101 protein-coding genes, 1 tRNA gene and 2 pseudogenes (2 of these 104 running past the window's edge) are annotated in these 115,343 nt (G+C 66.1%); 52 read left to right on the top strand and 52 right to left on the bottom strand.

Going from position 1 to position 115,343, the window contains the following annotated elements:
• Positions 1 to 445, bottom strand: the start of a protein-coding gene (locus tag NV401_RS09740) for an aldehyde dehydrogenase (RefSeq protein WP_261294220.1). It extends 980 nt beyond the left edge of the window; the window shows 445 of its 1,425 coding nt (coding positions 1–445); the start codon lies at positions 443 to 445; the stop codon falls past the left edge of the window.
• A gap of 61 nt (positions 446 to 506) precedes the next feature.
• Complete coding sequence (locus NV401_RS09735; RefSeq protein ID WP_261294219.1) at positions 507 to 1,856, bottom strand: MmgE/PrpD family protein; 1,350 nt, start codon at positions 1,854 to 1,856, stop codon at positions 507 to 509.
• An 86-nt stretch (positions 1,857 to 1,942) separates the two neighbouring features.
• On the opposite strand from NV401_RS09735, the gene NV401_RS09730 reads away from it, so the two are divergent.
• Positions 1,943 to 3,217 (top strand): alpha/beta hydrolase, encoded by a 1,275-nt coding sequence (locus NV401_RS09730; RefSeq protein WP_261294218.1) that lies wholly within the window; start codon positions 1,943 to 1,945, stop codon positions 3,215 to 3,217.
• Positions 3,218 to 3,272: 55 nt separating this feature from the next.
• Here the strand turns inward: NV401_RS09730 and NV401_RS09725 are convergent, their stop codons facing one another.
• The gene (locus NV401_RS09725; protein WP_261294217.1) at positions 3,273 to 4,265 is read right to left on the bottom strand and encodes a LacI family DNA-binding transcriptional regulator; all 993 of its coding nucleotides are present in this window, start codon (positions 4,263 to 4,265) and stop codon (positions 3,273 to 3,275) included.
• Between the two features lie 80 nt (positions 4,266 to 4,345).
• Between NV401_RS09725 and NV401_RS09720 the strand changes: the two genes are divergently transcribed.
• From NV401_RS09720 to NV401_RS09700, 5 genes are read left to right on the top strand one after another with little or no spacing between them, the layout of a single operon-like run.
• Positions 4,346 to 5,524, top strand: a complete 1,179-nt coding sequence (locus NV401_RS09720) for a cytochrome P450 (protein ID WP_261294216.1) — start codon at positions 4,346 to 4,348, stop codon at positions 5,522 to 5,524.
• Positions 5,521 to 6,642, top strand: a complete 1,122-nt coding sequence (locus NV401_RS09715; RefSeq protein ID WP_261294215.1) for a CapA family protein — start codon at positions 5,521 to 5,523, stop codon at positions 6,640 to 6,642. Before NV401_RS09720 ends, NV401_RS09715 begins: the two co-directional genes overlap by 4 nt.
• Positions 6,639 to 7,667: a hypothetical protein gene (locus NV401_RS09710; protein ID WP_261294214.1), complete on the top strand. Its 1,029-nt coding sequence runs from the start codon at positions 6,639 to 6,641 to the stop codon at positions 7,665 to 7,667. The genes NV401_RS09715 and NV401_RS09710 overlap by 4 nt, the downstream gene beginning before the upstream one ends.
• Positions 7,668 to 7,725: 58 nt before the next feature.
• A complete protein-coding gene (locus NV401_RS09705; RefSeq protein WP_261294213.1) occupies positions 7,726 to 10,401 on the top strand; it encodes a TonB-dependent receptor in 2,676 nt (891 codons plus the stop codon).
• The gene (locus tag NV401_RS09700) at positions 10,401 to 11,909 is read left to right on the top strand and encodes a tannase/feruloyl esterase family alpha/beta hydrolase (RefSeq protein ID WP_261294212.1); all 1,509 of its coding nucleotides are present in this window, start codon (positions 10,401 to 10,403) and stop codon (positions 11,907 to 11,909) included. The genes NV401_RS09705 and NV401_RS09700 overlap by 1 nt, the downstream gene beginning before the upstream one ends.
• Before the next feature lie 10 nt (positions 11,910 to 11,919).
• Here the strand turns inward: NV401_RS09700 and NV401_RS09695 are convergent, their stop codons facing one another.
• The 4 genes from NV401_RS09695 to NV401_RS09680 form a co-directional block, all read right to left on the bottom strand.
• Positions 11,920 to 13,188, bottom strand: coding sequence for an MFS transporter (locus tag NV401_RS09695; protein WP_261294211.1), 1,269 nt, complete (start codon positions 13,186 to 13,188; stop codon positions 11,920 to 11,922).
• Positions 13,189 to 13,497: 309 nt separating this feature from the next.
• Positions 13,498 to 14,709 (bottom strand): MFS transporter, encoded by a 1,212-nt coding sequence (locus tag NV401_RS09690; RefSeq protein ID WP_261294210.1) that lies wholly within the window; start codon positions 14,707 to 14,709, stop codon positions 13,498 to 13,500.
• An 84-nt stretch (positions 14,710 to 14,793) separates the two neighbouring features.
• On the bottom strand, positions 14,794 to 16,347 hold the full coding sequence (locus NV401_RS09685) for an alginate export family protein (protein WP_261294209.1): 1,554 nt from the start codon (positions 16,345 to 16,347) through the stop codon (positions 14,794 to 14,796).
• Positions 16,348 to 16,349: 2 nt separating this feature from the next.
• On the bottom strand, positions 16,350 to 17,327 hold the full coding sequence (locus NV401_RS09680; protein WP_261294208.1) for an MBL fold metallo-hydrolase: 978 nt from the start codon (positions 17,325 to 17,327) through the stop codon (positions 16,350 to 16,352).
• 103 nt (positions 17,328 to 17,430) lie between these two features.
• On the opposite strand from NV401_RS09680, the gene NV401_RS09675 reads away from it, so the two are divergent.
• Positions 17,431 to 18,156 carry a TetR/AcrR family transcriptional regulator gene (locus NV401_RS09675; RefSeq protein WP_261294207.1) on the top strand — a complete coding sequence of 242 codons (726 nt, stop codon included), beginning with the start codon at positions 17,431 to 17,433 and terminating at the stop codon, positions 18,154 to 18,156.
• Between the two features lie 665 nt (positions 18,157 to 18,821).
• Here NV401_RS09675 and NV401_RS09670 read toward each other — a convergent pair.
• On the bottom strand, positions 18,822 to 19,151 hold the full coding sequence (locus NV401_RS09670; RefSeq protein WP_261294206.1) for a hypothetical protein: 330 nt from the start codon (positions 19,149 to 19,151) through the stop codon (positions 18,822 to 18,824).
• A gap of 119 nt (positions 19,152 to 19,270) precedes the next feature.
• Here NV401_RS09670 and NV401_RS09665 point away from each other — a divergent pair, with 119 nt between their 5' ends.
• Both NV401_RS09665 and NV401_RS09660 read left to right on the top strand, forming a co-directional pair.
• A complete protein-coding gene (locus NV401_RS09665; RefSeq protein WP_261294205.1) occupies positions 19,271 to 20,221 on the top strand; it encodes an HPr kinase/phosphorylase in 951 nt (316 codons plus the stop codon).
• Entirely contained in the window at positions 20,218 to 21,102 is an 885-nt protein-coding gene (locus tag NV401_RS09660; protein WP_261294204.1) for a sulfotransferase domain-containing protein, read from the top strand. Before NV401_RS09665 ends, NV401_RS09660 begins: the two co-directional genes overlap by 4 nt.
• A gap of 407 nt (positions 21,103 to 21,509) precedes the next feature.
• Here NV401_RS09660 and NV401_RS09655 read toward each other — a convergent pair whose 3' ends face one another.
• The 7 genes from NV401_RS09655 to NV401_RS09625 all read right to left on the bottom strand — a co-directional run bounded on the left by NV401_RS09655 (position 21,510) and on the right by NV401_RS09625 (position 27,442).
• The gene (locus tag NV401_RS09655; RefSeq protein ID WP_261294203.1) at positions 21,510 to 21,767 is read right to left on the bottom strand and encodes a PqqD family protein; all 258 of its coding nucleotides are present in this window, start codon (positions 21,765 to 21,767) and stop codon (positions 21,510 to 21,512) included.
• 183 nt (positions 21,768 to 21,950) lie between these two features.
• Positions 21,951 to 22,478 carry a GNAT family N-acetyltransferase gene (locus NV401_RS09650; RefSeq protein ID WP_261294202.1) on the bottom strand — a complete coding sequence of 176 codons (528 nt, stop codon included), beginning with the start codon at positions 22,476 to 22,478 and terminating at the stop codon, positions 21,951 to 21,953.
• Between the two features lie 14 nt (positions 22,479 to 22,492).
• Positions 22,493 to 23,047, bottom strand: a complete 555-nt coding sequence (locus NV401_RS09645; protein WP_261294201.1) for a phage tail protein — start codon at positions 23,045 to 23,047, stop codon at positions 22,493 to 22,495.
• Between the two features lie 18 nt (positions 23,048 to 23,065).
• Entirely contained in the window at positions 23,066 to 23,623 is a 558-nt protein-coding gene (locus NV401_RS09640) for a phage tail protein (protein WP_261294200.1), read from the bottom strand.
• 30 nt (positions 23,624 to 23,653) lie between these two features.
• A complete protein-coding gene (locus NV401_RS09635; protein WP_261294199.1) occupies positions 23,654 to 24,178 on the bottom strand; it encodes a phage tail protein in 525 nt (174 codons plus the stop codon).
• 160 nt (positions 24,179 to 24,338) lie between these two features.
• Positions 24,339 to 26,249, bottom strand: coding sequence for an asparagine synthase-related protein (locus tag NV401_RS09630; RefSeq protein WP_261294198.1), 1,911 nt, complete (start codon positions 26,247 to 26,249; stop codon positions 24,339 to 24,341).
• Positions 26,246 to 27,442: a sulfotransferase gene (locus tag NV401_RS09625; RefSeq protein ID WP_261294197.1), complete on the bottom strand. Its 1,197-nt coding sequence runs from the start codon at positions 27,440 to 27,442 to the stop codon at positions 26,246 to 26,248. The genes NV401_RS09630 and NV401_RS09625 overlap by 4 nt, the downstream gene beginning before the upstream one ends.
• Positions 27,443 to 27,521: 79 nt before the next feature.
• Between NV401_RS09625 and NV401_RS09620 the strand changes: the two genes are divergently transcribed.
• The 11 genes from NV401_RS09620 to NV401_RS09570 all read left to right on the top strand — a co-directional run bounded on the left by NV401_RS09620 (position 27,522) and on the right by NV401_RS09570 (position 37,792).
• Entirely contained in the window at positions 27,522 to 28,121 is a 600-nt protein-coding gene (locus NV401_RS09620; protein WP_261294196.1) for an aspartyl/asparaginyl beta-hydroxylase domain-containing protein, read from the top strand.
• An 88-nt stretch (positions 28,122 to 28,209) separates the two neighbouring features.
• Complete coding sequence (locus tag NV401_RS09615; protein WP_380816867.1) at positions 28,210 to 28,515, top strand: TrbC/VirB2 family protein; 306 nt, start codon at positions 28,210 to 28,212, stop codon at positions 28,513 to 28,515.
• A 4-nt stretch (positions 28,516 to 28,519) separates the two neighbouring features.
• Positions 28,520 to 28,804 carry a type IV secretion system protein VirB3 gene (locus tag NV401_RS09610; RefSeq protein ID WP_261294195.1) on the top strand — a complete coding sequence of 95 codons (285 nt, stop codon included), beginning with the start codon at positions 28,520 to 28,522 and terminating at the stop codon, positions 28,802 to 28,804.
• Complete coding sequence (locus NV401_RS09605; protein WP_261294194.1) at positions 28,783 to 31,155, top strand: VirB4 family type IV secretion/conjugal transfer ATPase; 2,373 nt, start codon at positions 28,783 to 28,785, stop codon at positions 31,153 to 31,155. Before NV401_RS09610 ends, NV401_RS09605 begins: the two co-directional genes overlap by 22 nt.
• Positions 31,155 to 32,441 (top strand): type IV secretion system protein, encoded by a 1,287-nt coding sequence (locus tag NV401_RS09600; RefSeq protein WP_261294193.1) that lies wholly within the window; start codon positions 31,155 to 31,157, stop codon positions 32,439 to 32,441. Before NV401_RS09605 ends, NV401_RS09600 begins: the two co-directional genes overlap by 1 nt.
• Positions 32,438 to 33,175, top strand: coding sequence for a virB8 family protein (locus NV401_RS09595; protein WP_261294192.1), 738 nt, complete (start codon positions 32,438 to 32,440; stop codon positions 33,173 to 33,175). Before NV401_RS09600 ends, NV401_RS09595 begins: the two co-directional genes overlap by 4 nt.
• On the top strand, positions 33,172 to 33,861 hold the full coding sequence (locus NV401_RS09590) for a TrbG/VirB9 family P-type conjugative transfer protein (RefSeq protein WP_261294191.1): 690 nt from the start codon (positions 33,172 to 33,174) through the stop codon (positions 33,859 to 33,861). The genes NV401_RS09595 and NV401_RS09590 overlap by 4 nt, the downstream gene beginning before the upstream one ends.
• A 38-nt stretch (positions 33,862 to 33,899) precedes the next feature.
• Positions 33,900 to 34,970 (top strand): TrbI/VirB10 family protein, encoded by a 1,071-nt coding sequence (locus tag NV401_RS09585; RefSeq protein ID WP_261294190.1) that lies wholly within the window; start codon positions 33,900 to 33,902, stop codon positions 34,968 to 34,970.
• Positions 34,967 to 35,959 carry a P-type DNA transfer ATPase VirB11 gene (gene virB11, locus NV401_RS09580; RefSeq protein WP_315369250.1) on the top strand — a complete coding sequence of 331 codons (993 nt, stop codon included), beginning with the start codon at positions 34,967 to 34,969 and terminating at the stop codon, positions 35,957 to 35,959. Before NV401_RS09585 ends, virB11 begins: the two co-directional genes overlap by 4 nt.
• Before the next feature lie 78 nt (positions 35,960 to 36,037).
• Positions 36,038 to 36,502 carry a dienelactone hydrolase family protein gene (locus NV401_RS09575; protein WP_261294189.1) on the top strand — a complete coding sequence of 155 codons (465 nt, stop codon included), beginning with the start codon at positions 36,038 to 36,040 and terminating at the stop codon, positions 36,500 to 36,502.
• A 528-nt stretch (positions 36,503 to 37,030) separates the two neighbouring features.
• Complete coding sequence (locus NV401_RS09570; RefSeq protein ID WP_261294328.1) at positions 37,031 to 37,792, top strand: 3-keto-disaccharide hydrolase; 762 nt, start codon at positions 37,031 to 37,033, stop codon at positions 37,790 to 37,792.
• A gap of 31 nt (positions 37,793 to 37,823) precedes the next feature.
• On the opposite strand, the gene NV401_RS09565 is transcribed toward NV401_RS09570, so the two are convergent.
• The 6 genes from NV401_RS09565 to NV401_RS09540 all read right to left on the bottom strand — a co-directional run bounded on the left by NV401_RS09565 (position 37,824) and on the right by NV401_RS09540 (position 49,453).
• Positions 37,824 to 40,481 carry a glycoside hydrolase family 31 protein gene (locus NV401_RS09565; RefSeq protein ID WP_261294188.1) on the bottom strand — a complete coding sequence of 886 codons (2,658 nt, stop codon included), beginning with the start codon at positions 40,479 to 40,481 and terminating at the stop codon, positions 37,824 to 37,826.
• A 302-nt stretch (positions 40,482 to 40,783) separates the two neighbouring features.
• Positions 40,784 to 42,418, bottom strand: a complete 1,635-nt coding sequence (locus NV401_RS09560; RefSeq protein ID WP_261294187.1) for a tannase/feruloyl esterase family alpha/beta hydrolase — start codon at positions 42,416 to 42,418, stop codon at positions 40,784 to 40,786.
• 35 nt (positions 42,419 to 42,453) lie between these two features.
• The gene (locus NV401_RS09555) at positions 42,454 to 43,791 is read right to left on the bottom strand and encodes a spinster family MFS transporter (RefSeq protein WP_261294186.1); all 1,338 of its coding nucleotides are present in this window, start codon (positions 43,789 to 43,791) and stop codon (positions 42,454 to 42,456) included.
• Positions 43,784 to 44,638 carry a 3-hydroxyacyl-CoA dehydrogenase family protein gene (locus NV401_RS09550; RefSeq protein ID WP_261294185.1) on the bottom strand — a complete coding sequence of 285 codons (855 nt, stop codon included), beginning with the start codon at positions 44,636 to 44,638 and terminating at the stop codon, positions 43,784 to 43,786. Before NV401_RS09550 ends, NV401_RS09555 begins: the two co-directional genes overlap by 8 nt.
• On the bottom strand, positions 44,635 to 46,743 hold the full coding sequence (locus tag NV401_RS09545) for an acetoacetate--CoA ligase (RefSeq protein WP_261294184.1): 2,109 nt from the start codon (positions 46,741 to 46,743) through the stop codon (positions 44,635 to 44,637). Before NV401_RS09545 ends, NV401_RS09550 begins: the two co-directional genes overlap by 4 nt.
• Positions 46,744 to 46,801: 58 nt before the next feature.
• The gene (locus NV401_RS09540; protein ID WP_261294183.1) at positions 46,802 to 49,453 is read right to left on the bottom strand and encodes a TonB-dependent receptor plug domain-containing protein; all 2,652 of its coding nucleotides are present in this window, start codon (positions 49,451 to 49,453) and stop codon (positions 46,802 to 46,804) included.
• 153 nt (positions 49,454 to 49,606) lie between these two features.
• Here NV401_RS09540 and NV401_RS09535 point away from each other — a divergent pair, with 153 nt between their 5' ends.
• From NV401_RS09535 to NV401_RS09520, 5 genes and pseudogenes are all read left to right on the top strand, one after another.
• The gene (locus tag NV401_RS09535; protein ID WP_261294182.1) at positions 49,607 to 50,683 is read left to right on the top strand and encodes an AraC family transcriptional regulator; all 1,077 of its coding nucleotides are present in this window, start codon (positions 49,607 to 49,609) and stop codon (positions 50,681 to 50,683) included.
• A gap of 112 nt (positions 50,684 to 50,795) precedes the next feature.
• Positions 50,796 to 53,663, top strand: a pseudogene (mobF, locus tag NV401_RS09530) (MobF family relaxase); the annotation flags it as partial.
• Complete coding sequence (locus NV401_RS09525; RefSeq protein ID WP_261294181.1) at positions 53,653 to 54,291, top strand: lytic transglycosylase domain-containing protein; 639 nt, start codon at positions 53,653 to 53,655, stop codon at positions 54,289 to 54,291. The pseudogene mobF and the gene NV401_RS09525, both read left to right, overlap by 11 nt.
• A pseudogene (locus NV401_RS18780) lies at positions 54,288 to 54,434 on the top strand (helix-turn-helix domain-containing protein); the annotation flags it as partial. The gene NV401_RS09525 and the pseudogene NV401_RS18780, both read left to right, overlap by 4 nt.
• A 65-nt stretch (positions 54,435 to 54,499) precedes the next feature.
• Positions 54,500 to 55,600: a tyrosine-type recombinase/integrase gene (locus tag NV401_RS09520; protein ID WP_261294180.1), complete on the top strand. Its 1,101-nt coding sequence runs from the start codon at positions 54,500 to 54,502 to the stop codon at positions 55,598 to 55,600.
• A gap of 17 nt (positions 55,601 to 55,617) precedes the next feature.
• On the opposite strand, the gene NV401_RS09515 is transcribed toward NV401_RS09520, so the two are convergent.
• The 6 genes from NV401_RS09515 to NV401_RS09490 form a co-directional block, all read right to left on the bottom strand.
• Positions 55,618 to 55,693: transfer RNA gene (locus NV401_RS09515), tRNA-Lys, on the bottom strand.
• 107 nt (positions 55,694 to 55,800) lie between these two features.
• Positions 55,801 to 56,916: a rod shape-determining protein RodA gene (gene rodA, locus NV401_RS09510; RefSeq protein WP_261294179.1), complete on the bottom strand. Its 1,116-nt coding sequence runs from the start codon at positions 56,914 to 56,916 to the stop codon at positions 55,801 to 55,803.
• The gene (gene mrdA / locus NV401_RS09505; RefSeq protein WP_261294178.1) at positions 56,913 to 58,988 is read right to left on the bottom strand and encodes a penicillin-binding protein 2; all 2,076 of its coding nucleotides are present in this window, start codon (positions 58,986 to 58,988) and stop codon (positions 56,913 to 56,915) included. The genes rodA and mrdA overlap by 4 nt, the downstream gene beginning before the upstream one ends.
• Positions 58,989 to 58,996: 8 nt before the next feature.
• Positions 58,997 to 59,515 carry a rod shape-determining protein MreD gene (gene mreD, locus NV401_RS09500; RefSeq protein WP_261294177.1) on the bottom strand — a complete coding sequence of 173 codons (519 nt, stop codon included), beginning with the start codon at positions 59,513 to 59,515 and terminating at the stop codon, positions 58,997 to 58,999.
• Entirely contained in the window at positions 59,512 to 60,438 is a 927-nt protein-coding gene (mreC, locus tag NV401_RS09495; RefSeq protein WP_261294176.1) for a rod shape-determining protein MreC, read from the bottom strand. The genes mreD and mreC overlap by 4 nt, the downstream gene beginning before the upstream one ends.
• Positions 60,439 to 60,519: 81 nt before the next feature.
• Positions 60,520 to 61,566: a rod shape-determining protein gene (locus NV401_RS09490; protein ID WP_261294175.1), complete on the bottom strand. Its 1,047-nt coding sequence runs from the start codon at positions 61,564 to 61,566 to the stop codon at positions 60,520 to 60,522.
• A gap of 158 nt (positions 61,567 to 61,724) precedes the next feature.
• On the opposite strand from NV401_RS09490, the gene mutL reads away from it, so the two are divergent.
• A complete protein-coding gene (mutL, locus tag NV401_RS09485) occupies positions 61,725 to 63,566 on the top strand; it encodes a DNA mismatch repair endonuclease MutL (protein ID WP_261294174.1) in 1,842 nt (613 codons plus the stop codon).
• Between the two features lie 425 nt (positions 63,567 to 63,991).
• Here the strand turns inward: mutL and rplI are convergent, their stop codons facing one another.
• From rplI to NV401_RS09465, 4 genes are all read right to left on the bottom strand, one after another.
• The gene (gene rplI / locus NV401_RS09480) at positions 63,992 to 64,597 is read right to left on the bottom strand and encodes a 50S ribosomal protein L9 (protein WP_261294173.1); all 606 of its coding nucleotides are present in this window, start codon (positions 64,595 to 64,597) and stop codon (positions 63,992 to 63,994) included.
• A gap of 14 nt (positions 64,598 to 64,611) precedes the next feature.
• The gene (rpsR, locus tag NV401_RS09475) at positions 64,612 to 64,836 is read right to left on the bottom strand and encodes a 30S ribosomal protein S18 (RefSeq protein WP_034158365.1); all 225 of its coding nucleotides are present in this window, start codon (positions 64,834 to 64,836) and stop codon (positions 64,612 to 64,614) included.
• Positions 64,837 to 64,850: 14 nt separating this feature from the next.
• Positions 64,851 to 65,276: a 30S ribosomal protein S6 gene (gene rpsF / locus NV401_RS09470; RefSeq protein ID WP_261294172.1), complete on the bottom strand. Its 426-nt coding sequence runs from the start codon at positions 65,274 to 65,276 to the stop codon at positions 64,851 to 64,853.
• A 219-nt stretch (positions 65,277 to 65,495) separates the two neighbouring features.
• Entirely contained in the window at positions 65,496 to 65,855 is a 360-nt protein-coding gene (locus NV401_RS09465) for an RcnB family protein (RefSeq protein WP_261294171.1), read from the bottom strand.
• A 166-nt stretch (positions 65,856 to 66,021) separates the two neighbouring features.
• Here NV401_RS09465 and fabD point away from each other — a divergent pair, with 166 nt between their 5' ends.
• The 6 genes from fabD (at position 66,022) to mltG (ending at position 70,988) form a co-directional block, all read left to right on the top strand.
• Positions 66,022 to 66,957: an ACP S-malonyltransferase gene (gene fabD, locus NV401_RS09460; RefSeq protein ID WP_261294170.1), complete on the top strand. Its 936-nt coding sequence runs from the start codon at positions 66,022 to 66,024 to the stop codon at positions 66,955 to 66,957.
• A gap of 38 nt (positions 66,958 to 66,995) precedes the next feature.
• The gene (locus tag NV401_RS09455) at positions 66,996 to 67,415 is read left to right on the top strand and encodes a GxxExxY protein (RefSeq protein WP_261294169.1); all 420 of its coding nucleotides are present in this window, start codon (positions 66,996 to 66,998) and stop codon (positions 67,413 to 67,415) included.
• 11 nt (positions 67,416 to 67,426) lie between these two features.
• Positions 67,427 to 68,164, top strand: a complete 738-nt coding sequence (gene fabG, locus NV401_RS09450) for a 3-oxoacyl-[acyl-carrier-protein] reductase (RefSeq protein ID WP_261294168.1) — start codon at positions 67,427 to 67,429, stop codon at positions 68,162 to 68,164.
• A 97-nt stretch (positions 68,165 to 68,261) separates the two neighbouring features.
• Positions 68,262 to 68,498 carry an acyl carrier protein gene (locus tag NV401_RS09445; protein ID WP_261294167.1) on the top strand — a complete coding sequence of 79 codons (237 nt, stop codon included), beginning with the start codon at positions 68,262 to 68,264 and terminating at the stop codon, positions 68,496 to 68,498.
• Between the two features lie 134 nt (positions 68,499 to 68,632).
• Entirely contained in the window at positions 68,633 to 69,892 is a 1,260-nt protein-coding gene (gene fabF, locus NV401_RS09440; RefSeq protein ID WP_261294166.1) for a beta-ketoacyl-ACP synthase II, read from the top strand.
• A 127-nt stretch (positions 69,893 to 70,019) separates the two neighbouring features.
• Positions 70,020 to 70,988 (top strand): endolytic transglycosylase MltG, encoded by a 969-nt coding sequence (gene mltG / locus NV401_RS09435; RefSeq protein ID WP_261294165.1) that lies wholly within the window; start codon positions 70,020 to 70,022, stop codon positions 70,986 to 70,988.
• A 144-nt stretch (positions 70,989 to 71,132) separates the two neighbouring features.
• On the opposite strand, the gene eda is transcribed toward mltG, so the two are convergent.
• From eda to NV401_RS09400, 7 genes are all read right to left on the bottom strand, one after another.
• Positions 71,133 to 71,741: a bifunctional 4-hydroxy-2-oxoglutarate aldolase/2-dehydro-3-deoxy-phosphogluconate aldolase gene (eda, locus tag NV401_RS09430; protein ID WP_261294164.1), complete on the bottom strand. Its 609-nt coding sequence runs from the start codon at positions 71,739 to 71,741 to the stop codon at positions 71,133 to 71,135.
• Positions 71,742 to 71,745: 4 nt separating this feature from the next.
• Complete coding sequence (gene edd, locus NV401_RS09425; protein WP_380817268.1) at positions 71,746 to 73,524, bottom strand: phosphogluconate dehydratase; 1,779 nt, start codon at positions 73,522 to 73,524, stop codon at positions 71,746 to 71,748.
• Between the two features lie 43 nt (positions 73,525 to 73,567).
• A complete protein-coding gene (pgl, locus tag NV401_RS09420) occupies positions 73,568 to 74,281 on the bottom strand; it encodes a 6-phosphogluconolactonase (protein WP_261294162.1) in 714 nt (237 codons plus the stop codon).
• A 123-nt stretch (positions 74,282 to 74,404) separates the two neighbouring features.
• Positions 74,405 to 75,874 (bottom strand): glucose-6-phosphate dehydrogenase, encoded by a 1,470-nt coding sequence (gene zwf / locus NV401_RS09415; protein ID WP_261294161.1) that lies wholly within the window; start codon positions 75,872 to 75,874, stop codon positions 74,405 to 74,407.
• Positions 75,875 to 75,967: 93 nt separating this feature from the next.
• Positions 75,968 to 76,897 carry an N-acetyl-gamma-glutamyl-phosphate reductase gene (gene argC / locus NV401_RS09410; RefSeq protein ID WP_261294160.1) on the bottom strand — a complete coding sequence of 310 codons (930 nt, stop codon included), beginning with the start codon at positions 76,895 to 76,897 and terminating at the stop codon, positions 75,968 to 75,970.
• Positions 76,894 to 77,292, bottom strand: coding sequence for a hypothetical protein (locus tag NV401_RS09405; RefSeq protein ID WP_261294159.1), 399 nt, complete (start codon positions 77,290 to 77,292; stop codon positions 76,894 to 76,896). Before NV401_RS09405 ends, argC begins: the two co-directional genes overlap by 4 nt.
• Positions 77,228 to 77,548, bottom strand: coding sequence for a MarR family transcriptional regulator (locus NV401_RS09400; protein ID WP_261294327.1), 321 nt, complete (start codon positions 77,546 to 77,548; stop codon positions 77,228 to 77,230). Before NV401_RS09400 ends, NV401_RS09405 begins: the two co-directional genes overlap by 65 nt.
• 253 nt (positions 77,549 to 77,801) lie before the next feature.
• Between NV401_RS09400 and secG the strand changes: the two genes are divergently transcribed.
• Both secG and NV401_RS09390 read left to right on the top strand, forming a co-directional pair.
• The gene (gene secG, locus NV401_RS09395; protein WP_261294158.1) at positions 77,802 to 78,167 is read left to right on the top strand and encodes a preprotein translocase subunit SecG; all 366 of its coding nucleotides are present in this window, start codon (positions 77,802 to 77,804) and stop codon (positions 78,165 to 78,167) included.
• An 87-nt stretch (positions 78,168 to 78,254) separates the two neighbouring features.
• A complete protein-coding gene (locus NV401_RS09390) occupies positions 78,255 to 79,889 on the top strand; it encodes a CTP synthase (protein ID WP_261294157.1) in 1,635 nt (544 codons plus the stop codon).
• A 275-nt stretch (positions 79,890 to 80,164) separates the two neighbouring features.
• Here the strand turns inward: NV401_RS09390 and NV401_RS09385 are convergent, their stop codons facing one another.
• The gene (locus NV401_RS09385) at positions 80,165 to 80,635 is read right to left on the bottom strand and encodes an Hsp20 family protein (RefSeq protein ID WP_261294156.1); all 471 of its coding nucleotides are present in this window, start codon (positions 80,633 to 80,635) and stop codon (positions 80,165 to 80,167) included.
• Between the two features lie 363 nt (positions 80,636 to 80,998).
• Here NV401_RS09385 and NV401_RS09380 point away from each other — a divergent pair, with 363 nt between their 5' ends.
• The 8 genes from NV401_RS09380 (at position 80,999) to NV401_RS09345 (ending at position 93,541) form a co-directional block, all read left to right on the top strand.
• Positions 80,999 to 83,422, top strand: a complete 2,424-nt coding sequence (locus tag NV401_RS09380) for a TonB-dependent receptor (protein ID WP_261294155.1) — start codon at positions 80,999 to 81,001, stop codon at positions 83,420 to 83,422.
• 598 nt (positions 83,423 to 84,020) lie between these two features.
• Positions 84,021 to 85,271, top strand: a complete 1,251-nt coding sequence (locus NV401_RS09375) for a lipoprotein-releasing ABC transporter permease subunit (protein WP_261294154.1) — start codon at positions 84,021 to 84,023, stop codon at positions 85,269 to 85,271.
• 150 nt (positions 85,272 to 85,421) lie between these two features.
• Positions 85,422 to 86,093, top strand: a complete 672-nt coding sequence (locus tag NV401_RS09370; RefSeq protein WP_261294153.1) for an ABC transporter ATP-binding protein — start codon at positions 85,422 to 85,424, stop codon at positions 86,091 to 86,093.
• Positions 86,090 to 86,680, top strand: coding sequence for a GNAT family N-acetyltransferase (locus tag NV401_RS09365; protein WP_261294152.1), 591 nt, complete (start codon positions 86,090 to 86,092; stop codon positions 86,678 to 86,680). The genes NV401_RS09370 and NV401_RS09365 overlap by 4 nt, the downstream gene beginning before the upstream one ends.
• Positions 86,677 to 87,156, top strand: a complete 480-nt coding sequence (locus NV401_RS09360; protein WP_261294151.1) for a glutathione peroxidase — start codon at positions 86,677 to 86,679, stop codon at positions 87,154 to 87,156. Before NV401_RS09365 ends, NV401_RS09360 begins: the two co-directional genes overlap by 4 nt.
• 204 nt (positions 87,157 to 87,360) lie before the next feature.
• Entirely contained in the window at positions 87,361 to 90,840 is a 3,480-nt protein-coding gene (dnaE, locus tag NV401_RS09355) for a DNA polymerase III subunit alpha (protein ID WP_261294150.1), read from the top strand.
• Positions 90,841 to 91,081: 241 nt separating this feature from the next.
• Positions 91,082 to 92,671 carry a long-chain fatty acid--CoA ligase gene (locus NV401_RS09350; protein WP_261294149.1) on the top strand — a complete coding sequence of 530 codons (1,590 nt, stop codon included), beginning with the start codon at positions 91,082 to 91,084 and terminating at the stop codon, positions 92,669 to 92,671.
• A gap of 90 nt (positions 92,672 to 92,761) precedes the next feature.
• Positions 92,762 to 93,541, top strand: a complete 780-nt coding sequence (locus NV401_RS09345) for an EAL domain-containing protein (RefSeq protein ID WP_449325410.1) — start codon at positions 92,762 to 92,764, stop codon at positions 93,539 to 93,541.
• Positions 93,542 to 93,545: 4 nt separating this feature from the next.
• On the opposite strand, the gene NV401_RS09340 is transcribed toward NV401_RS09345, so the two are convergent.
• On the bottom strand, positions 93,546 to 94,616 hold the full coding sequence (locus NV401_RS09340; protein ID WP_261294148.1) for a PA0069 family radical SAM protein: 1,071 nt from the start codon (positions 94,614 to 94,616) through the stop codon (positions 93,546 to 93,548).
• Between the two features lie 126 nt (positions 94,617 to 94,742).
• On the opposite strand from NV401_RS09340, the gene NV401_RS09335 reads away from it, so the two are divergent.
• On the top strand, positions 94,743 to 95,240 hold the full coding sequence (locus NV401_RS09335) for a YbjN domain-containing protein (RefSeq protein WP_261294147.1): 498 nt from the start codon (positions 94,743 to 94,745) through the stop codon (positions 95,238 to 95,240).
• A 29-nt stretch (positions 95,241 to 95,269) separates the two neighbouring features.
• Here NV401_RS09335 and moaB read toward each other — a convergent pair whose 3' ends face one another.
• From moaB to NV401_RS09320, 3 genes are read right to left on the bottom strand one after another with little or no spacing between them, the layout of a single operon-like run.
• Positions 95,270 to 95,797 carry a molybdenum cofactor biosynthesis protein B gene (moaB, locus tag NV401_RS09330; protein ID WP_261294146.1) on the bottom strand — a complete coding sequence of 176 codons (528 nt, stop codon included), beginning with the start codon at positions 95,795 to 95,797 and terminating at the stop codon, positions 95,270 to 95,272.
• Positions 95,787 to 97,541 carry a lytic transglycosylase domain-containing protein gene (locus NV401_RS09325; protein WP_261294325.1) on the bottom strand — a complete coding sequence of 585 codons (1,755 nt, stop codon included), beginning with the start codon at positions 97,539 to 97,541 and terminating at the stop codon, positions 95,787 to 95,789. Before NV401_RS09325 ends, moaB begins: the two co-directional genes overlap by 11 nt.
• A gap of 23 nt (positions 97,542 to 97,564) precedes the next feature.
• Positions 97,565 to 98,302 (bottom strand): uracil-DNA glycosylase, encoded by a 738-nt coding sequence (locus NV401_RS09320; RefSeq protein WP_261294145.1) that lies wholly within the window; start codon positions 98,300 to 98,302, stop codon positions 97,565 to 97,567.
• Between the two features lie 117 nt (positions 98,303 to 98,419).
• Between NV401_RS09320 and NV401_RS09315 the strand changes: the two genes are divergently transcribed.
• The 6 genes from NV401_RS09315 (at position 98,420) to NV401_RS09290 (ending at position 106,278) form a co-directional block, all read left to right on the top strand.
• Positions 98,420 to 100,078: an electron transfer flavoprotein-ubiquinone oxidoreductase gene (locus tag NV401_RS09315; protein WP_261294144.1), complete on the top strand. Its 1,659-nt coding sequence runs from the start codon at positions 98,420 to 98,422 to the stop codon at positions 100,076 to 100,078.
• Between the two features lie 243 nt (positions 100,079 to 100,321).
• Positions 100,322 to 101,146, top strand: a complete 825-nt coding sequence (locus tag NV401_RS09310; RefSeq protein WP_261294143.1) for a 4-(cytidine 5'-diphospho)-2-C-methyl-D-erythritol kinase — start codon at positions 100,322 to 100,324, stop codon at positions 101,144 to 101,146.
• Between the two features lie 237 nt (positions 101,147 to 101,383).
• Positions 101,384 to 103,105, top strand: coding sequence for a dihydroxy-acid dehydratase (ilvD, locus tag NV401_RS09305; RefSeq protein WP_261294142.1), 1,722 nt, complete (start codon positions 101,384 to 101,386; stop codon positions 103,103 to 103,105).
• Positions 103,092 to 103,487, top strand: coding sequence for a hypothetical protein (locus NV401_RS09300; RefSeq protein ID WP_315369227.1), 396 nt, complete (start codon positions 103,092 to 103,094; stop codon positions 103,485 to 103,487). The genes ilvD and NV401_RS09300 overlap by 14 nt, the downstream gene beginning before the upstream one ends.
• Complete coding sequence (locus NV401_RS09295; RefSeq protein WP_261294140.1) at positions 103,484 to 105,070, top strand: NAD(P)H-hydrate dehydratase; 1,587 nt, start codon at positions 103,484 to 103,486, stop codon at positions 105,068 to 105,070. Before NV401_RS09300 ends, NV401_RS09295 begins: the two co-directional genes overlap by 4 nt.
• The gene (locus NV401_RS09290) at positions 105,067 to 106,278 is read left to right on the top strand and encodes a class I SAM-dependent RNA methyltransferase (protein ID WP_261294139.1); all 1,212 of its coding nucleotides are present in this window, start codon (positions 105,067 to 105,069) and stop codon (positions 106,276 to 106,278) included. The genes NV401_RS09295 and NV401_RS09290 overlap by 4 nt, the downstream gene beginning before the upstream one ends.
• On the opposite strand, the gene truA is transcribed toward NV401_RS09290, so the two are convergent.
• Both truA and fmt read right to left on the bottom strand, forming a co-directional pair.
• Positions 106,253 to 106,996, bottom strand: a complete 744-nt coding sequence (gene truA / locus NV401_RS09285) for a tRNA pseudouridine(38-40) synthase TruA (protein ID WP_261294138.1) — start codon at positions 106,994 to 106,996, stop codon at positions 106,253 to 106,255. The genes NV401_RS09290 and truA overlap by 26 nt on opposite strands.
• Positions 106,993 to 107,934, bottom strand: coding sequence for a methionyl-tRNA formyltransferase (gene fmt / locus NV401_RS09280; protein WP_261294137.1), 942 nt, complete (start codon positions 107,932 to 107,934; stop codon positions 106,993 to 106,995). The genes truA and fmt overlap by 4 nt, the downstream gene beginning before the upstream one ends.
• Before the next feature lie 54 nt (positions 107,935 to 107,988).
• Between fmt and recR the strand changes: the two genes are divergently transcribed.
• Together recR and def are read left to right on the top strand one after the other, a co-directional pair.
• On the top strand, positions 107,989 to 108,585 hold the full coding sequence (recR, locus tag NV401_RS09275; RefSeq protein ID WP_261294136.1) for a recombination mediator RecR: 597 nt from the start codon (positions 107,989 to 107,991) through the stop codon (positions 108,583 to 108,585).
• Between the two features lie 92 nt (positions 108,586 to 108,677).
• On the top strand, positions 108,678 to 109,205 hold the full coding sequence (gene def, locus NV401_RS09270; protein ID WP_261294135.1) for a peptide deformylase: 528 nt from the start codon (positions 108,678 to 108,680) through the stop codon (positions 109,203 to 109,205).
• A gap of 180 nt (positions 109,206 to 109,385) precedes the next feature.
• On the opposite strand, the gene NV401_RS09265 is transcribed toward def, so the two are convergent.
• Positions 109,386 to 111,050: a formate--tetrahydrofolate ligase gene (locus NV401_RS09265; protein WP_261294134.1), complete on the bottom strand. Its 1,665-nt coding sequence runs from the start codon at positions 111,048 to 111,050 to the stop codon at positions 109,386 to 109,388.
• A 199-nt stretch (positions 111,051 to 111,249) separates the two neighbouring features.
• Here NV401_RS09265 and rmuC point away from each other — a divergent pair, with 199 nt between their 5' ends.
• A complete protein-coding gene (gene rmuC, locus NV401_RS09260; RefSeq protein ID WP_261294133.1) occupies positions 111,250 to 112,701 on the top strand; it encodes a DNA recombination protein RmuC in 1,452 nt (483 codons plus the stop codon).
• A gap of 7 nt (positions 112,702 to 112,708) precedes the next feature.
• Here rmuC and NV401_RS09255 read toward each other — a convergent pair whose 3' ends face one another.
• The 6 genes from NV401_RS09255 to rapZ all read right to left on the bottom strand — a co-directional run.
• On the bottom strand, positions 112,709 to 112,942 hold the full coding sequence (locus NV401_RS09255) for a type II toxin-antitoxin system RelE/ParE family toxin (RefSeq protein WP_261294132.1): 234 nt from the start codon (positions 112,940 to 112,942) through the stop codon (positions 112,709 to 112,711).
• A gap of 66 nt (positions 112,943 to 113,008) precedes the next feature.
• Positions 113,009 to 113,260, bottom strand: a complete 252-nt coding sequence (locus tag NV401_RS09250) for a type II toxin-antitoxin system ParD family antitoxin (protein ID WP_261294131.1) — start codon at positions 113,258 to 113,260, stop codon at positions 113,009 to 113,011.
• Positions 113,261 to 113,333: 73 nt separating this feature from the next.
• Complete coding sequence (locus NV401_RS09245; protein ID WP_261294130.1) at positions 113,334 to 114,134, bottom strand: TrmH family RNA methyltransferase; 801 nt, start codon at positions 114,132 to 114,134, stop codon at positions 113,334 to 113,336.
• 5 nt (positions 114,135 to 114,139) lie between these two features.
• Positions 114,140 to 114,412, bottom strand: coding sequence for an HPr family phosphocarrier protein (locus tag NV401_RS09240; RefSeq protein ID WP_261294129.1), 273 nt, complete (start codon positions 114,410 to 114,412; stop codon positions 114,140 to 114,142).
• On the bottom strand, positions 114,412 to 114,819 hold the full coding sequence (locus tag NV401_RS09235) for a PTS sugar transporter subunit IIA (protein ID WP_261294128.1): 408 nt from the start codon (positions 114,817 to 114,819) through the stop codon (positions 114,412 to 114,414). The genes NV401_RS09240 and NV401_RS09235 overlap by 1 nt, the downstream gene beginning before the upstream one ends.
• Positions 114,819 to 115,343 carry the 3' portion of an RNase adapter RapZ gene (gene rapZ, locus NV401_RS09230; RefSeq protein ID WP_261294127.1) on the bottom strand. It continues 411 nt past the right edge of the window, so the window shows 525 of its 936 coding nt (coding positions 412–936); its start codon lies off the right edge, out of view; its stop codon occupies positions 114,819 to 114,821. Before rapZ ends, NV401_RS09235 begins: the two co-directional genes overlap by 1 nt.

The following is a 115,343-nucleotide window of genomic DNA, read 5'->3' as shown; positions in this document are numbered from 1 at the left end:
CTCCGAGGATGATCGGCGCATTCCACGGCGCGATGCCGACCATCACGCCGACCGGTTCACGCAGCGCCATGGCGATGCAGCCAGGCTTGTCCGAGGGGATCACCTCGCCGCCGATCTGCGTGGTCATCGCCGCAGCTTCGCGGATAATTCCGGCGGCGAGCATCAGGTTGAAACCGGCCCAGGGCGGCGTGGCGCCGATTTCCGCGACCATCGCGGTGATGAAGGCGTCCTTGCGCGCTTCGAGCGCATCGGCGGCCTTGTTGAGCAACACGCGTCGGGCCGTCGGGCCGACCGCCGCCCAGGCGGGGAAGGCGGCAGCGGCAGCGGCGCACGCCGCATCGACATTGGCGATGGAAGCCGCAGGCGTGGTCGTGGCGACGGCGCCGGTGACCGGATTGCGGCGATCGAACGTGCGGGGGGGGCTTTCGCCAACCAAAGTAGCCATCAAACCTCTCCAATTATTGTTATGACAGATAACTTAGCCCGCGTAGGGTCGCAAGGACAATTTACGTATGCCGTAACACGCTTGTCGCGGCGGAGCGTTCGTCGAGCGTCAGCACCTGGGCAGCGATAGCGCGCGCGTCGGTGTCCGCAAGCGGCTGAACCGCGCGCGCTGCGCAGGTGACGAACTTCTCGACCAGCGCCGCGTCGCTGAGCGGGTTACCCGGGTGGCCGATCGCGTGCGGAACGTGATGGACCAGTCGACGGCCCGAGCGCAGCGTTATGGCAAGCGAGCCGCTCGCCGCATGTTCGCGCCCCCAGGCCGGGTTACGATATTCGACGACGCGTTCGGCCAGCGCCAACACCGGCGCATCGTGCAGGGCGCGCCCGTCAAACGAATCGAGCGAGATGCCGCCATGGATCAACGCATAGGCAGTGGTGAATGGAATGCTGAACTTTGCCTCGATCGCGCTTCTCGGTGCAGCCTTGTCGCGCTGTGGGCGGATCAGCATTTCCTGGATCGGGCCGATCTCGGCGACGATCTGCTCGATCTCTTCTCCGGCAGACGCATTGCGAAGCGCCAGCGCTGCTTCGATATAAGGATGCGTGCCCCGGCAGCTGGGCCATGGCTTGAAGCTGACCTCGTCGCCCAGGAAGCGCATGCCGAGATCGGCCGTGAGACTGTCCTTTGCCGGGCCGCCGGCATAGATCGCAAAGAAGCCGGCCCGGCCTTCAAGCGGCTCGGCAAAAGCGCGGGCGCCGGCCTGCGCCAGCAACGCCGCCTCGACCGCACCGCGCGCCGCGAACGCCTCGCGCACGCCCCGCAGCGGCGACGTGGTGTCGTATTTGATCTCACCGGGGAAACTGCCTTGCAGCAGCGCCAGCCCCATGGCGTGGCGAATACCGTCGGCATGCAAACCCAGTAGCTTGGCGCACGCCGCTGCCGAGGCGATCAACCCGACGAGCGGCGGTGGGTACCAGCCGCCCTCTTCATAGGCACGCGGCGGCGCCAGCGACAGCCGGCAGGCTAGATCGCTGCCCGCCGCCATGGCCGTCAGGAAGCGCGCGCCGTCAATCTGCGGATCGGCATCGGCGAGCGCGAGTAGCGCCGGAACCAATGCGGCGTTGGGATGGGCTGGCCCCGGGTCGAACGTGTCGCCAAAATCCAGCGCATGGGCGAGTGCACCATTGGCCAATGCGGCCGAAGCGGCGCTGGTCAATCCGTGCGTACCGAGCGAGCGCGACCTGCCGTGACCAATTTGGGCGACCGCGCGGTAGGGGGTGGAATCGTCGGCCAGGCCGCTCGCCGCAAGCATCACGCCAAGCGTGTCGAGCAGCGCACGCCGCGTTGCATGCTGGGTGCCGAGCCCGATGTCGGTCGGCCCAAGGCGCGCAACATACTCCGCGATCTGCACCGATATTGTTTTATCGCAAAACATTGTATGCAACCGCTTTCATCGAAACTATTCGTGATGCAAGCATAAATTAGGAGCCGGGAACGATGGTGCGCGCACTGACTACGATGATCGCCTTGGCGGCGCTATCCGCTGGAACATGGTCGTTCGCGCAACAGACCAGTCCTAGCTCGGCGGTACGTTCGTTGCCGGGTGGAGCGCGCTGGGCTGCGGCACTCCCGCCGAAGTGGCACGGCACCTTGCTGCTTTACAGCCGCGGCTATTCCCCCGCCGCCGGCGTGCCCGATGTCGCACCGAAACCGCTGCAGCAACTGCTGCTAGATGCCGGTTATGCGCTCGCAGGGTCGGATTACGGCGCGGGCGGCTGGTCGTTGGAGGAAGCCGTGCCGGCGCAACGCGCCACCATTGCCGCCTTCGCGCGCGTCTACGGCAAACCCACACGGGTTATCGCCTGGGGCAGTTCGATGGGAGGGCTGGTCACCACCGCGCTGGCCGAACAGCCGCATCCGGCAGTCGACGGCGCCCTGCCGATGTGCGCGTCGATCGGTGGCGCCGTGGGGATGATGAACATGGCGCTTGATGGCGCCTATGCCTTTCGCACGCTGGTGGCGCCCGATGCCGGGATCCGACTGGTCGGCATTGACGACGATCGCGTCAATTCGAAGCGTGTTGCGGACGCGGTCGCGATCGCAATGCGGACCCCGCAAGGGCGCGCCCGCACGGTTCTCGCCGGCGTGCTGGGGGGAATCCCGGGCTGGACCAGTGCGGATAAGCCCCAACCGGCGTCTGGCGATTATGAGCTCCAGGCTGATGAGATCGGCCGCAGCTTTGCCATGGGCGTCTTCCTGCCGCGGCAGGATCAGGAGCGGCGCACCGGCGGCATCTTTTCGTGGAATACGAATGTCGAGTATCGCGCGCAGCTCGCACGGTCCGGCCGCCGCCCGATCGTCGCAGCGCTGTACCGCAAGGCTGGACTCGATCTTGACGCGGACCTGGCCCGGCTCGCCCTGGGCGAGCGGGTTGCCGCCGAGCCGCGCGCCGTCGAATATATGATGCAGCATTATACCCCCAATGCCCGTCCGACCGTGCCATTGCTGGCGGTGCAGATGATCGGCGACGGACTGACCTCGCCATCCATGCAGCGCGGCTATGTCGAGGCGGCGCGGGGACGCGATGTCAGGAGCGCTTATGTCCGCGGCGCCGGCCATTGCACGTTCATGCCCGAGGTCACGCTGGCCGCGATCCGCTACCTCGAAGCGCGGCTGTCGCAGCGCCGTTGGGGCAAAGCGCCGGCGATATTCGTCCGCTATACCCCGCCGCCGATGTTGCGCCCGTGCGTGCGGGGAAAGACGTGCAACTGAGTGGTGAGCGGCTTAATCGAACCGTGTGACCAGCGAATTGCCGGCGCAAGCGCTTTCACGCGCTCTCACGCGCGATCACACGGAAACCCACATCGATTCGCGTCTCGATCTTTTCGCCTGCCGCCCGCGCGCGTAGCACGCGCAACACCTCGCGCGCGATCCTCGCACCGTCGATATCGACCGAGGTAATCGTCGGGCGCATGTCGCCGGCCATGCGCAAATTGCCGAAGCCGGTCACGGCGAGCTGATCGGGTACGCGGATCCCCGCCGCCTGCGCCTCTACGATCAGGCCCTGCGCGATCCAGTCCGACCCGCACACCACCACGTCGGGCCGTTCGGGCAGATCGTCGAGGGCGCGATAGCTCAACCGGCCCTGACCGAAATGGCTCGGCACGTTGACATCGAGCCGGGTCGGCTCGGCCCCGCCGTCGTGCATCCAGCGTTCGGCGAACCCCTTGGCGCGACGTTCCGAGCGCGACGAGCGCGGTACCACCATATGGGGTCGACGATAGCCGCGACCGCGCAGGAACCGCGCCATTTCCGCGCCCGCCGCGCTGTGCGAAAACCCCACCGCCACGTCGATTGGATCCTCGGGCAGGCCCCAGGTCTCGATCACCGTCACCGGATTGGCGCGGAGCCGCGCCCGCGTCTCGGCATCGGAAACGATCCCGGTGAGGATGATCGCATCAACCCGCCGCGCCAGTGCCATGTTGATTTCGGCGTGCAGCCGATGATTGTCCGGTCCGGTCAGGGCGAGCACCACGCTGCTGCCATCGCTCGCCAGTTCCTCGATCATTGCCTCGACAGTGTCGTTGAAGATCGAGGCGGCGATATCCGGCACCAGCGCCGCAATCAGCCGTGAGCGGCTCCCCGCCAGCGCCCCTGCATTGAGATTGGGTACATAGTTGACCGCCTGGATCGCCGCGCGGATCCGCACGGCCGTCGCCTCGGCTACCATGTCGGGATTGTTGAGGAAGCGCGAGACGGTCGCGGCGGAGACGCCGGCGTGCGCGGCAACATCGTCCAGTCGCGGTGCTCTTGTTCCCATCGCCTCCCTATGGCGCAGACCACGAACCGATGCAAAAAATTGCGTTGCAAGCGCTTGCATAGAACTGTAGCAACATTGTTATGGCACATGACTTCGATCCGCTCGCACCCGAAACCTTCGACAGCGCGAACGCTGATTATGCGCGGCTGCGCGCCGAGTGTCCGGTGGCGCACAGCGATGCCTGGGGCGGATTCTGGGCGCTGATGAAGCATGCCGATGTCGCCGAGGCAGCGGGGGACTGGAAGACGTTCATCACCTCGCAGCAGAATGTGATCCCGAAGGTGGCGTTCACCGGGCGTCGCCCGCCGCTACATCTCGATCCGCCGGAGCATACGCCGTACCGCCGCGCTCTCGCACCATTGTTTACCGAGCGCCGCATTGCCCGGCTCGAACCGATCATCCGCACCATTTGCCGTGACCTGCTGGCAACGATGCGGCGGGCAGGGGGCGGTGATGTCGTCGCCGATTATGGCGCGCATATGCCGATCGCCACGTTCGCACACTGGATGAACCTCTCCGCCGCGGCGGTCGCGGAGCTGACCGCCGTCGGCCAGCGGTACAATATCGCCGTTCAGTTCGCCGATATGGACGCGACGAAGGAATCGAGCCTGGTGCTGTACGACATGGCCCGCGCCATCGTCGCCGATCGGCGCGCTAATCCGATGTCGGTGGACGAGGATGCCACCAGCGCGCTGCTCGCCGTGCGCGTCGATGGCGAGCCACTGCCGGAGGAACTGATCGTCGGCACCATCCGCCAGGTGCTGGTCGTCGGGATCATCGCCCCCAGCGTGCTGCTCGGTTCGATTGCGGTCCATCTCAGCCGCGATCCGACGTTGCAGTCCGAACTGCGCGCAGACCCATCTTTGATCCCGGCCGCGGTCGACGAATTCTTGCGGCTTTACACACCGTATCGCGGCTTCGCCCGTACCGCGGTCGAGGATGTCGTGATCCGTGGCTGCCCGATCCCGGCCGGCGAGCCGATCGCGTTGGTGTACGCCTCGGCCAATCGCGATGCCGATGTGTTCGATGATCCCGAGACGTTCAAGATCGATCGCCCGAACATGAAGGATTCGCTGGCGTTCGGGCGTGGGCCGCACACATGCATTGGTGCCGGTCTCGCCAAGCTCGAACTGGTCGTTGCGGTCGAAGAGCTGCTTGCGGCAGCACCCGGTTTCACGCTGACCGCCGAGCCCCGCCCGACACGCTTCCCCGAAATCGGCGCGTTGACCGCTCCCATCGCGTTCGAGTCCGCGGCATGAGCCACGTTTTTCTGGCCGTTGGCGATCTCGCGATGGACCGCGAGGTCTATGACGAAAGCTTCGCCGCGACAGGCAACGTGCTGCGGGCCGCCGACATCACCTTCGGCCAGATCGAGACGAGTTTCGCTGATAGCGGCGTGCGCCTGCCGCAGGCGCGCCATGCCGTACTGGCCCGGCCCGATGGGGCTGCAGCGCTCGGTCGGGCCGGTTTTGATATCGTTTCGCTGGCCGGCAACCATGTGCTTGATTGGGGCAACGACGCGTTCTTCGAGACGCAGGCCAATCTGCACGCCGCCGGCGTGAAGACGGTTGGCGCCGGCGCCACGATCGTGGAGGCGCGCCGACCGGTTCTTTTCACGCTTGGCGACGGGACTACCGTGGCCGTCCTCGCTTATTGCAGCATCCTGCCGCAGGCCTATTGGGCCGACGAGCGACGACCCGGCTGCACGCCGATGCGCGCCTTCACCGTCTACGAGCAAGTCGAGCACGATCAGCCCGGCACGCCGGCACGCATCCATACCTATCCGCATCGCGACGATCTCGCGGCGATGGAAGCCGACATCCGCGCCGCCAAGGCACAGGCCGACGTGGTGATCGTCTCACAACATTGGGGCATCCACTTCGTCCGCGCGACGATCGCCGATTATCAGCGAGACGTCGCTCGTGCCGCGATCGCCGCCGGGGCGGACGCTATCCTGGGCGGGCATGCGCACATCCTCAAAGGATGCGAGATGATCGACGGCAAGCCGGTTTTCTACTCGCTGTGCAACTTCGCCACCGACCTGCGCATGGACCCTGTCCATGCCGCGTCCAAGAGCTTCAACGAGATCCGTGTTCTGGCTGAGGAATGGGAGCCCGATTTCGACAGCCTGTACAATTTCCCCGCCGCTTCGCGGCTGTCGATTATCGCGCGGCTCGAGATTGCCGACGGTCGCATCGTCCGCTCGGGGTTGCTGCCGCTCTACATCGATCGCGACGCCGTGCCGCGCCTCGTCGAGCCGGGCAGCGCACATCATGCAGACGTCGTCGACTATATGGCCGCCGTGACGACGGAAGCAGGGCTGAACACCCGATACACCGTGACATCGGACATGGTCGAACTCGGAGAGCGGGCATGAGCCGCTGGGAACGCTTCCCGCTGGAAGGCTATGTCCTTCTCTATTTCCTGGCCTATCTGCCCAACGTGATCATCACCAAGCTGGTCACCAGCACGCCGCATCCCGGGCTCGGCCGCCCGCTGACCGGGCTCGAGACGCTGCCTGCCTCGCTGATCATCAGCACCCTGCTGACCTATCTTTTCATCTGGGGCTCAGGCTGGCACCGCGATGCCAATGCCGTGCAGATCGCCGGCGCGCGCGTGCCGGTGCCGACCAAATATACGTTGCTGTCGGGGCTCGGCACGGCATTGGTGCTGTTCACCGTGCCGCTGTCCTTCACCTTCGAAGGCGTGTCGATCCCGTTCATCCAGTTGCTGATGCGCGGCGATATCCTGCTCATCGCGCCGCTGGTCGATCTGATGTTCGGCCGCAAGGTGCGTTGGTGGAGCTGGGCGGCGCTGGTAATGGTGCTGGTCGCGTTGGTCATCACGTTGTTCGATCGCGGCGGCTTCGATCTACCCCCGCTCGCGATTCTTACCGTCGTCCTCTACACGGTCGGCTACTTCATTCGCCTCGCGGTGATGACCAAGGTGTCCAAAACCGGCGAGCCGGCCTCGGTCCGGAGGTATTTCGTCGAAGAGAAGGTCATCGCGCTGCCACTGTCGGTGGCTGTCCTGGCAGCGATCTCGGCCTCGGGCATCGGCACGCAATCGGGGGCGCTCGGCTGGGGTTTCCTGTCGGTATGGAGCGATCCGGTGATCGTGCCGCTGTTCTTCATCGGGCTGACTCTGACCATCATCTCGGTCTTTGCCGTCATCATCCTGCTTGATGCCCGCGAGAATGCGTATTGCGTGCCGCTGGAGCGCGCCGCCAGCCTGGTCGCCGGTGTCGGCGGATCGGTGCTGCTCGCGTGGTTCTGGGGGCTGCGCATGCCGCGCCCGGCCGAGCTGGTCGGCGCCGCGATCCTGATCGGCGCCATCGTGCTGCTGTCACTAGCCCCACGTTTTTCACGACGCCTCGCTCCGGCACGCGCCGAGACTGTTTGAGTACACCGTCCAGCCCAGCCGCGAGATCAAGCGGCAGGCGTTCATTGGGAGAGAGATTATGACAACGATCCAGGCGCGCCGCGCCTCCTGGCTGGCCAAGGCCGCGCTCGGCGCGCTCGCCATCGGCCTCGCAATTCCGGCCAACGCACAGACCGCCGAGGAAGTCCCCGAAACCGAGCAGGCAACGGCCAGCCCGGCCGAGCAAGGTGCGCCCGATACGCAAGCGACCGAGGACATCATCGTCACCGGCAGCCGCATTCGCGGCGTCGCGCCGGTGGGCTCGAACGTCATCTCGATCGATCAGGCGAAGATCGCGCAGGAGCCGGTAACCTCGACCAACGATCTGCTGCGGCGCGTACCACAGGTCGTCTCGCTAGGCGCGAACCGCGCCGGCGGTTCGGCGCAGAACGGCGCGGCCAATGCGACGCGCGGCGCCGGCATCAATCTGCGCGGGCTCAGCACCAACGCGACGTTGTTGCTCTATGACGGTCGCCGCCTCCCGCCGCAGGGCACGCAGGGCCAGTTTACCGATCCGTCCGTGCTGCCGTCGATCGCGCTCGGCCGCGTCGAGGTCGTCGCCGACGGCGCTTCGGCCATCTACGGCTCCGATGCCATTGCCGGCGTCGTCAACTTTATCCTGCGCAAGGATCTCGACGGTATCGAAGGTCGAGCACGCTACGGTTTTACCGACAGCAATTACGACGAGAAACAGGCCGCACTGATCGCCGGCAAGAAGTGGGACGGCGGCTATGCCATGCTGGCGGGCGAATATACCGCCAACGCCGCATTGTACGGCAGTGATCTGGATTTCTACCAGAACGACAATCGCGATCGCGGCGGCCGCGATCTGCGCGTCACCAATTGCGATCCGGGCACGATCACCGTCGGCGGCGGCACCTATGCCATCCCCACCGGCGGGGTTACCTCGGCCAATGTCGGTTCGCTCGTGCGCGGCACGGCTAACCGCTGCTTTTACGGCGGGCTCGATCCGGTGATCGCCGAACAGCAGCGCTACAGCGTTACCGGCGCCTTTGGGCAGGAGATCACCGACGGCATCCGCGTGTTTGCCGACGGGTTCTACTCGTATCGCAAGGGCAAGCTGGCGATCAATCCGACGATCAACGCCACGGTGCGCAACACCAATCCGTTCTTCGTCAGCCCGGTGGCCGGGGCGACCTCGGTGCAGGTGGCCTATTCGCTCGTTCCCACGATCGGCCTGCAATATAATCCGTTCCATTCCGAATCCTGGAACGTGTCCGGCGGGGTGGAAGCCAAGCTGTTCAGCGACTTCAAGGGTACCGTATATTACGCGCATGGCGAGTCCGAGGAAGTCGCCGATCGTCGTTATTCGGGCGTCAATGCCGGCGCCCTGGCCGCGGCGCTCGCCGATACCAACCCGGCGACCGCGCTGAACCTGTTCGGTGGTCCGAACAATCCGGCGACGATCGCGCGTATTACCGACAACCTATTCGTCATCACCGGCCGCACCCGGCTCGACGTCATCAATGGGCAGGTCGATGGATCGCTGTTCGCATTGCCCGGCGGCAATGTGCGGATCGCCCTCGGCGGCGAGCATCGCGTCGAATATACCTATAGCGATCTGCTGACGGGGCAGGCGGCCACGCCGGTCAGCGTCAACGACGCCGGGAGCCGCACCGTCAACGCCGCCTTCGGCGAATTGTTCGTGCCCGTCGTGGGATCGGCCAATGCGATGAGCGGGATCGAGCAACTCACGCTGTCGCTGGCGCTGCGCTACGAACATTACAGCGATTTCGGCAGCACCACCAATCCCAAGTTCGGCCTGACCTACAAGCCGTTCCAGGGACTGACCTTGCGCGGCAGCTATGGCACGTCATTCCGCGCCCCGACCTTCGCCGAAAAGTCCACCGTTGCGGGTGGCGCCGGCCTGTATTTCGATACGCTGCCGGGCGCGGCGGGCAACCAGATCGGCATCGGCATTGCCGGCGGCAACCCCAATCTCAAACCGGAGACGGCCAAGACCTGGTCGTTCGGCGTCGAAGCCGCCCCTGTCGAAATTCCGGGCTTGCGCGCCAGCGTGACCTATTTTCGCATCAACTATACCGATCAGATCCAGGCGCTGCGCGGCACCGCCGGTCTGCTGACAAGCCCGCTCTATGCGAGCTTCGTACAGTTGAACCCGAGCGCCGCGACGATCGCTGCTCTGGTCGGTTCGGGCTTGCCGATCAACGCCGCGATCGATCAGTCGCAAGTCACGTTCATCGCCGATGGGCGTCGCCAGAACCTCGGAACGACGCTTTTGCGCGGGCTCGATTTCGGGCTCAACTATGACTGGAATATGGGCGACGTGCGGCTCGATGCCGGCATCCAGGGCACGTACATCCTGGATTACCGCTTCGAGGCGGTGCCGGGCTCCGGACTGCGCGATGTGCTCGACACGTTCGGCTTCGCGCAGAAGTTCCGCACCCAGGCGGATGTCGGCATGCAGTGGGGAGGGTTGCGCTCGCGCTTCACCTGGAACCACCTGAATGGCTACGACAATAATACCGTCGCCCCGATCCAGGCAGTCGGGAATTACGACACGTTCGACCTGTCGGTCGGCTATGCGTTCAACGATCACCTCACGCTCACCGGCGACGTGCGCAACTTGTTCGACGAGAACCCGCCGTTCGTCGATACCGCCGGTGGCTATGACCCGCAGTCGGCCAATCCCGTGCCGCGCATCTTCTCGGTCACCGCGCAGGTGAAGTTCTGATGCTGGGCGCGGCGGCCGCGGCCTGCGCCGCGCTCGCCGGGCCGGTATCGACCCCGGCGCCGGCCGGCGTGACGATCGTCCAGGCGACGATGGTCACGCCGGCACCGGTATGGAGCCCGGTCACCACCGGCTTTTATAAGCCGGTGCCGGTGCAGGTGCCGCTGTGCCGCGTCGAAGGTACGATCGAGGGCAATATCGGCTTTGAACTGTGGTTGCCGACTGATTGGAACGGCCGGCTTCTGGGGGCAGGCGTGGGCGGCGATGCCGGCGTGTTCAACTACGCCGATATGAGCCGTCGGATCGCGCAGGGCTTCGCCACGGTCACCACCGATGGCGGCCACAAGACCACGCAGGCGCGCTGGATGTCGGATCGCAAGGCGCGGGTGGATTACGAACATCGCGCGACGCATCTGACCGCGCAGGCGGCCAAGGCAATCGCGCGGCGTTTCTATCAGCGCGGCGTCGACAAGAGTTATTATCTCGGCTGTTCGGGTGGCGGGCGGCAGGCGCTGAAGGAAATGCAGAACTATCCCGGCGACTATGACGGCGTGATCGCCGGTGCGCCGGGGCCGTACATGCCGCTGCAATCGGTGCGCATGATGTGGGGCGCGCTGCTGCAGAAGCACCGTCCGGCGGGCGCGCTCGCCGATGGCGATTGGGCGCTCTACGAGCGCCGCGCCACGGCTGCCTGCGATAGCAATGACGGCGTCGCCGACGGCATCATCGCCGATCCGTTGCGCTGTAGCTTCAAGATCAGCACGCTGGCGTGCAGGCCGGGCCAGACGAAGGATTGCCTCTCGGCGCCGAAGCTCGCCATGCTGGAGACGATCGTCCGGCCGATGCCCGACGAGCAGGGCAGGGCGATGGACTGGGGCCTGTATCCCGGCGTGCGCACCCGGCCGGGCCCGCCCTCGCCACTGCTGCGTGCGATGTGGGCCGACGGCGTGTACAACGATCCGAACTGGAACGAGGACGGCTTTCGCCGCAGCGCCGATCTCGCCACCGCCAATCGCATGATGCCCGAGTTGCGCGCGGACAAGACGGCGATCGCGCCATTCCTCCGCGCCGGCGGCAAGGCGATCCTCTATCAGGGCTGGGCCGATCCCTCGACCAATGCCGGCCCGACGCTCAATTACTATACCAAGCTGGCCGGGGCGCAGGGGGGCATTGACCGCCTCGACGATGCGGTGCGCCTGTTCATGGTGCCGGGCATGTACCATTGCGCCGGCGGCCCCGGCGCCGATGCGTTCGGCGGCTCTGGCCATCCCGCCGAGACGACCGATCCGGCGCGCGACGTGCTATGGGCGCTGATCCGCTGGGTCGAGCAGGGCCGGGCGCCCGAACGCCTTATTGCCGCCAAGCACGACGCCGACACGGTCCGCTTCACCCGCGCGCTGTGCCCGTTTCCGCAAGCCGCACGCTACGATGGTCACGGTCCGACCGGCCAGGCCAGCGCGTATCGCTGCCAGACCGATCCCGACTTGCTGCGGCTCCTGAGCGCCAAATGACCGCGCGCCGTCAGTCCGCTGCGGCGGGCTGACGGCGAATGCCGATCAGCGCCACCGCCGCGACCGCCGAGCCCAGGCTCATCAATACCGCGACGCTGTCGAGCATATAGCCGGCGGCGAACAGCAACCCGGCCAGCGCCGGCGCCAGCGCAGACCCGCCACGCCCGATGCCGATCACGAAGCCCGTCGCCGTCGCGCGCAGCCGCGTCGGGAAAGTCCGTGCAAGCAGGGCATAGAGGCCGACCACGCCAGCATTGGTGGCGAAGCCTGCCGCCGCCGCGATCAGCGACAGGCCCTGCAGATCGCTTTGCCCGCGCCCGAACGCGATCACCAGCGCAACAGATGCGATCATCGCGCCGATCGTCAGCCCCAGCAGCCGCACCCGTGCCGTAAGTAGCCCGAGGAGCAAGGAGCCAGACGCCCCGCCCACGCTGGCCCAGACGAGCACGCCTGCTGCGGCGGCCGGTGCGAAGCCCATGTCGACGACGATCTTGGGGATCCATTTGAGGATGAAATAGAAGGTCATGATGTGCATCAGATAGGCAAGCGTCAGTAAGATCGTCGCCCGCGCCATGCCCGGCGCGAAGAGCTCCGCCGCGGATGCCCGACCGGCCTTGGCCTCGGGCGCCGGCAGCGTGTCGATCGTCGGATGCCCCATGCGCTTCAGCACCGCATTGATCCGCGCGAGGGCATCGGGCGGGCGCTTGTGCATCAGGAAGCTGATCGATTCGGGCGCGAACCACAGCACCAGCGGTACGAAGCAGAGCGTCGCGATCGCACCGAATACGAACACGGATTGCCAGCCATAGCTCCCGAGCAACACTGCCGAAATCGACCCGCCGACGATCGTGCCGACCGGATAGCCGCCCGCCATCAGCACCACGGCCAGCGCACGGCGCTGGCCATTGGCGGCTTCGGCCACCGCGGCATTCGTCGCCGCCAGCATGCCGCCGATCCCGAACCCGGTGAGCACGCGCCACGCCGACAATGTTACCACGCCATCGGCGGTGGCCGCCCCGAGCATGCCGGCCGCCATCAGCACCAGGCAGCCAAGGATCGTGGCACGGCGTCCGACGCGGTCGGCGACGCCGCCCAGCACCAGCGAGCCGATCGCCATGCCGATCAGTTCCATCGACAGCACCAGCCCTAGTGCAGCGCGGTCGATCCCCCAGTCGGCAGCGATCCCGGGCGAGGCGAAGCTGATCGACAGCACGTCGAAACCGTCGAGCGCATTGAGCCCCACCATCACGGCCACGACGCCCCATTGGAACCGGGACATGGGGGAGCGGTCGATGAGCGTCCGTGGGTCTTCTTTCGTCATTGCATTCTCCCAGTCCACACGATCGGCAATCTTGTTATAACAAGCAACTAATTAGCGGGCTTCTTCAGAAAATTTGGATCAGGCGGCCAGCTGGTATCACCTCCGGTGGATGAGCGGCCGGCTTGCGGGTCGCGCGCGCAAGATTGCACCGGAGACGCGACCACACGGATCCACCAGAAACCCGCGCAGGTCTGATACGAGATGCCTTGCCCCAGGAGAGGGCTTCCGGATACGGCACCCGGATAACGGCATAGCCCGGGGCGGCGGTCAGACCCCGCAAGGATCGCGGTGTCGACGAAACCACGCCAGCGCCGCGACCATCGCCGCAACCGGTACCGCCAGCAGCAGGATCGTCGAGCCGGGCAGAAGCGCCGATGCCGCCAAACCGATCAACACCGGGCTGCAGACGGCGCTGATCCGGCCGACGCCCAATGCCAGCGCAAGCCCTGTCGCTCTCGCTGCGGCCGGATATAATGAAGTGGCGGTGGCCACGGCGACCTTCTGTATCCCGCCCACACCGGTGCCCGCGATCAGGGCGGTGGCAACGATCAATGCGGCATTGCCGGCGTCGACCGACAGCGCCAATGCGACGATGCCCAGCAACGTCAGCACGCCGACGGCAATCAGCGCAGGCAACAAGCCGATATAGCGCGTCGCCACGATCGCCGGCACGGCGGCGAGGCTGGCGCCGATCCCGAACATCGCCGTGGCCATCGCAGCGGTTTCGAACGGCTGACCGGCACGCTGGATCAGCACCGGCATCCACCCCTGCAACACATAGAACAAGCCCAAACCGACGCTGAATACGCCCCATAGCAGCATGGTCACGGTGCGGTCGTCGCGGAGAACCGCGGTCACCGCCGCAAACGGCGCAGGGTGCGTCACGGCGGCCCGTCGCCGCGGCAGGGTGTGCCATAGCCAGGGCGCCAGCAGCAGCGCACAGGCGGCACCCAGCGCGAAGGTCGTCCGCCACTGGAGAGGCGGAGCGATCGATCCATTGACGATCGCGACGGCGACGAAGCCGAGCGGGAACGCGGTGTAGACGATGATCACACGCCCGGCCTGCCACCGCGCGCTGCCCGCCGTGCTGGCCGCGGCAACCGCCGCGGGTATCGCCGCGCCGATCGCCAGCCCGGTCAGCGCGCGCGTCACGAGCATGATTTCGACCGACGTCGCCAATGCCGACAGCGCCAGCGTCGCCGCCAGCGCAAGGCAACCGGCCGCCGCAGGCCAGCGCGGTCCGAGCGCATCGGCCAGCGGCGCGAGTACGAGATAGCCGGCCATCTGGCCCAGCATCGTCGCCGACAGCAGCACGCCCAACATCCGCGTATCCAGCGCCCATGCCCGTTCCAGGGCGGGCAGCGCGAAGCTCAGCGACTGGAGCGCGAAACCACTGACGAACAGCAACGCAGCGCACAGCAGCACGATGCGCCCCGGCCCAATATCCACGGCCTCGGTTCGGCCGGGTTGCGTTGCCAATCTGCCCTCCCGGGGGCCCGGCGCCGTCGATCGCTCCGACGGGAACGGCGCCGTGCCGCGTAGGGCGGTGGATACGCGCCCGGTTTAGGATTTGAAGTTCATGATCGTAGAGAAAAACAGATTGTCCCGATACCCCGCCGAGCGGAGGACGTGACCGGCTTCGACGTAATTGACCTGCCCGACGATCGTCACATGCGGGTCGATCGCCCACGCCGCATTGCCGCGATAGATGGTCGCGACCTGCTTGCCGTCGACCGATTGCGTGCCGACATAGGGCTGTGAATTGCCTCGATAGACCGCATCGCGCTCGTTGGGACGCCAGTAGAAGCCGGCCTCCGCGCCCAGGCGCAGTTTCTTGGTCGCCTGCACCGACGCGGTCGGCGCGATTCCCATCAAATTGATCGCGCCGACATAATTGTCGTCGCTGAACATGATCGTCGCATTGTAGAGAAAGTTGAAGGAGTTGACCGTGCCGCTGGTGTCGTAATTGCCGCCGCCCGATGCATAATCGGCGTGGAACCCGATCCGCGCCGCGCGCGGCCCGGACGAGAGCGCGATGCTCTGATTGCTGGACGCGGCCCAGGCGTTCACGCGGCGCGTGCCGAAACGGCCATCCTGCTTCATGCCCGTCCAGTCGAAATCGACCCGGCCAACATGCCCCCACAGCCGCGCGCCATAGGTCTCGCGCCGCTCGCTGCCGGAAAGGCGCGCGAGCGTGCGGGCGCTACCCTCGAAGTGGAAGAAGAACGGATCGAAGAAGACGGTGGATTTCAGTCCACCGATCGGTTGGTCCGTCACCACGGCGCTGGCATTGATCCCGGTCAGGCGCTCGCCATTGGCCGTACCATCGTCGAACGTGCCGATGCCCTGTTCCGTCGGGGTGAAATGGACTGCGGTGAAGCGGAAGCGATCCCAGTCCATCGACACCCGCGCGCCGTTCATCGAGACGCGGATATTGGGGTTTTCGCGTGGGCTGATGATGAAGCGCGGGCCATCGAAGAATTCCTGGCGGCCCAGCATGATACGGGCCTTGCCGTCAGCCACGGGCACCTGCACCTCGGCGAACAGTTCCTGGACGATCAGATCGTTCTGCTGGATCGCAATGTGCGGACTTTCGTTGCGCCCGAAGATCTGCGCCGACTGGATCTGGCCATAGAGTCGCAACGCCGGCCCGATGTGCAGGTCAGCCCCCACCGCGGTACGCAACATGAATTCATGCCGGTCGGTCGCATCGTTGAGACCGGGCCGTGACGAAAAGTTGAAGCGGCTTCGCTGGTCGCCGCTCAGCGTCAGGAACGTGTCACCATCCTCGCTCAGCGGGATGTATTTGAGCGCCGAGAAGCGATCGCGTTTCGCCTTGGGCGAGGCCAGGAAGCGCCAGTCTTCGGCGTGGCGGATCAAATAGAAGAGCGGGCCGATCTTGGGCCCGCGCCCCGCCGCCTCTGACGGATAAGGCGACGCCGGCGTGGTGCCGCTCGGCACTGCCTTGGTCTCGGCGGGCAGCGCGTCGATCGGCAGCGGCGCGTTCTGCGTCGTCACCGTGGCCGGTGCATCCTGGGCGGACGCCGTTCCGGACGCAGCGAGCCACAGCGCGCCGCCGATGACGTAGCGCGCACGCCGCGGGTAAAGATGGTGCATGATCAACCCAGCGGAATTTCGAGCAGGTCGCGGCCGACTACGATCTCGCCCTTGTAGTGCTTGGCGACCTCATCGCGCCACATCGCGTCCGTGATCCAGTCCATGTCGCCAGGGACGAAATGGCTCAGCACCAGTTTCTTGACCTTCGCGCGCGTGGCGATCTGTCCGACCTGTTCCGCCGTGGTATGGCTTTCGATGATATGGTTGCGGAACGCCGGCGAGCCATTGGCGCGCTTGACCAGCGCATCGACGCCGGGAACGTACAGCACCTCGTGCACCAGTACGTCGGCGCCGCGCGCGAAATCCGCAAGCGCGGGATTGTAGGCAGTATCACCCGAATAGACCACGCTGCCGTAGGGCGTATCGAATCGATAGGCGAGATTCTTGAGCGGGGGATGCGGCGTGGTGAACGCCGATACGCGGACCCGCGCGTCCTGCATGACCGGCCCAGCGGTGCGCGTGAAATCCTTGGCCAGGAGAAATTTTGCCGGATCCGCTTTGCCTTCGTCCGCCATGCGCGTGGCGACATCGAGCCGGTTGAGCCGCCAATAGTCCGCTGCCATCGCTTCCAGCCCGACCGGGCCATAGGCTTGGACCGGTTGGCGCAGCGCGCCGGCGGCCCACATGTTGTAGACGAGGTTGCCAAATTCGAGCTCGTGATCGGAATGCATGTGCGAAATGAAGATCGCGCGGATGCTGCCGAGATCGATCCCCGCCTTCACGATCTGCGCGGTCACGCCCATCCCGGTATCGATCACATAGGCCTGGCCGTCGACGATCAGGGCATTGGCAGGATTGGATCGCGTGCCGCCGACGCGGGGGCCGCCCTTCGTGCCCAGCAGGACGAGCTTCGCGCCCTTGCTGTCAGGCTTCACGGCTGGATTGACGGGCGCCGCCTGCATCGCCTGCGCACCGTGGGCAGCGAGAAGTCCCGACGCCGACACGGCCATGCCCATCCCGATCAGGCTGCGACGGTTCATCTGCCAAGGTTGATTTCGCCCGTTCATCGTCCGTCTCCTGCAACGCACTCCCTCGGAGTTGCGGCCTGCTGACTAACGGCTGTCGTCCGCAATCGCAACTAGAATGCGAACCGTATTCTGTTTTCGCATGGGTGGACATCGGATGAAAGTTGGGAAATGCATAACCATGACGGAGAGCGGAAACAGCGAAAACGAAGGACTGGAACGTGCGGGCGTCTTGCCTGCGCAACAGTCGCGCAGTCGTGCATTACGGGATCGTCTCATTGCCGAAGGGATGCGGCTCGCGCGGGCGAGACCGTTCCAGGACGTCGCTATCGCCGATCTGTGCGCCGCCGCCAAGTGCTCGACGGGAGCCTTCTATGCCCGATTTCCCGATAAGCTGACGTTGCTCAAGGCGGTGATGGTGTCCGCTGCAGCCGAATCCCGGCCGTTGTTCGAGGCCATCGTCAACGGTTCGCCGTTCGATCAGATTATACGCGATCTGGTCGCCGCGCAGGTCGCAAGATTTCAAGCGTACGAGACGTTCTACCGCTCCGCCTTCAAAGTCAGTCTGGACGATGGCGCCGCGTGGACGCCATTCCGACAAAATGCCAGCGGTCTTGCCAACTGCTATATTTCCCGGCTTCGATCAGAACCATCGATCGACGGTGTGTCGATCGATGAAGACAAGGTCCGGTTCGCATTCCAGATCATGTACGCGATGCTCAACAACACCATCCTCAACCGACCAGGACCGTTCCATCTGCCCGATCCCGAGTTCGCGATGCTACTAGAGGCATCGATGATTGCCGCCATGGGCATCCACTTTCCTGACGAAGCAAAGGGCTGAAATTGCGCGAAGTTCATCTCCGGGGCGCATAGCTGTGGGAAGTCCGACGAGTATTTGCGGACTGCCGACGCGGATATTGTACGGCTACCGGCAGCACCGCAGTGGAGTATTCCCCGCTGGCCGCAGTAGCGTGCGACCCCGCCGCCTGTCGCCGCCACGCTTCATCGAGATGTCATTGAAATGATGGTGGACGCACTTGGGCTCGAACCAAGGACCCGCTGATTAAGAGCCGCTTAATCTGCGTGTAATAACAATCACTTAGCTGCATTCGTGCTCAAGGATAGTAACAAATGGCGACGGCGTACGACAAGAGGGGTCATCGTTTTACGCCACATGTTCGTACCCAGGGTCGCCAATTCAGGCCCGTTCATCACATATGTCGTTTGGGGTGGGGCTGCTGAAACTGAACGTTACAGGCGCGGTGATGATCGACATTCCTCCCCGCTAATCGACCGTTGCCGCGCGCTGCATCCGTATGTGCGGGTCCAGATCATGGCCGAAGATCGGCCTGCAAACTTGACCGCCGCTGTGTGCGATGCCGGGATACGCTACCCTCGGCGATCGCGTCCTGCTCGGCGCCGGGCCGGAAAAGCAGGGCGGGGGCGCCGGACTCCTCGGCGACCAGTTGCAGCCCCTTCGAGGCAGTCGGGGAATATTCGCCGACCTCACCGGCGGCGCCGCTCAGGCCGGGCACGCGCAGGCACACCTCCATCGGCAGCAGCGGTGTGGCGCTGGCCCCTTTCGACATAAGCGATGCGGTCGGGGTGGGGCCCGGCGACATGGAGCGCAGGCGCGAACAGGCTGCGCCAGCGCCAGCACGAGAAGATCGGCCCCTCGAAACCCGCCAGCAGGCCGGCCAGGGATATGGTCGCGCTGGCGTCGTCGGCGAGATAGTGGCTGCCGAGTACCTCATGCAGCGCGCCGGCGACGATGCCACCGCCGGGCAGGACGCGGTCGATGGCGACCACACCGAACGGCAGGCAATCGCGGCGCATTGAGCGCGCCAAGATGCGTGGCGGGGAACCGGCCTTGGACGCACGGCACCGTCTTTTGGGTTGCAGGGGGCAAGCCCGTTGTGCTTCGACACGTCATGGATTTGCCAGTCGACCCCGTAATGACCAAGATCAACGCGGTCCCGGACACGTCCCGCTATTCGATATCCGGGCTGACGGTTGCCGCCGACCTGGAAATCCCCGGCGCCGTGGCGCTCACGGATGTCTGGCAAACCGCCGATGTCACGATCGCGTCAGGTGCGCTTCCGGACAGGCTTGATGGCGCAACGGGCGGACCGAATTGGCAGATGACGAAGACGGCTTTCCTGATAGTAGTGCCCGGGATTATTCGTATGCTGGTCTCGAACGGTGCGGACATCCGCTACGCGCTGATCGGCGATACAGCGATCGAAGACGCCGTGGCATTTTTGAGCGGCACCGGTTTCGGCATCCTTTTGCACCAGCGCGAGCGCATCCTGCTGCACGCCAGTGCGGTGCGCGTGGGCAACCGCGCAGTGCTGTTTTGCGGCGCCTCGGGCGCGGGAAAATCGACGCTGGCAGGGGCGCTGGTGACGGCAGGATACGATCTCGTTTCGGACGATTTCTGCGCGATATCGATCGATGCAAAGGGCGTATCGCACGTTGCCCCCGATGGCAGACAACTCAAACTGTGGCGCAACGCGATCGATCGACTGGCCCTGGAGGAGCGACGCAGGGCACCGGTTCGATCGATGCTCGAGAAATTCTATGTCGAGCCGCGCGCGGCTACTGCGTGTCCGCTGCAATTGGGTGCCGTCTATATGCTGCGTGAGCAGCGCGCCACGCTTGCCCCCGGGATCGCCCGGCCGAGTATTGTCGATGGGACGCTGATGGTGCGCGGCAATGCCTACCGCCCGGCGATCGTGCGGCGCATGGCGCAGCAAAAGCTGTATTTCGATGCTAGCGCGTCGATCTGCCAGCATGCAGGGATCTATACTCTGACGCGACCGATGGCTTTTCACGACCTTCCCGTGACAATCGATTGGCTGGAAGCACATTGGCGCGACATTGGATTGCTGACCCGCGCCGCATGAACAAAATCTGGCTCGCTTCCTATCCCAAGTCCGGCAACACGTGGTTTCGCCTGCTGATCGCCAATCTGCGTCGTGATTCACCCGTCGATATAAACGATCTACCCCACTCCGGCGGTATGGCCAGCGCCCGCGCACGTTTCGATACCGTCATGATGTTCCCCTCGGGGCTGTTGACGCATGCGGAATGCGATCGGTCGCGCCCCGATTACTACCGTGCGACCGCGTCGATGCGCCGCGAAGAGGGACCGGACGATCGACAGGACACGGCGATCGACAACGTCCAGTTCAGCAAGGTGCACGACGCCTATACCCAGACGAGCCTGGGTGAGCCGCTGCTCGGCGGTCCATCCGCCGCCAGCGGCGCGATTCTGATCGTGCGCGATCCACGCGATGTCGCATCGTCGCTGGCCAATCATGGCGGCTGGTCGATCGACGACGCGATCGACTTTATGGCGTCGCCGGATTCCGGCTTCTGCAACCGGACCGACCGTCAGCCGAACCAGCTGCGTCAGCAATTAGGCGGATGGTCCCGCTATCACGCCGGCTGGCTGACGCAAGGCGACCTGCCAGTGCACAGGGTCCGGTACGAGGATTTGCAGGAAGACACGGCAGCTACTCTTCGTGGGGCGTTGGAGTTCGCCGGCGTGACGGTGACGGCGTCCGAGATCGCACGCGCGGTGGACTTTGCTGCGTTCGACGAATTGCGCGGGCAGGAGGACCGTAGCGGCGGCTTCCGGGAAGCGCCGCGACCGCACGGCGCCGCGAGCTTTTTCCGTCGCGGCGTGGCGGGAGGGTGGCATGACGAACTGACACGGGCCCAGCGGGAACGGATCGAATTGGACCATGGCGGGATGCTGGCAGGGCTCGGTTACACCTGGTGACGGAGCCACGGCCAGACGGTTCGAGCGCGGTCGCTGCGGGGTGCGGCGAACTTGACAGATGTTCCCTGCATCGTGCTAGAAAAGCGCAAATTAATCGCCGGAAGTAACGGTGGAGGGGCCGCATCATGTCGAATCAAGACAACGCCACAGTCGAGCTGTCGGGTAAACCATTGAAGCCGTGGATCACACCCGACGTGGTAGCGACGCGCGAGACTGAATCGCAGACCACCTTGGGCACGGACGCCGTGAGCTCGATGGGCTACGCTTATGGTTCTTGACCTGTTGCCGGCATGCAGGTGCTGTTTGCCGCTTCAGGGAAGGGCGACATAACGCGCCTGGGATCTAAACCGGTTTTAAGTCGTCGGACCCGCGCTGATACGACGGCGGACGGAGCATCGGGACCGCCGTCATCCGACGGCAATCGCGCCATACGCTGCCATCTTCTTGACAAAGGCATCCACTTCGGCGCGGCAGACATCCGGTGCCACGTCGAATTCGGTGCGTAACGCGGCGCACACCACCTCGATCTCGGCCGGTTGCTCGATCAGTTCCCAGATCCGCGCGCCGACCGCATTCATGCCAAGATACAGGCATTGCTCGATATTGATCATCATGATCTCGTCGGCGACCTTGGCACTGGCCCAGTCGCCGGTCCGGTAAATCATCATCGCTTCCTCGGGTCGGTCGAATGAGTGCCCGATCATAGGGGTGAACGACGGCCACCGAAAGCGCCAAGCGCGCAGGTCGCTGCCGAACAGCGGAGGAAGCCGGGATGCTGACCAGCCATCCGGCCCCGCCAAAGCGGGCGGCAGCGAGCGACCGGAACGACCTGCGGTATGGGGCGATGCTCAGCCGACTGTGGCCCGCCGTTCCATCCTGACCCGGAAGCCGCTGTCGCCGGTCTGCACGAACCCCAGCCGCCGGTAGAGCCGCCGCGCGGGATTGCTCTTCTCGACGTCCAGGCCGACCGATTTGCCCTGCCGCGCGGCATCAGCGAGGATCGCGCGAAGCAAGCCGGTGCCGATGCCCTTGCCGGTTTCATCCGGCAACAACAGGATATCGACGATGTGCCGTTCGCTGGCGCGCTCCTGCAGACAGATCCGGCCGATCGGATCGCCGCGACGTTCGATGACGTGGAACTGGCAGCCTTCCAGTGCATGGCGATAATGGTGGCGTTGCGCCGTGAACTGGTGCGCCAGGAAAAGCTGCTTCCGGGCGGCATCCCAGTCGAGCAGCGCCAGTTCCTGCGCGCGCGTGGTGGCGAACAGCGCCATCAGGAACGGCGTATCGTCGTCCCGCTCGGCGCGCAGCGCGATGCCCTGCCGCAGCAACACCGTCGGCAGGCGTAACGCCGATGGTATCGTCGGGACTGCCATGATTCCCCCTGACGTCAGTTGCGTCCCGGATAAGAGCCTTCGACGCAGATGCACACGTTCAGCACGAGAAGCGGCTGGCGATTCTCATGCGGCTGACCGCCGCCTGTCGCGGCAATGGCCGATGGCGAAAAAGCGACCACCGGACTGGCGCCTGCCGGGGCGTAAATCTGGCCGGGGCTCGACGGTCCGAACATTGCCTGGCCATTCGGTACGTTGGTGATCTGCCGGGTATCGGGCGGCGACGATTGCATGCCGCCGAACAATTGGTGGGTGTGTGCCGGCAGTTGTTCAACTGTCAGCTGCACCTCGTTCGAACCCACGGCCTCTCCGAGGCTGTAGGGAGTGAGCCCCGGGCCCGCGCCGCGGCCGCTATGCAGCGGGGTGCGGTTGCCGGTGAAATCGGGCAGGTTGAACGTCGTCCGCCCGTCCCCGCCATAGCTCGTACCCAGGAGACTAAACAGTGCGGTGTATTGCCTGATCTGTAGCGTAGCGCCGTTGCACAACAGCCATCCGCGCGGCACGTAATTGAATCCGAATGCCCGGATTTCACCGATAAATGCACTACTCATAACGATGAACTCCGCAGATCAATTGCGCGACGGGAAGATGCCTTGCAGGGCGATGATGAAGTTTACCGCAAGCGAAGGCATGCGGTTTTCGTGCGCCGTGCCGCCGCCGCGGGCACCAACGGTCGCGGGGGCCATGGCCACCGGGTTGATTGTCGCGGTTGAGCCCGCGAACGGTGCCACGTACAGGCCAGCCGTGACCCCGGGGAGGCTTTGAGGCGAGGCGGGGAGCGCGGAATTGGTCGGCGCGGGCAGCGAGCCCGGATTGCGCGACACCGACATCGTGTGGTTATGCGCCGGGAGATTGGCCTGTGACAGCGCCACCTGTTCCGTGCCACCGGTCTCTGACTGAAGCCGCAGGCTCAGGCCCGGTCCGCGACCGAAGCCCATTGGAATACGACCGCGAAGATCGGGCAGGTTGAACGTCGTCTGCCCATCGCCCCCATAGGTCGTGCCGATAAGAGCGAACAGCGCGTCGTTCCCTGCGATCGAAAGAGTCTGGCCGTCGCAGAACGCCCAGCCCACAGGAGGAAAGTTGCCCGCGAACATCCGAATTTCCGCGATGATGGGTGTTGACACGATATTCTCCTGAACGATCGCTTGGCGGGATCAATTTCGTGACGGAAAGATGCCTTGAAGGGCGATGCAGTAGTTGAGCACGAGATACGGCTGCATGTTGCTGTGCGGCAGGTTGCTACCTGTCGACGCCAGCGATTGCGACGACAGCGTCACGAGATTGCCATCGGCCGCAGGTGCGTAAAAATCGCGTTCTGCCGACGAGTCCGCAGCATGCATGCGCCCAACTGGCGGCTTTAGCGTCGCGGCGGCGGATGTGCCGGCAAAATTGTGCTGATGCGATGGCATCTGAGCCTGTGTCACAGTTACGGTTTCGGTGCCAAGCATAGCACCCTGCTGCGACCCACCTGACGATGGACTTCGGGGGCCGACGAGAACGCGACCGCGCAAATCGGGAAGTGCGAATGTGTTCTGGCCATCGCCACCATATTGTGTGCCGAGCAGCGCGAATAGGGCCTGGTTGGTTCGGATCGCCAACAACTGACCCGCGCAGAGCGCCCAGCCCTTCGGCGCGAAGTCCAGTGCGAACAGCTTAATCTCGCCGATATACGGATTCATGGACAACCCCGTTCATGTCATCCGCCTAGAGAGAGGGTGGGACGATCACGCAGCACACCCGGCGGAATTCTGGTCCTCAGTGAGCTGTTTCCAGCGCCTGCACAATAGTCGCATTTTTACAATTACCTCAAGAGGCTGCGATGCATTGTGGCCATCAATATCAGCTATTGCCGCGCTCGAACCAATGGATAAATCGCGCGGCGATGATCGCCCGGGTGGCGATGTGCAGCCGTGCGTGATCCCGCAGCCGCGACTCGTTGGAATCGGCGATTACCGCCGCCAACCGGTCCATATCGACATATCTCGATAGCCGCCCATCGCGGTCCAGCGCGCGTAGTTCGGCCAGAGCGGCAGGCGCGCTGTCCATCATCGCCCGGAACATGTCCGGCTCGAACGAATCATTGCCCGGGCCGCTGGCCAGCAATCGCGGTGGCAGGATATCGCTGAGCGCATGGCGGGCGAGCCAGCGTTCCAGGCCGTCCTTCAGATACAATCGCTCGGGGATGGCAAGCGCGAGTTCCACCACGCGCTGGTCGTGGAACGGACGCGTGAAATCCAGTCCGTGCCGTGCCGCCAGCGTGGCGCCGGCTGGTTGCTGGAGCGAGACCTTGCGGAGCAGGTGTATCCAGCGTTCTCTGCCGCGATTGTGCGATGGGCGCCGGTGGCGCAGCCGGGCGGGGTCGATCACCCCGCGTTCGATCTGACGGCGGATGAAGTCCGGGTTCGCGCCGCGCGTCTGCCAGATCGGTACGCCGCGACGCTGAATGAAAGCGAGCGTCGTCCAGAACTTCAGCGGCACGAATGCCGGTAGCACGTTCTGCAGGAGAACGCGCCGCCATGAGACGCCGGTGGCGCGCATCCGTGCCCGATATTCGCGCAGGAACGTGATCGGCTTGCCGCGCAACAGGATCCGCCCGAGCAGATCCCCGGGGCGGACGTTGAGCGTGTAATCGCCGCCATAGCCGTCCATCGCCAGTCGTGCGCCGGAGCGGGCAGCCAGCGTATACAGGCCGTTATACACGTACGGAGTGCCACTCCCGATATCGGTGGCGGCAAAATGGGCTTCGAGATCGGTGAAAGTTGTTTCCGTGGTGCGGACGAATTCCTGCACTTCGATCCACGGATAATGGCGAAACGCGGCGACGGCGGCGCGCGCATCGCGCACCGCGCGTTTCTCGCCCTCAGCGAGCAGCGACGTGACGGCGAGTAAACGACGGCCTTGTGCTGCGATGATCGGGCCGGCCAGTGCTGCGATCCCGCCGCTGTCGAATCCGCCGCTCAGCAACAGCGCGGGGTGACGGATCAGGCGCCGCACGCGGCACGCCACCGCTTCTTCCAGAACTCGTCGATACGCCGCGACATAATACGCATCATCATGGCCGAGATGCACAGGGTCGGCGCGCGGCTGCCAATAGGATCGGGCGCGCGCAGCACCGTCAGCCGCGATATGGAGAATTGTCGCGCCAGGGAGCGCGACGATCCCGTCGAACGCGGTTTCGCCGGGCACGGCATCGACGACGATCATCAATTGCCGCGCGATCGCCGCCTCGGACAAGGTCCGCGGCACGCCGGGGAAAGCCCACAACGCCTTGGCTTCGCTGGCAAAGGCGATGAACTCTTCGTTCTGATGATAATAGAGACCGCGTTGCCCCATCGCGTCACGCGCCAGCAGCAGCGATCGATCCGCGGCATTCCACAGGGCGAAGGCGAAATCGCCGATCAGGTGATCGACGCACGCCTCGCCCCAGTGTCTCCATGCGGCAAGGATCACGGCACTGTCGGCCATGTCGCCAAGCGCATCGGGCGCGATGCCGATCGCGGCCGCAACCGCTGCGCGATTGTCGATCCGCGCATCCGCGACGAGCATCACCCCGGAATCGTGGATCGGCTGGGCTTCGTGCCAATCTTCGATATTGACGCGCAGCAGGCAGTGGCCGAACCCCGCACGCGCAGTGATGGCTGTTTTGCGGCCATCGGGGCCGCGATGGGCCAGCGTGTTGCCCATGCGGGCGAGGTCGGCGGTCGCGACCGCCGCGCCATCGAACTGCACGATACCGAAGATCGCGCTCACCGGACGGCGATGTCGCCGCGCCGCAGCCGCTCCAGCCCGGCGTAGGAATCGGCGACGATCTCCGCCGCAGCGCGAATGACAGGCGTGGCTTCGCGTTGCTTTTGCGCCGTGTCGGCCACGAATGTATCCCCCGGCGCCTTCGAATTGCGCGCTGCGGCGGCCCGCATCGCCGCAAGTCCGGCCGCGCTGGGGGCAATGCCGAAATGCGGCAGGATCTGCGTTTCGATCGCCTGCGGCAGAGCATCGTAATTGATCAGCAGGCCACCGCCGAGCGCGAAATGGTCGAGCGCGGCCGTGCCGATCTGGGCGAGCACCGTTGCCGTATAGTCGGTCGGATGCAACCGGTCTTCGTCGGGAATATCATAGACGCCCGGCATGGTGCCGGGGACCGCCTGAAGGCCCGGCATGCGCGCGTGCGACACCAGCACCTCGATCGGATCGCGGTACAGATACACCCAGGGCGTTTCGGGAAAAGCCCGGCGCAGCAACGGCAAGGCGATCGTATGCCAGCTGTCCAGCTTGATCACAAAATCGCCCGACTCCCCGTAGCGCTCGCGACCGAACGCTGCCACGAAGGCGCGCAGGATTTCCGCCCGCTGTTCTATCGGCATGTCGGGCCGGGCCTGGAGAAGCTGGATGATCTGGTCGAGCGGCGGGGCTTCCGAGACGACGATGTTGGCTGGATCGGCAGCGAGCATCTGCGCCACCAGCGTCGAGCCACAGCGCGACATGTGGAATACGAACCCGCTTGGCACGCGGCGGCCATCGGCGGGTGCCAGTGGCGCAAGCTGGGCGAGCGGCGTGCGTGGCCGGATCAGCTGGTTGAGCGGACGATGCCGGCTCTGCTGGATCGTTTCCTGGTAGAAGGGAGCAGTCAGTCGACCGTCGACATTGATCCAGTCGATGGTCAGCTCGGTCGCACTCGAAGACAAAGCGACGGGCAGATACCGGAGTCCAGGCCAGGCCAGTCCCGTGGCGGCGCGCGGCATGAAGCGATCTATCCCGGCCGGATCGACGGCCAGCGCGGCGCGCAGCGTGTTGGCGTCCATCGCGATATCATGCGTCGCGGCGAACTCCAGCACTGCCGGAACAAAGGCTGCCGGGTCGTACAGGGTGATCAGGCGCTGCTGCAGACCATCATCGGCGAGGATCGCGGCGCGCAGATGATCGAGCGACATTGCGGTATCGGACACGGGCTTCGTCTTTCCAACCGCCCGCGCGGTCGTTAGGCTGGCTAGACCAGGCAATCGCGCCCGGGCGAGGACCGCTATCATGCTCGCCACTGCTCGCCAATCGGCGATCCGCTATCGTGACCGCGCGCGGTTGCCGATCGACTTCGATGCGGGCCGGTTGCAGGCGGAGGTCGCGGAAGCCACCGGCAGCGGGTGGATCGACCATTTCGTCCGGCAGAACTTCGACGGCGAGTGGAGCGTGATCCCGTTGCGCATCGGCGCCGGCAACTGGACCAAACATCCCGTGCTACAGATCTTTCCCGCGCCGGGCGTGCGCGAATATGAGGATGGCCCGCTGCTGGCGCGGATGCCGTATCTGCGCGAGGCGATCGCGGCGATCCCGTGCGATATCCAGACGGTGCGGCTGATGAAGCTCGCCGCGGGCTCGATCATCAAGCCGCACACGGACGACGATCTGGGGATCGAACATGGCTTTGCGCGGCTGCACGTGCCCGTGATCACCAATGACGAGGTCGATTTTCGGCTGAACGGGGAGCGCGTGGTGATGGACGCGGGCAGCGTGTGGTATCTGCGGCTGTCGGATACGCACAGCGTCGCCAATCGCAGCGCCACCGATCGCATCCATCTGGTGATCGACTGCGTCGCCAACGATTGGCTGCGGAGCGCGGCGGCAGCGTGAGACTTGGCAAGCGTGGGGCGAACGCGCACAAGGCTCCCCAAACGGACGAATCATGACAGTTTGGGGCGGCATGTCTGCAAGATTGAGGATGTTGGCGATGCCGGCCGTGCTGCTCGCCACGATGCGATCAGGGACGGCGATGGCACAGGATTCGCTTGCCGATCCGGCCGGGTCTGGGGTTCTGGTCTCCGCCGTCGGGTGGCTCCAGGGGACGCTGCTCGGCACGATCGCGACGGTGGTGGCGGTGATCGCGGTGGCCAGCGTGGGCTTCATGATGCTGACCGGGCGGATCAACTGGCGCTACGGCGTGACCGTCATCATCGGGTGTTTCATCGTGTTCGGCGCGGCCAGCATTGTGGCCGGCATCCAGTCCACTGCCGGGCTGGGTAACTGACCGAGTGAGCGCACTCGACCGCGATCCGCTGTTCGTCGCGCTGACGCGTCCGCAAATGTTCGCGGGGGTGACGTACAGCTATTTCGTGGTCAACGCCGTGCTGGCGACCGAACTGTTCCTGATCTTCCATTCGCTCTGGGTGCTGGCCGTGGCGATCATCGTGCACGTCGCGGGCGTGCTCGCCTGCCTGCGCGAGCCACGCATCTTCGATCTGTGGCTGACGCGGGTGTCGAAGACCCCGCGCGTCCGCAACCATGCGATCTGGCGATGCAACTCCTACCGGCCCTGAGCGCCGACCCCAGGGCGGTCGAGCGGGAGAAGGCGGCGGGGCATCATCTGCCCTATGCACGGCATGTCGACGACTACACGATCGAGACGCGCGACGGCATGCTGCTGCAGGTCATCGCGCTGCGCGGATTGCTGTTCGAAACCGCCGATACGGACGAGCTCAACTATCGCAAGGGCCTGCGCGACGCGATGCTGCAGGCGATCGGCTCGTCTCGCTTCGCGCTCTATCATCACGTGGTGCGGAGGCGGGTGGATGACGCGCTGGAAGCGCATTTTCCCGATAGCTTTTCGCAGCAGCTGGACGCGGCGTGGCGGGCGCGGCTGGCAGGTAAGCAATTGTACGTCAACGATCTGTACCTGACGGTGATCCGCCGCCCGCTGCAGGGGCGCGTGGGCATGGCGGACCGGGTACGTGGCCTGTTCGGGCGGGCCGGCGAGACGCGGGCGGCAAACGCGGCGTACGAGCTGCGCGCGCTCGATCAGGCGCGCGATGCCGTTTTGGCGCAGCTGGGGAATTATGCGCCGCGGCTGCTCGGCGTGTACGAGACGGCGCAAGGGGTATGTTCGGAGCCGCTCGAGTTCCTCTCCTCGCTCTACCATGGCGAAGTGCGCCCCGCGCTGCTGCCGCTGCAGGATATCGGCGCGTATCTGCCGTATCGGCGGGTTAGCTTCGGCCAGGAAACGGTCGAGCTTGGCCCGCACGGCATCACGCCGCGCGGTTTCATGGGTATCGTCTCGATCAAGGATTATCCCGGCCAGACCGCGCCTGGCATGTTCGACGAACTGCTGCGGCTGCCGTTCGAGCTGCAGGTCTCGCAATCGTTCGGCTTCGTCGATCGCGCGGCGGCGCTCAGCCGGATGAACCTGGCGGTCCGACGGATGCGATCGACCGAGGACGAGGCGCTTAGCCTGCGCGCGGAGCTGGCGACCGCCAAGGACGAGGTAGCGGCAGGGCGGGCCGGCTATGGTGAGCATCACATGACCGTGGCGGTGCGCGGTGCCACGCCGGGAGAGGTCGATGACGGTGTCGCTGAGGTGACTGCGGCACTTGCCGAGCTCGGGATCATCGCGGTGCGCGAGGATCTTGCGCTGGAGCCGGCCTTCTGGGCGCAGTTCCCGGGGAACTTCAAATATATTGCCCGGCGCGGCATGATCTCGACCGGTAATTTTGCCGGACTGGCCAGCAGCCACAATTTCCCCATCGGGCGTGCCGAGGGGAATCATTGGGGCGCGGCGGTGACGCTGCTCGAGACGACCGCGGCGGGCCCCTATTACTTCAATTTCCATCACGGCGATCTGGGCAATTTCACCGTTATCGGGCCATCGGGATCGGGCAAGACGGTGGTGCTCAATTTCCTGCTGGCCCAGGCCCGCAAGTTCGGGCCGCGAATCATCTTCTTCGACAAGGATCGCGGTGCGGAATTGTTCATCCGCGCGATCGGCGGCCGCTATGACGTGCTCCGGCCGGGCGCGGCATCGGGGCTGAACCCGTTGCAGATCGAGGACACTGCCGCAAACCGGCAATTCCTGATCGACTGGCTGGGGCAATTGGTGGGTGGGGCGGATGTCGACGATCTGGCGCGGATCAAGGATGCGGTCGACGCCAATTTCGACCAGCCGGTGGGGCATCGCCGCCTGCGCCATCTGGCCGAACTGTTCCGCGGTGGGCATCGGCCGCATGCGGCAGACCTGTGGGCGCGGTTGCGGCCGTGGTGGGGCGATGGCGAGCGCGCCTGGCTGTTCGACAATGACAGCGACCTGACCGATCTGGCGGCGGACGCGGTGGGGTTCGACATGACCGCGATCCTCGACGATCCGGCCGTGCGCACGCCGGCGATGATGTACCTGTTCCACCGCGTCGAGGAGCGGCTGGACGGCACGGCGGCGATCGTCGTGGTCGACGAGGGCTGGAAGGCGCTGGACGACGCGGTGTTCGTACGCCGCATCAAGGATTGGGAAAAGACCATCCGCAAGCGCAACGGCATTGTCGGTTTCGCCACGCAGAGCGCGCAGGATGCGCTGGAATCCAAGATCGCTTCTGCGATCATCGAGCAGGCCGCGACGCAGATCTTCATGACCAACCCCAAGGCGCGCGCCGCCGATTATATCGATGGTTTCGGGCTGACGCCGCACGAATACGAACTGGTGCGAACGCTGCCCGACGATGCGCATTGCTTCCTGATCAAGCACGGCGCGGATTCGGTTGTCGCGCGGCTCAACCTGTCGGGCGAGCATGATATCCTGACGATCCTGTCGGGACGCGAGCGCACCGTGCGGCTGCTCGACGAAATTCGCCAGGAAACCGGCGATGATCCCGCGGCCTGGCTGCCGATATTGCTGGAGCGCGCGTGATGTGCCCGTCGATCGCGCCCGGCGGCGACTTCCTGAGCGGCGTCCTGGCCTATGTCGATTGCCAGGCGCAGGCGATCGGCGAGGGCGGGTACCGCGCCCTCGCCACGCCGGGCTCGGGCGTCGGGCTGGTGCTGACCGCGATGCTGACGATTTTTGTCGCCATGTTCGGGTATCGCATGCTGCTGGGGCAGGTGCCCGAGCTGCGCGACGGGGTCATCGCGGTGGTCAAGCTGGGCGTCGTGCTGGTGCTGGCGACGAGCTGGCCGGCGTTTCGCACGCTCGCATACGACGTGACGATGCACGGCCCCGCCGAACTGGCGTCGAGCATCGGCGGGCCGGCGGGGTTGCCGGGCGCTGGCGGTGGGCTGGTCGCGCGGTTGCAGCGGATCGACAATGGCCTGATCGAGCTGGTCGAGCTCGGCACGGGCAAGCCGGACAATAGCGATCAGATCGCCGGGCCGACCGCGGTGCCGCTGACCGCACAGCAACAGGCCGAACAGATCCGCGATCTGCAACGCGCCGCGCAGCGCCCGCGCTGGAACCCGGAACGCGACGCCAGCCTGATTGCCTATGGTCGCGCGCTGTACCTGACCGGGGCCATCGCGGCGTTTGCCAGCGTGCGCATCCTGGCCGGGCTGCTGCTCGCGCTCGGGCCGTTGTTCGCGCTGTTCCTGCTCTTCGACGCGACGCGCGGCCTGTTCGAAGGCTGGGTGCGCGGTCTGACCGGGGCGGCACTGGGCGCACTGGCGACGAGCATCGTTCTGGGGGTCGAGCTGGCGCTGATGGAACCGTGGCTGGCGCAGATCCTCGATCAGCGCCGCAACGACCTGTCGACGCCGAGCGTGCCAGTGGAATTGCTCGTCGTCGGACTGGTCTTTGCCACGACCCTCATCGCGTTGCTGATCGGCGTGGCGCGTGTGGCGCAGGGGTTTCGCATTCCCGATGCGCTGCGCGTCGCCTCGGCACGTCTGCTGGACGCGACGCGCGCGGCGCACGCAAGCACCGCCCGCACCCTGGCCGAACCGGCCGTGCCGGCAGCGGAGCGGAGCCGCGCGTACCGCATTGCCGATGCGGTGGCGGCGAACCAGCGGCGCGAGGCGGCGGCGCCGGTGGATGGATATCGCATCGGAGGGCGCAGCGCGGACATCGGGGCGGCGATGGCGCGCGACGCGACGCGCGGTGCGGCGTCCGACACGATGATCGCCACACCGATCGGGCAACGCTATCGCCGTCGGACCGGTAGCCGCGTATCGGCAGGCGCAGTGCGGCGGGACGGGGCGAGATGAAGAAGCAGCAGAGAGAGGCGCTGGACGCCTATTACCGTGAAGGCGACAGCTGGTCCACGGACCGTAACACGCTGCTCGAAAAATCCCGTCGTACGGCGTGGATCGTGGCGGCCGCCGCGGTGGCGGTGGCAGTGCTGGAGGGGGGCGCGCTGATCGTGCTGATGCCGCTCAAGACGGTGGTGCCCTATACGCTGATGGTGGATCGCAACACCGGCTATGTCGAGGCGCTGAAGCCGCTCGACGGCGACAAGGTCGCGCCGGACAAGGCGCTGACGCAATCGTTCCTGGTGCAATATGTCATCGCGCGGGAAAGCTTCGATGCCGATGCGCTGCAGGCGAATTATCGCAAGGCCACGATCTGGTCGGCGGATCAGGCGCGACGCGATTATATCGCGGCCGTGCAGGCATCGAACCCGGCCAGTCCGCTGGCACGCCTGCCGCGCACGACGGTGATCGAAACGCGCGTGAAGAGCGTCTCGCCGTTGGGCGGCAACAGCGTGCTGGTACGCTTCGAGACGCAGCGCCGCGATGCCGGCGGGCAGGTACTGCCGTGGCAGCCTTGGGTGTCGGTGATCCGCTATCGTTTTTCGGGTGAACCGATGCAGCGCGAGGATCGCTTCGTAAACCCGCTTGGTTTCCAGGTGCTGAAATATCGCCGCGATGCGGAGGCGCTGCCCGTGGCGGAGCCGACGCCCGTGCCCGTCGTGCCAGTCGTGGCGGGGAACGCGTTGTGATCGCCCTGCCGCGAACAATGATCGCGGTCGGGCTGCTCTGCGCCAGCATGGCGCAGGCGCAGCTCCGCCCAGCGCCCGGTCCGGGCGATCCGCGTATCCAGAGCGTACCGTACGACGCCGAACAGGTCGTGCAGTTGCAGGTCGTCAGCGGGTATCAGCTGACGATCGAATTTTCCCCCGGCGAACGGATCGAGACGGTCGCGGTGGGGGACAGCAATGCCTGGTCGGTAACGCCGAACAAGCGCGGCGATCATCTGTTCGTCAAAGCGCTGGCCAACGGGGTCACGACCAACCTGAGCGTCGTCACGGACGCGCGCACCTACACCTTCGATCTGCTGCCGGCATACGGACCGCAGCCCGATATGCCCTATACGGTGCGCTTCACCTATCCGGGGCCGGCGGTCGCTGTGGTCGCTAGCGACGCGCCGGCGATCGTCGGGCGGTACAAGCTGGGTGGGACGCATGCCTTGCGCCCCGTGGCGATCAGCGACGACGGCGCCAAGACGTTCATCGAGTTCGCGCCCGAGCGCGCCATGCCGGCGGTGTTCGCGATCGACGCGACGGGCAAGGAAGTGCTGGTCGAGGGCGCGACGCGCGACGGGCAATATGTGATCGATTCGGTGAAGGCGAAGCTGGTGTTCCGCATCGACAGGAACCGTGCGAGCGCGACGCGCGTGCGGGACTGATGGCGGCCGAGCACCCTTCCGGGCGCGATCCGCGCGCGATGGCGCCGACGGGGGACGTCCGGCCGATGGTCGCGGCGCCACCGCGCCGGACACCGCTGTGGATGATCGTCGGCGGGTTCGTTGCGGCGGGTCTGCTGCTGTTCGTGCTGCTCGATTCACGGCGACGTGCGCTAACCGCACCGGCCACGCAGGCGCGCGGCGTGGATCCCGACGGCCGCGCCGCGCCGCCCGCCGCGACGTTGTTCGTGCCGCCGGTCGCCGCGTCGGCGCCCGCGCGGGTGATCGTCGCTCCGACAGCGCTGCCGACGCCCGCCCCACGCTTCGTGCCGCCCGTCTTCTATCCGCCGCCGCGTGCCGCGCGCAGCTACGAACCACCACCGATTCAAATGCCGCCGGCGACTGAGCCGGTACAGCCGCCCGCCACGCCGGCGCGCGGCGGCACGGTAACCGCGATCGTCTTCGACTCGACGACGGCCGATGCGGTGGCAGCGACGGGCGGGACCGGGGTGATGGCCTCCGTGCTCGGCGACCGCGCGCGGGCAAGCATCCTGCGCAACGGATCGACTACCGTGCCGCAGGGGACGCTGATCCCGGCCGTGCTGGAAACCGCGCTGGATTCGACACGGCCCGGGCTGGCGCGGGCGCTTGTGCAACGCGATGTCGTCGGGTTCGACGGAACAAAGGTGCTGATCCAGCGCGGCAGCCGGCTGATCGGCGAATATCGCGCCGACCTCCAACCCGGGCAGAACCGCGCGAGCGTGCTGTGGACGCGGCTGGTGCGGCCGGACGGGGTGACGATCGCGCTGGGCTCGCAGGCGGCGGACACGCTGGGGCGTGGCGGTATCAAGGGGAGCGTCAACAGCCATTTCCTGGCACGCTTCGGTGCCGCGATCCTGCAATCGACGCTCGACGTGGGCGTCGCGCTGGCCAGTCGCGCGGGCAACAATAACGGCGTCATCATCGGATCTCCGCTGGGCGGATTCGGCGGCGGCGGCCTGATCGGCAACAACAATCAGGTGCGGCCGACGCTGACCGTGAAACAGGGTACCGCGCTGATGGTGTTCGTAGCGCGTGACCTGGACTTTTCGGGCGTCGAGGGGCGCCGTTGAGCGCCGGACCAGGTAGCGCGCCGCCGGGCGTGTACCTGCACGCCTATCTGGCGCCGCTGGCTCCAATGCTGGCGCGGGCGGACGTCACGGATGTCTTCGTCAACCGGCCCGGCGAAGTGTGGGTCGAGACCAGCGCCGGCGCAATCGAGCGTCACGAGGCGCCGGCGCTGGACGACGCGATGCTGGACCGGCTGGCGCGGCAGATCGCCGCTTTGTCGCATCAGGGGATCAGTCGCGAACATCCACTGCTTTCGGCGACACTACCGGATGGCGCGCGGATCCAGATCATCGCACCGCCGGCAACCCGTGGCAGCATGGCGCTGGCGATCCGCAAGCATGTCTCGCCCGACCTGGCCCTGAGCGATTATGTCGCGGCCGGCGCCTTTGCTGAGACGCAGGCGAGCGGGGTCGGCACCTCTTCGGTGGATACGGCGCTGCGGGCGCTGCGCGATGCCGGCGATATAGCCGGCATGCTCGCGCTGGCGGTGCGGGCGCGCAAGAACGTGCTGGTGTCGGGCGGCACCTCAAGTGGCAAGACGACGTTCCTCAATGCGCTGATCCGCGAAATCCCCAGCGAGGAACGGTTGATCTTGATCGAGGATACGCCCGAAGTGCATCTGCGCCATGCCAATGCCGTCGGGCTGCTGGCGGCGCGAGGGCAATTGGGCGAGGCCCGCGTGACGGCGGACGATCTGCTCGCCGCTTCTTTGCGGATGCGGCCCGATCGCATCATCCTGGGCGAACTGCGCGGCGAGGAAGCGTACACCTTCCTGCGCGCGGTCAATACCGGGCATCCCGGATCGATGACGACAGTGCATGCCGACAGCGCGGAACGCGCGATCGAGCAGATTGCGTTGCTCGTGCTGCAAACCGGGACGAGATTGGCGCGCGAAGACGTGCACCATTATGTGCGCGGCACGATCGACGTGTTCGTGCAGCTGTCGAGGAACGCCGGGCGCCGGCACGTGTCGGAAATTGTGCTGCGATAGTAAGAAACGCGCGTTGTGTCGCCCGTTTCGCCGCCCTACAACACGCGAAGATATCAGAGTTTCAAAGGGAGCATAGCCATGTCGAGCGTCGACACTTCTGCGGCTTCGCTGGGCGGAAAGCTCGCCACGGTCACGATCGATCGCCGTCGGATGATGGGCGCGGCAGCACTGGCCGTGGCGGGCGTCGCGGCGGCACCGGCATTCGGAATGGTCGGCGAGGCGGGGCTATCGACCTTTCGTGGGCAATACGCGATCCATGGCGGGCATCTGCTGAGCGGATATTTCGCGTCGCCCAAGGGCAAGACCAATCTCGGTGTTGTGGTACTGATGGCCGAGCAGGGTACGAGCCAGGCACGCGTCGATGCGGCGGCTCAGCGGCACGCTCGTGCCGGCTATCTTGCCATCGCTCCCGATCTTGCCGCGACGTACAGCGGGTCGGCCGTGATGGGCCGCGATGCGATGGTCGCCGATCTGATGGCCGTCTTGCCGAACCTCAAGCGGCTGCCACTCGGCAATGGTCAGGTGACCGTGGTCTCAGTCTGAGCCTTGCCGCGCGCGATGGCGGGCGCTGGGCTTATCATCGCGCCAGGAAATTTCTGGCTGCGGATTGGATGTAGGCTTCGTTTCTGAAGGCGGTAGTCAGTGCCGCATGCCGCAAGCCCGCGGCTTCGACTTTTCGGCAGGCACAATATGCCCCCGCTTCGCTCGCCGCGCTTCCGGAACGGGTAACGGCATGCCGAACGACGGCTGCGCCCGCCTTACGAGCGCACGGGGCAGACCACCGGCCGGCTGGCGACGGGCCGTTATCGTCCTGCCGTAGACCAGGCAGGTCGATCGTCGCCGCATGACCACGCATGTGAAGCCGGGCCGGCTCGCGCACATTGCGACGACGCCACCAATCGGGCCTTGACGCGATGGGCCGACAATACTGGCGCCGCTGCGACCACAGATTGCCGTACGGCACCCGCCCGTCTAGCCTCAGCCCGTGCGCTATGACGCCCTGCAACCGGCGGTCCATCGCCTGATCGCCGATCGTAAGCGCGCTTCACCGAGCTATGGGAATCGACCGTGATGAAAACTTTGGTGCTGCTCGCTGCAATATTCGCGGCACAGAGCAGCGCGCAGTCCAAACCTGAGGATACCGAAGTCTGGGCACCGGAGCCGGCCGTCGTGACTACCGGCCCCCTTGCTCCTGCACCGCCGCCATCGGACGCAATCGTGCTCTTCGATGGACGGGACGTGCTCGGCTGGGAATCGGTGCAGGATGGTTCGCCTGCGCGCTGGCTCGTGCACGACGGCGTCATGACCGTTGCCAAGGGCACCGGCAACATCCAGACGCGCCAGCGCTTTGCCAGCTACCAGCTCCATGTTGAATGGCGCGTCCCTGCAGGTATTATGGGGGAGGGGCAGGCGCGGGGCAATAGCGGGATATTCCTAGCATCTACCGGCGATGGCGACCTCGGCTACGAACTGCAGATCATCGACAGCTACGCCAACCGGACTTACGCAAACGGCACAGCCGGCAGCATCTACAAGCAGCTATCACCGCTCGCGAACCCGTCGCGGCCGCCCGGCGAATGGCAAAGCTATGACGTGGTCTGGGCCGCGCCGATGTTTCACGCCGACGGCTCTGTAGAGCGCCCAGCCACGATCACCGTGCTGATGAACGGTGTGCTCGTCCAGGATCACGCGGTGCTGAGCGGGCCAACACGCTATGTGGGCGCGCCGCGTTACGCAGCGCATGGACGCGCGCCGATCAAGCTGCAAGATCATGGCGATCCAAGCGCGCCGATCAGCTTCCGCAACATCTGGGTGAGGGAGCTCAATCGCTAGCCAGCATGGCGCGCGGCCGAGCAACGCGGCCTTAGCGAGACTGCGTGATCGCTCTCATTCTCCTGGCAAACTCGGCTTTCACTTCTGGCTTGGCGCGAGACTCGTTCACCTGCGCTGCCAGCTTCGCCACACGCGCGTCGAACTCCCTGATGAGCAGTGCAAGCTGTTCGGGGTGATAGTGGATCAGCTGACCGATCTGCCCGGCCAACGACACGTCGTCGGGCAGGGGCGTAGGCGGGGCCCACTGGTCTTTCAACCATGCAACCGCGGCCGCCGTACGCTTCATCCGGTACAGCAGCCCATCGACTCCGGCCGGCTCCGGCGCGAAGGTAACCTCGGCGGTAATCCGTTGGTCCGCCGGCTGCGCCGGTACGACTATCCGCGCGGTGAGGGTCTCGCCGTCGTAGCTCCAGCTCCCCTCGCGGGCGTCATCCGATCGAGGGTAGATCGTCCCGTTGACCTTCACCTGCCGTGGAAAAGCGGCCGCGGGCAGCTCGACCGTGATCTGCCGGTCATCGGCCATGCCCACGTATCGGCCCTGGCGTGGGTGCACGATGACCGCGGTCTGGCTCGTGTCGCGCACGCTGTCGATCGTTGTGAAGGCATGTTCGCCGTTGCGATACGCCTCGCTATTGCCGGCATCGGCATAGACCCGGCTCGTCGACCGCCCGCCCGGGAACACCCGCAGCACCAGCTTGCCATCGTCGGAGTCCTGCAGCTTCCGGACCGAAGCCGGGTTCGTCGGGAGAACCGCGCCCGCGCGAATGAACAGCGGTACCTCGTCTAGCCCATAATCCAGCGATATCGTGCGTCCGCCCTCGATCAGCGCGCCGCGGTTGCTGTCATACCAGCGGCCAGGCGGGAGCCAGATCGAGACGATGGCGCTCCCGTCCTTCATCGGCTGCGTCACGGGGGCGACGAGCATGTCGTTGCCGAACATATATTGGCCCTCCACCGCATAGGCCTTGGGCTGATCCGGCCAGGCATAATAAAGCGGCCGCAAGATGGAAACGCCGGTGTCGTAGGCCTCACGCGACGCGGTGTAGATGTAGGGCGCCATCTCATAGCGACGCTCGATGGTCTGGCGGAGCGCGGCGAACACCTCGGGTGAGAAGCGCCAGGGCTCTTTCCGTAGCCCGGCTTCCTTGGACGAATGGGTGCGCAGGATCGGGCTGAACGCTCCGAATTGCATCCAGCGCACGTAGAGTTCGGGATCGATCTTACGCTGGCTCTCGGGCGTATCGTCCGCGAACATATGGCCGCCGATGTCGTGGCTCCAATATCCATAGAGCACGTTCGAAGCCGTGGAGGTGAAATAGGGCTGGTACGCCAGCGAATCCCACGAGATCACCGCGTCGCCCGAGAACCCTATCTGATAGCGGTGATTTCCAAGCCCGCCCCAGCGATGATAGATGAGCGCGCGATCTTGTCCGGCGCGCTGCATCTGTGTGTAGAAGACGTAATTCAGCCACCAGGTGTTGGACAGACCGGGCACGAGTTTGGACTCGGGCCATTGCTGCCAGTCCAGCCACCAGAAATCGACACCCTGCGCTGCCAGGGGGGTCAGTGTGATATCGAACCAGTTCTTCACGAAGCGCTTGTCCGCGGCCTCGAAAGGAACTGGCGCGCCACCGGTCACGCCCATGGCCTTGGCAAAGGCGGGATACGATTCCTCGCTGCTTGGAATACCCGAGGCGGGATGCAGGTTGAGCGTCGTCTTCAGTTTTCGGCTGCGCAGCCAATTCAGGAGCCGCTGAGGCTCGGGAAACAGGCTGCGGTTCCAGCTATAGCCGGTCCACCCTACCGATTCTCCGAACACGTCTCGTTTGACGTATTTGGGATCCCAGCTCAGGTCATCGGTACGGTGCCAGTCCATGTCGATGACCATGACGTCGAGCGGGATGCCATAGCGCTCGAATTGCCGCACCAGATCGCGCATCTCGCGATCCGAATAGTTCCAATATCGCGACCACCAATAGCCGAAGGCAAAGCGCGGGGGCATTGGCTGGCGACCGGCGACTTTCGCATAGTCGCCCAGCGCCTGCCCATATTCGTGCCCATAGCCAAAGAAGTAGAGGTCCTGGCATTCGGCGCAGTTGCGCTTCTTCACCCACTGCCATTGCTTGTCGTCGTCGAACAGGAACGATTTCGTATCGTCGACGACATGCCAGCCATCGCGGGAAATCAAGCCCTGGCCAAGATCGAGGCGTTTGCCGTCGTCGATATGGACGGCGCCCGAGTAGCGATCGACCGTCCTTGCCGTACCGCCAAGGTTTCCATTCTCCGCGGTGCCCGGTCGCCAGGAGAATGCCGGCGCGAGCTTCTTCGAGCTGATGTGCAGATTCTGGGACGCGAACCGCCCGCTTCCAAGGGCATAGGTAAGCCGTAATGCGGCGGTTTCGATAAGGAGTTCGCCGTTGCGCGTAGTGGTGGTGAAGTTGGGGACCGGCTGGTTGCGATCGATGAACACCTGCGAAGGATCATCCACAAAGCGGCCGGTCGGCGACCATTCCATTCGGATCAATCCCGGCGTGAGAACCGTGAAGCGCACCTGACCACGCTGCACGATCGCGGCCGGCGCTGCCTCGCCCCGCATTGCGGGGATTTCGGCACGTGCCGGGGAGGCCAGCGCCGTGCTCGCGGTCAAAGCCAAGCCGGCCAACACCCCGCGCAACTCCAATAGCGCCATTGCAAGCCCCCTCCATGCGCGCCAGGTCGGCGATTGACCCTGGCGCATATACTGCCATCGCACGGTTGAGCCAGCGGTTCAGTGCCGCTGCATGCCGACGCCGTCCCTTCCGATACCGGTAGACGGTCGTAGCTTGAGTGGCACATCAGGGACATGTGGCATGACGCACTGGTCTCAAAAGCGAAAACCGGATGTGAAGTTTAGAGCGGCAGGCGGGCGGGCCGCAACAACGCTCCTGCAGGCACATCGGAAGTTCGCGGCGAGCGAATGTCACCAGCCTTCACCAAGTATCATCTCGAAGATTACGGGTTCGACGGCACTTCACACCGGAAGTTGCCAGCCGCAGCGGTCGATCCCGTGCCGCGATACACCGCCCGCTGCGGATAGGGGCAAAGCGGCCGTTGCATGTCGATCCGGCCGGGATCCTCGCTGGAGAATTTGGTCGCGACGATGCGCTCCGGGGCCTTGTCCCGCTCGGACCAGGCGATCAGCGCGGAGAACAGATCGTGCGTCGCGTCGTCCGAAGGCGGGCGCGGCGGGATGCCGAGCGTGGCGTTGAACGCGTCCGGGCCGGTGCCGCCGCCGCAATGCATCATGCCCGGGGCCATGAACAGCCGTGCGCTTTCTGCGAGTTTGTCGGCGCCGCCCATCTGTGTCGCCTGACGGTCGAAGAAGGCAACCGACTGGGCCGGCGCGACCAAGGTGTCGGCAAGGCCATGAAACACGATCAGCTTGCCGCCATGCGCAGCGAACGCCGCGAGACTGCCGCGCGTCGCATCATTGACGATCGGATCCAGCCGCGCATTGACGAGTGGCATATCGCGATCGACGTCGAAATTTTTCCAGTTCCAATCGGCGCCGAACACCCAGTTGAACAGCGCGCCGAACGGCGGCTGTCCGCTGATCGGTTTTTGCAGGAACGACCAGCCGAACGTGTCGGGCATCTCGCTGCCCGGCAGCCAGCCGTAATAGCGCGGCTTGCCGTCCCGATCGCTCGGGCCGGAATAGAAGGCACGCGCGGTCGCAACCTCCCCCTCGGCAAGGCAGCTGTCCGACGCCGCGCTCTTGCACTGAAGGATGGCGGGATCGAACGTGCAACTCATCGGGTCCGAGACGAACCGGTCGCCGGCCAGCCCATGTCCTTGTTTCCAGCAGCTGGCGACAGCCGCCGTGTTGAGCAGCTTGAGCTTCGCGTCCGAGAGCAGCCGTCCCGGCAGGCGGTTCGCCGCCGCATAATCCCACAGCACTGCGGCATGGCCCCAGGTCCGATCGATCACCGGCGCGCCGACCAGGATGGCGTGATAATCGTCCGGATAATACAGCGCCTCGATCAGGCCCATCTGGCCGCCGGTCGAGCAGCCGGTGTAATAGGATCGCCGCGCGTCCTGCCGGTAGAATGCCTTGGTGATCGCCTTGCCGGTCGTGGTCATGACATGGGTCGAGAGGCGGCCCCAATCGCGCCACTTGCGCGGCTGCCCGATCAACGCCTCGCCTTCCAGCGGCGAGGCGGGCGCGGTGCCGGCATCGGTCGTCGCGGTTGCGAAGCCGCGCCGCAGCCCTTCGGCCATGCCCGAATAGCCCAGCGCGGCGGTGCCGCCGAAGCCACCGCTGCCATTGCCGTGGAACACGCCGGTCCAGCCCTGCGCGGGCAGCCATAGCTCGACGCCGATGTCGGAGCCGGGGTCGGATCGCACCCGGGCAACGACGCGGCAGAAGCTGGGATAGCCCGGGACATCGCCCGTGATCGCCGCCGCCGCCGGCTTGGCCGGTACCAGCACGGCGCTGGCGATCGTCGTATCCGGCAACTTCACGCCGGCAAGCGCCGCGCAGCGCGCGCCGGTGTCGCGGGCCGGCCGGCGGCCCTGGGCCAGCGTCACGCTTGGCACCGCCAGGCCGATCGTGATCGCCGCGAGAAGGGCGGCGTGCTTGCGCTTCATTATCTTCTCCAACCGTATGGGAATTCTCAAATCAGTCATGCTGATGCGGCGTCTGCAGACGACGAGCGCTTGATCAGCCGCGCGAGCCACAGGAACAGAAAGGCGGCAATGAGGTACATCGGCGCCAGCGCGTAAAACGCCATCCGCAACGAATGCTCGCCATAAGCCGGGCGGAAGAAGTCGCTCGCCATCCCCACGAACGTCGGGCCGAGGCCGAGGCCGACGAGGTTCATGACCAACAGGAGCAACGCGCCCGAGATCACCCGCGCGCCCGGGGCCACCTCGCTCTGGATGAAGGTGACGGTCGCGGGCAGGAAGAAGGAGTTGAGGAACAGCGGCACGAACAGCAGCGGCAGCGCGAGCTCCCACCGGTCGGCGGCGACGAAGCCGAGGAAAAAGGGCAGGGCGAGCAGGAGCGACCAGGCCGGTATCGTGGCATAGGCTGCCTTGCTCCGCACGGCGTAGCGATCGATTAGCTTGCCCGAGACGAAGATGCCGGTGCCCATGCCCAGCCCGACGGCAAGCGCATACCAGATCGCGACCTCGTCGAGCGTCATGCCCTTTTCGCGCATCAGGAACAGCGTTGCGAAATTGGCCAACCCGTAGGTGATGAAATTTGCGGCGCCGCTGGCGAGCGCCGCGACCGCCAGTATCTTGTTGTTGAAGAAGCCGACGATCGCCTGGGCGAAGCTCGGTTCGGGAGCCGCATCGGCACCGGGGCCCTGATCGAAGCGGCCGCGGACCGGCTCGGGCACGAAGAAATAGACGACCAGCGCGGTTAGGACGCCGATCGTGCCGACCACGTAGAAGGGCACGCGCCAGTCATAGGCCGCCGCGAGCGACGCGCCGAACGCCACGCCCAGCGCGGAGCCGATCGGCGGGCCAAGATTGAAGATGCCCATCGCCGTACCGCGCCGTTCGCGCGGGAAGGAATCGGAGATGATCGCATAGGATGGCGGGACGCCGCCCGCTTCCCCGATGCCGACCGCCATCCGCGCGGCGGCAAGCTGGCCGTAACTGCCGGCCAAGCCGCACGCAACGGTGGCGCCGCTCCACAGGGCACAGGCCAGCGACAGGATCTTCACCCGGTTGGACCGGTCGGCCAGCCAGCCGATCGGGATCGCGATGAAACAGTAGAACAAGGCGAAGTAGAAGCCGGTGACATAGCCGAGCTGGCTGTCCGTGATGTGCAGCGAATCCTGGATCGGCTTGGCGAGGATCGAGACCAACTGGCGATCGAGGAAGTTCAGCACATAGACGCAGCACAACATGCCCAGCACCCAGCCGCCATGGCCGTGCCGTACGGGGGCGGCGTCGGCCGGCTGGGGCTGCGCCTGATCGATCGCCATCGGCTTGGGTCCCTTGCTAGTCATTCCGGTCCGTCCCGATCCAGCCGGCGCGCCCCTTGCCGCCGCCCAGGCCGGCCGCGACGCGCTGCTTCAACAGCGCGGGCGGGCGGAAGCGCTCGCCGTAAGCATCATGAAGGATATCCTGCACCTGCAGGCAGAGATCCGACGTGACGATATCCATCATCGCGAACGGGCCGATCGGATGGCCGAGCCCGAGACGGCAGGCCAGATCGAGATCGGCGGGCGTTGCGACGCCTTCCTCGACCAGCTTGACCGCCTCGATCAGCAAGGCGTGCAGCATGCGGTTGACCGCGAAGCCGGCGACGTCCCTGACCGGCACGGGCTCCTTGCCGATGCCAGTCAGCACCGCGACCACCGCGTCGAGCACGGCAGGATCGGTGGCAAAGCCGGGGACCACTTCAACCAGTTTCATGCGCGACACCGGCGAAAAATAGTGAGTGCCGAGGAACCGCGCGCGCCGCGCGAGGGGCAGCGCCACCGCCAGCGTGGCGATGGGCAGGGTAGATGTGTTCGACGCGATGATGCAGGCCGGCTGGCACACGTTGTCGAGCGCGCACAACACGGCCGCTTTCGCCTCGATCGATTCATAGACCGCCTCGGTCACCAGCGCGCAATCGGCCATCGCGCCCAGCGTGGATACCGGCTGCAGACGGGCGAGCGCCGCCTGCGCCGCTTCAGGCGCGTAGAACTGACGTGCGACCCCCTTGTCGAGGATCGTGCGCAATCGCGCCATCGCCGCTGCCAGGGCGTCATCGCTGCGATCGTGCAGCAGGGCCTCGTGCCCCGCCAGCGCGAAGACCAGCGCGATCTCCGCGCCCATCAGGCCGGCGCCGACCACGGCCGCCTTCACGATGCTTCTCCCACCCGCCGGGCCGATCCCGCGGCGGCCGCGCGCTGCCAGCGCTCAGCCTGATCGATATACCAGGGCAGGACGTCCGGCGTCGCCGTCGCATCCGCGCTGACCACCTTTGCCACGTCCCAGCCGGCAAACAGCCGTTTGATCGGCAATTCCTGCTTCTTCCCCGACAAGGTCCGCGGAATTGCCGGTGCGGCGAGGAGCCGATCGGGCACGAAGCGCGGCGACAGACTGGTGCGGATGGCAAGCGCGATCGCCGCCTCGAGCGCGGCGTCGACCACCGCGCCCGCGGCCGGCACGACGAACAGGATCAGCTGGCTGTCACCGCCGTCGCTTTCGACATCGATGATCATCGTGTCGGCGATCTGCGGCAACCGTTCGATCGCGGCATAGATTTCGGCCGTACCCATGCGCACGCCATGCCGGTTGATCGTCGCGTCGCTGCGGCCCGAAATCGTGCAGCTGCCGTCGGTGCCGATCGTCACCCAATCGCCATGCCGCCAGACGCCAGGCCATTCGCCGAAATAGGAATCGCGATAGCGGCTGCCGTCCGCGTCGTTCCAGAAATAGAGCGGCATGCTGGGGAACGGGCGGGTGCAAACCAGTTCGCCGACCGCGTCGACCACCGGCTTGCCATGGTCATCCCATGCCTCGATCGCGGCGCCCAGATGGCGGCATTGCAGCCGGCCCGGCGTGTCGGGCAGTTCGGGATTGCCGGCCATGAAGGCGGCGGCGATCTCCGTCCCGCCGCTGACGTTGCACCACCAGATATCGGGCCGGCCGCGCGTGGCGAATTGCGCCGAACCCCAGCGCTGCACGTCGGGCGGCAGCGGCGATCCGGTGCTGCCGAGCGCGCGGATGCGATCGATCCCCGCCAGCGTGCCGATCTCGACCCCCGCCTTGCGGCAGCTCGCGAAGAACGCCGCGCCGGCGCCGAACCAGGTGACACCGGCGCGGGCCGCGAAATTCCATAGTCGGGTCCAGTCGGGCGCGGTCCTGGTTCCGCTCGGCGCGCCATCGAACAGACAGATGGTGGTACCGCTGAGCAGGCCGCCGACCTGGATGTTCCACATTACCCAGCCGCTGGCGCTGTACCAGTGAAAGCGCTCGCCGAGCGTGTTGGCGGCATAGCTCGGCCCGAGATCGAAATGGAGTCGACCGGCCGCGGTGGCGAGGATGACGCCGCCATGGCCGTGGACGATCGCCTTGGGCAGGCCGGTCGTGCCGCTGGAATAGAGGATCCACAGCGGATGATCGAACGGCAGCCAGGCGGGCTCGAACTGCGCGACTGTGGCGTCATCGCGGGCGATGGTCGCAGCGAAATCGATGGCGTCAGGCAGCTCGGTGGCGGAAAGGTCGCCCGCGCCACAGCCGCTGGCGACGAGGAACAGGTTCTCGATGCAAGGCAGTTCCCGCCTGAGCGCCGCGACGGCGGCGCGCCGGTCCATTGTCTTGCCGGCATAAAAGACGCCGTCCACGGCGATCAGTGCCTTGGGGCCGGTCTGCCGCCAGCGGTCCAGCACCGCATTGGTCCCCATGTCCGGTGAACACAGCGTCCAGATCGCGCCCAGGCTGGCGCAGGCAAGCAGGCCGATCACCGCGGCGGAGATGTTGGGCAGATAGGCCGCGACGCGATCGCCCGGTTCGATCCCGCGGTCGCGCAACGCGAGCGCGAGCGCGGCGGTCTGGCGCTGGAGCTCGCCCCAGCTGAGCGTCTGCTCGCCGCCACGCTCGTCCAGCGCGACTATCGCCGGCTGGCCGGCGGAATCGGCTGCCGCGGCATGCCGGAAGACGTGTCGCGCATAGCTGACCTGCGCCCCGTCGAACCAGCGCGCACCGGGCATGGTCTCATCACCCAGCACCGCGGCGAACGGCGTCGGCGACTGGATGTCGTCATAGTCCCAGATGCTGCGCCAGAAGCCGTCCAGATCCTCCACCGACCAGCGCCGCAGCTCTTCGTAGCTGGCAAAGTCGCGACCGTGCGTCGTTTTCAGCCACGTCTCGTACAGATGGATCTGCGGGACGGGAGCCGCAACGGTGGCGCTGGCAGTGGCAGGGGGCATCGAACGGCGAACCTCGTCTGGTTGGTCGGTGATCATGGCAGAAGATGCGGCACCGCGGCGGGTGGCCCCCGGCGGGGGGCATCGCCACCGGGGGTCAGAAGGACTTCCGCAGGCTCAACGCCACGTAACGACCGATCGGGTTGTAGGCGCCGCCGATACCGTCGGTGCCGGGGAAGAAGGGCGGCGTCGCATCGAACAGGTCGTTGACCTGGATCCCGAACTCGCTGCCCTTGGCCAAGCCGATATCGGGGAGGCGCACCGACAGGCGCAGATCGACCGTAGTATAGCCCTTCGCGTCATACAGGTCGGAGCCGGTCGGCGTGGCATAGGATGCGGTGACGCCGGAGCGATGGTTGACGAAGTTGACGACGGTAACCGGGCCGGCCGTGAAGCCCAAGGTTGTCCGCAGCGTGGTGCGCGGAATGCCGGCGTCGAGCGAATCGCTCTCGGCCGAGGTCGGCGACAGCTGGTTGGTGTAGTTCAGGATATAGTTGCCCGCGATGCCGCCGAAGATCGATCCGAAGCCCATGGGTTGCCGGTACCGCACGTCGAAATCGATCCCGTTGGTCTTGCGCACGCCGAAATTACCCTGCCGCAGATCGAGAATGTTGCCGATCGCCGGCACGGCGGAAAAGGTGTAGAAGAAGGGCACGGTGTTGGTGATCGCCGCGTTGAGCTGGCCCGCGGTGGGATTGCGGATCACGCGCGAGGCGAAGGTGGGATCGCTGAACAGCAAGGCGCCCAGGCCCGAGGGCGTGCCAATCACATTGTCATATTTGATGTCGTAGAAGGTCACGCTCGCCGCGAGGTTGGGGGCGAACTTGGGGCGCAGGTCGGCGCCCAGCGACCAGGTGCGCGCCGTTTCCGGGGTCAGGTCCTGGTTGCCGCCAAACAGCAGGATCGTGTTGACCTGCGCCGCGCCGCGCGACGGATCGCGTGCGCCGAAGGCATCGACCAGCGCGGCGGCGGAATAATAGGAGCCGACGGTCGAGCCGAGGTCGCGCAGGCCCGGCGCGCGGAACGACCGGCCATAGCTGCCGCGCAGGTTGAGTCCGTCGACCGGTTCCCAGGTAAGGCCGATCTTCGGATTGCTGGTGGAGCCGAAGTCGCTGTAATGATCGTAGCGGCCCGACAGCGACAGCGCGAGACTGCGGACCAGTGGCGCGGCATTGCCGTCACCGAAGATCGGCACGAACAGTTCGCCGTAGACCGATTCGACGTTGCGCTCCAGATCCTCGGGGAAACCGACCCCGCCGCTCTGGCCGCGCTGCATATAGGTCTCGCGGCGATATTCGGCGCCGACGGCGATCTTCAGCGCGCCGCCCGGCAGCTGGGCCAGCGGGCCATCCACCTTCACCGCGCCGATCCGGGTGCGCTGGCGATTGACGAAGTCGGTGGGGTTATCGAGAATCCGGGCGACCACCGCCGGGCTGGTGCCGTAGCCGAACGGGTCGAGCGCGGTCGCAGTCGTCGTCCCGGCCGCGGCGGCGGTCAGCGCGGTGGTGTTGATGCCGGGCTGCAACGTGTCGTTGCGCGACCAATTGTATGAGCCGAACACGGTGGCCTTGAAGTCGCCCGGCAGGCCGATATCGAGCCCGGCCGTGGCGTTGCCGGTGCGCACGCGGAAGGTCTGGTCGAAATGATCCGCGCCGACCAGCCGGTCGGGGCGGAAGTCGAAATAGCCGAACGACGTGCCCGTGCCCGGCGGCGCGCGGAAGAAGGGATTGGCTGCGGTGACCAGCACGAACGTCTGGCCCGGCAGCGCCGCCTGCACGACATCCTTGCGGTCCGAATAGAGCAGATCGGCCCAAAGCGTCACCGCGCCGGACACTTGCTGGCGCGCCGAGACGAGCGCGCTGTGCGTGCGGTTCTGCGGCAGCAGATCGACGGCGCCGCGCGGATCGCAGGTGTTGAGGCCGGGCGCGAGGCCGGGCGCAGCATAGATCGTGCCCGCAAACAGGTTGACGTTCGCGTCCGGGCATACGGCTGAGCGGGTATCGATGCCGCCCGCGGCGCGGAAATCGAGCGAGCGATAGCGGCGGTCGTCGCCGGTGATGTTGCTGTTTTCCTGATATTGATAGGCGGCGACGACCGAGCCGCTGCCCCAGTCATGGCCGGCGATCGCCCCGGCGTTGAAGGCATGATAGTCGTCCGCCATGCCGTAGCGGACATTGGCCTCCAGTCCGGACACGTGCTTGCGGGTAATGAAGTTGACGACGCCGGCGACGGCCTCCGAGCCGTAGATCGCCGACGCGCCGTCGGCGACGATCTCGACCCGCTCGATCGCCAGCTCGGGGATGAAGGGATAGTCGGGATTGGTCTGCTGCGTGCTGCCGGACACCAGGCGATGGCCGTTCATCAACGGCAGCGTGGCGGAACTGGGCAGGCCGCGCAGGCCCGGCGCGAACGAGCCGAGCCCGCCATTGCTGACGCGCGGGGCGGTGTTAAAGCTGTTGAGCTGTGGCACCGTGGCGAGCAGTTCGGCGGTGCTCGCCGCGCCGATCAGCTTGGCGTCCTCGCGCGTCACGCTGATCAGGCCCGATCCCGTGGGCGGGATGCCGCGAATGCTGGTCCCGGTGACGATGATGTCGGCCTGCTCCTCGACGCTGGCGTCCTTGGCCGGTGCGTCGGGGGTGGCGGCGGTCTGCGCGTGCAGCGCGGCGGGCAGGCCCAGCGCCGCCATGGTGAGCGCGGTACGGCACAGCAGGGGCGCGCGCCGCCCGGTGCGATTGGTCTCGATCGGCATAGTCTAACCCCTCCTGGTCTGCTTGCGTGCGGTTGTGGCCGCCACCGGGCTTTGCCGGCTTGATCCTCTGCTTATGGTCTGACAGATCATGTAGTAAGCGCATTTACGGACATCACTGTGTCCTTACCGGACAGATTCAAGGAGGATGGCCTCATGGCGCAGGCGGCGAACGAAGACGGCGGTGTGATTGGCGGCAATGCCCGGGCCGGCTTTCCCTCACTCAACCAGCGGCTCTTCGCGCCGTTCAAGATCGCCACGGTGATCGACGCGGTTGCCGGGCGCGGGATCGGGCCCGCGGCGGTGCTGGAGCGCACCGGGCTGACGCTGGACGAAGTGCACGATCCGCACACGCTGACCTCGATCGGACAATATTTGACAGCGTGCGAGAATATCGTCGCGGCCGGTGCCGGGTTCGCCGACGCCTTTGCGATCGGCGCGCGCCTGCACCTCTCGGCCTATGGTATGTACGGTTATGCGCTGATGTGCTCACCAACGATGCGCGACTTCTTCGACTTCGCTGTGCGCTACCAGCCGCTCGCCACGCCGACCGTGCGGCTGGAATGGCGCACCGAGGGGCCGGTGGCGATCTGGCAGTTCCGCGAAATCTACCGCGACGTGATGAGCAGCGACGTCCGCACCTTTCTGGTGCGTCAACAGATGAAGATGACCTTCACCCACATCCGCGACACTGCCGGCGTCGACAATCTGCCGGTCCGCGCGCTATTCGCCTTGCCGGACGACGGCCATGCGGGACAGGACGCGGCTGCGCTGTCGTGCCCATGCTTGTACGGCCAGGCGGTCAACGAGCTACATTATCCGATCGGCATCCTCGACCAGACGCCGGAACTCGGCAACCGGTTGACCAGGACGATGTTGGAGGAGACCTGCGATCGCCTGATCGGCCAGTCGCGGACTTCGCTGGGCCTTTCGGGCGAAGTGTATCAGCTGCTGCTCAACGCGCCAGGCCGGTTTCCCTCGATGACGGTGGTCGCGGCACAGCTTGGCCTGCAGGAGCGCACGCTGCGCCGTCGCTTGGCAGTCGAACAGTCGAGCTACGGCGTGATCGTCGATGATGTGCGCCGCAAGCTGGCGATCGAATATTTGCAGACGACCCGCATGAGCGTGGACGATGTGGCCTGGAAAGTCGGGTTCAGCGATAGTGCGAATCTACGCCGCGCGATACGGCGCTGGACAGGCAAGACGATAAACGAAGTTCGGACAAGCAAGTAGACGCGCAGGCGGGGCCGGGGCGAACTGCGAGCATGGTCGTGCGGACAGGTTCGACCAGCTCGCATCGCATGGGCCATTTCGTCCTTTACTATACCACGATCGCTCGATCGCGAAAGGCGTCGACGAGCCGTCCGAATGGGGAGGCAGGATCGCCGCAGAGCTTCGGCTGAAAGGATTGGTCGATCCCGTTGTCTTTCGCGAATTACTGTCCGGGAAGGTCGGCGACCAACAATTGGGGCGTCAGCGCGCCGATGGAGCGATCGAACATCATGCGGGCTGGGACTTTGCGCTCAACGCACCGAAATCAGTGTCGATCATGGCGCTTGTTGCCCGGGACGAGCGGATACTCGCGGCGCACGAGCGCGCGGTTGGCGTGGCCCTTACGTATCTGGAGGAGCATGCCACCCTGCGGCATCGATCAGGTGGCGAGATCGTCCATGAGACGACCGGGCGACTGATCTTCGCGCGTTTCACTGAGCATGCCTCGCGCGAACTCGACCCGCATCTTCACACGCATGTCGTCGTCATGAATATCACCAATCGCGCGGACGACACCCCGATGGCCAGTCTGGAAACCCGCGCGATGTTTGCCGAGCAGATGGCGGCGGGCCAGGTCTATCGAAGCGAGCTTGCCCATATCCTCCGCGAGCACGGCTATTCGATCGATACGGATCCTCGCCGGGGCCTTTTCGAGATCCGCGGCGTCCCGCACGACCTTATGCACGAAATGTCGCAGCGCGCCGAACAGATCAGCGCGCATGCCCGCGAGCATGGGCTCGAGGGCCAGGCGGCGCGGCGCGCCTCATTCTATCAAACGCGCGGACGGAAGGTGAAGACTTCACTCGCGACCCTCCAGCAGGATTGGACCAGTCGCGTCGGTCCGCGCGACGCGATGCTGGGCGCGGTTCGCCTTGCGGCAGACCGAGAGGGGCCTCGCTCGCTCACCCCGACGGCGATGGTGACGGCGCAGGCAATGCTGTTTGGCTTACGCCAATCGGAAAGCAGAGAAGCAGTCAACAATCTCGGCAGACTGCTACGGACCGGGCTTGCTTCGCATGTGGGCGAGGTGCGGCTTTCCGACATTCGCCCCCTCGCCGAGGCGCATCAGGCCCGGCGCAAGCTCTTCGAAACGCGGCACCAGACCGGCGACGACATCCACACCCGCGGTCGCACATCGCGGCGTTCCCTGCGCTTGGAAATGGCGATGTCCGACCACCTGGCGCTCGCCCTGAACGACGCGGTACCGCTGGCGGACATGGATCGACTGCGTGCGGTGGCGCACGCCAGCGGGTTGAATCCGGCGCAGGAGGCGGCGCTTCTTCATATCGGCTCCACGGACAACCGGGTGGTCGGCGTGCACGGCGTGGCAGGCGCCGGCAAATCCACCCTCGTAAAGGCGCTGAACGACGCCGCTGGCCCCGCCGCCGCACTCATCGCGCTGGCACCAACGTCTTCCGCGGCGGCCAATCTGGGCGCGATTGCGGGTATCGAAGCGCGGACGGTCGCCAGCCTCGTCGCCGCGGGCGGCTGGCGGCTCGACGACAGCCATGTTCTGGTCGTCGACGAAGCGGGGCAGCTGGGCAATCGCCAGGCGTTGCGCATTCTTGAGATCAGCCGGATGACCGGCGCCAGACTGATCTTGCTCGGCGACAACCAACAGACTGGCGCGATCGAGCAGGGCAAACCGTTCTGGCTGATGCAGCGGCTTGGCCTTTCGCGCGCCGAACTCACGGAGTCGGTGAGGCAGGAAACCCGATCGATGAAGGCCGCTGTCACCCAGGCTCGTCTGGGCAACTATGCTGCGTCGCTCGCGAACCTAGACAGAGTGAGTAGCGGCGACAGCGCGGACAAGCTCGCCGAACGACTGGTGGACGAATGGACCCGGCTCAAACCGGAAAACCGGGCGAGCACGAACATCCTCGTTTTGGAGAATGCGACCCGTTTGATCGTCAACACCAGGGTGCGCGAGGCGCTGAAGACGGAAGGTACGATCGCGGCCGAAGAGGCACGCCTGGCAGTCCTGACGCCTTCCGGAATGAGCGACCAGGAGAAGCATCTCGCGCGTTTCTACTCCGGTGGCCAAGTGATCGTGTTCTCTCGCGACAATCCCGGATTGGGTGTCGCCCGCGACACCGAGTACCGGGTACTCGGCACAGGCAGGGATGACGGCGGACGCCAGATCGTCCGCCTCGTCGATGAACACGGCCGCAAAATCCGCTGGGACCCGCGCATCGGGCGTGCGTCACAGCTCAACGTGTTCAGCAGCGAGCAGCGCGACCTCGCGGCCGGCGACCGCATTCAGTGGCGGCTGGTCAACCACGATCTCGACATCCGCAATGCCGACCGCGGCACTGTCGAACGATTGGATGGCACGGTGGCAACAATCCGGTGGGATCGCGATGCCCGCCTCCAGAACATCGACCTCACTCGCCACAAGAACTGGGACCATGGCTATGCCGAAACGGTCTATTCGTCGCAGTCGAAGACATACGACCGCGTTTACGTGCTCGCGCCCATTAACTCCACCTTGGTGACCGGCCAGAACTTCTACACCGCCATCACCCGCGCCCGGTTTGGTGTGAAGCTCTAGACCGAAGACGAAAAGCGGCTCGTCGAGAAGTTGGAGCGGCGGTCAGGGCAAAAGACTTCGGCACTTCAGGGGATGGGGCGCCTTGACCGAGATTCGGTACACGCGAGAAGCCACCGTCACGGCGATCGCTTGGACCTGCTGCGCGATCAGCAGCGCGTCGATCGCAAGGATCGACACGATCGGCAAATCGCAACCGCACCACGCGGTATTGCCTCGCTTCTGGCTGAACGCGCGCTCTCGGGCGCGCAGGCGATGGACCGCTGGCTGAATGCGTTGCTCGATAACGCCAGACCGGGTGGAGAAAGCGGACCGACCCACGCCCCCCGCGACCACTCGTCGATGCACCCAAGCCCAGGCGCCGTAGACCATCGAGGCGATCATGATCGGTAAGCGGCCGCTACACAGCGTTGTATGGCGGTTCGCCTTGGCCCTCGGGCTGCTGGCGCCAACCGGTGCCGCGACTGCCACCCCGCGTTCTTCTCGCGACCCGGTATCCGAAGAGTTGGTCGCGGCATGTATTGGTCGCGCGGCCGGCGGCCAGGCATGGCTTGAAAAGACGCTTTGGGGACTGAGGGACCAGGAAGGGGGCTGGGTCGGCGCCGAGGTCAGGAACAGCGACGGCAGCCATGATCTGGGACCGCTGCAGGTCAACAGCTGGTGGGTATCGAGGATTGCAGTCAGGACCGGTCAGCCGCCGGCGCAGGTGCGCTGGTGGCTGACGAACGACGCCTGTTTCAACGTCCAGGCTGCAAGATGGATATTCCTCAGCAGCCTTGCGACAGCGCAAGATTATTGGCTAGCGATCGGTGCCTACCACAGCGGCATCCACTGGCGGCAGCGGCGTTATGCTCTGTCGGTCGCCGGTCACTTGCGCCGCCGTTTTGGGCCGACCGTATTTGGCAGTCGTATTTCCACGCTCGCACGGATTCCATCGGCTGGGCACGACGATGTGCCACGTCGGAGGCCGCCCAGCACCATCGAGCCGGCCGTCGCCACGTCGGACGGAAGCCATCGATGAGCGCCGATGTCCTCAATGTGCAGGAGGCCGCTGCCCTCCTCGGGCGGCACCCCAACACGATCCGCAAACTGGCAAAGGCCCGGCAGATCCCAGCAACCAAGATCGGGCGAGGCTGGACCTTCATTCAAGACGATCTTGTGGCCTGGATTCGAGCAGGATATTCTGTGCCCGCACGAATGCAGCCGAGTGCCTTTCAGGAGGAGGCAATATGGCACTCTGGAACCGTGCAGGAACATATTACGTCAAGATCACAGCACCTGACGGAACGCTCATTAGACGCACTACTGGAACGTCCGACAGGCTCAAGGCCGAGGAATATCACGACAAGCTAAAGGCCGAGCTGTGGGATCTTGCCAGGCTCAAGATAAAGCCGAAACGGACTTGGGACGAGGCGGCACTGAGGTGGCTGCAGGAGAAGAAGCACAAGAAGTCCTACAGGGACGATGTGTCTCGGATCCGTTGGTTCACCAAATATCTGCGTGGCAAGACGTTGGACCAGGTGAGCAGGGACATGATCGACGGGATCATTTCTCGACACCATGCTCGTTCGAGTAATCGCACGAAGGATCTCTACGTGGCGCTGATCCGCGCCATATTCCGGATGGCGCAACGCGAGTGGGAATGGATCGAGCATATCCCGGCGTTCCGCACCTACACGAGGAACGGCAAGGTCCGCGTGCGTTGGTTGACCCACGCACAGGCCGAGCGTCTTCTGGAGGAGCTGCCCGCTCACCAGCAGGACCTGATGCTGTTCGCGCTCGCAACCGGGCTGCGGCAGGGGAATATAAAATCGCTGACCTGGGATCAGGTCGACTTCTCCCGCCGCATCGTCACGATCGGGCACGGAGACACCAAGAACAACGAGGCATTGGGCGTCCCGCTCAACGACCTCGCCGTCTCGGTCCTCCAGCGACAGATGGGCAAGCAGTGCGAGCAAGTGTTCACCTATGCCGGGCGACCGATCGGGCAAGTGAACACGAAACATTGGCGGTCGGCCCTAAAACGGGCGGGCATCACCGGTTTTCGCTGGCACGACCTGCGGCATACCTGGGCGAGTTGGCTCCGGCAAAATGACGTGCCCACCTGGGTGCTGCAGGAGCTGGGGGGCTGGAAATCGGAGACGATGGTGCGTCGCTACGCGCACATGTCGGTGACGCATTTGCAGCCTTACGCAGACCAGCTGATTTTTGAGGGCAAAACAGGTCACACTGCGCCCGAGGGAGAGAAGCCCGGTCAAGGTCACAAAAATGGTCACAGTCCGAGCGACTTCCGGCTCAGGATCGTCGCTGGTACCGACCTAAGTAACTGAGAAGTCTCGAGGAAAAATGGTGGACGCACTTGGGCTCGAACCAAGGACCCGCTGATTAAGAGTCAGCTGCTCTACCAACTGAGCTATGCGTCCATATCCGGAGCGGCGTCTGGTGGCGCTTTGGAGGGCGCCGCCGCGTTCGGGGAGGGCGCGAACTAGCACCGTGCCCGGGGAATGCAAACCCTTTTATGCGCTTTTTTTCACCAGCGGCTGGTTTGGCGATTTTGCCGGTCGATCGACATCAAAATTCCCAGGCACAGCAGCACCGTCAACTGCGCGGAACTGCCGAAGCTGATGAAGGGCAGGGGGATGCCGACGACCGGGGCGAGGCCCATCACCATCGACATGTTGATCGCGACGTAGAAGAAGATCGTCGCCGACAGGCCGGCGGCGGTGAGGCGGCCGAAGCGGGTCGTCGCGTTGAGCGCAACGTTGATCCCCCAGAAGATGATGCAGAAGAAGGCGATGATCGTCAGCACGCCGCCGACCAGCCCCCATTCCTCCATCATCGTCGCCAGCGCGAAATCGGTATGCCCCTCGGGCAGGTAATCGAGATGGCTCTGCGATCCGTTGAGGAAGCCCTTGCCGAAGATCCCGCCCGAGCCGATCGCGATCTTCGACTGGCTGATATGATAGCCGGTCCCGAGCGGATCGCTTTCGGGATTCATGAAGATCAGGATGCGGTTGCGCTGATAATCGTGCAGCGCGAAGTTGATCGCCAGCGGGATCGCCGCGCTCAGCGCCAGCGCGCCGCCGATGAACAGTCGCAGCGGGACGCCGGCGAGGAACACCACGGTGACGCCGCCGGCGCAGATCATCAAGGCGGTGCCAAGATCGGGCTGGAGCATCACCAGGCCGGCCGGAATCCCGATCAGCAAGGCCGCTGGCCAGATCGCGCCGATCCGGCGCGTTTCGTTGGGCGGCAGCATGTCGTAGAATTTCGCACAGGCCAGCACGATGAACGGTTTCATGAATTCGGAGGGTTGCAGCCGGATCACCCCGAGATCGAGCCAGCGCTGGCTCCCGCCGCGTACCGCGCCGAGGAGCTCGACCAGTATTAGCGAGACGACCAGCACGCCGTAGATCGGCAGCGCGACCTTGCCGAGCACGCTCTCGCGCACGCGCGACAGCGCGATGGCACCGAACATCAGCACGACGAAGCGGATGCCCTGATTGAGCGCCCAGGGCCGGATGCTGCCACCGGCGGCTGAATAGAGCACGATCAATCCGAATGCCCCGATCGCGGTGACCAGCAAGATGATCTTCCAGGGCAGCTGGGCGAGCGGCGCGGGGACGAAGCTGAGACCGTTGTTCATTGCGGCTCCGGCGATCCAGTGACCTGCGCCACGCCGTTGCCGGTCGCGGCATCGTGCGCCAGCGCTTCGGCGCTGGCATTGGCGGCGTCGGTCGCGGCTTCCACCGCCGGCGCGGCGGTGGGCTGGGTGGCCTTGGTTTCGGTCGCCGCGCCGACCACCGGCGCGGGCGCATCGGCGGTGGCGCGGAAGGCCGCTGCCTGTGCCGCTGCGCGAGTCGGGATATCGCCGCCCCAGGTCGGCTCGAATTCGGCAAGCGATGCCATGGCCCGCTCGCGATCGAACATGAAGGTCATGATATCGCGTCCGATCAGCGGCGTATCGAGGCTCGCGGTGATATGGCCATTATGCTCGAGCACGATCGCCATCGCATATTTGGGCTTATCGGCCGGCGCGAAGCCGACGATCAGCGCATGATCGCGCATCTTGAACGGCAATTGCCCGTTCTTGAGCACGCCGCCAGCGCGCTCCGCCATGGAGATGCGCCGCACCTGCGCGGTACCGGTCTTGCCCGCCATCGCCACCCCGGGGACGAGCAGGCGCGCGCGGCCACCGGTACCGCCCTGGTTGATCACCCCGAACATCGCATCGCGGACGATCGCCAGTTGCTCGGGCGTGGCCGACAGCGGCGGGGCCGTGGGCACCTTGCCGTTCATCACGAGGCGGGGCTTCAATTGCCGGCCCGATCCGATCCGTGCCGCCATCACGGCGAGCTGGAACGGGTTGGCCAGCACATAGCCCTGGCCGATCGAGGCGTTGAGGCCGTCGGCGATCGTCCAGGCATCCTTGTATTTCTTCAGCTTCCACGCGCTGTCCGGCACCGTGCCGTAGCGCTGCGAATCGAACGGCAGCTCGAATTTCTGCCCCAGCCCGACCTCGCGCGCGATCGGCGCGATCGCATCGTAACCGACGCGGCGGATCATTTCGTAGAAATAGATGTCGCAACTCTGCATCACCGCATTCTTCATGTCGATCGCGCCGTGCCCGCCGCGCTTGTGACAATGGAACACGCCGGTGCCGACGCGCATCGCCCCCGAGCAATTGACCCGCGCCTGCGGATCGACGCCGGCATGGAGCAGCGCCAGCGCGTTCATCGGCTTGACGGTCGATCCCGGCGGATACAGGCCCTGCAGCGTCTTGTTCATCAGCGGCACGTGATCGTCGTCGGACAGCATCTTCCATTCCATATGGCTGATGCCATCGGAAAAGCTGTTCGGATCATAGGCCGGCATCGACACCATCGCCAGGATGTCGCCGCTGTCGCAATCGATCACCACCGCCGAGCCGCTGTTGGTGCCCAGCCGCCGCGCGGCATATTCCTGCAGCCCGGCGTCGATCGTCAGCCGCACCGTCCGGCCCGGCGTATCGATCTTCGTCTCCAGCTCGCGGACCAGTTTGCCGCGCGCGGTGACCTCGACACGCTTGGCGCCGGCATCGCCGCGCAAGGTCGTCTCGAGCGCCTTTTCGAGGCCATCCTTGCCGAGCTTGAACCCCGGCGTGACGAACAGCGGATCCTTGGTCTTCTGATACTGCGTGGCCGACGCGGCACCGACATAGCCGGTGAGATGCGCCACGGCCGCACCTGCGGGATAGTTGCGCGCGAACCCGCGGGTCGGCGCCACGCCGGGCATTTCGGGCAGCCGCACGCTGACCGCAGCGAACCGCTCCCAGTCCAGATTCTCCATGACCTGCACCGGCTGCAACCCGCGAGCATGTTTGAGATCGGTCTTGATGCGCTCGATCTGCTCCGGCGGCAGCGCCAGCAACTGGCTCAGCTCGGCCAGCACCTTGTCGACATCGACCAGCCGATCGGGGATCAGATCGACGCGGAAATCGGTGCGGTTGTTGGCGATGGGGGCGCCGTGCCGGTCGACGATCCAGCCGCGGCGCGGCGGCACCAGCGTCATGTTGACGCGGTTATTCTCGGACGCCAGCCGGTAGCGCTCGTTCTCGGCTACCGCGAGCCAGGTCATCCGCCCGGCAAGCATCAGCCCGACGGCCGCCTGCGCGCCGCCGAGCATCAGCGCACGGCGGGTGAAGCTATAGGATTGCGATTGTTCGGTTACGATCCGCATTGGCCGATCTAGGCGTCCCCGCGCTTCCCATCAAGCCATGCACACAATCGCGCGACCACCGGGAACAGCATGATCGCGATCGCCGCCTGCAGCAATAGCACGGTATCGACATGCGCGGCGAGCGGCGTGGCAAAGGCGCGGCCGAGGATCAGACAAAAGCCGGTTGCGCCCGCGGCGATCATCCAGTCCTGCCAGAAATCGCGGTAGACGATACGCTGGTCGAGCAGATCGATCGCGAAGAAGCATAATTGCCACAGCAGCATCGAACTGCCGAACGGCTGGCCGCTGAGCAGATCGTCGAACAGGCCGAGCGGCAGCGCGCCCCAGATCGGCAGCGCATCCGCGCGCAGCAGGCGCCAGCCGAGCAGCATCAGCAGGCCGAACGGCGGGAGCGCCGGGATTGTGGCGATAAACGGCCAGATCGTGATCAACGATCCCGCCATGATCGTCAGCGCCGGCAGGATGCGCGCGATCGGGCTCAGCGGTGCCGGGTCGAACGGGCCGGCGCGTCGGCGCGGTGGCCTCATCGCGCTGCAGCCGAGGTCGGCGTGGGGGCAGGCGTGGGGCCGGGTGTTGGAGTTGGCGTCGCGGTGGGGATCGGCGCCGGGGGTGGCAGATAGATCTGCTGCACCAGTGCGAAATCGAGCGTGTCGGGGCGCGCGAACGAGCGTGCGAGCGCAATGTCGCTCGATCGCCGGACGATCCGCGCGACCGGGATATTGGGCGGGTAGATGCCGCCGGTGCCGGAGGTGACGAACATGTCGCCGACCTGGAATGCGGCATTAGCCAGACTGACCGAGCGGACATCGAGCAACCCGTCACCGCGCCCGGCGGCCAGCGCGGCATGGCCGTCGCGCGTGCGCCGCACCGGCACGATGCTTTCGGGATCGGTGAGCAGCAGTACGCGGGCGGTGTTCGGCCCGGTCTCCAGGATGCGCCCGATCAGCCCCTCGGGGCCCTGCACCGGCTGGCCTTCGCGCACGCCCTGCCAGCTGCCGGCGTTGAGCACGGCGACACGGCGCGTGCTCGACGCGGTCGAACTGACCAGCCGCGCCGCGACAACCGGGTTTATCGCCCGCTCGCGAAAGCGCAGCAACGCCCGCAACCGGCGATTGTCGTAGTTCAGGGTCCGTGCGCGTTGCAGCAGGCGCTGCACGTCGTTCAGTTCGCGGCGCAGTTCGGCATTGGTCGATTTGACCGCGAAATGCTCGGCGATGCCGGAGGGGATAGCCGCGATGCCGCGACCGATCCCGGCAAGCCCGCTGGAGATCGGCGTAGTGATCTCGGCGATCGTGGCGCGCGCTGCGACATAGGCCGGCGGGTTCAATGCCGACAGCGCAAGCAGCACCACGGCCACCAGCACGCCGATGCCGCCGATGACATAACCCAGGAATAGTCCGTATTGCGCCCGCCGCGAAAAACCCGGACGCCGATTGCGAGACGGCGCCATCTTTCCCCCCATAGTCGCGCCGGCCGCCGCCTGCGCCGGCCGGGCTTCACAATATCGTCACGCCAGCGGCGTGCCGTCGACTCAGGCGCTGTGCAGCACGCCGCGATAGACCGGATCCTCGAGCGCACGACCGGTGCCGAGCGCGACGCAGATCAACGGATCATCGGCGATCGTCACCGGCAGGCCAGTCTCGTCGCGCAGCACTTCGTCGATACCCTGCAGCAGCGCGCCGCCGCCAGTCAGCACGATGCCCTGATCGACGATGTCGGCGGCCAGTTCCGGTGCGGTATTCTCAAGCGCAATGCGCACGCCTTCGACGATCTGCCCGACCGGCTCGCTCAGCGCCTCGGCGATCTGGCCCTGGTTGATCTGGATTTCCTTCGGCACGCCGTTGACCAGATCGCGGCCCTTGACGTGGATGGTAAGGCCGATGCCGTCCGCTGGCGGCTTCGCCACGCCCACTTCCTGCTTGATCCGCTCGGCGGTCGAATCGCCGATCAGCAAATTGTGGTTGCGGCGGATATAGGAGACGATCGCCTCGTCCATCTTGTCGCCGCCGACGCGCACCGAGGTGGTATAGGCGAGACCGCGCAACGACAGCACGGCAACTTCGGTCGTGCCGCCACCGATATCGACGACCATCGAGCCGATCGGCTCGGTCACCGGCATGTCCGCGCCGATCGCCGCGGCCATCGGCTCCTCGATCAGCCAGACCTGCGACGCGCCGGCATTCGATGCGGCATCGCGGATCGCGCGGCGCTCGACCGAGGTCGACCCCGACGGTACGCAGATCACGATCTGCGGCCAGCGCAGGAAGCGGCGCTGCCCGCCATGCACCTTGCGGATGAAATGCTTGATCATTTCCTCGGCGATATCGATGTCGGCGATCACGCCATCGCGCAGCGGGCAGATCGCCTGGATCGTATCGGGCGTCTTGCCCATCATCAGCTTGGCGTCCTCGCCGACCGCCTTGACCTTCTTGACGCCGTTGATCGTCTCGATCGCCACCACCGACGGCTCGTTGAGCACGATCCCGCGGCCGCGCAGATAGACGACCGTATTGGCGGTCCCGAGATCGATCGCCATGTCGTGCGACATCATTCTGAAGAACCGCGAGAAGAATGCCATGGATCGTTCCGTACTTGGCCGTCCCCAACGGGCACGGCAGCTTCTGCCAATGCCCCGCGGGGTCCGGATAAGTCGGATGGGTCTGAGCATGACTTCCACGCTCAGAACTTGACTAATGCGGGTCGCGGGATGCCGTCGCTTGGTCTAGGGGAAACCCCATGTCAATACGCCGTCTGCCCGAACATCTCGTCAATCGCATCGCAGCCGGTGAAGTGGTCGAACGACCAGCCAGCGCGTTGAAGGAACTGGTCGAAAACGCGATCGACGCGGGTGCCACCCGAGTCGATGTGCGGCTTGCCGGTGGCGGCATCGATGGCATCGAAGTGATCGACGATGGATGCGGCATGGCGCCCGAGGATATGGCACTGGCGCTCGAGCGGCATGCCACCTCCAAATTGCCCGACGAGGCGATCGAACTGGTGTCCACGCTCGGTTTTCGCGGCGAGGCGCTGCCCTCGATCGCCAGCGTTGCGCGCATGACGCTGGAGAGCAGGGTGCGCGGCGCCGAGGGCTGGGCGCGAATCGTCGACAACGGCGTGGTGGAATCGGATGGCCCGACCGGCGTCCCGCCCGGCACGCGGGTGCGCGTCGACGCCTTGTTCGCGCGCGTGCCGGCGCGGCGCAAGTTCCTGCGCTCCGCCCGCAGTGAATATGCCGCCTGCCTCGATGTCGTGAAGCGGCTGGCCATGGCACGGCCCGATATCGGTTTTTCGGTCGAGCATGACGGACGCCGCGCGCTGCAGGTGCTGGCCGGCGAAAGCCTGCCGCAACGCGTTGCCGCGCTCACCGATCGCGGCATGATCGACAATGGCGTGCCGATCGACTTCCAGCGCGAGCAACTGGCGCTCGGCGGGATTGCCGGGCTGCCGACGTTCAACCGCGGCGTGGCCGATCACCAATATCTGTTCGTCAATGGCCGGCCGGTGAAGGATCGCCTGCTGATCGGCGCGATCCGCGGCGCCTATGCCGAGATGATGCCGCGCGATCGGCACGCGATGGTCGCCCTGTTTCTGGAGGTGCCCGCCGATGCGGTGGACGTAAACGTCCATCCCGCGAAGACCGAGGTGCGGTTTCGCGAACCGGCGATGGTGCGCGGGCTGATCGTCAGCGGACTCAGGCGCGCGCTGGACGAGGCGGGGCATCGCAGCGTGCAGCGCCCGGCCGAGGACGCGATGGCAGCGTGGCAGCCGGAGCAACCAAGCCCCGCTCCTTCAGTGGAGGGGTTGGAGTGGGGCAGTGCGGCATCTGCAAACGCAGGTTTCGGTGCGACTTCCCCCACCGGCAACCTCTCCCCTGAAGGGGAGGGCCTTGGATTGTGGCAGCCGCGCCACGCCGTGTTCGACCGCCGCCAGACCTTCATCAGCCCCGCGCCGCAAGGCCGCGCCGAACCCTCCTACGCCCCCCCGCCCGAAACGATTACGCACCCGCTCGGCGTCGCGCGCGGCCAGGTCGCCAAGACCTATATCGTGGCGGAAGCGGAAGACGGACTGGTGCTGGTCGATCAGCACGCCGCGCACGAGCGGCTCGTGCTCGAACGGATGCGCAAGGCAATAGCCGATGGCGGCATCGCCAGCCAGGCGCTGCTGCTCCCCGAAGTGATCGAGCTCGACGAGCCCGCCTGCGACCGGCTCGAATCGCGTGCCACGGAGCTGAGTGAATTCGGTCTCGATCTGGAACGCTTCGGCCCGCGCGCGATGCTGGTCCGCGCCGTGCCTGCACTGCTCGGCCAGAGCGACGTCACCGGTCTGGTCACCGATCTTGCCGACGAACTCGCCGCGTTCGACGAGGCGCTGAGCCTCAAGGAGCGGCTTGATCACGTCGCCGCGACGATGGCGTGCCACGGCTCGGTCAGGGCCGGGCGGGTGCTGTCGGTTGCCGAGATGAACGCCCTGCTGCGCGAAATGGAGATCACGCCGCATTCGGGCCAGTGCAATCATGGCCGTCCGACGTGGGTGAAGCTGCAGATGGGGGATGTAGAAAAGCTGTTCGGGCGAAAGTGAGTCTGGCTGTTCGCGGGCGGACGCCAATCCAGGCAGCCGTCATCCTGAACTCGTTTCAGGATCCATCGCGCGGCTAAGCCCTGACATGGAGCGGAGTGCGCTGCCATGCCGGCACAATGGATCCTGAAACGAGTTCAGGATGACGAGAGCTGGCGCATCTCCGTTCACCTCCCGGAAACCTTTCTCGCGCTCGCGCATTTTCGCCTCAGGTCCTCAGTTCACGAAAAGCGAACCGGTCATGAAGCAGATTCTTCCCCTCGTCTTCGCGCTGATCCCCCTGGCTGCCGTCGTCGGTGCCTGCGTGGCGTGTCCGTGAACTGAGCGTTCCCCCGGCATCCCCCAGCCGGCCCCGGAACCCGCACAAGAAAAGGCCCGCCCGGATCGCTCCGGACGGGCCTTTTTGTTGGCAACCAAGGGCTGAGTGATCAGCCTTCGGTCGTCTCGTCCGATCCCGGCGCATCCGACTGCACTTCGGCAGTCGCACCAGGCTCGGCGTTGGGATCGTAATCCTCGACGAAGCCGGCTTCGTCCTTTTCGAACATCGCTTCCATCACGTTGACGCCCGAGGCCTGCATTTCTGCTTCCTCCGGCGAACGCGCGACGTTGACCTTGACGGTCACCGACACTTCCGGATGCAACGCGACCTTGACGTCGTACACGCCGATCGCCTTGATCGGCTTGTTGAGCACGATCGACGACTTGGGCACCTTGTGGCCTTCGGTCTCGAGCAGGTCGAGCAGGTCGCGCACCGCGACCGAGCCATACAGCTGGCCGGTGTTCGATGCCTGGCGGATCAGCGTCAGCGTGATGCCGTCGATGCTCTTGGCTTCGATCTCGGCCTCGCCGCGGCGTGCCGCGTTGGTGGCAACGATCTGTTCCTTGTTCTTTTCGAACACCTTGCGGTTGGCTTCGTTGGAGCGAAGCGCCTTCTTGTTCGGCAGCAGGAAGTTGCGGGCGAACCCGTCCTTCACGGTGACGACGTCGCCGATGGCGCCGAGCTTCTCGACGCGCTCAAGCAGGATGACTTGCATGGGTCAGTCCTTCCTTACTTAACGATATAGGGCAGCAGGCCCAGATGACGGGCGCGCTTGATCGCCTGGGCGAGTTCGCGCTGCTTCTTGCCGCTCACGCTCGTGATGCGGCTCGGGACGATCTTGCCGCGCTCGGACACGAAGCCCTGCAGCAACCGGACGTCTTTGTAATCGATCCGTGGGGCATCCTTGGCCGAAAACGGGCAGGACTTGCGACGGCGGAAAAATGGGCGTGCCATTGTCTATATGCTCCTTATTCGCCGTCGAAATCGCGACGCGGGCGCTCGGAGCGCTCGGGGCGATCACCACGATCGGGACGGCCGCCTTCGCGGTCACCACGACGCTCGCGGTCACGATCGGACTTGCGCATCATCACGCTCGGGCCCTCTTCATGGCCTTCGACCTTGACGGTCATGTAGCGGATGACGTCTTCGTTGATCTGCGTCTGGCGCTCGAGCTCGGCCACGACGTCGCCGGGGGCGTCGATTTCGAGCATCACGTAATGCGCCTTGCGGTTCTTGGCGATCTTGTACGCCAGGCTGCGCAGGCCCCAATTTTCGGTCTTCACGACGCGACCATTGTTGTCGTCGATGATCTTCTTGGCGTTTTCCGCCAGGGCGTCCACCTGCGCTTGTGCCAGATCCTGGCGCGCAAGGAACACGTGCTCGTACAGAGCCATGTCTTGTCCTTCGTCTTGGCCGATCGCTGACGCCCGCACCATGCGTGACGCCCCTCCGGCTATCGTCTCATGTTCGACGGGGCGGAAAAGCGTCTGCCTTCCACCCCGAAGCGGCGGTCCATAGCGCAATTGCGCGAGAAGGCAAGGATGCTGTCGCGCACGAAAAGGGCGGCGGAACCGAAGTCCCGCCGCCCTGCTGTGCCTGAGCGCAGCGATTGTTTACCGGATCAGACCGCTGAAGATCTGCGAGATGATCCCACCGTTGCTGACCAGAATGACGTTGCGGTCCGACTGGACGTAACGGTAGCCACGCGGGGGTGCACGCAGACCACGATACTGGCGATAGTCGATCTGGCGATAGTTGCGCGCCTGGCGCTGGTCGAAGCGCTGACCGCGGCGCCAATCGCTGCGATACCGCGGGGCCTGCTGGCGGACGACCGTCTTCTTGACGACATTGCCGTTGCGCTTGACCACCGTGGTGCGGCGTTCGTCGCGATGACCCTGCGCGCTGGCGACAGATGCGGCCATCGGGCTCAGGGCAACCGATGCGGCAAGCGCGGCGAGGATGAACTTCTTCATGGTCAGTCTCCGAAAATTCGGCGCCAGTGGTTGGCGTCGAGAACCTATTTGGGGGCCACCTGTCGCAGCCCTGTCCCACCCAACGCACGAAATCGTCGCAAAGTGTCGCGGCTTGCCAGAGCGCGCGCGCTTTTCTAGGCCGCAGCCCTGAAATCAGGAGCGAAACATGCGCGCATTTATTTTCCCCGGGCAGGGCAGCCAGGCCGTGGGCATGGGCCGTGCCCTTGCCGAAGCGAGCCCGATCGCTCGGGCGGTGTTCCAGGAAGTCGACGATGCGCTGGGCCAGCATCTGTTCCGCATGATGACGGAGGGGCCGGAGGATCAGCTGCTGCTCACCGAGAATGCACAGCCGGCGATCATGGCCAACGCCATCGCCACGCTGCGTGTGCTCGAACAGGAAGGCGGCATCCGCCTGGCCGACAAGGCCGATTACGTCGCGGGCCATTCGCTGGGCGAATATACCGCCTTGTGTGCGGCTGGCGCGTTCGATCTCGCCACGACGGCAATTCTGCTCAAGCATCGCGGTCAGGCGATGCAGGCAGCAGTGCCGGTCGGCGAGGGGGCGATGGCCGCCTTGCTGGGCGCCGATCTCGCCAAGGCGCAGGCGATTGCCGATGCCGCGGCCGACGGGGAAGTGTGTACCGTCGCCAACGATAATGATCCCAGTCAGGTCGTCATCTCTGGCCATCGCGGTGCGATCGAGCGCGCGATCGCGCTGGCAAAGGAGATGGGGGCCAAGCGCGGCATCCTGCTGCCGGTTTCGGCGCCATTCCATTGCCCGCTCATGCAACCGGCCGCCGACGCGATGGAAAAGGCGCTTGCCGACGTCCGCATCGCTGCGCCGCTGGTCCCCGTCTTCGCCAACGTCACGGCAGGCGCGGTGAGCGATCCGGACACGATCCGCCGCCTGCTTGTCGAGCAGGTCACCGGCATGGTGCGCTGGCGCGAATCGGTGCTGGCGATGACCGCCACCGGCGTGGAGCGCTACGTCGAGTTCGGCGGCAAGGTGCTCGGGCCGATGGTCAAGCGCATCACGCCGGATGTCGAGACGGTCAGCGTGATCACGATGGACGATATCGAGGCTTTGGCAAAAACCCTGTAGGGCTTGTTCACGCGGAGACGCGGAGACGCGGAGAAGAAGTGAGGGATATTGACGAAATCACTGGTGACGTGCTCGACGTAGCGCTGCGCTTGCACCGTGATCTCGGCCCCGGCTTGCTCGAGAGCGTCTACGAAACGGTGATGGGTGGCAAGCTCCTAGCAATGGGATATCAGGTTGCGCGTCAGCGCCCCATCAATATTGAATACGAGGGTCTGCTTTTCGAAGCGGCCTTTCGTATCGATCTCCTGATCGACGACCGCCTTATCATCGAGATTAAATCGGTGGAGCGGCTAAGCGCCGCCCATGGCAAACAATTGCTCACCTATCTGAGACTTACCAAGCAGCCCGTTGGGCTGTTGATCAATTTCGGTGGCGCGACGCTCAAGGAGGGGGTGCGACGGATCGTCAATGACCATCGTCCCTCCGCGTCTCCGCGTCTCCGCGTGAACCAAATTTAATGGAGAAACACATGTTCGACCTCACAGGCATGACCGCCCTCGTTACCGGCGCATCGGGCGGGATCGGCTCCGCTGTGGCCCAGGCGCTCGCGGCGCAGGGCGCCAGGCTTGCCGTGTCCGGTTCCAATCTCGCCAAGCTGGAGGCGTTCAGGGACGGGCTGGGCGGCGATCATGTCGCCTTGCCGTGCGATCTTTCGGACGGCGCGGCTGTGGATGCGCTGGTGCCGTCCGCCGTTGCCGCGCTCGGCAAGCTCGATATCCTAGTCAACAATGCTGGCGTGACGCGGGACAACCTCGTCATGCGCATGAAGGACGAGGAGTGGGACATGGTGATCCGTGTCAATCTCGAAGCGGCCTTCCGCCTCGCGCGGGCTGCGGCACGGCCGATGATGAAGGCACGCTTCGGGCGCATCGTCTCGATCACGTCCGTCGTGGGGACGACCGGCAATCCGGGCCAAGCTAACTACGCCGCCTCGAAGGCGGGCCTGGTCGGCATGTCCAAGGCGCTGGCGCAGGAACTGGCCAGCCGCGGCATCACCGTGAACTGCGTCGCCCCCGGCTTCATCACGTCGCCGATGACCGACGCGCTGCCCGACGCGCAGAAGGAAGCGCTCAATGCGCGCATCCCGGCGGGCAAGATGGGCGAGGGCGCCGATATCGGCGCCGCCGTCGTCTATCTCGCCAGCCGCGAGGCTGGCTACGTCACGGGACAAACCGTGCACGTAAATGGTGGGATGGCGATGATTTGATCCCGATCCGGATGCCCCGGCCTCTTGCAAGGGCTCCAACCCCGTTCTAGGTGCGTTCAGGAAATACCCAAACCCCCAGCGATAGAGGGACGATACAATGAGCGAGACCGCAGACCGCGTTAAGAAGATTGTCGTCGAGCATCTCGGCGTCGAAGCCGACAAGGTCACCGAAGACGCGAGCTTCATCGACGATCTTGGTGCGGACAGCCTCGACATCGTCGAGCTGGTGATGGCATTCGAGGAAGAATTCGGCGTCGAAATCCCCGATGACGCTGCCGAGAAGATCACGACCGTCAAGGACGCGATCACTTTCATCGACGAGAACAAGGGCTGATCGCCGGCCGCCACCGATGCCCCTGCGGCATCGGCGGCGCCCGATGATGAAGACCATCTGATCGGCTCTCCGTCCCGGCAATATGCGCAGGGGTGGGGGGCCGTTCGCATTTTAAGACTTAACGGAGAACGCCCATGCGCCGCGTTGTCGTAACCGGACTTGGACTCGTCACGCCATTGGGCGCCGATGTCGAAACCGCCTGGGCGAATATTCTCGCCGCCAAATCCGGCGCGGAGACGATCACGCGTTTCGACGCGACCGATTTCCACAGCAATTATGCCTGCGAAGTGAAGCCGGCGGATCACGCTTACGGGTTCGATCCCAACAAGCGCGTCGACCACAAGGTGCAGCGCCAGGTCGACCCGTTCATCATCTACGGCATCGACGCCGCCGGCCAGGCGCTCGAGGATGCCGGTCTGCTCGACATGACCGAAGAGCAGCGATACCGCGCCGGCTGTTCGATCGGCTCGGGCATCGGCGGTCTGCCGGGCATCGCCAGCGAATCGATCGTGCTGCACGAAAAGGGCCCGCGCCGCGTCAGCCCACATTTCGTGCATGGCCGCCTGATCAACCTGATCACCGGGCAGGTGCAGATCAAATACGGGCTAATGGGCCCCAACCACGCCGTCGTCACCGCCTGCTCGACCGGCGCGCATTCGATCGGCGACGCCGCGCGGATGATTGCGATGGACGATGCCGACGTGATGCTGGCGGGCGGCGCGGAAGGCACGATCTGCCCGATCGGCATTGCCGGCTTCGGCCAGGCGCGGGCGCTCTCGACCAATTTCCGGGACGAACCATGGCGCGCCAGCCGGCCCTGGGATCAGGACCGCGACGGCTTCGTCATGGGCGAAGGCGCCGGGGTGGTCTGCCTCGAGGAATATGAGCACGCCAAGGCGCGCGGCGCGCATATCTACTGCGAAGTGGTGGGCTACGGCATGTCGGGCGACGCCTATCATGTTACCGCGCCACATCCCGAAGGATCGGGCGCGTTCCGCTCGATGCAGATGGCGGTGAAGCGCTCCGGGCTGGATCTCGCCGAGATCGATTATATCAACGCGCACGGCACCTCGACACCGCTTGGCGACGAGCTCGAACTGAACGCCGTGCGCCGGCTGTTCGGCAACAATATCGAGACGATGTCGATGTCCTCGACCAAGTCGGCGATCGGCCATCTGCTCGGCGGCGCCGGCGCGGTGGAGAGCATCTTCTGCATCTTGGCACTGCGCGACCAGATCGTGCCGCCGACGCTCAACCTCGACAATCCGAGCGAAAATTGCATCGGCGTCGATCTCGTGCCGCACAAGGCGAAGGAGCGGACGGTGAAGGCGGTGCTGAACAACAGCTTCGGCTTCGGCGGGACCAATGCGTCGCTCGTCATGAAGGCGGTGTGATCCATATCCCTTGCGCCTTCCCCGGCGAACGCCGGGGCCCAGTCGAGGAACGATTGTTAGTGAGCGCCGCGCACCGTTACCGCCGCCATTGCGACTGGGCCCCGGCCGCCGCCGGGGAAGGAAGATTATGAAGAAACTCGGCTGCGCGGGCCTGATCGTGGCGGCACTGGCGGTGCTCGCCTTCTTCGTCGTGCTACAGCGCTGGGGCGGCAACGGGCCGCTCGAGCGCAACATCACGGTCGAGATCGCCCCCGGCACCAGCATGGCCGGAGCGGCGGCGGAACTGGAAAAGGCCGGCGCCATCTCCTCGGCGAGTACCTTCAAGCTGCTGGCGCGGGTCTTCGGCGGTGGTGCGGGGATCAAGGCGGGTGAATATCGCATCCCGGCGCATCTCAGCCAGGCCGATATCCTCAAACTGCTGCAGGGCGGGCGCACGCTGCAGCGCTTCGTCACCATTCCCGAAGGCTGGCCCTCGATCATGGCGCGCGATGCGATCATGAACGCCAAGGGCATGACGGGGAAGATCGAAGCACCGGGGGAGGGCACGATCCTGCCCGACAGCTACAGCTTCCAGCGTGGCGATTCGCGCAGCGCGATGGTCCAGCGCATGCAGCGCGCGATGACAGACTATCTCGCCGCGGCCTGGACCAAGCGCAAACCCGGCATCGCCGTCACCACGCCGCGCGACGCGCTGATCCTCGCCTCGATCGTCGAGAAGGAAACCGGCAAGGAAGCCGAGCGCCGCACGGTCGCCGCGGTCTATTCCAACCGCTTGAAGCGCGGCATGCCGTTGCAGGCCGATCCGACGGTAATCTATCCGGTGACCAAGGGCCGCCCACTGGGGCGGCGCATCCTGCGCTCGGAGCTGCAGGCGGATAACGGCTATAATACCTATGCCAAGACCGGGCTACCGATCGGCCCGATCGCCAATCCGGGCCGCGCGAGCATCGATGCGGTGCTCGATCCGGCGCAGTCCAGCGCGCTGTATTTCGTCGCTGACGGGACCGGCGGGCATGTGTTCGCGGATACGCTGGAGCAGCACAATGCGAACGTGCAGAAATGGTATGCGATCAGAAGAGCAAGAGGGGAGATGTGATCCCTAATTCCTCCCCGGAACGGGGAGGGGGACCGCCCGGCGTAGCCGGGTGGTGGAGGGGGTGGGCCGGCAACGCGACGGTACTGTTGCCGGCCCACCCCCTCCGTCGGCCTCCGGCCGACACCTCCCCGTGCCGGGGAGGAGTTATCGCGCCAGTCCGCTCGCCGCCTTCGCCTTCGCCTCGACTTCCGCCATCGTCCCGCCGGTCACCCAACTCCCGCCAACGCACAGCACCGGCGCGAACGCCAGCCAGTCCGGGGCACTCGCTTCGGTGATCCCGCCGGTCGGGCAGAATTTGCACTGATAGAAGGGCGCGGCCAGCGCCTTGAGCGCCTTGAGCCCGCCCGACGCTTCGGCCGGGAAGAACTTGAAGTGCGTGAGCCCGAGATCCAGCCCGCGCATGATGTCACCGGCGTTCGCGATGCCCGGCAGATACGGCACGCCGCTGTCGACGATCGCGCTGCCCAGCCGATCGGTCAGCCCGGGCGAGACGATGAACTCCGCGCCCGCCGTCATCACCTGTTCGAACTGCGCGGTATCGACGACGGTGCCTGCACCGACGATCGCGCCCGGGACCTGCTTCATCTCGCGGATCGCGTCGAGCGCGGCGGGGGTGCGCATCGTCACTTCCAGCACACGCAGGCCGCCGGCGACCAGCGCCTCGGCGAGCGGCCGTGCGGTCGCCGCATCGTCGATCACCAGCACTGGGATGACCGCGCTGGTGCGCATGATCGCTTCGATATCCATCGTCATTTCCTTACCAACCCATCGCCGCGAGCATGGCGGACCCGCCACGCTCCGCCTCGTTCGCCTGCGTGCGCATCAGCGCAAACAGTTCGCGTCCCATGCCGACCGCCGGGGCCGGCGCAACCGCGAACTCGCGCGCCGCCCACTCGACCGGATCGACCAGCGCGACCAGTTCGCCCGTCTCCGCGCTCAGCCGGATGATATCGCCGTCGCGCACCTTGCCGAGCGGCCCGCCGCCAAGCGCCTCGGGGCTGGAATGGATCGCGCACGGCACCTTGCCGCTCGCGCCAGACATCCGCCCGTCAGTGACCAGGGCCACGCGAAAGCCCTTGTTCTGCAGCACGCCGAGCGGCGGTGTCAGCTTGTGCAACTCTGGCATGCCGTTGGCGCGGGGCCCCTGGAAGCGCACCACGACGACGACGTCGCGATCCAGTTCGCCGGCCTTGAACGCGTCCTGCACTTCCTGCTGCGTCGAAAAAACGCGCGCCGGCGCCTCGATCGTCCAGCGATCGCGATCGACCGCGCTGACCTTGATGCAGGCGCGGCCGAGATTGCCCGCGAGAATGCGGAAGCCGCCCTCGGCCGAAAAAGGCGCGGCGGCGGGGCGGACGATCGTCTCGTCCTTGCTCGGGCCCGGATCGCGCCAGCCGAGCACGTCGTCCTGTATCTCCGGCTTGCTGCCGAAATCGGCCATCGTCGCGCCGCCCGCGGTCAGCACGTCGCCATGCATCAGCCCTTCGCTGAGCAGTTCGCGGATCACGTACGGCATGCCGCCGGCATCCTCGAACTGGTTCACGTCGGCCGCGCCGTTGGGATAGACGCGCGCGATCAGCGGCACGACCTTCGAGAGGCGATCGAAATCCTCCCAGTCGATCACGATCCCGGCACAGGCGGCGATCGCCGGGAGGTGAATCAGATGGTTGGTTGAGCCGCCCGTCGCCAGCAGCCCGATCGCCGCATTGACGATCGCGCGCTCGTCGACGCAGTGCCCGACGGGGCGATAATCGTCGCCCTGCGCGCCGATCGCGGCGATGCGGTGCACGGCGGCGCGGGTCAGTTCCTGGCGCAGCTTGGTGCCCGGATTGGCGAATGCGCTGCCCGGGATGTGGAGCCCCATCATCTCCATCATCATCTGATTGGAATTGGCGGTGCCGAAGAAGGTGCAGGTGCCCTTGCCGTGATAGGCCGCGATCTCCGCGTCGAGCAGTTCCTCGCGGCTTGCTTCCCCCACCGCATAGCGCTCGCGCACCGCCGCCTTGGCCTTGTTGGCGAGGCCGGTGCGCATCGGGCCGCCGGGGATCAGCAGCATCGGCAGATGGCCGAAGCGCAGCGCGCCCATCAGCAAGCCCGGCACGATCTTGTCGCAAATGCCGAGCAGGGCCGCGCCCTCGAACAGGCCGTGGCTGAGCGCGATCGCCGTGCTCATCGCGATCGTGTCGCGGCTGAACAGCGACAATTCCATGCCCGGATAGCCCTGCGTCACGCCGTCGCACATCGCCGGCACGCCGCCGGCCACCTGCGCGGTGACGCCCGCCTCGCGCGCCCAGACCTTCATCTGTTCGGGGTAGCGGTAATAGACGGCATGCGCGGAGAGCATGTCGTTATAGGCCGTGACGATGCCAATGTTCATCGCCTGGCCGGGCCGCATCGCGTCGCGATCCTCGTCGGTGCCGGCATAACCGTGCGCGAGATTGGCGCAGCCCAGGCTCGGCCGCTCCAGCCCATTGTCGCGCTCATGCCGGATCAGCGCCAGATAGGCGTCACGCGTCGGCTTGGAGCGCGTGATCATCCGGTCGGTGACGGCGCCGATCTCGGCATGGAGCGCGGTCATGTCATTCGCTCCAGTGGATATCGACCGGCAGCTCGGCATCGGCGAGCACGCGGCCGATCGGGTAGCTGGACGACGGGCCCTGCTTGATCGCCGCTTCGATCACCTTGCGCTTGTCCGCGCCGGTGACGGCGATGAGCAGCGCCTTTGCCGAGACGATCGCCGCGCGACTGAGCGTGACGCGCGGCACCGGCGCATCCTTGGGCAGCGGCTCCGGCATCACGCCGAGACCGCGGCGTTCCTTGGGGCCGGCGATCGCCTCGTCGAAATCCGAGCCGGGGAAGATCGAGGCGGTGTGCCCATCGGCGCCGACGCCCAGCAGGCACAGATCGAGCGGCCAGTGGAGATCCTGCATCAGCGCATCGGCCGAGCGGCCCGCCGCCTTGTAATCCGCCGCCTTGTCGCTGACGATCGGCATCACCCGCGCGCCCTTGGGCAGGAACGTCTTAGCGATCATCGTCACGTTGCTGAGCGGATCGCCCAGCGGCACGATGCGGTCGTCGGTCGGGATGATCGTGACGCGCTTCCAGTCGATCTTCGCCTCGGCGAGCTTGGCGTAGATCGGGATCGGCGTCTTGCCGCCCGACAGCGCGATCACCGCGCTCCCACGCGCATCGATCGCGCTTTCGATGACAAAGGCGATGTCGCTGGCGACGGCTGCGGCCATCTCCTCGGCATCGTCATAATCCCACCATTCGATTTCGTGTTCGTCGCTCATGTCATGTCCTATTGGTCACCCCGGCCTGTCCCGGGGTCCATTGATCCGAACTATACCGCGCATCTGCGGCACGGTGGACCCCGGAACAAGCCCGGGGTGGCAAAAGTTGCTTCGCGCTGCCGCTTAATCGTCCTGCCAGGTCACCCCGTCGCGCTCGGTCAGCGCGACGGCGGCCGAGGGGCCCCAGCTGCCCGACGGATAGCTCTTCGGCTTGACGTCATTGGCATCCCAGCCGGCGCGGATCGCATCGGTCCATTCCCACTGCGCCTCGACCTCATCGCGGCGCACGAACAGGGTCGGATCGCCTTCGATCAGATCGAGCAGCAACCGTTCATACGCGATCCGCCGGCGCGATCCGGCGAAGGCCGCATCCATGCTCAGATTGAGCGGCACTTCGCGCAGCCGGATCCCGTCGCGATCGAGCCCCGGCTCCTTGGCCATCACCAGCAACTGGACATATTCCTCCGGCTGCAGGCGGATGATCAGCACGTTGGGCTGGAGCAGGCCGCCGCGCCCGGCGAACATCGAATGCGGCACCGGCTTGAACTGGATCGCGATTTCCGAGCGGCGTACCGGCAGGCGCTTGCCCGTGCGCAGATAGAAGGGCACGCCCTGCCAACGCCAGTTGTCGACATGCGCCTTGATCGCGACGAACGTCTCGGTGGTGGAAGCCTTGCCCAGTTCGTCGGCATAGCTTTTTACGATCTTGTCGCCAACCGCGCCGGCGGCATATTGCCCGGTGACGGTCAGGTTCGGCACTTCCTCGGGCGTCATCTGGCGCAGCGAGCGGAACACCTTGGCCTTCTCGTCGCGCACCGCCGTACCGTCGAAACGGGCAGGGGGCTCCATCGCGATCAGTGCCAGCAACTGCAGCATGTGATTGGTAACCATGTCGCGCAGCGCGCCGGCGGTCTCGTAATAGCCCGCGCGATCCTCGAGCCCGACCGTCTCGGCGATCGTGATCTGCACATTGTCGATGCCGCGCGCATTCCACACCGGTTCGAAGAAGCTGTTGCCGAAGCGCAGCGCCAGGATGTTCTGCACCGTCTCCTTGCCGAGATAGTGATCGATGCGGAACGTGCGCTCCTCGGGAAACGCGGTCGCCACGGTGTCGTTGATCTTGCGGCTGCTGGCGAGATCGTAGCCGAGCGGCTTCTCCAGCCCGATGCGGACGGTCGGGCCGGCCAGTCCGGCGGATTCGAGGCCCTTGATCACCGGCTCGAACAGCGACGGCGCGGTCGACAGGAAGATCGCGAGGCCACCGGAAACGTCACCGACCTTGGCCGCGAGATCTTGGTAATGCTGCAGATCGGTCGCATCGAGCGCCTGGTAGCCGAGCCGCTCGAGAAAGGAGGTGACCGCTTGCTCGTCCTTGCGATCCTCGGGCAGGAACTCGTCGAGCGCGTCTTTGGCGAACTGGCGATAGCTCGCATCGTCATGCTCGGAACGCGCGGTGCCGGTGATCGTCAGTCCCTCGGGCAGCAGGTGATCGGCATGCAGGCCATAGAGCGACGGCAGGAGCATGCGCTGCGCCAGATCGCCGGTCGCGCCGAACAGCAGCAGTTTGCTCACCGGATTGCGTGTCGTCGGCATGGATCGGTTTTCCGTTTGCTGGGGAAGGCGGGTTCGAGAAACAGAGGCAGGCCGCCGCGTCAACCGCACCGAACGGAGCGCGCGGCGGAATGGTTACACGGTCAGCCCGGCGACGGGATCGAACCCGGCCATGATATTGAGGTTCTGCACCGCGGCGCCGGCCGCGCCCTTGCCGAGATTGTCGAGCGTCGCGATCAGCCGCGCCTGGCCGGTATCGGGATTGCCACACACACGGATCGTCAGCCGGTCGCTGCCGGCATCGTCCTCGATCGCCACCGTCTTGGCGTCGCCGTCGGCCAGCGTGATCAGCGCGCAATCGCGATACGCCTCGCCCAGCACCGCCTCGCAGACATGCAGGCCGGGGCGGCGCGAAAAGGCGTGCAGCGGCAACGGCACCTCAACGATCATGCCGCGATAGGTATTGGCGACGGACGGCGCGAACAGCGGCGGATGCTCGATCCGCGCATGTTTCTGCATCTCGGCGACATGCTTGTGCGCGAGGCCCAGCGCATAGGGTCGCGCCGCCGGCGGCGCTGCGGCATGCTCGAACTCGGCGATCATGCTCTTCCCGCCGCCGGAATAGCCCGACACGGCGTTGACGGTGAGCGGCCAATCGACCGGCACCAGCCCGGCGCGCACCAGCGGCCGGACCAGGGCGAGGAAACCGGTCGGGTAGCAACCCGGATTGCTCACTCGCCTGGCCTCGGCGATCGCCGCCGCCTGCCCGGGTTCCAGCTCGGCAAAGCCGTAGGTCCAGCCATCACCGGTGCGATGCGCGGTCGATGCGTCGATCACGCGTGTGCGGTCGTTGTCGATCAACGCCACCGCTTCGCGCGCGGCATCGTCCGGCAGGCACAGGATGACGAAATCGGCGTCGTTAAGCGCCTGGCGCCGCGCATCGAGATCCTTGCGCCGGGCATCGTCGAGCTGGATCAGCGCGATATCGCCGCGCCCCGCGAGCCGTTCGCGGATTTCCAGCCCGGTGGTGCCCTCGGCGCCGTCGATGAAGACGCTGACGGTCATGGCCGGGCGCCGATCGCCGCGGCGAGGATATAGCCGACCAGGCCCTGCGCCGGCGCGACGCCCCAGGCGTTCTGACCGGCCAGTTCGAGCACCTCGAACGCGTCCCCGGCGCGGAGCTGCGCCACCGTCGCGGATGCTGCGGAGGCCGCCTCGCGCAGCGTCACATCGCTGTCCAGCGTGACTGTCATCGGCGCGGCATAATGCGGTGCAAAGACACGATCGGCGAGCCGCAGATCGGCAAGATCGCCGCGCACCGCGTGAGTCCGTGGATCGAGATGCGCCGACCGGCCGGCGAGCGCAAAGCTGCTGCGCTCCGGCGTGCCGGCGCTGTTATGCGGTTGCCCGGCGGGCGGCTGGTTGCTCGACCTCGCCGAGGAAATGCCCGAACTCTTCAAGAAAATCTGCCCCTTCAGTGGTGCGTGCGACAAAGATATTGCGCTTGTCGGTATCGTCACGCTGACGGCGCAGATAGCCCAGGCTGCCAAGGCGGTTCAAGGCGCGCGTCACCACCGGCTTGGAAACATTCAGCGCGCGGGCCAGGCCGCGCACCGTATGCGGGCCGGGTTTGAGATAGACGACGAGCAGCAGCGCCATCTGACGATTGGTCAGATCGGGTTCCCCCGACCGGACATAATCGACCAGCGCCTGCATCCACGAGCCGAGCGCAGAGCCGAAAGATGGTTTTTCCAGTACAGTCGCCACGGTCAACTTCCACCATTACCCGATGCCTGCAGTGGTCTGGCATCGGGGTCATAACGCCCGCCGCCCCGGGTGGTTTCAGGCGCACAACGAATTGTTAAGGCCGCGGTCATGAGATCGTCATGCCGGTTGCGCGGTTGATTGGCGGCGCAGCCTCGCCTATGTGCGCGCTTTCCAGCACAGCCAAGAAACGTAACCGCACCCCATGTTCACTTTCCTGCTCGTCATCCACGCCATCATCGCGGCCGCCCTGGTGGCGGTGATCCTGATGCAGAAGTCGGAGGGTGGCGGTCTCGGCACCGGCGGCAGTCCGTCGGGGCTGATGTCGGCGCGCGGCGCGGCGGATTTCCTCACCCGCTCGACTGCGGTGCTGGCGTCGGTCTTCGTCGGGCTCAGCATCGTGCTCGCCGTGCTGGCGGCGAACCGCCAGGCGGTGACGATTGATCCTTCGCTGGCGCGCAAGCCGGCAGCGGTTGCCCCGGCGGCACCGCTCGCGGTCGAGCAGCAGAACGGCGCGGCCATTCAGGCCCCGGCGCCGGTCAGCAACAATGCGGTGCCGCTGGCGCAATAAGCGCGGCACCGTTCGCAATTTTATTACTCACCTGACGGAGTCGCGCGCTTGTCGTCGCGGCCCGATAGACGCTAGGCATTTGCTCCCATGGCGCGGTTTATCTTCATCACCGGCGGCGTGGTCTCCTCGCTCGGCAAGGGTCTCATGGCAGCGAGCCTCGCGGCGTTGCTTCAGGCGCGCGGCTATCGCGTGCGGATCCGCAAGTTCGATCCCTATCTCAACGTCGATCCCGGCACGATGTCGCCCTATCAGCACGGCGAAGTCTATGTCACCGACGACGGCGCCGAGACCGATCTCGATCTCGGCCATTACGAGCGGTTCACCGGCGTACCGTCGCGCCAGTCGGACAACATCACGAGCGGCCGCATCTATCAGCAGATCATCGCCCGCGAACGCCGCGGCGATTATCTCGGCGCCACCGTGCAGGTCATCCCGCACGTCACCGATGCGATCAAGGAATTCGCCCAAGCGGAAACCGACGATCTCGATTTCGTGCTGTGCGAGATCGGCGGCACGGTCGGCGATATCGAATCGCTGCCGTTCATCGAGGCGATCCGCCAGCTGCGCAACGATCTCGGCCGCGGCAATTCGGTCAGCATCCACGTCACGCTGGTGCCGTATATCGCTGCCGCCGGCGAACTGAAGACCAAGCCGACGCAGCATTCGGTGCGCGAACTGGCCGCGCTCGGCGTGCAGCCCGACGTGCTGGTGTGCCGCTGCGAACAGCCGCTGCCGGCCAGCGACCGCGCCAAGATCGCGTTGTTCTGCAACGTGCCGCAGGCTGCCGTCATTCCCGCGCTCGACGCCAAAAGCATCTACGCCGTCCCCGAGCAATATCACGCCGAAGGGCTCGATTCGGAAGTGCTGCGCGCGTTCGGCATCGAACCCGGCGCCGCGCCGCGGCTCGATCGCTGGGCCGATATCATGGATCGACTGCAAAACCCCGAAGGCGAGGTCACGATCGGGGTGGTCGGCAAATATGTCGGCCTGCCGGATGCGTACAAGTCGCTCAACGAGGCGCTGGTGCACGGCGGCATGGCCAATCGGGTCAAGGTCAACGTGCAGTGGATCGATGCCGAACTGTTCGAAAGCGAGGACAGCGATATCGCCGCCAAGCTCGAGCCGCTGCATGCGATCCTCGTGCCCGGCGCGTTCGGCGAGCGTGGCGCGGAGGGCAAGATCGCCAGCGTGCGCTTCGCCCGCGAGCGCAAGGTCCCCTACTTCGGCATCTGCTTCGGCATGCAGATGGCGTGCGTCGAAGGCGTGCGCAACCTGGGCGGCATACCAGATGCTTCGTCGACCGAATTCGGCCCGACCTCCGAGCCGGTGGTTGGCATGATCACCGAATGGATGACGGCGGAGGGGGTGCAGAAGCGCGAGGCGGACGGCGATCTCGGCGGCACGATGCGGCTCGGTGCCTATGAGGCCAAGCTGGCCGGCAACAGCGTCGTCGCGTCGATCTACCAGTCGGACGATATCAGCGAGCGCCATCGGCATCGCTACGAGGTCAACACGCATTACCGCGACACGCTGGAGAAGGGCGGCCTGGTCTTTTCCGGCATGTCGCCCGACGGCATGCTGCCCGAGATCGTCGAGCGGCCGGACCATCCGTGGTTCGTCGGCGTGCAGTTCCACCCGGAACTCAAAAGCAAGCCGTTCGACCCGCACCCGTTGTTCGCGAGCTTCGTGGCGGCGGCAGTGAAGCAGAGCCGGCTGGTCTGAGGCGGGCCGGCGGCGCGGCTGCGCTCGATGCGCCGTCCGCGCCGATCAGGCACGTTTGGCGCTAGCCCCTCCCAATAGCGTCATCCTGAACTCGTTTTCAGGATCCATCGGGCGGCTACGCTCAGGATTGGAAGCGTGAGCGCTGCCATTCCGGCACAATGGATCCTGAAACGAGTTCAGGATGACGGCGTTTTGTTGCTTGAGGAGGCGGAGAGCCCCCCCCCATAAAAACTGCCCGGGCACGGCGGCCCGGGCAGCATCATCGACGGCAGCGGTTACGCCGCCTGCGCGTCGCTCTGGTCTTCGACCGCGGCGAGCGGCGCGCCGGTCTTGATCGCGACGGTCTTGGGCTTCATTGCCTCGGGCACTTCGCGCACGAGCTCGATCGCCAGCAGGCCGTCGTTCAGCCGCGCATCCTCAACGCGGACGAAATCGGCCAGCTCGAACCGGCGCTCGAAGCTGCGATTGGCGATGCCGAGATGCAGGAAGGCCGCGTTGCCGCCTTCCTTGTCTTCCTTCTTGCCCTTGACCTGCAGCAGGTTCTGCTGCGCGACGATCTCGATCTCGTCGCGGCTGAAGCCGGCGACCGCGAGCGTGATGCGATAGCGATCGTCGGCGAGGCGCTCGAGATTGAAGGGCGGGTAATTGTCCGCCGTTGCCTGGCGCGCATTGGCTTCGAGCATGTCGAACAGGCGGTCGAAGCCGACGGTCGAACGGCGATAGGGGGTCAAATCGAACTGACGCATGTAAATTCTCCATTGAGCAATCGACATTGTTGCCGGCGCCCGCTGCTGCGCGACGCCGTTTCGCGCGGTCCCGGAGGCCCCGCGCGACGGTGATTTGGGATCGTCCGCGGCGGGTTCAAGAGTGGAAAACGAAAAAAAGCAGGCTTGGGCGGGGCAAGGGATCTGGCCATCGTTGTCATGGTCCGGCGGGCCGATTTTCGGCGTGAACGGCGGCGGCTTGGGCCGCCATCTCGGCCTGAATGTCCTATCTTATCAAGGCGGTGAAGTTCACCTTCACGCGCTGCAAGTTTCTACGTGTGAAAGCATACTAAATTAATGGGCATTGTGTGGAAGACCGCCGCGAGGGCGGCTTAGGGGACGACAATGCTTGCGCACGCCTGGTACGTTTTGATGGCCTCGACCGCGGCACCGCTCGCCGCTTCGCCGGCAGCAACCCCGCTGCCGCAGGCGGCGACCGAACCCGCCGATGGCGACAGCCGCGCAAGCGAGATCGTGGTCACCGCACGCCGCCGCACGGAACGCGTGCAGGAAGTGCCGATCGCCATTTCGGTGATCGGCGGCGCCGAGATCGAGAAGACCGGCGCGTTCAACGTCAACCGCATCCAGCAGCAGCAGCCGAGCCTGCAATTCTATTCGAGCAACCCGCGCAATTCGGCGATCAACATCCGCGGGCTCGGTGCGCCGTTCGGGCTGACCAATGACGGGATCGAGCAGGGCGTCGGCTTCTATGTCGATGGCGTCTATATCGGCCGGATCGGCGCCTCGACGTTCGATTTCGTCGACGTCGCGCAGGTCGAGGTGCTGCGCGGGCCGCAGGGGACGCTGTACGGCAAGAACACCACCGCCGGCGCGCTCAACATCACCACGCGTCCCCCGAGCTTCACGCCGGAAGCGAAGGTCGAGCTCAGCGGCGGCAATTACGAGTTCGTGCAGGCCAAGGCGTCGGTGTCCGGCCCGCTGAGCGACACGCTCGCGCTGCGCCTCTCCTCCTCCGCCACGACGCGCAAGGGCACGATCCACAACACCGCCTCGGGCGACGATCTGCATAGGCTGCGCAACCTGGGCTTGCGCGGTCAATTGCTGTGGAAGGCGACCGATTCGCTCGATCTGACGCTGTCGGGCGATTTCAACGTGCAGAGCCCGGATTGCTGCGTCCAATATTACGCCCGCGTCGGCACCACGCAGCGCCCGCTCAACCGCCAATATGAGGCGCTCGCTGCCGCGTTCGGTTATGCCCCGCCGAGCCGCAACCCGTTCGACCGCATCACCGATCTCGACGCCGGGATCCGGTCGCGCCAGGAGATTGGCGGCGTCTCGCTGGTCGCCAATTGGGATCTCGGCGCGGCGACGCTGACCTCGGTCAGCGCATGGCGCTATTGGGACTGGCAGCCGCAGAACGACCGCGATTTCATCGGCCTGCCGATCACCACGGTGTCGCAGAACCCGTCGCAGCAGAAGCAGGTGTCGCAGGAACTGCGGCTCGCCTCGAACGGTGCCGACAAACTGAGTTATACGGTCGGTGCCTTTTATTTCCACCAGACGATCGATACGCAAGGGTCGCAGGTGCAGGGGCCGGCGGCGAGCCGTTATCTGCTCAACCCGACGAGCGCCAATGCCGGCAACCCGGCCGTGCTCGACGGGCTCACCTCGACCAACACGATCAGCTTCGACAACACCAGCTTCGCGGTGTTCGGCAAGCTCAACTACGAAGTGTTCGAAGGCTTCCATATCCAGCCCGGGCTGCGGGTGAATTACGACAAGAAGAGCGGTTCCTATCTGTCGGTCGTCACCAACGGTGCGGGGGCACCGGTGATCTGCGATCCCGCGCCGACCAGCAGCGTGGTGCGGGACCAGTGCGCGACGCTGGCGCCGCAACGCTATGCCCCCAAGTTCATTGACTGGAACGTATCGGGCGACATCACCGCGTCATACGATTTCTCGGCCGATATCCACGGCTATGCGACCTATGCGAAGAGCTTCAAATCGGGCGGGATCAACCTTTCCGGCCTGCCGCTCAACGCGGCCGGCACCGGCGTCGATCTTGCCACGCAGACGGTGAAGCCCGAAAAGGTCGACAATTACGAGATCGGGCTGAAGACGCAGTTCCTCGATCGCCGCGTGACGCTCAACGTGGCCGGCTTCTGGACCGCGGTGGCGGACTATCAGGCGACGGTGAACAACGGGCAGCTGACGGTGATCCGCGGCTATCTGGCCAATGCCGCCAAGGTGCGATCGCGCGGGTTCGAGTTCGATTCGAGCTTCCGCCCGAGCCAGCGGTTCAATCTCTACGTCAACGGCGCCTATACCGATTCGACGTACGAGAAGTTCACCAACGCGCCGTGCCCGCCCGAACTGTCCGGCGGGACGGTGACCACCGGCACGCCGGGGGCGGCGGGCGTGCCCGGCGGGCTCAGCCCGGTGGCGTGCGACATTTCCGGCCAGCGCCTGCCCGGCATTTCGAAATGGTCGTTTTCCTATGGCGGCGAATACAATGTGCCGGTCGGCGGGGCGGGCGGCCAGGTCTATATCGGCTATGACGGCAATTACCGGTCGCGCTTCTCGTCCAACCCGTCGCCGTCCGCCTATACCTGGATCGAGGGCTATGCGCTGTCCAACGTCCGCGCCGGGTATCGCCGCGACGGCTTCAACCTGTTCGGCTGGGTGCGCAACGCATTCGACCAGCATTATTTCGAACTGCTCTCGACGCAATCAGGCAGCACCGGCCTGATCGTCGGGCAGCCCGGCGACCCGCGGACTTATGGCCTGACCATCAGCAAGTCGTTCTAGGGTCGATTTCCGGCGGGCGGTTGCCCGGATATGACGCCGCGGAAAGTCGCGAAAGTCGCACGCGCTACGCGCGCGCGCGGCAATCGCGGCGGGGCGGGGTGGTCCACGGTTCAAACAGCGTGGCGCAGCGTTTACGATAAAATCCAACAATTGAAGCGCGGAGCGGCGCGGCGGGCGGTACGGAGCGATGCCGATGCGGTCGCCGAGCGGCCCAGATGAACGTGCGCGGATCCATGGCAGGCTGCAGCAGCAGCGACGGCGCGCCCGCCACATCGCCCAAAAAGCAAACGCCCGGGCCGTTTCCAGCCCGGGCGTCCTGCGTGACGATCGCTCGTCAGCCCCCATTTCCCGCTCCCGCTACACGCCTCGTAAGGCGGAACTGAAAGCTTCAATCCCCGAACCACGGCCATTGCCTGTGTCTCAGTAATTGTGTTGCTAGGTTGTGTACGGGGGCTTGTCACCGGCTTAGTGACCGCCCCGGTCGGATTGCGCCCAGCCTGTGTCGAATCCGCCACACCAGCGCCTTAGTTGCCAGCGCCGGTGCCGCGTCCTAGAGCATGCGCACCTTTCCTCGTGCACGAAGCGCAAACCCCACTCCATGATCCTGTCCCGCTACGAACGCATGATTGCACGGCGCTATCTGCTGCCCGGCAAGGGCGAGGCGTTCATCTTCCTCGTCGCCGGGATCAGCCTGGTCGCGGTGATGCTCGGCGTCGCCGCGCTCGTCATCGTGATGAGCGTGATGAACGGCTTCCGCGCCGAACTGTTCGACAAGATCGTCGGGCTGAACGGCCACGCCGTGGTGCAAGGCTATAACGGCCGTCTGCCGCAATGGCAGGACGCGCTGGCCAAGACGCGCGCCACGCCTGGCGTTACCTCGGCCATCCCGCTGATCGAGCAGCCGTTGTTTGCCAGCTATAACGGCCGATCCGAGTTCATTCTCGTGCGAGGCATGCGGGCGCAGGATATCCGACGCAATTCCGTCATTGGCCGAAAAGTCGTGATGGGCAGCCTGCAGGGGCTTGAACCGGGGTCGAATGTCATCGCGATCGGCTCGCGGCTGGCGGAGTCGCTCGGCGCGGTGGTCGGCAGCCAGATTACCATCATCAATCCGCAGGGGCCGGCCACGCCGTTCGGCACGATGCTGCGTACGGTCAGCTTCACGGTCGGCGCGATCTTCGAGATCGGCGTGTACGATTACGACAAGGCCTATGTGATCATGCCGATCGAGGATGCGCAGACGCTGCTGCTGCTCGGCGACAATGTCGGCATGATCGAGGTGCAGACCAACGACGCCGACAAGGTATCGCAGATCCTCGCGCCGCTCGCCGAGCAGTTGCAGGGCAAGGCGGAAATCCGCGACTGGCGGCAGCTGAACTCGCAATTGTTCCAGGCGCTGGCGGTCGAGCGTGTGGCGATGTTCACGGTGCTGTCGATCATCATCCTGGTCGCCGTGTTCAACATCCTCTCTTCGCTGATCATGCTGGTGCGCGCCAAGACGCGCGACATCGCGATCCTGCGCACGATGGGGGCAACGCGCGTCGGGCTGATCCGCATCTTCATGGTGGTCGGCACGACGATCGGCGCTTTGGGCGTGCTCGCCGGCCTGCTGCTCGGCTTCATCTTCCTGTTCTACCGCCAGGGCGTGGTGAATTTCGTCCAGCTCGTCACCGGGCAGAACCTGTGGGATCCGTCGATCCGCTATCTCACCGAGCTGCCCTCCAAGACCGATCCGGTCGAAATCACGGTGATCGCGCTGATGGCGCTGATCTTCAGCTTCCTCGCCACGCTCTACCCCGCGTTCAAGGCGGCGAGCACCGATCCCGTCCAGGTGTTGCGCTATGAATAGACTAGAAATCCTCCCTGGAGCGGGGAGGGGGACCATTCGCGTTCTTCATGCGAATGGTGGAGGGGGTTCTGCCCAGGCACAACCGCTGCCGGCCCACCCCCTCCGTCATGCTGCGCATGCCACCTCCCCGTGCCGGGGAGGAGCGTCCGCATGACCAACATCCTCCACGTCACCGGGCTGCAGCGCAGCTTCGTGCAGGGCGACGTAACGATCGACGTCCTGCGCGACGTCAATCTCACGGTCGGCAGTGGCGAGATCGTTGCCCTGCTCGGGCCATCGGGCTCGGGCAAGTCGACCTTGCTGCAGGCGGTCGGCTTGCTCGAGGGCGGCTTTGCCGGTTCGATCGAGATCGCCGGCAAGGAAGCCGCCAAGCTCGACGCGCATGGCCGCACGCTGGTGCGCCGCGACCAGCTCGGCTTCGTCTATCAGTTCCATCACCTGCTGCCCGATTTCAACGCGACCGAAAATGTCGTCCTGCCGCAGCTGATCAAGGACAAGACCCGCGCCGAGGCCGACGCGCGCGCCGCCGCATTGCTCACCGCGCTCGGCCTCGGCCATCGCCTGACGCACCGCCCAAGCCAGTTGTCGGGCGGCGAGCAGCAGCGCGTCGCAGTGGCGCGCGCGCTGGCCAACCGGCCGGCGCTGGTGCTGGCCGACGAGCCGACCGGCAATCTCGACGAGGCGACCGCGGATATCGTGCTGGCCGAATTCCTCCGCCTGGTGCGCGACGAAGGCTCGGCTGCGTTGGTCGCGACGCATAACGAGCGCATCGCCGCCAAGATGGACCGTGTCGTGCGGTTGCACGAGGGCCGCCTGGCGTGAGCCGGTGGCGCGAGACGCCGACTCTGGTCGGCGCTCACGTCACGCTGCGCCCGCTCGATCGTGCGGATCGCGCGGCGATCGTCGCCGCCTTCGCCACCGGGCTGGAGCATGTCTTTGCCACGATCGTGCCCGACGAGGCGACGATCGACGGCTGGTACGACCGGCTCGAGCAGGAAAAGGCGGCGGGCAGGGCGCTGCCCTTCACGGTGCTCGACGCGCAGGGGCAGATCGCTGGCGTCACCCGTTTCATGCGCATGGCCGAGGCGCATCTCCGGCTCGAGATCGGCGGCACGGTCTATGCGCCGCGCGTGCAGCGCACCGGGCTCAATACCGAGGCCAAGCGCCTGCTGCTGACCCATGCGTTCGAGACGCTGGGCTGCCAGTGCGTCCAGCTGCGCACCAACTGGTTCAACCGCGCGTCGCGCGCCGCAATCGAGCGGCTGGGTGCGCGGCTGGACGGCGTGCTGCGCGGGCATATGATCACGCCGGGTGGCGCGGCGCGCGACACGGTGGTTTACTCGATCCTGGCGCACGAATGGCCCGGGGTGCGGCAGAATCTCGATTATCAGCTGGAGAAGCACGCATGACCGCGATCACCGACATCATCGTCAAGAATGCCGATGGCAGTTCGGCCGACCTGTCGGCCTATGCCGGCAAGGTGCTGCTGATCGTCAACACCGCCTCCAAATGCGGCTTCACCCCGCAGTACGAAGGGCTGGAGGCGCTGCACAAGGACTATGCGACACGCGGCTTCGAAGTGCTCGGCTTTCCGTGCAACCAGTTCGGCGGGCAGGAGCCCGGGGATGCGGCGGAGATCGCCAATTTCTGCTCCCTGACCTATGACGTGACCTTCCCGGTCTTCGCCAAGATCGACGTCAACGGCGCCAATGCCGATCCGCTGTTCGTCGAGCTGAAGAAACAGGCGCCCGGGCTGCTCGGCACCGAGGGGATCAAGTGGAACTTCACCAAGTTCCTGGTCGGCAAGAACGGGCAGGTGGTGGAGCGCTACGCGCCGACGACCAAGCCGGCGGATATCAAAGCGGATATCGAGAAACTATTGTAATCCTCCCCGGAACGGGGAGGGGGACCATTCGCTTCTTCAGCGAATGGTGGAGGGGGCGGGCCGCCATCGCCCCCCTCTGAAGCGGATCCTCGCAAGGTCGCCGCTGCCGGCCCACCCCCTCCGCCAGCCTGCGGCTGCCACCTCCCCGTGCCGGGGAGGATTGGCGGCTTCCCGAATCAAGCCTCAGCCCCCATAGTCACAGGCATGTCGCATTCCGCCTTCGTGCCGCTCCGTATCTTCTCTTCCTACACGATGCTGGACGGCGCGATCGAACCCAAGGCGATCGCCAAGCGCGCCGCGGAACTGGGCTTCCCCGCCGCCGCGCTGACCGATCGCAACGGCCTGTATGCCGCGATGGCCTATTCCGACGCGTGCAAGGGATCGGGCGTGCAGCCGATCATCGGCACGATGCTGGGCGTGTGCCGGCCGGACATGCCCGAGGGCGTCGAGGCGCCGCTCGACTGGATCGCGCTCTATGCGCAGGACGAGCAGGGCTATGACAATCTGTGCGAACTGGTCAGCCAGGCGCATCTCGGCCGCCCGCTCGAACTGTCGCCGCATGTCAGCTTCGAGACGCTGGCCAAACATGCCGACGGGCTGATCGCGCTCACCGCCGGGCGCGAGGGCGGGTTGACGCGGCTGCTCGCCGAGGGGCAGCACGACCGCGCGGAGGCCTATGCCGACCGGCTCGAGCGGCTGTTCCCGGATCGGCTGTATATCGAGCTGACCCGCCGGCTCGACGAGATCGAGGGCCGCGCCGAAGCGCCGTTGCTCGATCTGGCCTATGCGCGCGGCCTGCCGCTGGTCGCGACCAACCCGTGCTGCTTTGCCGACGAGGATTTCAGCGAGGCGCACGATGCGCTCCTGTGCATCGCCAATTCGACCTATATCGCCAGCGACGATCGCCCGCGCAGCTCGCCCGACGCCTGGATGAAGCCGGCCAAGGACATGCGCGCCTTGTTCGACGATCTGCCCGAGGCAATTGCCAACACGCTGGTCGTGGCGCAGCGCTGCGCCGTGGCCGCGCCGTATCGCAAGCCGATCCTGCCGAGCCTGGCCGGCGACCGCGACGCCGAATCGATCGCGCTGCGTGCCGATGCGCATGCCGGGCTCACCGAACGGCTCAAGAAGGGGCTCGCGCCCGACACGAGCGAGGAGGATTACCGCAAGCGGCTCGATTTCGAGCTCGACGTGATCATCCAGATGGGTTTCCCCGGTTACTTCCTGATCGTCGCCGACTTCATCAAATGGGCCAAGGATCACGATATCCCGGTCGGGCCGGGCCGTGGTTCGGGCGCCGGCTCGGTGGTCGCCTGGGCGCTGACCATCACCGATCTCGATCCGATGAAACTGGGGCTGCTGTTCGAACGCTTCCTCAACCCGGAACGCGTGTCGATGCCGGATTTCGACATCGATTTCTGCGAAACGCGGCGCGAGGAAGTGATCCGCTACGTCCAGCAGAAATATGGCAGCGATCACGTCGCGCAGATCATCACCTTCGGGCGGTTGAAGGCGCGCGCCGTGCTCAAGGATACCGGCCGCGTGCTGCAGATGAGCTATGGCCAGATCGATCGCCTGGCCAAGCTCGTGCCCAGCCATCCGACCGATCCCTGGACGCTGGAGCGCACGCTGAACGGTGTCAGCGAGTTCAATCACGAATACAAGTCGGACAGCAATGTCCGCCACCTGATCGATCTGGCGATGAAGCTGGAAGGTCTGCCGCGGCACAGCTCGACCCACGCCGCCGGCGTGGTGATCGGCGACCGCCCGCTGGCACAACTGGTGCCGCTGTACCGCGATCCGCGCTCGGACATGCCCGTCACGCAGTTCGACATGAAATATGTCGAGGGCGCGGGGCTGGTGAAGTTCGATTTTCTCGGGCTGAAGACGCTGTCGGTGCTCAAGAAGGCGGTGCAATTGCTCGCCAAGCGCGGCATCACGCTCGATCTCGACGGGCTCGAATGGACCGACGAGAAGACCTTCAAGCTGATCCAGAGCGGCAACACCGTCGGCGTGTTCCAGATCGAGTCCGAGGGCATGCGGCGCACGCTGACCGCAGTGAAGCCGACCGTGTTCGAGGACATCATCGCGCTCAACGCTTTGTATCGCCCGGGCCCGATGGACAACATCCCTATGTTCGGTCGGCGCAAGAATGGCGACGAGCCGATCGAATATCCGCACCCGCTGCTGGAGGGCATCCTCAAGGAAACCTACGGCATCTTCGTGTACCAGGAACAGGTCATGCAGGCGGCGCAGATCCTCGCCGGCTACAGCCTGGGCGGCGCCGATCTGCTGCGCCGCGCGATGGGCAAGAAGATCAAGAAGGAGATGGACGACCAGCGCGCCACCTTCGTCGAGGGCTGCGCCGCGGCCAACAATATCGGCGCGGCCAAGGCCAACGAACTGTTCGACTTGATCGACAAGTTCGCCGGCTACGGCTTCAACAAGAGCCACTCGGCGGCCTATGCGCTGCTGACCTATCAGACCGCCTATCTCAAGGCGCATTACCCGCACGAATTCTTCGCCGCCTCGATGTGCTACGATTTGCATCTGACGGACAAATTGGCGATCTTCGCCGACGACATGCGCCGCCTGGACGTCGCCTGCCTGCCGCCGTGCGTCAACAATAGCGAGGCCGAGTTCAGCGTCGAGGCGACCGAGGACGGGTTCGCCGTGCGCTTCGCGCTCGCGGCGCTCAAGGGCGTCGGCGAAGGCGCGATGGAAAAGCTCGTGATCGAGCGCAAGCAGAACGGCTATTTCGCCAGCATCGACGATTTCGCCCGCCGCGTCGATCCGCGCCTGCTCAACAAGCGCCAGCTGGAAGGGCTGGCCGGTGCCGGCGCGTTCGACGGGATGAACGACAATCGCGCCGGTATCTTCGCCGTCGCCGAGACGTTGCTGGCGACCGCGGCGCGCACGCAGGAGGCCAAGATCAGCGGGCAGGGCGGGCTGTTCGGCGGTGACGAGGCGGCCGAGCCCGACATCAAGCTGCCGCTTTCCGCACGCTGGAACATGGCGCAGCGCATGGAGCAGGAGAAGGAAGCGTTCGGCTTCTATTTCTCGGCCCACCCGGTCGATCGCCACGCGCATCTCGCCAAGTCGCACGGCGTCCGCCAGTTCTCCGCGCTCTCCGATCTGCAGATCCCCGACGACGGCACGCGCGCCGGCGCGACGATGGCGGCGTTGGTCGAGGATGCGCGCTGGCGCACCTCGGCGCGCGGCAAACGCTATATGATGGCGACCCTGTCCGATCCCTCGGGCCAGTTCGTCGCGACCTGCTTCGACGACAATGTCGCCGCCGATCTCGAGGAAGCGGCGCGCAACGGCGGCTGCGGCGTGCTCACCGTCGAGCTCGATCGCCGCCCCGGCGAGGAGACGCCGCGCGTCAGCATCAAGCGGATCCAGCCGTTCGAGCAATTGGCCAGTCTGGCACGCTTCAACCTGGTGGCGGACGTGCACAGCATCGCTGCGATGCGCCAGCTGGGCGAGCTGCTTTCCACGCATCGCGGCGCGCGCGGCGAGGTGTGGGTCAATGCCTCATTGCCCGACGGTCGCGCCGCGCGATTGCTGCTGGGGCGCGATTTCCTGCTTGACGGCGAGCTCGCCGGGCAGATCGAGAGCCTGCAGGATGTCGACAACGTGGCGCTGAAGCCCGCCGAGACGCGGCTGGCGCTGGTCGGGTAACGCGGACGCAGGGCAGCGAGCGCGCGTCCACCACTGCCGTCATCCTGAACTCGATTCAGGATCCATCGTGCCTCAAAGGCGATCGTCCGTGGGGTGAGATGGATCCTGAATCGAGTTCAGGATGACGGTGAGTTGGGGGTGCCGCTCCATCACCGAAGCATTTCGTTACACACCCGGGATTGCCCCCGGCGGTGCCGTCCTTATGCTGCACGCCCATAACCGCACCATAGCGGAACAGGAGATGAGCGTGCTGGGTGGAATGCAGGATTTCGAACTACGCGTCCCCCGGCTGCTCGATCATGCCGCCCGCGAACATGCCCAGCGTGAGATCGTCAGCCGCTGGGCCGATGGCAGCGAAACCCGCAGCAACTGGGCGGGGATCGCGAACGATTCGAAGAAGCTCGCCCAGGCGCTCGAACGAATGGGCATCGCGCCCGGCGACCGCGTCGCCACGCTGGCGATGAACCATCACCGCCACCTGATCGCCTGGTACGGCACGATCGGCATGGGCGGCGTGGTCCACACGATCAACCCGCGGCTCTTCGACGAACAGCTCGTCTATATCGCCAACCATGCCGAAGACCGCGTTCTGATCTACGACAGGGCGTTCCAGCCGATCGTCGATCGCCTCAAGCCGCACTGGACCAGCATCGACCATTATATCTGCTTCGATGACGGCGCGTTCGAGGCGCTGCTCGATGCCGAGGACGGCGACTATGCCTGGGTCGAGGGCGGCGAGCGCGAACCGTGCATGCTCTGCTATACCAGCGGCACCACCGGCCATCCCAAGGGCGTGCTGTACACGCACCGCTCGACGCTGCTCCATGCGATGCATGCCGCCTCGCCCGCGGTGATGACGCTTGGCGCCAGCACGACGATCCTGCCGATCGTGCCGCTGTTTCACGCCGCCGCCTGGGGCCTGTGCTTCGCCGGGCCGCTCGCCGGCTGCAAAATGGTGTTCAGCCAGGTCAACGATGCCGCGGTGCTGTGCGGGCTGATGAACCGCGAACGCGTTACGCTGGCAAGCGGCGTGCCGACCGTGTGGCTGGCGCTGTTCCAGCATATCGACGCGACCGGCGAACGGCCGGAGACGGTCGAGCAGATCACCGTCGGCGGCTCCGCCGCGCCGCGCGCGATGATCGCCCGCTTCCTCGATATGGGCATCAAGGTCACGCATCTGTGGGGCATGACCGAGACGTCGCCGGTCGCCACCGCGGCGAGCCCGCCGCCCGGCTGGGAGAGCATGTCGCGCGACGAACAGCTCGACATGTTGCAGCGCCAGGGCAGCATCCCGTTCGGGATCGAATTGCGCGTGATCGACGACGAGGATCGCGAGCAGCCGCGCGACGGCGTCTCGTCGGGGCGGCTGCAGGTGCGCGGACCGTGGATCGTGCAGCGCTATTTCGGCGCCGCCGAGGATGCCGTCGATGCCGATAACTGGTTCGATACCGGCGACGTCGCGGTGCTCCATCCGGACGGCACGATGCAGATCACCGACCGCGCCAAGGACGTGATAAAGTCCGGCGGCGAATGGATCAGCTCGGTCGATCTCGAAAACGCCGCGATCGGCTGCCCGGGCGTGGCCGAAGCCGCCGCGATCGGCATCTACCATCCGAAATGGGACGAGCGCCCGCTGCTGCTCGTCGTGCGCAAGACCGACCATGCGGTGACGCCGCCCGAGATCATCGCGCATCTCGGCCAGCATGTCGCCAAATGGTGGTTGCCCGACGACATCCTGTTCGTCGACAGCCTGCCGCACACCGCGACCGGCAAGTTGCTGAAGACGGAATTGCGTCGCCTGTACAAGGATTACAAAGCGGGCGAAGGCTGACCCGCCCGGCAGATCGCGCGATCTGGCAATAGCACTAGAAAAACATCGGCTTAACACAGGTTGTTAAGGCGCGCGCGCTATCGCGACAGAATGACACTCAAGACGCCCTGTTCGGGATGTCGCGACGGCGCGTCGCTCGACTTCCACATCTCGATGGCGTTCCAGCCGATCGTCGACCTGAAGACGGGCCTACCCTGGGCCTATGAAGCGCTGGTGCGCGGGGCAGACGGCGCCTCGGCCGCCGCGGTGCTGGGACAGGTGACCGAGGACAACCGCTACGCGTTCGACCAGCGCTGCCGCGTCGCCGCGATCGAGCGCGCGGTTGCCGCCGGGATTGTCGAGACGGGCGCGCGGCTGTCGATCAACTTTCTGCCCAACGCGGTCTATTCGCCCGCCGCCTGCATCCAGCTGACGCTGCGCACCGCGCGGGCCACCGGCCTGCCGCTCGACCGGCTGATGTTCGAATTCACCGAGAACGAGCGGATGGACGATCCCGATCACGTGCGGACCATCATCGATTCCTATCGCGCGATGGGCTTCACCACCGCGATCGACGATTTCGGCGCGGGCCATGCCGGGCTCAATCTGCTCGCGCGCTTCCAGCCCGATGTGATCAAGCTCGACATGGAGCTGCTGCGGGGCATTGATGCCAGCCTGCCGCGACGGATGATCGTCGAGGCGGTGGTCGGCCTGTGCGCGCGGCTCGGCATCCGGGTAATCGCCGAGGGGATCGAGACGCCTGCCGAGCTCGATGCGGTGCGATCGCTCGGGGTGGACCTCGTCCAGGGCTATCTGCTCGCCACGCCGGCGTTCGAGCGCCTGCCGGCGATCGTCCTGCCCGATGACGGCGTTACCGCCCGCGCGGCGTGACGCGCTAGAACAGCTCGCCCTGCGGGCCGGCGGGCGGGCGAAACAGATCGCTGCGCACCGCCATCCGTGCGTCGCCGAACCCGGCCTTGCGGCACGCGATCCGGAAGCGGGTGCGCAGCAGTTCGGCCCATGGCCCCTGGCCCTGCATCCGCGTGTGGAAACCGGGATCATTGTCGCGCCCGCCGCGCAGATCACGGATCGTCGCCATCACCTTCCCCGCGCGATCGGGGAAATGCGTGTCGAGCCAGGCGCGGAACAGCGGCGCGACCTCGTGCGGCAGGCGCACCGGTATGAAGAAGGCCGATCGCGCGCCGGCCGCGGCGGCCTGCGCGACGATCGTTTCGAGCTCGTGATCGGTAATCCCCGGGATCACCGGCGCGATCGAGACATAGACGGGAATGCCCGCCGCGCTCAGCTTGCGCACCGCCGCCAGCCGCCGGGCAGGGGCCGGCGCACGCGGCTCCAGCGTCATCGCGATGCGCGGCTCAAGCGAGGTGATCGACAGGCAGACCGAAGCCAGCCCCTTGGCCGCCATCGGCGCCAGCAGATCGATATCGCGCGTCACCCGGTCCGACTTGGTCGTGATCGTGAGCGGATGATCGCATTCGGCGAGCACCGCGAGGCAGGCCCGCGTGATGCGCCAGTCCTGCTCGATCGGCTGATAGGGATCGGTATTCGTCCCGAACGCGATCGGCCGCGGCACATAGCCGGGTTTGGCCAGTTCGGCGCGCAGCAGATCGGCGGCATTGGGCTTGGCGAACAGCCGGCTTTCGAAATCCAGCCCGGGCGACAGATCGTGATAGGCATGGGTCGGCCGCGCGAAACAGTAGATGCAGCCATGTTCGCAGCCGCGATAGGGGTTGATCGAGCGATCGAACCCGATGTCGGGCGAGCTGTTGCGCGAGATGATCGTGCGCGCCGTTTCGACCGTCACGCTGGTGCGCAGCTTTGGCGCGGCACCGTCGAGATCGTCCCGCGCATCGAGCCAGTCGCCGTCCGCCTCGGTCTGCGGCAGGTTGAACCGCCGGCTTTCGTCGTTCAGCGTTGCACCGCGCACGGCTCGATCCTTGGCCATGGCAAGGGTGTATCACCTTTCCGGAACATAGCAAGAACACAGATCAGGGATTGGCAGCGGCCGCGGGCATGCGCAATATCGCCCCGGGGGACCCGCGCGACTCGCGCGGGGCAGGGGGAAAAGACGATGGTTCTGAAGGCTCTTACCGCCGCGGCGGTGATGATGATCGCGCCGCTGCCGGCGGCCGCGCAGAAGGAGGCCACGGTCGATATCGGCGACATCAAGACCGTCGCCGGGCTGATCATGCAGGCCGGCTATCGCGCCGAGATCAAGCAGAGCAAGAGCGGCGGCAGCTATATCGCCAGCGCCGCCAACGGCAGCGAATTCTCGGTCAATTTCTACGGCTGCAAGGCGGACACGGCGTGCGAATCGCTGGAATTCCAGTCCTGGTACAAGAAGCAGCCCTATTTCACGCCCGCGCTGACCAACGAATGGAACGCCAAGAAACGCTTCCTGAAGATCGCCGTCGATGGCGATGGCGACCTCGTCTACTACGTCTATGTCAGCGCGATCGGGCATACCACGTACAAGAATTTCGCCGATTATCTCGACTGGTTCACGACGATGGATGCCGATCTGGGCAAGTTCCTCGACGAGAAGAAGGCCGCCGCCGGTATCAAATAGCTGCCCCCCTCGCGGGACGCGGGAATCGCTCAGCGCTCCATCAGCCGCGGCATGAGCTCGACGAAGTTGCATGGTTTGAACCGGCTATCGAGCTGATGGACCAGGATCCCGTCCCAGCCGTCCTTCACCGCGCCGGTCGAGCCGGGCAGCGCGAAGATATAGGTGCCGCGCGTCACGCAGGCGCAGGCGCGCGACTGGATCGTCGAGGTGCCGATCGTCTGGAAGCTCAGCCAGCGGAACAGTTCGCCGAAGCCGGGGATCGCCTTGTCCTGGATCTGCTCGATCGCCTCGGGGGTCACGTCGCGGCCGGTGACGCCGGTGCCGCCGGTGGTGATCACGCAATCCACCTGATCGTCGTCGATCCAGCGGTGCAGCTTGGTGACGATCGCCGGCACGTCATCGGTGACGATGCTGCGGTCGGCCAGCACATGCCCCGCCGCGGTCAGCCGGTCGACCAGCGTCTGCCCCGATCGATCGTCCGCCAGCCGGCGGCTGTCGGAAATCGTCAGGACGGCAATACGGACCGGCTTGAACGTCGCGCTCTCGTCAATTGGCACTGAGGATCACACCCTTGGGCGCCGCGGTCAGCCGCACGCTGCTGGCACCCGCCATGCCGGGAAAGCGCGGCCACATGCCCTGCGCGAGGGCCGTGCGGCTCGGCGACACGGTCTTCCCGCTCTGGCTTTCGTACATCCAGTAATTGCGCAGCACCGTGCTGACATAGCCGCGCGTCTCCCAGTACGGGATCGATTCGATGTACAGCAGCGGATCGCCGCCGTCGCGCGACAGCGCGTTCCACAATTGCACCGGCGCCGGCCCGGCATTGTAGGCGGCGATCACCTTGGGCAGCAGCCCGCCGGTCAGCGGCAGATCGCGCAATTGCTCGAGATAGGACTGGCCGACCTCCATGTTGACCGAGGGGCGCGACAGCATCGTGCGATCGTACAGCCGGCCATGCTTGCGCGCGATATCGGTCGCTGCCGCCGGCATCACCTGCATCAGGCCGTACGCGCCCGCCGGGCTGACCACGTCGGTGCGGAAGCGCGATTCCTGCAGCGTGTGGGCATAGACCAGCGCCTTGTCGACGCGCCAGCCGCCGTCCGGCGTCCAGTTCGGCTGCGGATAGCGCGCCGCGACCGAGGTCGTCGCGCCGACCGGGCCGTTATACGACAGCCATACCGTCGTGCCGGGCAGGTTGAAGCTGTTCGACAGCCGCACCAGCGCAGGGAATTCCTGCGGGCTGCCGAGCTTGGCCTCCTGCTTGATCACTTCGTCGGCCAGCCGGTTCTCGCCGATCTCGACCAGCGCCGCGGCGACGCGGACGTTGGGGCGGCGACCGAGCATCTGCCAGTCGCTGGCGACATATTTGTCGGCCCGGGGCGTCACGTCGCGAATGTTGAGCGCCTGGCGCGAGAGCAGCCCGTAGAACGTCTCGCGATATTGCGCCGCGCTCTTCAGCCGCGCCTCGATCCGATCGGGGCGGGCACAGGCCATGTCGGCGCGCGCCGCCCAGTACAGGCCGGCCGAGCGCAATTCGATATCGCCGGCGCGCGCCGAAACGCGCTCGAACGCCTGGCCCGCGGCGGCGCAATCCTTCTGCCGCCACGCCGCCAGCGCACCGACCCAATCGCCCTGGATCGCCCAGTCGCCCGAGCCCTGCGCCGCCTTCGATGCCATCTCGCGCGCCGACCGGTCATTGCCCTGCAGGTAATAGATCCACGACACCTTCTGCTGCCACTCGGTCAGCGCCTCGGGGCTCAGCCCAGGAGTCGATTCGAGCAGCGCCTGCGCCGATGCGCCGTCGTCCGCCTTGACGAACGGCTGCATCTTGATCGCCAGTTCGGCGGCCGTCATGTCGCTCTTGATGCTTTTCGCGCGCAGCCGCACCGGCGCGCCGCCCAGCCAGGTGAGCCGGTTCGCTTCGGGCAGCGGCGGCAGGCCGACCCCGCCGCGCGACTTCGCCATTGCATAGATCTGCGTCGCCTGCGGCAGCTCGGGTGCCTCGGCGAGCAGCTTCATCAGCGGATCGAGTTCGGCCTTGGGCGAACCCTTGGCGGTGAGCATTTCCGCGCGCGCGATCGCGTGCAGCGGGCCGGGCTTCATCGAATCGAGCTGCACCTGCGCATCGAGCCAGCGCTGCTCGCGGATCGCCGCGAAGACGGTGCGATAGCCGTCGCGCTGCCCCGAATCGAGCTGATCCGGGATGCCGTCGGTGCGCGGCGCTTCATACGGTGCGAGTACGGGGGCGGGCACGGGCGCGGCCGTGCTGGCGAACGCCCCACCGAACGGTATCAACGCCATCACACCGGCCAGAAATACGTTTCTCACGATTCCAATCCCTCGATCAGCATCTGCAAGTCTTTCCATGCTTCGGCCTTGGCCGCCGGTTTCTCGAGCAGGAAGCGCGGGTGGAAACTCGCGACCGCCTCGATATCGACCGACACCGTGCCAGCTTTAAGGTTAAGCGGGTGTAAACTACCGCGCGATCGCATCGCATCCGCCCCGAGCAGTGCACGGCTCGGCGCATTGCCCATCAGCAGGACGCGTTTCGCCCCGGTCAGCGCGACGTGATGCTGCGCCAGTTCGTGCAGGCGCGCCTCCATTTCCGGCGCGACCCGGCCCGCCGCCGGGCGCGTGGTGCACACCGCGACGAGATAGATCGTCTCGCGCGTCCGCCCGATCGCCGCCAGCATGCGATCGAACAGCCGCCCGGCCGCGCCGCTCAGCAGCTGTCCGCTCTCGGCATCCTCACGTTCGGGCATGTCGATCAGGATCAGCAGGTCGGACGTGGGATCGCCCTGTGCGACGATCCCCTTGCCGTGCCACGTCGCCTCGGGCGCGTCGGCGCCGGCACGCCAGGCGGCAAATTCCGCCAGCGTGTCCGGCAACACCGTCGGCGGCGCGACGATTTTGACGGTGCCGGGCGTGGAGACAGGCGGGGCGGGGGGCGCCAGCCAGTTGCGCGGCAGCTCGTCGATCGTCGTGTCGACGCCGGCATCCTGCCACCAGTCGAGCGCGCTCGCCGCCGCTTGTTTCCAGTCGTAATTCTGATCGGCCCCCATATATCCCCATAGGCGGGATGTTGACGCGAAGGTCAATCTGCTGGCACCGCAAGTTGGACAGGACGTTGCAGCCGCGCGACAAGAGCGCCCGGGCACGATCGCTGATGGAGACGAAGAGTGAGCGAACGCGAATCCATGCCCTATGACGTCGTGATCGTCGGCGCGGGGCCTGCCGGCCTTTCCGCGGCGATCCGCCTCAAACAGGCAGCAGCGGCGAAAGAGGCGGACATTTCGGTCTGCGTGCTCGAAAAGGGCTCGGAAGTCGGCGCGCACATCCTGTCCGGCGCGGTGATCGATCCCAAATCGCTCGACGAACTGCTGCCCGACTGGCGCGAGGACGGCTGCCCGCTGGCCGAAGTGCCGGTGACCGACAACCAGCACTGGATCCTGACCAAGGGCAAGCAGTTCAGCATGCCGCACTTCGTCACGCCCGGCTTCATGCACAACAAGGGCACCTATACCGGCAGCCTCGGCAATCTGTGCCGCTGGCTCGCCGGCAAGGCCGAAGAGCTGGGCGTCGAAATTTTCCCCGGCTTTGCCGCGGCGGAAGTGCTGTTCAACGAGGACGGCTCGGTCAAGGGTGTCGCCACCGGCGACATGGGCGTGGCGCGCGACGGCACGCACAAGCCCGATTACACGCCGGGGCTCGAGCTCCACGCCAAATATACCTTCTTCAGCGAAGGCGTGCGCGGACATCTCTCCAAGGGGCTGATCCGCCAGTTCGCGCTCGACCAGGATAGCGAGCCGCAGGTCTACGGCCTCGGCATCAAGGAATTGTGGGACATCGATCCCGAGCTGCATGTGCCCGGCCGCGTCATCCACACGCAGGGCTGGCCGCTCAGCGAAACCGGCTCGAACGGCGGCGGCTGGATCTATCACCAGGCCAATGGCCAGGTGTCGCTCGGCTTCGTCACCTGGCTCAATTATTCCAACCCCTATCTCTCGCCGTTCCACGAGATGCAGCGCTGGAAGACGCACCCGCAGATCGCCGCCTTGCTCAAGGGCGCCAAGCGCGTCAGCTATGGCGCGCGCGCGATCAGCGACGGCGGGCTGCAGGCGATCCCCAAGCTCGTCTTCCCGGGCGGCGCACTGATCGGCGACAGCGCCGGCTTCCTCAACGTGCCGCGCATCAAGGGCACGCACACGGCGATGAAATCCGGCATGATGGCGGCCGAGGCGGCGGTCGAGGCGGTGCTCTCGCAGCGCCAGCATGACGAGCTCGCCGCTTACCCGGCGGCGTTCGAGCAGAGCTGGGTCAAGAAGGAGCTGTCGATCGTCCGCAACGTGCTGCCGCTGGTCGAGAAGTTCGGCGATCTGATCGGCAGTGGCCTCGCCGGCATCAACATGTGGCTGGAAAGCTTCGGCATCAAGATGCCCTTCACGATGAAGCACCATCCGGATCACAAGAGCCTGTGGCGCAAGGACATGGTCAGGAAGATCGACTATCCCAAGCCCGATGGCGTGCTGACCTTCGATCGCCTGTCCTCGGTGTTCATCTCCAACACCAATCACGAGGAGGACCAGCCGGTCCACCTGACGCTCAAGGACCCCAACATCCCGGTCGAATACGACCTGCCGATGTATGACGAACCGGCGCAGCGTTACTGCCCGGCCGGGGTCTACGAGATTGTCGGCGAGGAAGAGGGCAATCCGAAGTTCGTGATCAACGCGCAGAACTGCGTCCACTGCAAGACCTGCGACATCAAGGATCCGACGCAGAACATCAACTGGGTGGTGCCGGAGGGCGGCGGCGGTCCGAACTATCCGAATATGTGAGGCGTGCCGGGCCAGACGCAGCGACGCTGCGTCGCGCCGCAAGGCACGCCCGGCCGGCGGCGCTCCAAGCGCCGGCCGACGACGCGGCTTTGCCGCGGCGCGATTCTGAACCCTTGCAGCCTTCCCCGGCGAACGCCGGGGCCCAGTTGAGAAGGTTGAAGTAACGGTGCGCAGCGCCAGCCAATTGCCGTTCCACGACTGGGCCCCGGCTTTCGCCGGGGAAGCGCCAGGGAGTGATAGTCGATGATCCGCGAACCCGCCCCCGCGAAAATCAATCTCGCGCTGCACGTTCGCCGGCGCCGCGCGGACGGCTATCACGAGCTCGAGACGCTGTTCGCCTTCCTGCGGCATGGCGACGAAATTCGCCTCCAGCCCGGCCCAGCCAGCTTCACCATCGACGGCCCGTTCGCCGCAGGGCTCGACCCGAGCGCCGACAATCTCGTCACAAGCGCCGCCAGCATCTTCGCCCAACGCTTTGCGATCGAACAAGATTACGCGATCACCCTGACCAAGAACCTGCCCATCGCCTCGGGCATCGGCGGTGGCTCGGCGGACGCGGCGGCGACGCTCCGCGCGCTTGCCCGGCTCCATGACATTCCGCTGGAGGATGCCACGCTGTTCGCCTGCGCCGATACGCTCGGCTCGGACGTGCCCGCCTGCCTCTATGGCCGCAACGCGCTCGGCACGGGCCGGGGGGAGCAACTCGAGCCGCTGGATGGCCTGACGGACATCCCCGTACTGCTGGTCAACCCGAACGTGGCGCTGTCCACCGCCACCGTGTTCCAGCGCTGGGACGGCATCGACCGCGGCGCGATCCCCGACGGGGCGATGCTCGACCGCGCGCGGGCCGGGCGCAATGATCTCGAACCGCCCGCGCGGTTTCTCGCGCCCGCGATCGGCGCGGTGCTCGACCGGCTCGAGGCGGGCGATCCGCTGCTCGCGCGCATGTCCGGCTCCGGCGCCACCTGCTTCGCGCTCTACGACAGCGTCGACGCCCGAAGCGCCGCCGCAGCACAGATTCGCGCCGCTCAACCCGACTGGTGGTGTCTCGAATCGACACTCGCGTAACGCTCGACCGGCCCGTTCTGGGACGGCCGACCCGTCACGGGATTCGAGAATCGCACAAAACCGCCATTGGCCCGCTCCTTGCTGATATGAGGGCGAACGGATCCGGCGCCCTGCGCAGCGTCCGCTGATGATCCCCTGACGGGCGTCATCTCCGAAGGACGGCGAGCGACGTGCTCGCCGTCCTTTTTCGCGCAATAGACTTGCGTCAAACCCGCCTCTCGCGACATAGGCGTGCGCATGACACGCTCCTTCGACAAAGCCTCGCTCCCCAGCCGTCACGTCTCGGTGGGTCCCGAACGCGCGCCGCATCGCAGCTATTATTATGCGATGGGCCTGAGCGAGGAGGAGATTGCGCGCCCGTTCGTCGCGCTCGCCTCGGCCGGCAACAACAGCGCGCCGTGCAACACCACGCTCGACGCGCAGGCCGATGCCGCGCAGGCCGGCGTCAACGCCGCCGGCGGCATGCCGCGCCGGTTCAACACGATCACCGTCACCGATGGCATCGCCATGGGCCATCAGGGCATGAAGAGTTCGCTGGTCAGCCGCGAGGTGATCGCCGATTCGGTCGAGCTCAGCGTGCGCGGCCATTGTTATGACGCGCTGGTCGGCTTTGCCGGCTGCGACAAGTCGCTGCCCGGCATGATGATGGCGATGCTCCGCCTCAACGTGCCGAGCATCTTCGTCTATGGCGGCTCGATCCTGCCCGGCCGCTATCACGAGAAGGACGTGACGGTAGTCGACGTGTTCGAGGCGGTCGGCCAGTTTGCCGCCGGCAATTGCCCGATCGCCGATCTGCACGAGCTGGAAAAGGTCGCCTGCCCCGGGCACGGCGCGTGCGGCGGCCAGTTCACCGCCAACACCATGGCGTGCGTCGGCGAGGCGATCGGATTGTCCTTGCCGAACAGCAACATGGTGCCCGCACCGTACAGCACGCGCGAACAGATCGCGATCGCCGCGGGTGCGCAGGTGATGGAGCTGATCCACCTGAACCTGCGCCCGCGCGATATCTGCACGCGCGAAGCGTTCATCAACGCCGCGCGCGTCGTCGCGGCGACCGGCGGCTCGACCAATGCCGCGCTGCATCTGCCGGCGATGGCGCACGAGGCGGGGATCGAGTTCGATCTGTTCGACGTCGCCGAGGCGTTCAAATCGACGCCGTACATCGCCGACCTCAAGCCCGGCGGCCAATATGTCGCCAAGGACATGTACGAGGCGGGCGGCGTCTACATGCTGATGAAGACGATGCTCTCGGGCGGCTTCCTCGACGGCAATTGCATGACCGTGACCGGCAAGACGCTGGGCGAGAATATCGACCAGGTCACCTGGAACCCCGACCAGAAGGTGATCTACGACATCAGGACGCCGATCACCCCGACCGGCGGCGTCGTCGGGCTGCGCGGCAGCCTCGCGCCAGACGGCGCGATCGTGAAGGTCGCGGGCATGCAGCGGCTGGTGTTCGAAGGCCCGGCGCGGGTGTTCGATTGCGAGGAGGATACGTTCGCCGCGGTCGAGGCGCGCGAGATCGCCGATGGCGAGGTGATCGTGATCCGCTACGAAGGCCCGAAGGGCGGCCCCGGCATGCGCGAGATGCTCTCCACCACCGCCGCGCTCTACGGCCTGGGCCTCGGCGAGAAGGTCGCGCTCGTCACCGACGGCCGCTTCTCCGGCGGCACGCGCGGTTTCTGCATCGGTCATGTCGGGCCCGAGGCGGCCGAGGGCGGCCCGATCGCGCTGGTCGAGAATGGCGATCTGATTCGCATCGATGCCGAGATCGGCACGATCGACCTGCTGGTGCCGGACGACGTCATGGCCACGCGCCGCACCGCCTGGGTAGCGCGCGCCAATGATTATCAGTCCGGTGCTTTGTGGCGCTATGCGCAGAATGTCGGTCCGGCCTATAAGGGCGCCGTCACGCACCCCGGAGCAGCGGCCGAAACCCATGTCTATGCGGATATCTAGCGCGATCCTGTTGCTACCGCTGCTTGCCGCCTGCGGCGAGCAGAAGACCGATCACGCCACGCTCGCCAAATATGAGGCGCAGCAGAATGCGACGCTGGCGGATGACGGCCGCGTGCTGTGCGCGATCGGGCAGGGGGCGCTGACCCGCGCCTGCACGATCGATCGCGAACTTGGCGAACAGGGCCTGGTCCTGACGCTGCACCACCCCGACGGCGCGTTCCACCGCCTGCTGGTGACGCGCGACGGGCGCGGCGTGATCGCGGCCGACGGCGCGGAGCCGGCCAAGGTCAGCGTGCTCGCCGGCAACGAGATCGAGGTCGCGCTGGGCGGCAATCGCTATCGCCTCCCCGCCACGGTCAAGGGCGGCGCGCCGGCGTCATGATGCCGCTGGCCGGCCAGCCGCTGCTCACCGCCGCCGGGATTCGCGCGGCGGAGGATGCCGCGATTGCCGCTGGCGCGACGGTCGGGAGCGTGATGGCACGGGCGGGGCAGGAGATTGCCGCCGCGGTGCGCCGTCTGGCCGGGGCCAATGCGATCCTGATCGTCTGCGGCCCGGGCAATAATGGCGGCGACGGCTATGTCGTCGCGCGACTGCTGCGTGAGGCCGGCCTGGATGTTCGCATCGCCGCCTTGGCCGAACCGAAAACCGACGCCGCCAAAGCGGCAAGGGCAGGGTGGGCTGGCCCGATCGAACCCTTCGTCGATGCCAAACCCGCCCCGATCCTGATCGACGCGCTGTTCGGCACTGGCCTGACGCGCGGGCTGGACGCGATCCCCGCGGAAAATGGCGACACCTCTCCCGCCCGTCACCCCGGCCTCGAGCCGGGGTCCCGCTTCTTGACCGAGGAAGCAGCGGGACACCGGGTCAAGCCCGGGGTGACGAATAATGGTGCGGAATCATCAAGTGGCCCCGTTGCGCCTTCCCCGGCGAAAGGCGGGGCTCAGTCGGACCGCACCATCGACAGTGCGACCCCGATCGCCACCAAGCTTCGCGCGCTGGCCGACGCCGCGCAGCTCACCATCGCCATCGACCTCCCCAGTGGCGTCACCACCGATGACGGGCGCGTGCTCAGCGCCATACCCAGCTATGACGTCACGCTCGCGCTGGCCGCCGCGAAACCCAGCCACCTGCTCCAGCCCGCCGCGCGCCACTGCGGTGCCGTCCGCATCCTCGACATCGGCGTGCCCGCCGCGTCCAGCGTGCAGGTCCTGGCGCGCCCGACCCTGCCGCCGCCTGGCCCCGACGCGCACAAATATAGCCGCGGCATGGTCGCGATCGTCGCCGGCAGCATGCCGGGCGCGGCGCGGCTCGCCAGCAGCGCCGCGATGCGCGCCGGCGCGGGCTATGTCCTGCTGCTCGGCGACGATCCGGCCGGGCCCGACGCGTTGGTCCATAAACCGTTCAGCACCGAGGCGATCGCCGAGACGCGCATAAACACCCTGCTGATCGGCCCCGGCCTGGGTCGTGATGCGGCAGCAGAAGCCAGGCTCGACGCCGCGCTCGCCACCGCGCACCCCTTGGTCATCGACGGCGATGCGCTGCACCTGCTGCGGGGCGCGCGCCTGACCCAACTCGCGCATCGCGATGCGCCGATCATCTTCACCCCCCACGGCGGCGAGTTCGACGCGCTGTTCGGAGCGTCGGCCGCCGGCAAGATCGAGCGCGCCCGCGCCGCCGCGGCCCAATCCGGCGCGACGATCGTGTTCAAGGGCGCCGATACCGTCATCGCTGAGCCCGACGGCGCGGTCCGCGTCGCGCCGGCCGCGAGCCCCTGGCTGTCCACCGCCGGCACCGGCGACGTGCTCGCCGGGGCGATCGCCGCGATGCTCGCCGCCGGCCTGGCGCCGCTCGAGGCCGCCGCCGCCGGCGTCTGGCTGCACGGAGAGGCGGCGCGCCGTTGTGGTGCCGCCTTTATCGCCGACGACCTTGCCCAGGCGCTGAGTGCCGCTAGAGCCGCGCTATGACGCATTCCACGAACGACACGATCATCCGCGTCGCCGCGCGCGGCGAGGGCCTCACCGCCGACGGCCGCAGCGCGCCGCTGGCCGCGCCCGGCGACACGCTGACCGCCGACGGCGCGGTGCTCCCCGGTCCGCACCACCAGGTGCCGCCGTGCCGCCATTTCCCGACCTGCGGCGGCTGCCAGCTCCAGCATCTCGACGATGCGAGCTATGCCCAGTTCATCGTGGACCGCATCGCCGGCGCGCTTGCCGCGCACCATCTGGCCACCGACATCCGCGCGCCGCAACTCTCGCCCCCCAAAACGCGCCGCCGCGCCGCGCTGCAGGCCGAGCTCAAGGCCGGCAAGGTGCAGATCGGCTTCAGCGAGAATGCCAGCCACACGCTGGTCGACATCTACGAATGCTGGGTGCTGACCCCCGAACTGTTCGCCGTCATCGCACCATTGCGCGTCCTGCTCGCCAAATTCCTGCGCAAGAACCGCCGCGCCCGCCTGCATCTGACGCAGGCCGACCAGGGGCTCGACCTGCTGATCGAGGGGATCGAAGCCGAAGGGCTCGACGCCGCCGAGGCGATCAGCGCCTTTGCGCTGGCCAATAACGTCGCGCGCTTCGCGATCGACAGCGGCATGGGGCCCGAGGTGCGCTGGGAGCCCGAGCCGGTGACGGTCACGCTGAGCGGCGTGCCCGTGCCGCTGCCCGTCGCCGCCTTCCTCCAGGCCACTGCGGACGGGGAGGGCGCGCTGATCGCGGCGGTGCGTACCGCCACTGCCGGCGCCGCGACGATCGCCGATCTGTTCGCCGGCCTCGGCACCTTCACCTTCGCGCTCTCGGCCAAGGTCTATGCCGGCGAGGCGGCGCGCGATGCGATCCTGTCCTTGAAGGGCGCCGCCGCGCAGGCGCGCCGCCCGGTGTTCGCCGATCACCGCGATCTCTATCGCCGCCCGCTGACCACTGCCGAGCTCGACCGGTTCGACGCCATCGCGCTCGATCCGCCGCGCGCCGGGGCGCGCGAACAGGCGCTGCTGCTGGCCGCCGCCAAGGTGCCCACGATCGCTTATGTCTCGTGCAATCCCAGCAGCTTCGCGCGCGATGCGGAGGAAATCTGCAAGGGCGGCTACACGCTCGACTGGATCCAGCCGGTCGGCCAGTTCCGCTGGTCGACGCATGTCGAGCTCGCCGCCAAGTTCAGTCGGGATACTCCGCCCCGATAAAGAACAGCCCGTCGGGCGGCGCGTTCAGCCCGAGCCGCGTGCGATCCTGCGCGGCGAGCGCCGCCGCCATGTCGTCGGGCGTCCATTTGCCTTGCCCGACCAGCGCCAGGCAGCCGACCATCGAGCGCACCTGATGATGCAGGAACGAGCGCGCCGAGGCGAACACGCTGATCCGGTCGCCCGACGCCACCACGTCGAGCCGGTCGAGCGTCCTGAGCGCGCTATCCGCCTGGCAATGCGCCGAGCGGAAGGTGGTGAAGTCATGCCGCCCGATCAGCCGCGCCGCTGCCGCCGCCATCGCCTCGGCATCCAGCGCCACCGGCACGCGCCACGCCAGCCCGCGCTCCCAGGTCAGCGGGGCGCGCCGCATGACGATGCGATATTCGTAATGCCGGCCGAGGCACGAGAAGCGCGCATGCCAATCCTCCGGTACCTCGACGCACTCCAGGATCGCGACCGGCGCCGGCGCCAGCTTGGCATTGATCGCCGCGGCCAGGCGAAACGCGGTCAGCGGCTTGGCGACGTCGACGTGCGCGCGCATCGCGGTTGCGTGGACGCCGGCATCGGTCCGCCCCGCGGCATGGACGGCGACGGTTTCCCCGGTCACCGCCAGGATTGCCGCCTCGATCGCCGCCTGGACGCTCGGGCTGTGCGTCTGGCGCTGCCACCCGGCGAACGGCCGCCCGTCATATTCCACCGTCAGCGCGAACCGCGTCAAAGCTGAGTGCCTTTGGGGATCGGGAAGCCGCGCAGCAGCTCGCCGGCGGTCATGACGCCGCGTCCGGCGCGCTGCAGCAGGGTAGGGCGGATCAGGCCGTCGGCACATTGGATTGTCAGCGCCTCGTCCACCACCGTTCCCCGGCGAAGGCCGGGGCCCTGTTGCGGGCCGGTCGTAGCTGGACCCGGGCCTTCGCCGGGGACCACGTCTGCCGCCAGCACCCGCACGCGCTCACCGCCAACCTCGAACCACGCCCCCGGCGGGTTGAAACCGCGCACCTGCCGCTCGACCGCGACCGCGCTCTGCGCAAAATCCAGCCGCGTCTCCGCCTTGTCGATCTTCGGCGCATAGGTCACGCCGTCCTCCGGCTGCGCCACTGCAGGGTAGGCCGCGATATCGCCCAGCACCTCGACCATCAGCCGCGCGCCCATCGCGCTCAGTTCGTCGGTCAGGCCGCCCGCCGTCTTGCCGTCGATCGCCGTGCGGCCCTCGAGCCGCACCGGCCCGGTATCCAGCCCGGCCTCCATCTGCATGATGCCGACGCCCGTCTCGGCGTCGCCGGCCAGGATCGCGCGCTGGATCGGCGCCGCCCCGCGCCACCGCGGCAGCAGCGAGGCATGGACGTTGAGACACCCCAACCGCGGCGCATCCAGCACCGCGCGCGGCAGGATCAGCCCATAGGCCGCCACCACCGCGACATCGGCGGCGAACGCCGCGAATTCGGCCTGTGCGCCCCCGTCCTTCAGCGACACCGGGGTGCGTACCGCGATGCCCAGCGCCTCGGCACGCGCCTGCACGGGGGAGGGCGTCACTGCCTTGCCGCGCCCGCTGCGCCGCGCCGGCTGGCTGTACGCCGCCACCACGTCGTGCCCCGCATCGACCAACGCCTGCAGCACCGGCACCGAGAATTCGGGCGTACCCATGAACACTATCCGCATGCCGCATGCTCTGGCCGCTTGGCATTCCCTCACGCAACCCCCTATCTGTTCCTTATGGCCTCCCCACAGATCGACGCGCTCACGCAAGCGCTGGCCCGACTCCCCGGCCTCGGCCCGCGATCGGCGCGCCGTGCCGTGCTGCACCTGCTCAAGAAGCGGGAAACCGCGCTAGGGCCGCTGCTCGATGCTCTCAACGCCGTCGATGAAACGCTCTCAACCTGCGGAATTTGCGGCAATATCGATACGACCAACCCATGCGGCATCTGTGCCGATCCGCGCCGCGACGCGCGCGCCTTGTGCGTCGTGGAGGAGGTCGCCGATCTTTGGGCGCTCGATCGCTCGCGGCTGTTCCCCGGCCGCTTCCATGTGCTCGGCGGCCGCCTGTCGGCGCTGGAAGGCATCCGGCCGGAGGATCTGACGATCGATTCGCTCGTCCGCCGCATCGAGGCGGGCGGGATCGACGAGGTCGTGCTGGCGATGAACGCGACGCTCGAGGGCCAGACCACCGCGCACTATATCGCCGACCGGATCGAGCGCTTCCCGATCCGCGTTACGCAACCGGCGCACGGCCTGCCGGTCGGCGGCGAGCTCGATTATCTCGACGAAGGCACGCTCGCCCAGGCGCTCAGGGCCCGCCGCCCGGTCGCCTGACCCGCGCCGAAACCGCCGCGGCACGGGGTAGCGCGGCGGCGCGGCGCAGAAGGCAACTTGACGTTCACGCTTGCCTTTCCTAGCTCGCACCCATGGCTGTCCTTGAAATCCTCGAAGTCCCGCATCCCGGCCTCCGCGCCGTCGCCAAACCCGTCGACACGGTCGACGATGCGGTGAAGAAGATCGTCGCCGACATGTTCGACACGATGTACGACGCGCGTGGCATCGGCCTTGCCGCGACGCAGGTGGCGATCGAGCAGCGCATCGTCACGATCGACCTGCAGGAGCCGGAATCGGACGCGGAGGACGCCAAGCCCGTCCGCCGCCCGCATGTCTTCGTCAATCCCGAGATCGTCTCGGTCAGTGAGGAATTGTCGAGCTACAGCGAAGGCTGCTTGTCGATCCCCGAGCAATATGCCGACGTCCAGCGCCCGGCGCGCTGCCGGCTGAAATGGCTCGACGAGCAGGGTGCGGGCCACGAGGACGATTTCGACGGCCTGATGGCGACCGCGATCCAGCACGAGATCGACCATCTCAACGGCGTGCTGTTCATCGATCATATCTCGAAACTGAAGCGCGACATGCTGCTCAAGAAACTGACCAAGCAGCGCAAGGGCTGAGGGCGGGGCTGCCCGCCTGCTACAACGGACACAGACCCTTCCGTTCTCCCGCGAACGCGGGAGCCCAGGGTTGCAACTGACAGCACATGTGGCCCTGGGCCCCCGCTTTCGCGGGGGAACAAGGATAGGACCGAAGCCGATAGCGGTGAGGTAACGCCGCATGACCGGCCAGCGAAAACGCTAGAACAGCCCCTCGATCTCGCCGTCCGCGCCCAGCCGGATCCCCTCGGCCGCCGGCACGCGGGGCAGGCCCGGCATGGTCATCACCTCGCCGCAGATCGCCACCACGAACCCCGCGCCGGCGCTCAGTCGTACCTCGCGCACCGGCACGACATGGTGCGTCGGCGCGCCGAGCTTGGCCGGGTCGGTGGAGAAGCTATACTGCGTCTTGGCCATGCAGATCGGCAGATGCCCGAACCCGGCATCCTCCCAGCGCTTCAACTGCGCATGTACCGAAGGCTCGGCAATCGCCTCCTCCGCGCGATAGATCCGCGTCGCCACCGTGTTGATCTTCTCGAACAGCGACAGGCCATCGTCATACAGCGGCGCGAATTGCGGGCTTGCGGTATCACACAACTCGGCGACCTTCTCCGCCAGCGCCGCCGCGCCAGCACCACCGTCCGCCCAATGCGTGCACAGCACCGCCTCCGCGCCCTGCGCCGCGGCGATCTCGCGGATCACGTCCAGTTCCGCGTCGCTGTCACCATCGAAGCGGTTGATCGCCACCACCACCGGCACGCCGAACATCCGCACGTTCTCGATATGCCGCGCGAGATTGACGCCGCCGCGCCGCACCGCGTCCGCATCCGCCGGCCCGAGATCAGCCTTGGCGACGCCGCCGTTCATCTTCAGCGCACGCACCGTCGCGACGATCACGGCGGCTGCGGGCTTGAGCCCCGATTGCCGGCACTTGATGTCGAAGAACTTCTCCGCGCCGAGATCCGCGCCGAACCCCGCTTCGGTCACGACATAGTCGCCCAGCGCCAGCGCAGTGCGCGTGGCGATCACCGAATTGCAGCCATGCGCGATATTGGCGAACGGCCCGCCATGGACGAAGGCCGGATTGCCCTCCAGCGTCTGCACCAGATTGGGCTTGATCGCCTGCGCCAGCAGCACCGCCATCGCACCATCGGCCTTGAGGTCGCGCGCCGTGACGGGGCGGCGGTCCCGCGTATAGGCGACGACGATCCGCCCGAGCCGCGCCTCAAGATCCTCCAGCCCGTCGGCGAGGCACAGGATCGCCATCACTTCCGAGGCCACCGTGATGTCGAAGCCGCTCTCCCGGGGATAGCCATTGGCCGGGCCGCCGAGCGACTGCGCGATATCGCGCAGCGCGCGATCGTTCATGTCGAGCACGCGCCGCCACACGATCCGCCGCACGTCGATATCGAGCGCATTGCCCCAATGAACATGGTTGTCGATCATCGCCGCGAGCAGATTGTGCGCCGAGGTGATGGCATGGAAATCGCCGGTGAAATGGAGGTTGATATCCTCCATTGGCGCGACCTGCGCATAGCCGCCGCCCGCCGCGCCGCCCTTGGTGCCGAAGCAGGGCCCGAGCGAGGGTTCGCGCAGGCACAATATGGTGCGGCGGGCGATCAGGTTGAGCGCATCGGCCAGCCCGACCGAGGTGGTCGATTTGCCTTCGCCCGCCGGCGTCGGGTTGATCGCGGTGACGAGGATCAATTTGCCCTGACGGCCCGTCGCCGGAACCCGCGCCAGATCGATCTTGGCCTTGAAATGTCCATAGGGCTCAACCGCTTCGGGCGGGATATCGAGTTTCGCTGCGATCTGCGAGATCGGCTGGAGCGTGGCGGCGCGCGAGATGGCGATGTCGGTCAGCATGCGCGCCGTCCTAAGCCCGCCCGACGCTGCCGCAAGCCGAAGCGGTGATTTTCTCTCTGTCCTGCGCGGGGTGTTCAATCTATGTTCCCAGCACAGGCCGCGTGAACCGGAATGCCACCCCTCGACCCCGCGCCGCGCGGGGGAAGGGCGGTTCGGGGGGACGCGCGGTACCAGTCAGTAGTGTCGGTGGGGCGTTGTGATGGAAATTATGCTCGTCGCGTTGATCGCGGTGATTCTGGGGCTCGCGCTCGGCTGGCTGCTGGGCAGCCGCCCCGCCGCGCAGGCCCGCGCCGAGCGCGATGCGCGCACCGAGGAGTTCAAGCGCGCGATCACCGAGCTCGCTGCCGCCGAGGAGCGCGGCAAGGCTGCCGCCTTCCTGCGCGACCAGCTCGACGTGATCCGCAACGAACGCGACGTCGCCCGGCTCGAGAATACCGCGCTCAAGACGCACACTTCGGCGTTCGAAAGCCGCCTCGCCGAAATGCGCCAGACCGAGGAAGCGCGCCGCGCGATGGTCAACGAAACCTATGAGACGCGCATTGCCGAACTGCTCCACGCCAAGGACCTGCTTGCCACGCAATTCTCCGAAGTGTCGAACAAGCTGCTGAACGACGCGCAGGAAATCTTTCTCCGCCGCGCCGACGAGCGCTTCAAACAGTCCGAGGAGACGGCGGGGCAGAACCTCAAGTCGATGCTCCAGCCGGTCAGCGATCGTCTGCTCAAATATGAGGAAGCGGTCAGCAAGGTCGAGAGCGAGCGCAAAGGGGCGTTCAGCGAACTCAAGGGCCAGATCGAACAGATGCGCATCGGCCAGGAAAAGGTCTCGACCGAGGCCGCCAAGCTGGTCAATTCACTGCGCAACGCGCCCAAGTCGCGCGGCCGCTGGGGCGAGCAACAGTTGAAGAACGTGCTCGAGAGCTGCGGTCTCTCCGAACATGCCGATTTCCAGACCGAGGTCAGCGTCGCCGGCGAGGATGGCGGGCGGCTGCGCCCCGACGTGATCATCAACATCCCCGGCGGGCAATCACTCGTGATCGACGCCAAGGTGTCGCTCAACGCCTATCAGGATGCGTTCGGCGCCGCCGACGAGGCCGAGAAGGTCGTCGCGCTCGGCGCCCATGCCGCGGCGATGCGCGCGCACGTCAACGGCCTCGGCAACAAGGCCTATTGGAGCCAGTTCGCCGATGCGCCCGATTACGTCATCATGTTCGTGCCCGGCGAGCATTTCCTCTCCGCCGCGCTCGAGCATGACCCGACGCTGTGGGATTTCGCGTTCGACAAGCGCGTGCTGCTGGCGACACCGACCAACCTGATCGCCATCGCGCGTACCGTCGCGGCGGTCTGGCGGCAGGAAAAGCTGGCTAAGGAAGCCCGCCAGATCGGCGAGCTCGGCAAGGAAATGCACGATCGCCTGGCCAAGGTGGCGGACGATCTGCGCAAGGTCGGCTCGGGGCTCAACAGCGCGGTGAGCAATTTCAACGCGTTCAGCAATTCGTTCAACGGCCGGCTGATGGTCACCGGGCGCAAGTTCAAGGCGCTCAACATCGAAACCGGCGCGCGCGAGCTGGAAGACGTGCCGGCGATCGAGACGCTGGCACGGCAGGGCGCTGCGCCGATCCTGATCGAAGAGGCAAATGAAGCCGTGGAATGATGCGGCATCAGCCGTGGAAATGCGCTTCGGCGTCCCGGCTGGCGTGGAGCACGCTGATGACCTGCAAAGCGCCTACCCCGTATTTGAAGTAGATCACATAGCCTTCGCAGGGCGTACTGCGGAGAGCGGTCCCGAGTTCAGGCCTTTCGGTGCCAAGCAAACCAGGCAACTCGGCCAGTTTCCGGCATTTGGCACGCAACCTTTCCGTGACGGCGTGGCAGACTCGCACTGCCGGTTTCATCTTCGAGATAGTTGGCGATAGCTTCCAGATTACCTTGCGCGGACGCGAGATACTCCAGCAGCCGCGTCATCCCGCAGCCTTTGCGGCGGTGCGCCGCTCATGTCGTGACGCAATGAACGCCGCAACCTCCTCGTCGCTATACGAACCGCCGCGTGCAATCGATGCCGCCAGCGTCTCGCGCAACGCCTGCAACTTCGCTTCGCGCTCCTCGACCAGGCGCAGCCCTTCGTTCACCACGTCACTGGCCGACGCGAATTTGCCGTCCTTGACGGCATTCGTCACAAAGCTTTGCCAACGCTCCCCGATCGCAACGTCCATCGGCGGTCTCCACAGTTCAGGCGGAGGAGATCATACCACAGGGCAGGCGCGCAGTTCCAGCACCGCCCGCAGCCTATCCCCGTCGCTGCGCCAGCACCTCATAGGCCATCACCGCCGTCGCCACCGCGGCGTTGAGGCTGTCGGCCTTGCCCAGCATCGGCAGCTTGACCAGCAGGTCGCATTCGGCGGCCATTTCCGGCGGCATGCCCTGCGCCTCGTTGCCGGTCAGCAGGAAGGTCGGGCTGGCATACTTCGCGGCGCGATAGTCGTTGTCGGTGTCGAGGCTCAGACCGACCAGCTGGCCCGGCCCACTGCGCAGCCAGGGCAGGAAATCGTCCCATTCGGTCTGCACGACGGGCACGGTGAACAGCGCGCCCATGCTCGCGCGCACCGCCTCGATCGAGAAGGGATCGACGCACTCGCCGATTAGGATCAGCCCGCCCGCGCCGACCGCATCGCCGGTGCGCAGGATCGTGCCAAGATTGCCGGGATCGCGCAGCCGCTCGGCCACCAGCCAGATGTCCGCGCTGGTTCGATCGAGCACCGCCAGCGCCGAATCGAACGCCGCGAACACGCCGACCACCGCCTGCGGATTGTCCTTGCCCGAAAGCTTGGTGAGGATGTCGGGCACCGTCTCGATCGCCTGGCCGCCGCTATCTTCGACATCGAAGATCAAGGTGCGGACCAGCGGATGCGCCGCGCCCTCGCGTGAATAGAACAGGAATTCCGGGATCCGGCCGTTCTCGCGCGCCTCGGTCAGGATGCGCAGTCCCTCGGCGAGGAACAGGCCCTCGGCGCGGCGGTGGCGCTTTTCGCGCAAGGACCGGATGCGCTTGATCAGTGGGTTGGAAAAGGCGGTGATTTCACGTGGCACGGGGCTCAATCCTCCCCGAACTTGGCCTCGACGAGATCGCACAGCGCGCCGACCGCGGCTTCGTCGCCCTCGCCATCGGCCGAGATGACGATCGAATCGCCCATCGCCGCGCCAAGCATCATCAGCCCCATGATCGAGGTGCCGGTAACCGAGCCGGCGCCGTCCTTCTCGACCGTCACTTCGATGCCCTGGGTCGAGGCGAGCGTGACGAACTTGGCGCTCGCCCGGGCATGCAATCCACGCTTGTTGGTGATCAACACGGTACGCTTTACGGCCATCAGGCGGCTGCCTCCCCGAGCACTTCGGATGCGACGGTGATATATTTGCGCCCCGCCTCGCGCGCGGCGGCGACGGCGTCGACGACCTTCATCTTCGATCGCGCCGAACCGAGCCGGATCAGCATCGGCAAATTGATCCCGGCAATCACTTCGACTCGGCCTTTCTCCATCAGCGAGATGGCCAGATTGGAGGGCGTGCCGCCAAACAGGTCTGTCAGCACGATCACGCCGTTGCCGACATCGACCGCCGCGATCGCATCGGCGATGTCGGTGCGGCGTGCCTCCATGTCGTCGTCGGGGCCGATCGGGATCGTCGCGACCCGCTCCTGTTTGCCCACGACATGCTCCATGGCGGTGACGAATTCATCCGCCAGCCGCCCATGCGTCACCAGAACAAGGCCGATCATTACAACTTCATTCCACTGCCAGGGCCGTCGGCCGGGGCACCTTCCAGCGTATCCTGGGGCGCCGCGGCCAGATCGCGGTGTCGAACCGTGGGCGAAAATGCTGCGTCGCGCAACCGCTTCGCGACGCGTTCGGCCACGTGCACCGAGCGGTGTCTCCCGCCGGTACAGCCGAACGCCACTGTCACATAGGATTTCCCTTCCGCCTTGTAGCGCGGCAGCAACAGCAGCAGCAGCGATTCGATCTGCGACACCGCCGCCTCATAGGCCGGATCCGCAGCGATATAGGCGGAGACATCGGCGTCCATCCCCGTGCCCGGCCGCAGCGTCGGCACCCAGTGCGGATTGCGCAAAAAGCGCATGTCGAACACCAGATCGGCGTTGCGCGGCACGCCGCGCGAGAAGCCGAACGACAGGATCGACAGCGTCGGCTCGCCAAGGCCTTCGCCGGAGAAGCTCTCGCGTACCTGTTGCGCCAGTTCGTTGGCGGTCAGGTTGGTCGTGTCGATCAACCGGTTGGCCCAGCG

Origin of the sequence: Sphingomonas hylomeconis (assembly GCF_025370105.1) — a bacterium.
Classification (GTDB): Bacteria; Pseudomonadota; Alphaproteobacteria; order Sphingomonadales; family Sphingomonadaceae; genus Sphingomonas; species Sphingomonas hylomeconis.
This window is presented reverse-complemented; position numbering and strand designations above follow the sequence as displayed.

Coding starts and splice junctions, on each gene's coding strand:
- NV401_RS09320 (WP_261294145.1), bottom strand. CDS start 98,302: ATGGGGGCCGATCAGAATTACGACTGGAAACAAGCGGCGGCGAGCGCG.
- recR (WP_261294136.1), top strand. CDS start 107,989: ATGGCCTCCCCACAGATCGACGCGCTCACGCAAGCGCTGGCCCGACTC.
- NV401_RS09545 (WP_261294184.1), bottom strand. CDS start 46,743: ATGATCACCGACCAACCAGACGAGGTTCGCCGTTCGATGCCCCCTGCC.
- NV401_RS09575 (WP_261294189.1), top strand. CDS start 36,038: ATGTCGAGCGTCGACACTTCTGCGGCTTCGCTGGGCGGAAAGCTCGCC.
- NV401_RS09605 (WP_261294194.1), top strand. CDS start 28,783: ATGCAACTCCTACCGGCCCTGAGCGCCGACCCCAGGGCGGTCGAGCGG.
- NV401_RS09670 (WP_261294206.1), bottom strand. CDS start 19,151: ATGCGCCGCGATTGCCTGCCGTTCGGTGTGGTCGCCATCGACCGCGTC.
- NV401_RS09380 (WP_261294155.1), top strand. CDS start 80,999: ATGCTTGCGCACGCCTGGTACGTTTTGATGGCCTCGACCGCGGCACCG.
- NV401_RS09375 (WP_261294154.1), top strand. CDS start 84,021: ATGATCCTGTCCCGCTACGAACGCATGATTGCACGGCGCTATCTGCTG.
- NV401_RS09615 (WP_380816867.1), top strand. CDS start 28,210: ATGTTGGCGATGCCGGCCGTGCTGCTCGCCACGATGCGATCAGGGACG.
- rplI (WP_261294173.1), bottom strand. CDS start 64,597: ATGCAAGTCATCCTGCTTGAGCGCGTCGAGAAGCTCGGCGCCATCGGC.
- NV401_RS09335 (WP_261294147.1), top strand. CDS start 94,743: ATGGTTCTGAAGGCTCTTACCGCCGCGGCGGTGATGATGATCGCGCCG.
- NV401_RS09345 (WP_449325410.1), top strand. CDS start 92,762: ATGACACTCAAGACGCCCTGTTCGGGATGTCGCGACGGCGCGTCGCTC.
- mrdA (WP_261294178.1), bottom strand. CDS start 58,988: ATGCGGATCGTAACCGAACAATCGCAATCCTATAGCTTCACCCGCCGT.
- NV401_RS09635 (WP_261294199.1), bottom strand. CDS start 24,178: ATGAATCCGTATATCGGCGAGATTAAGCTGTTCGCACTGGACTTCGCG.
- fmt (WP_261294137.1), bottom strand. CDS start 107,934: ATGCGGATAGTGTTCATGGGTACGCCCGAATTCTCGGTGCCGGTGCTG.
- NV401_RS09310 (WP_261294143.1), top strand. CDS start 100,322: ATGATCCGCGAACCCGCCCCCGCGAAAATCAATCTCGCGCTGCACGTT.
- fabF (WP_261294166.1), top strand. CDS start 68,633: ATGCGCCGCGTTGTCGTAACCGGACTTGGACTCGTCACGCCATTGGGC.
- NV401_RS09250 (WP_261294131.1), bottom strand. CDS start 113,260: ATGGACGTTGCGATCGGGGAGCGTTGGCAAAGCTTTGTGACGAATGCC.
- NV401_RS09340 (WP_261294148.1), bottom strand. CDS start 94,616: ATGGCCAAGGATCGAGCCGTGCGCGGTGCAACGCTGAACGACGAAAGC.
- NV401_RS09400 (WP_261294327.1), bottom strand. CDS start 77,548: ATGCAGGCGCTGGTCGATTATGTCCGGTCGGGGGAACCCGATCTGACC.
- NV401_RS09240 (WP_261294129.1), bottom strand. CDS start 114,412: ATGGCCGTAAAGCGTACCGTGTTGATCACCAACAAGCGTGGATTGCAT.
- NV401_RS09525 (WP_261294181.1), top strand. CDS start 53,653: ATGATCGGTAAGCGGCCGCTACACAGCGTTGTATGGCGGTTCGCCTTG.
- pgl (WP_261294162.1), bottom strand. CDS start 74,281: ATGAGCGACGAACACGAAATCGAATGGTGGGATTATGACGATGCCGAG.
- NV401_RS09390 (WP_261294157.1), top strand. CDS start 78,255: ATGGCGCGGTTTATCTTCATCACCGGCGGCGTGGTCTCCTCGCTCGGC.
- NV401_RS09695 (WP_261294211.1), bottom strand. CDS start 13,188: ATGTCCCGGTTCCAATGGGGCGTCGTGGCCGTGATGGTGGGGCTCAAT.
- NV401_RS09445 (WP_261294167.1), top strand. CDS start 68,262: ATGAGCGAGACCGCAGACCGCGTTAAGAAGATTGTCGTCGAGCATCTC.
- secG (WP_261294158.1), top strand. CDS start 77,802: ATGTTCACTTTCCTGCTCGTCATCCACGCCATCATCGCGGCCGCCCTG.
- mutL (WP_261294174.1), top strand. CDS start 61,725: ATGTCAATACGCCGTCTGCCCGAACATCTCGTCAATCGCATCGCAGCC.
- NV401_RS09350 (WP_261294149.1), top strand. CDS start 91,082: ATGAGCGTGCTGGGTGGAATGCAGGATTTCGAACTACGCGTCCCCCGG.
- NV401_RS09290 (WP_261294139.1), top strand. CDS start 105,067: ATGACGCATTCCACGAACGACACGATCATCCGCGTCGCCGCGCGCGGC.
- NV401_RS09360 (WP_261294151.1), top strand. CDS start 86,677: ATGACCGCGATCACCGACATCATCGTCAAGAATGCCGATGGCAGTTCG.
- NV401_RS09680 (WP_261294208.1), bottom strand. CDS start 17,327: ATGAACCGTCGCAGCCTGATCGGGATGGGCATGGCCGTGTCGGCGTCG.
- NV401_RS09570 (WP_261294328.1), top strand. CDS start 37,031: ATGAAAACTTTGGTGCTGCTCGCTGCAATATTCGCGGCACAGAGCAGC.
- NV401_RS09650 (WP_261294202.1), bottom strand. CDS start 22,478: ATGGCAGTCCCGACGATACCATCGGCGTTACGCCTGCCGACGGTGTTG.
- NV401_RS09520 (WP_261294180.1), top strand. CDS start 54,500: ATGGCACTCTGGAACCGTGCAGGAACATATTACGTCAAGATCACAGCA.
- NV401_RS09710 (WP_261294214.1), top strand. CDS start 6,639: ATGAGCCGCTGGGAACGCTTCCCGCTGGAAGGCTATGTCCTTCTCTAT.
- dnaE (WP_261294150.1), top strand. CDS start 87,361: ATGTCGCATTCCGCCTTCGTGCCGCTCCGTATCTTCTCTTCCTACACG.
- mreD (WP_261294177.1), bottom strand. CDS start 59,515: ATGAGGCCACCGCGCCGACGCGCCGGCCCGTTCGACCCGGCACCGCTG.
- NV401_RS09465 (WP_261294171.1), bottom strand. CDS start 65,855: ATGAAGAAGTTCATCCTCGCCGCGCTTGCCGCATCGGTTGCCCTGAGC.
- NV401_RS09560 (WP_261294187.1), bottom strand. CDS start 42,418: ATGAAGCGCAAGCACGCCGCCCTTCTCGCGGCGATCACGATCGGCCTG.
- NV401_RS09565 (WP_261294188.1), bottom strand. CDS start 40,481: ATGGCGCTATTGGAGTTGCGCGGGGTGTTGGCCGGCTTGGCTTTGACC.
- mreC (WP_261294176.1), bottom strand. CDS start 60,438: ATGGCGCCGTCTCGCAATCGGCGTCCGGGTTTTTCGCGGCGGGCGCAA.
- NV401_RS09675 (WP_261294207.1), top strand. CDS start 17,431: ATGCGAACCGTATTCTGTTTTCGCATGGGTGGACATCGGATGAAAGTT.
- rmuC (WP_261294133.1), top strand. CDS start 111,250: ATGGAAATTATGCTCGTCGCGTTGATCGCGGTGATTCTGGGGCTCGCG.
- fabG (WP_261294168.1), top strand. CDS start 67,427: ATGTTCGACCTCACAGGCATGACCGCCCTCGTTACCGGCGCATCGGGC.
- NV401_RS09540 (WP_261294183.1), bottom strand. CDS start 49,453: ATGCCGATCGAGACCAATCGCACCGGGCGGCGCGCGCCCCTGCTGTGC.
- NV401_RS09555 (WP_261294186.1), bottom strand. CDS start 43,791: ATGACTAGCAAGGGACCCAAGCCGATGGCGATCGATCAGGCGCAGCCC.
- NV401_RS09490 (WP_261294175.1), bottom strand. CDS start 61,566: ATGGCATTCTTCTCGCGGTTCTTCAGAATGATGTCGCACGACATGGCG.
- NV401_RS09665 (WP_261294205.1), top strand. CDS start 19,271: ATGACCAAGATCAACGCGGTCCCGGACACGTCCCGCTATTCGATATCC.
- NV401_RS09700 (WP_261294212.1), top strand. CDS start 10,401: ATGCTGGGCGCGGCGGCCGCGGCCTGCGCCGCGCTCGCCGGGCCGGTA.
- NV401_RS09715 (WP_261294215.1), top strand. CDS start 5,521: ATGAGCCACGTTTTTCTGGCCGTTGGCGATCTCGCGATGGACCGCGAG.
- NV401_RS09265 (WP_261294134.1), bottom strand. CDS start 111,050: ATGCTGACCGACATCGCCATCTCGCGCGCCGCCACGCTCCAGCCGATC.
- edd (WP_380817268.1), bottom strand. CDS start 73,524: ATGATCACGCGCTCCAAGCCGACGCGTGACGCCTATCTGGCGCTGATC.
- rpsF (WP_261294172.1), bottom strand. CDS start 65,276: ATGGCTCTGTACGAGCACGTGTTCCTTGCGCGCCAGGATCTGGCACAA.
- NV401_RS09730 (WP_261294218.1), top strand. CDS start 1,943: ATGGTGCGCGCACTGACTACGATGATCGCCTTGGCGGCGCTATCCGCT.
- NV401_RS09655 (WP_261294203.1), bottom strand. CDS start 21,767: ATGATTTACCGGACCGGCGACTGGGCCAGTGCCAAGGTCGCCGACGAG.
- NV401_RS09725 (WP_261294217.1), bottom strand. CDS start 4,265: ATGGGAACAAGAGCACCGCGACTGGACGATGTTGCCGCGCACGCCGGC.
- NV401_RS09370 (WP_261294153.1), top strand. CDS start 85,422: ATGACCAACATCCTCCACGTCACCGGGCTGCAGCGCAGCTTCGTGCAG.
- NV401_RS09535 (WP_261294182.1), top strand. CDS start 49,607: ATGGCGCAGGCGGCGAACGAAGACGGCGGTGTGATTGGCGGCAATGCC.
- mltG (WP_261294165.1), top strand. CDS start 70,020: ATGAAGAAACTCGGCTGCGCGGGCCTGATCGTGGCGGCACTGGCGGTG.
- NV401_RS09600 (WP_261294193.1), top strand. CDS start 31,155: ATGTGCCCGTCGATCGCGCCCGGCGGCGACTTCCTGAGCGGCGTCCTG.
- NV401_RS09685 (WP_261294209.1), bottom strand. CDS start 16,347: ATGCACCATCTTTACCCGCGGCGTGCGCGCTACGTCATCGGCGGCGCG.
- rodA (WP_261294179.1), bottom strand. CDS start 56,916: ATGAACAACGGTCTCAGCTTCGTCCCCGCGCCGCTCGCCCAGCTGCCC.
- NV401_RS09300 (WP_315369227.1), top strand. CDS start 103,092: ATGCGGATATCTAGCGCGATCCTGTTGCTACCGCTGCTTGCCGCCTGC.
- NV401_RS09660 (WP_261294204.1), top strand. CDS start 20,218: ATGAACAAAATCTGGCTCGCTTCCTATCCCAAGTCCGGCAACACGTGG.
- eda (WP_261294164.1), bottom strand. CDS start 71,741: ATGACGATGGATATCGAAGCGATCATGCGCACCAGCGCGGTCATCCCA.
- NV401_RS09235 (WP_261294128.1), bottom strand. CDS start 114,819: ATGATCGGCCTTGTTCTGGTGACGCATGGGCGGCTGGCGGATGAATTC.
- NV401_RS09595 (WP_261294192.1), top strand. CDS start 32,438: ATGAAGAAGCAGCAGAGAGAGGCGCTGGACGCCTATTACCGTGAAGGC.
- NV401_RS09255 (WP_261294132.1), bottom strand. CDS start 112,942: ATGAAACCGGCAGTGCGAGTCTGCCACGCCGTCACGGAAAGGTTGCGT.
- NV401_RS09645 (WP_261294201.1), bottom strand. CDS start 23,047: ATGAGTAGTGCATTTATCGGTGAAATCCGGGCATTCGGATTCAATTAC.
- zwf (WP_261294161.1), bottom strand. CDS start 75,874: ATGCCGACGACACGCAATCCGGTGAGCAAACTGCTGCTGTTCGGCGCG.
- argC (WP_261294160.1), bottom strand. CDS start 76,897: ATGACCGTCAGCGTCTTCATCGACGGCGCCGAGGGCACCACCGGGCTG.
- rpsR (WP_034158365.1), bottom strand. CDS start 64,836: ATGGCACGCCCATTTTTCCGCCGTCGCAAGTCCTGCCCGTTTTCGGCC.
- NV401_RS09385 (WP_261294156.1), bottom strand. CDS start 80,635: ATGCGTCAGTTCGATTTGACCCCCTATCGCCGTTCGACCGTCGGCTTC.
- NV401_RS09325 (WP_261294325.1), bottom strand. CDS start 97,541: ATGGCGTTGATACCGTTCGGTGGGGCGTTCGCCAGCACGGCCGCGCCC.
- ilvD (WP_261294142.1), top strand. CDS start 101,384: ATGACACGCTCCTTCGACAAAGCCTCGCTCCCCAGCCGTCACGTCTCG.
- fabD (WP_261294170.1), top strand. CDS start 66,022: ATGCGCGCATTTATTTTCCCCGGGCAGGGCAGCCAGGCCGTGGGCATG.
- NV401_RS09585 (WP_261294190.1), top strand. CDS start 33,900: ATGGCGCCGACGGGGGACGTCCGGCCGATGGTCGCGGCGCCACCGCGC.
- NV401_RS09705 (WP_261294213.1), top strand. CDS start 7,726: ATGACAACGATCCAGGCGCGCCGCGCCTCCTGGCTGGCCAAGGCCGCG.
- NV401_RS09720 (WP_261294216.1), top strand. CDS start 4,346: ATGGCACATGACTTCGATCCGCTCGCACCCGAAACCTTCGACAGCGCG.
- def (WP_261294135.1), top strand. CDS start 108,678: ATGGCTGTCCTTGAAATCCTCGAAGTCCCGCATCCCGGCCTCCGCGCC.
- NV401_RS09620 (WP_261294196.1), top strand. CDS start 27,522: ATGCTCGCCACTGCTCGCCAATCGGCGATCCGCTATCGTGACCGCGCG.
- NV401_RS09295 (WP_261294140.1), top strand. CDS start 103,484: ATGATGCCGCTGGCCGGCCAGCCGCTGCTCACCGCCGCCGGGATTCGC.